The 115,343-nt window shown below is 46.3% G+C and carries 105 protein-coding genes, 1 tRNA gene, 1 other RNA gene and 2 pseudogenes (2 of these 109 only partly in view); 79 read left to right on the top strand and 30 right to left on the bottom strand.

The genetic code is table 11. From position 1 onward, the window contains the following. Positions 1 to 30: the beginning of a hypothetical protein gene (locus tag ACDE64_RS07865; protein WP_411345927.1), read on the bottom strand. It extends 201 nt beyond the left edge of the window; the window shows 30 of its 231 coding nt (coding positions 1-30); its start codon is at positions 28 to 30; its stop codon lies beyond the left edge, outside the window. Positions 31 to 182: 152 nt separating this feature from the next. On the opposite strand from ACDE64_RS07865, the gene ACDE64_RS07870 reads away from it, so the two are divergent. Continuing rightward, positions 183 to 380 carry a cold shock domain-containing protein gene (locus ACDE64_RS07870; protein WP_046215644.1) on the top strand — a complete coding sequence of 66 codons (198 nt, stop codon included), beginning with the start codon at positions 183 to 185 and terminating at the stop codon, positions 378 to 380. A gap of 218 nt (positions 381 to 598) precedes the next feature. Here ACDE64_RS07870 and ACDE64_RS07875 read toward each other — a convergent pair whose 3' ends face one another. Continuing rightward, on the bottom strand, positions 599 to 1,912 hold the full coding sequence (locus ACDE64_RS07875; protein ID WP_411349599.1) for a multi antimicrobial extrusion protein MatE: 1,314 nt from the start codon (positions 1,910 to 1,912) through the stop codon (positions 599 to 601). Between the two features lie 147 nt (positions 1,913 to 2,059). Further along, positions 2,060 to 2,905 carry an AraC family transcriptional regulator gene (locus ACDE64_RS07880; protein WP_411349600.1) on the bottom strand — a complete coding sequence of 282 codons (846 nt, stop codon included), beginning with the start codon at positions 2,903 to 2,905 and terminating at the stop codon, positions 2,060 to 2,062. 170 nt (positions 2,906 to 3,075) lie between these two features. Here ACDE64_RS07880 and ACDE64_RS07885 point away from each other — a divergent pair, with 170 nt between their 5' ends. The 5 genes from ACDE64_RS07885 to ACDE64_RS07905 all read left to right on the top strand — a co-directional run bounded on the left by ACDE64_RS07885 (position 3,076) and on the right by ACDE64_RS07905 (position 8,836). Beyond that, complete coding sequence (locus tag ACDE64_RS07885) at positions 3,076 to 4,488, top strand: glycoside hydrolase family 4 (RefSeq protein ID WP_411349601.1); 1,413 nt, start codon at positions 3,076 to 3,078, stop codon at positions 4,486 to 4,488. A 456-nt stretch (positions 4,489 to 4,944) separates the two neighbouring features. Further along, a complete protein-coding gene (locus ACDE64_RS07890) occupies positions 4,945 to 6,027 on the top strand; it encodes a tetraprenyl-beta-curcumene synthase family protein (protein WP_411349602.1) in 1,083 nt (360 codons plus the stop codon). A gap of 23 nt (positions 6,028 to 6,050) precedes the next feature. Continuing rightward, positions 6,051 to 7,034, top strand: a complete 984-nt coding sequence (pfkA, locus tag ACDE64_RS07895) for a 6-phosphofructokinase (protein ID WP_411345932.1) — start codon at positions 6,051 to 6,053, stop codon at positions 7,032 to 7,034. 311 nt (positions 7,035 to 7,345) lie between these two features. Then, a complete protein-coding gene (locus ACDE64_RS07900; protein ID WP_411345933.1) occupies positions 7,346 to 7,945 on the top strand; it encodes a TetR/AcrR family transcriptional regulator in 600 nt (199 codons plus the stop codon). Positions 7,946 to 7,966: 21 nt separating this feature from the next. Beyond that, positions 7,967 to 8,836 carry a DUF72 domain-containing protein gene (locus ACDE64_RS07905; protein ID WP_411349603.1) on the top strand — a complete coding sequence of 290 codons (870 nt, stop codon included), beginning with the start codon at positions 7,967 to 7,969 and terminating at the stop codon, positions 8,834 to 8,836. A 292-nt stretch (positions 8,837 to 9,128) separates the two neighbouring features. On the opposite strand, the gene ACDE64_RS07910 is transcribed toward ACDE64_RS07905, so the two are convergent. Further along, positions 9,129 to 10,508 (bottom strand): MATE family efflux transporter, encoded by a 1,380-nt coding sequence (locus tag ACDE64_RS07910; RefSeq protein WP_411349604.1) that lies wholly within the window; start codon positions 10,506 to 10,508, stop codon positions 9,129 to 9,131. Positions 10,509 to 10,691: 183 nt separating this feature from the next. Here ACDE64_RS07910 and ACDE64_RS07915 point away from each other — a divergent pair, with 183 nt between their 5' ends. Further along, the gene (locus ACDE64_RS07915; RefSeq protein WP_411349605.1) at positions 10,692 to 10,868 is read left to right on the top strand and encodes a hypothetical protein; all 177 of its coding nucleotides are present in this window, start codon (positions 10,692 to 10,694) and stop codon (positions 10,866 to 10,868) included. On the opposite strand, the gene ACDE64_RS07920 is transcribed toward ACDE64_RS07915, so the two are convergent. From ACDE64_RS07920 to ACDE64_RS07930, 3 genes are all read right to left on the bottom strand, one after another. Then, a complete protein-coding gene (locus ACDE64_RS07920; protein WP_411345936.1) occupies positions 10,865 to 12,043 on the bottom strand; it encodes a putative glycoside hydrolase in 1,179 nt (392 codons plus the stop codon). The two genes, ACDE64_RS07915 and ACDE64_RS07920, sit on opposite strands and share 4 nt — an antisense overlap. A 464-nt stretch (positions 12,044 to 12,507) precedes the next feature. Continuing rightward, on the bottom strand, positions 12,508 to 12,711 hold the full coding sequence (locus tag ACDE64_RS07925) for a hypothetical protein (protein WP_411345937.1): 204 nt from the start codon (positions 12,709 to 12,711) through the stop codon (positions 12,508 to 12,510). A gap of 214 nt (positions 12,712 to 12,925) precedes the next feature. Then, positions 12,926 to 13,747 carry a YitT family protein gene (locus ACDE64_RS07930; RefSeq protein WP_411345938.1) on the bottom strand — a complete coding sequence of 274 codons (822 nt, stop codon included), beginning with the start codon at positions 13,745 to 13,747 and terminating at the stop codon, positions 12,926 to 12,928. 424 nt (positions 13,748 to 14,171) lie between these two features. On the opposite strand from ACDE64_RS07930, the gene ACDE64_RS07935 reads away from it, so the two are divergent. Further along, a complete protein-coding gene (locus ACDE64_RS07935; RefSeq protein ID WP_411345939.1) occupies positions 14,172 to 15,788 on the top strand; it encodes a DEAD/DEAH box helicase in 1,617 nt (538 codons plus the stop codon). Between the two features lie 259 nt (positions 15,789 to 16,047). On the opposite strand, the gene ACDE64_RS07940 is transcribed toward ACDE64_RS07935, so the two are convergent. After that, positions 16,048 to 16,947, bottom strand: coding sequence for a LysR family transcriptional regulator (locus ACDE64_RS07940; protein ID WP_411349606.1), 900 nt, complete (start codon positions 16,945 to 16,947; stop codon positions 16,048 to 16,050). A 321-nt stretch (positions 16,948 to 17,268) separates the two neighbouring features. On the opposite strand from ACDE64_RS07940, the gene ACDE64_RS07945 reads away from it, so the two are divergent. The 5 genes from ACDE64_RS07945 to ACDE64_RS07965 all read left to right on the top strand — a co-directional run bounded on the left by ACDE64_RS07945 (position 17,269) and on the right by ACDE64_RS07965 (position 22,184). Next, positions 17,269 to 18,669 (top strand): HlyD family secretion protein, encoded by a 1,401-nt coding sequence (locus ACDE64_RS07945; RefSeq protein ID WP_411349607.1) that lies wholly within the window; start codon positions 17,269 to 17,271, stop codon positions 18,667 to 18,669. 1 nt (position 18,670) lies between these two features. Next, positions 18,671 to 19,891, top strand: coding sequence for an ABC transporter permease (locus ACDE64_RS07950; RefSeq protein WP_411349608.1), 1,221 nt, complete (start codon positions 18,671 to 18,673; stop codon positions 19,889 to 19,891). Between the two features lie 379 nt (positions 19,892 to 20,270). Beyond that, complete coding sequence (locus ACDE64_RS07955) at positions 20,271 to 21,161, top strand: YesL family protein (RefSeq protein ID WP_411349609.1); 891 nt, start codon at positions 20,271 to 20,273, stop codon at positions 21,159 to 21,161. A 196-nt stretch (positions 21,162 to 21,357) separates the two neighbouring features. Beyond that, positions 21,358 to 21,548, top strand: a non-coding RNA gene (gene ssrS / locus ACDE64_RS07960) — 6S RNA. Between the two features lie 240 nt (positions 21,549 to 21,788). Further along, positions 21,789 to 22,184 (top strand): DUF1499 domain-containing protein, encoded by a 396-nt coding sequence (locus tag ACDE64_RS07965; protein WP_411345944.1) that lies wholly within the window; start codon positions 21,789 to 21,791, stop codon positions 22,182 to 22,184. 640 nt (positions 22,185 to 22,824) lie between these two features. Here the strand turns inward: ACDE64_RS07965 and tpx are convergent. After that, positions 22,825 to 23,346, bottom strand: coding sequence for a thiol peroxidase (tpx, locus tag ACDE64_RS07970; RefSeq protein ID WP_411349610.1), 522 nt, complete (start codon positions 23,344 to 23,346; stop codon positions 22,825 to 22,827). Between the two features lie 194 nt (positions 23,347 to 23,540). Between tpx and ACDE64_RS07975 the strand changes: the two are divergent. After that, positions 23,541 to 24,155 (top strand): annotated as a pseudogene (locus tag ACDE64_RS07975) (rhomboid family intramembrane serine protease); the annotation flags it as partial. A gap of 461 nt (positions 24,156 to 24,616) precedes the next feature. Here ACDE64_RS07975 and ACDE64_RS07980 read toward each other — a convergent pair. Together ACDE64_RS07980 and ACDE64_RS07985 are read right to left on the bottom strand one after the other, a co-directional pair. Next, positions 24,617 to 25,294, bottom strand: a complete 678-nt coding sequence (locus ACDE64_RS07980) for a zinc metallopeptidase (RefSeq protein WP_411346733.1) — start codon at positions 25,292 to 25,294, stop codon at positions 24,617 to 24,619. A gap of 31 nt (positions 25,295 to 25,325) precedes the next feature. Further along, complete coding sequence (locus ACDE64_RS07985; RefSeq protein ID WP_367055906.1) at positions 25,326 to 25,760, bottom strand: MerR family transcriptional regulator; 435 nt, start codon at positions 25,758 to 25,760, stop codon at positions 25,326 to 25,328. Positions 25,761 to 26,301: 541 nt separating this feature from the next. Here ACDE64_RS07985 and ACDE64_RS07990 point away from each other — a divergent pair. The 3 genes from ACDE64_RS07990 to ACDE64_RS08000 are packed head-to-tail and all read left to right on the top strand — an operon-like array spanning position 26,302 to position 29,539. Further along, positions 26,302 to 27,690: an ammonium transporter gene (locus ACDE64_RS07990; RefSeq protein WP_411345946.1), complete on the top strand. Its 1,389-nt coding sequence runs from the start codon at positions 26,302 to 26,304 to the stop codon at positions 27,688 to 27,690. A 44-nt stretch (positions 27,691 to 27,734) separates the two neighbouring features. Continuing rightward, positions 27,735 to 28,811 carry a DUF294 nucleotidyltransferase-like domain-containing protein gene (locus ACDE64_RS07995; RefSeq protein WP_411349611.1) on the top strand — a complete coding sequence of 359 codons (1,077 nt, stop codon included), beginning with the start codon at positions 27,735 to 27,737 and terminating at the stop codon, positions 28,809 to 28,811. Beyond that, positions 28,808 to 29,539 (top strand): exonuclease domain-containing protein, encoded by a 732-nt coding sequence (locus tag ACDE64_RS08000; protein WP_411345948.1) that lies wholly within the window; start codon positions 28,808 to 28,810, stop codon positions 29,537 to 29,539. Before ACDE64_RS07995 ends, ACDE64_RS08000 begins: the two co-directional genes overlap by 4 nt. 88 nt (positions 29,540 to 29,627) lie before the next feature. Here the strand turns inward: ACDE64_RS08000 and ACDE64_RS08005 are convergent, their stop codons facing one another. Both ACDE64_RS08005 and cimA read right to left on the bottom strand, forming a co-directional pair. After that, complete coding sequence (locus ACDE64_RS08005; RefSeq protein WP_411349612.1) at positions 29,628 to 30,179, bottom strand: M67 family metallopeptidase; 552 nt, start codon at positions 30,177 to 30,179, stop codon at positions 29,628 to 29,630. A 91-nt stretch (positions 30,180 to 30,270) separates the two neighbouring features. Further along, positions 30,271 to 31,890: a citramalate synthase gene (gene cimA / locus ACDE64_RS08010; RefSeq protein WP_411349613.1), complete on the bottom strand. Its 1,620-nt coding sequence runs from the start codon at positions 31,888 to 31,890 to the stop codon at positions 30,271 to 30,273. A 307-nt stretch (positions 31,891 to 32,197) separates the two neighbouring features. Between cimA and ACDE64_RS08015 the strand changes: the two genes are divergently transcribed. From ACDE64_RS08015 to ACDE64_RS08100, 18 genes are all read left to right on the top strand, one after another. Next, positions 32,198 to 32,773 carry a hypothetical protein gene (locus ACDE64_RS08015; RefSeq protein WP_411349614.1) on the top strand — a complete coding sequence of 192 codons (576 nt, stop codon included), beginning with the start codon at positions 32,198 to 32,200 and terminating at the stop codon, positions 32,771 to 32,773. Positions 32,774 to 33,034: 261 nt separating this feature from the next. After that, positions 33,035 to 34,654, top strand: coding sequence for a HEAT repeat domain-containing protein (locus ACDE64_RS08020; protein WP_411349615.1), 1,620 nt, complete (start codon positions 33,035 to 33,037; stop codon positions 34,652 to 34,654). A 32-nt stretch (positions 34,655 to 34,686) separates the two neighbouring features. Continuing rightward, positions 34,687 to 35,544 carry a hypothetical protein gene (locus tag ACDE64_RS08025; protein WP_411345953.1) on the top strand — a complete coding sequence of 286 codons (858 nt, stop codon included), beginning with the start codon at positions 34,687 to 34,689 and terminating at the stop codon, positions 35,542 to 35,544. 18 nt (positions 35,545 to 35,562) lie between these two features. Continuing rightward, entirely contained in the window at positions 35,563 to 35,940 is a 378-nt protein-coding gene (locus ACDE64_RS08030; RefSeq protein WP_411349616.1) for a hypothetical protein, read from the top strand. An 82-nt stretch (positions 35,941 to 36,022) separates the two neighbouring features. Beyond that, entirely contained in the window at positions 36,023 to 36,547 is a 525-nt protein-coding gene (locus ACDE64_RS08035; RefSeq protein WP_411349617.1) for a DUF6756 family protein, read from the top strand. A gap of 200 nt (positions 36,548 to 36,747) precedes the next feature. Further along, positions 36,748 to 38,037: a DNA polymerase IV gene (locus tag ACDE64_RS08040; protein ID WP_411349618.1), complete on the top strand. Its 1,290-nt coding sequence runs from the start codon at positions 36,748 to 36,750 to the stop codon at positions 38,035 to 38,037. A 231-nt stretch (positions 38,038 to 38,268) separates the two neighbouring features. Then, positions 38,269 to 38,505: a ferredoxin gene (locus ACDE64_RS08045; RefSeq protein ID WP_411345957.1), complete on the top strand. Its 237-nt coding sequence runs from the start codon at positions 38,269 to 38,271 to the stop codon at positions 38,503 to 38,505. A 334-nt stretch (positions 38,506 to 38,839) separates the two neighbouring features. Continuing rightward, positions 38,840 to 40,285, top strand: a complete 1,446-nt coding sequence (locus ACDE64_RS08050; protein ID WP_411349619.1) for a L,D-transpeptidase — start codon at positions 38,840 to 38,842, stop codon at positions 40,283 to 40,285. Positions 40,286 to 40,544: 259 nt separating this feature from the next. Beyond that, the gene (locus ACDE64_RS08055; RefSeq protein ID WP_411349620.1) at positions 40,545 to 41,639 is read left to right on the top strand and encodes a quinone-dependent dihydroorotate dehydrogenase; all 1,095 of its coding nucleotides are present in this window, start codon (positions 40,545 to 40,547) and stop codon (positions 41,637 to 41,639) included. Positions 41,640 to 41,680: 41 nt separating this feature from the next. Then, a complete protein-coding gene (locus ACDE64_RS08060; protein WP_411345960.1) occupies positions 41,681 to 42,505 on the top strand; it encodes a GTP pyrophosphokinase family protein in 825 nt (274 codons plus the stop codon). Beyond that, positions 42,489 to 42,983: a DUF309 domain-containing protein gene (locus ACDE64_RS08065; RefSeq protein ID WP_411349621.1), complete on the top strand. Its 495-nt coding sequence runs from the start codon at positions 42,489 to 42,491 to the stop codon at positions 42,981 to 42,983. The genes ACDE64_RS08060 and ACDE64_RS08065 overlap by 17 nt, the downstream gene beginning before the upstream one ends. A 208-nt stretch (positions 42,984 to 43,191) precedes the next feature. Next, on the top strand, positions 43,192 to 44,937 hold the full coding sequence (locus tag ACDE64_RS08070) for an RsmB/NOP family class I SAM-dependent RNA methyltransferase (RefSeq protein ID WP_411349622.1): 1,746 nt from the start codon (positions 43,192 to 43,194) through the stop codon (positions 44,935 to 44,937). A 4-nt stretch (positions 44,938 to 44,941) separates the two neighbouring features. Beyond that, positions 44,942 to 45,715 carry a pseudouridine synthase gene (locus tag ACDE64_RS08075; protein WP_411349623.1) on the top strand — a complete coding sequence of 258 codons (774 nt, stop codon included), beginning with the start codon at positions 44,942 to 44,944 and terminating at the stop codon, positions 45,713 to 45,715. Between the two features lie 25 nt (positions 45,716 to 45,740). Further along, positions 45,741 to 46,562, top strand: a complete 822-nt coding sequence (locus ACDE64_RS08080) for a Cof-type HAD-IIB family hydrolase (RefSeq protein WP_411349624.1) — start codon at positions 45,741 to 45,743, stop codon at positions 46,560 to 46,562. 174 nt (positions 46,563 to 46,736) lie between these two features. Next, entirely contained in the window at positions 46,737 to 47,915 is a 1,179-nt protein-coding gene (locus ACDE64_RS08085) for a glycosyltransferase family 4 protein (RefSeq protein WP_411349625.1), read from the top strand. Positions 47,916 to 48,054: 139 nt separating this feature from the next. Continuing rightward, positions 48,055 to 48,624 (top strand): xanthine phosphoribosyltransferase, encoded by a 570-nt coding sequence (locus tag ACDE64_RS08090; protein ID WP_411349626.1) that lies wholly within the window; start codon positions 48,055 to 48,057, stop codon positions 48,622 to 48,624. A gap of 323 nt (positions 48,625 to 48,947) precedes the next feature. Then, on the top strand, positions 48,948 to 49,277 hold the full coding sequence (locus ACDE64_RS08095) for a hypothetical protein (protein WP_411349627.1): 330 nt from the start codon (positions 48,948 to 48,950) through the stop codon (positions 49,275 to 49,277). Between the two features lie 325 nt (positions 49,278 to 49,602). Continuing rightward, positions 49,603 to 49,854, top strand: coding sequence for a hypothetical protein (locus ACDE64_RS08100; RefSeq protein ID WP_411349628.1), 252 nt, complete (start codon positions 49,603 to 49,605; stop codon positions 49,852 to 49,854). 425 nt (positions 49,855 to 50,279) lie between these two features. Here the strand turns inward: ACDE64_RS08100 and ACDE64_RS08105 are convergent, their stop codons facing one another. Next, on the bottom strand, positions 50,280 to 50,768 hold the full coding sequence (locus tag ACDE64_RS08105; protein ID WP_411345968.1) for a hypothetical protein: 489 nt from the start codon (positions 50,766 to 50,768) through the stop codon (positions 50,280 to 50,282). Positions 50,769 to 51,120: 352 nt separating this feature from the next. On the opposite strand from ACDE64_RS08105, the gene ACDE64_RS08110 reads away from it, so the two are divergent. The 4 genes from ACDE64_RS08110 to ACDE64_RS08125 all read left to right on the top strand — a co-directional run bounded on the left by ACDE64_RS08110 (position 51,121) and on the right by ACDE64_RS08125 (position 53,392). Next, positions 51,121 to 51,204, top strand: a tRNA-Leu gene (locus ACDE64_RS08110). 278 nt (positions 51,205 to 51,482) lie between these two features. After that, complete coding sequence (locus ACDE64_RS08115; protein WP_411349629.1) at positions 51,483 to 52,601, top strand: glycerol dehydrogenase; 1,119 nt, start codon at positions 51,483 to 51,485, stop codon at positions 52,599 to 52,601. 97 nt (positions 52,602 to 52,698) lie between these two features. Next, positions 52,699 to 52,992: a hypothetical protein gene (locus ACDE64_RS08120; protein WP_411349631.1), complete on the top strand. Its 294-nt coding sequence runs from the start codon at positions 52,699 to 52,701 to the stop codon at positions 52,990 to 52,992. Between the two features lie 97 nt (positions 52,993 to 53,089). Continuing rightward, the gene (locus tag ACDE64_RS08125; RefSeq protein ID WP_411345970.1) at positions 53,090 to 53,392 is read left to right on the top strand and encodes a barstar family protein; all 303 of its coding nucleotides are present in this window, start codon (positions 53,090 to 53,092) and stop codon (positions 53,390 to 53,392) included. A 247-nt stretch (positions 53,393 to 53,639) separates the two neighbouring features. On the opposite strand, the gene ACDE64_RS08130 is transcribed toward ACDE64_RS08125, so the two are convergent. Beyond that, on the bottom strand, positions 53,640 to 54,380 hold the full coding sequence (locus tag ACDE64_RS08130; RefSeq protein WP_411345971.1) for a superoxide dismutase family protein: 741 nt from the start codon (positions 54,378 to 54,380) through the stop codon (positions 53,640 to 53,642). 760 nt (positions 54,381 to 55,140) lie between these two features. On the opposite strand from ACDE64_RS08130, the pseudogene ACDE64_RS08135 reads away from it, so the two are divergent. The 6 genes and pseudogenes from ACDE64_RS08135 to ACDE64_RS08160 all read left to right on the top strand — a co-directional run. After that, positions 55,141 to 55,470 (top strand): annotated as a pseudogene (locus ACDE64_RS08135) (ribonuclease); the annotation flags it as partial. A 146-nt stretch (positions 55,471 to 55,616) separates the two neighbouring features. Then, entirely contained in the window at positions 55,617 to 55,904 is a 288-nt protein-coding gene (locus tag ACDE64_RS08140; RefSeq protein WP_411345972.1) for a barstar family protein, read from the top strand. 205 nt (positions 55,905 to 56,109) lie between these two features. Further along, positions 56,110 to 56,676 (top strand): S-layer homology domain-containing protein, encoded by a 567-nt coding sequence (locus tag ACDE64_RS08145; RefSeq protein ID WP_411349632.1) that lies wholly within the window; start codon positions 56,110 to 56,112, stop codon positions 56,674 to 56,676. A 652-nt stretch (positions 56,677 to 57,328) separates the two neighbouring features. Further along, positions 57,329 to 57,850 carry a GNAT family N-acetyltransferase gene (locus ACDE64_RS08150; protein ID WP_411349633.1) on the top strand — a complete coding sequence of 174 codons (522 nt, stop codon included), beginning with the start codon at positions 57,329 to 57,331 and terminating at the stop codon, positions 57,848 to 57,850. 145 nt (positions 57,851 to 57,995) lie between these two features. Continuing rightward, complete coding sequence (locus tag ACDE64_RS08155; RefSeq protein ID WP_411349634.1) at positions 57,996 to 58,541, top strand: ribonuclease; 546 nt, start codon at positions 57,996 to 57,998, stop codon at positions 58,539 to 58,541. Positions 58,542 to 58,599: 58 nt separating this feature from the next. Continuing rightward, a complete protein-coding gene (locus ACDE64_RS08160) occupies positions 58,600 to 59,100 on the top strand; it encodes a tetratricopeptide repeat protein (protein WP_411349635.1) in 501 nt (166 codons plus the stop codon). A 61-nt stretch (positions 59,101 to 59,161) separates the two neighbouring features. On the opposite strand, the gene ACDE64_RS08165 is transcribed toward ACDE64_RS08160, so the two are convergent. Next, positions 59,162 to 59,548: a hypothetical protein gene (locus tag ACDE64_RS08165; protein WP_411345982.1), complete on the bottom strand. Its 387-nt coding sequence runs from the start codon at positions 59,546 to 59,548 to the stop codon at positions 59,162 to 59,164. Positions 59,549 to 59,700: 152 nt separating this feature from the next. Between ACDE64_RS08165 and ACDE64_RS08170 the strand changes: the two genes are divergently transcribed. Further along, positions 59,701 to 60,432, top strand: coding sequence for a class I SAM-dependent methyltransferase (locus ACDE64_RS08170; RefSeq protein WP_411349636.1), 732 nt, complete (start codon positions 59,701 to 59,703; stop codon positions 60,430 to 60,432). Between the two features lie 189 nt (positions 60,433 to 60,621). Here ACDE64_RS08170 and phnE (ACDE64_RS08175) read toward each other — a convergent pair whose 3' ends face one another. The 4 genes from phnE (ACDE64_RS08175) to ACDE64_RS08190 form a co-directional block, all read right to left on the bottom strand. Next, positions 60,622 to 61,416 (bottom strand): phosphonate ABC transporter, permease protein PhnE, encoded by a 795-nt coding sequence (phnE, locus tag ACDE64_RS08175; RefSeq protein WP_411349638.1) that lies wholly within the window; start codon positions 61,414 to 61,416, stop codon positions 60,622 to 60,624. After that, entirely contained in the window at positions 61,413 to 62,210 is a 798-nt protein-coding gene (gene phnE / locus ACDE64_RS08180) for a phosphonate ABC transporter, permease protein PhnE (RefSeq protein ID WP_411349639.1), read from the bottom strand. The genes phnE (ACDE64_RS08175) and phnE (ACDE64_RS08180) overlap by 4 nt, the downstream gene beginning before the upstream one ends. After that, entirely contained in the window at positions 62,207 to 63,040 is an 834-nt protein-coding gene (gene phnC, locus ACDE64_RS08185; RefSeq protein WP_411349640.1) for a phosphonate ABC transporter ATP-binding protein, read from the bottom strand. Before phnC ends, phnE (ACDE64_RS08180) begins: the two co-directional genes overlap by 4 nt. 259 nt (positions 63,041 to 63,299) lie before the next feature. Beyond that, positions 63,300 to 64,244 carry a phosphate/phosphite/phosphonate ABC transporter substrate-binding protein gene (locus ACDE64_RS08190; RefSeq protein ID WP_411345987.1) on the bottom strand — a complete coding sequence of 315 codons (945 nt, stop codon included), beginning with the start codon at positions 64,242 to 64,244 and terminating at the stop codon, positions 63,300 to 63,302. Positions 64,245 to 64,486: 242 nt separating this feature from the next. Between ACDE64_RS08190 and ACDE64_RS08195 the strand changes: the two genes are divergently transcribed. The 6 genes from ACDE64_RS08195 to ACDE64_RS08220 all read left to right on the top strand — a co-directional run bounded on the left by ACDE64_RS08195 (position 64,487) and on the right by ACDE64_RS08220 (position 69,377). Continuing rightward, on the top strand, positions 64,487 to 66,454 hold the full coding sequence (locus ACDE64_RS08195) for a bifunctional 2',3'-cyclic-nucleotide 2'-phosphodiesterase/3'-nucleotidase (protein ID WP_411349642.1): 1,968 nt from the start codon (positions 64,487 to 64,489) through the stop codon (positions 66,452 to 66,454). A 257-nt stretch (positions 66,455 to 66,711) separates the two neighbouring features. Next, the gene (locus tag ACDE64_RS08200) at positions 66,712 to 67,272 is read left to right on the top strand and encodes a DUF1572 family protein (RefSeq protein ID WP_411349643.1); all 561 of its coding nucleotides are present in this window, start codon (positions 66,712 to 66,714) and stop codon (positions 67,270 to 67,272) included. 2 nt (positions 67,273 to 67,274) lie between these two features. Beyond that, a complete protein-coding gene (locus tag ACDE64_RS08205; protein WP_411345990.1) occupies positions 67,275 to 67,517 on the top strand; it encodes a hypothetical protein in 243 nt (80 codons plus the stop codon). A 36-nt stretch (positions 67,518 to 67,553) separates the two neighbouring features. Further along, complete coding sequence (locus ACDE64_RS08210; RefSeq protein ID WP_411349645.1) at positions 67,554 to 67,958, top strand: DUF2500 domain-containing protein; 405 nt, start codon at positions 67,554 to 67,556, stop codon at positions 67,956 to 67,958. Positions 67,959 to 67,960: 2 nt separating this feature from the next. Next, a complete protein-coding gene (locus ACDE64_RS08215) occupies positions 67,961 to 68,464 on the top strand; it encodes a DinB family protein (RefSeq protein ID WP_411349646.1) in 504 nt (167 codons plus the stop codon). Between the two features lie 319 nt (positions 68,465 to 68,783). Further along, positions 68,784 to 69,377, top strand: a complete 594-nt coding sequence (locus ACDE64_RS08220) for a cupin domain-containing protein (RefSeq protein ID WP_411349647.1) — start codon at positions 68,784 to 68,786, stop codon at positions 69,375 to 69,377. Between the two features lie 335 nt (positions 69,378 to 69,712). Here ACDE64_RS08220 and ACDE64_RS08225 read toward each other — a convergent pair whose 3' ends face one another. Continuing rightward, complete coding sequence (locus ACDE64_RS08225; RefSeq protein ID WP_411349648.1) at positions 69,713 to 69,931, bottom strand: hypothetical protein; 219 nt, start codon at positions 69,929 to 69,931, stop codon at positions 69,713 to 69,715. After that, positions 69,877 to 70,230, bottom strand: a complete 354-nt coding sequence (locus tag ACDE64_RS08230; RefSeq protein ID WP_411349649.1) for a sigma factor-like helix-turn-helix DNA-binding protein — start codon at positions 70,228 to 70,230, stop codon at positions 69,877 to 69,879. Before ACDE64_RS08230 ends, ACDE64_RS08225 begins: the two co-directional genes overlap by 55 nt. Before the next feature lie 396 nt (positions 70,231 to 70,626). Here ACDE64_RS08230 and ACDE64_RS08235 point away from each other — a divergent pair, with 396 nt between their 5' ends. From ACDE64_RS08235 to ACDE64_RS08275, 9 genes are all read left to right on the top strand, one after another. After that, positions 70,627 to 72,069, top strand: coding sequence for a serine hydrolase (locus tag ACDE64_RS08235; RefSeq protein WP_411345996.1), 1,443 nt, complete (start codon positions 70,627 to 70,629; stop codon positions 72,067 to 72,069). A gap of 715 nt (positions 72,070 to 72,784) precedes the next feature. Further along, positions 72,785 to 73,522, top strand: coding sequence for a glycerophosphodiester phosphodiesterase (locus ACDE64_RS08240; protein ID WP_411349650.1), 738 nt, complete (start codon positions 72,785 to 72,787; stop codon positions 73,520 to 73,522). Between the two features lie 310 nt (positions 73,523 to 73,832). Then, complete coding sequence (locus ACDE64_RS08245) at positions 73,833 to 74,342, top strand: DUF2062 domain-containing protein (RefSeq protein WP_411349651.1); 510 nt, start codon at positions 73,833 to 73,835, stop codon at positions 74,340 to 74,342. A gap of 106 nt (positions 74,343 to 74,448) precedes the next feature. Beyond that, positions 74,449 to 75,588, top strand: coding sequence for an FUSC family protein (locus ACDE64_RS08250; RefSeq protein WP_411349653.1), 1,140 nt, complete (start codon positions 74,449 to 74,451; stop codon positions 75,586 to 75,588). A gap of 64 nt (positions 75,589 to 75,652) precedes the next feature. Next, positions 75,653 to 76,093, top strand: coding sequence for a MarR family winged helix-turn-helix transcriptional regulator (locus ACDE64_RS08255; protein WP_411346000.1), 441 nt, complete (start codon positions 75,653 to 75,655; stop codon positions 76,091 to 76,093). An 83-nt stretch (positions 76,094 to 76,176) separates the two neighbouring features. Further along, positions 76,177 to 76,509 carry a four-helix bundle copper-binding protein gene (locus tag ACDE64_RS08260; protein WP_411349655.1) on the top strand — a complete coding sequence of 111 codons (333 nt, stop codon included), beginning with the start codon at positions 76,177 to 76,179 and terminating at the stop codon, positions 76,507 to 76,509. A 367-nt stretch (positions 76,510 to 76,876) separates the two neighbouring features. Then, a complete protein-coding gene (gene map / locus ACDE64_RS08265; RefSeq protein ID WP_411346002.1) occupies positions 76,877 to 77,620 on the top strand; it encodes a type I methionyl aminopeptidase in 744 nt (247 codons plus the stop codon). A gap of 306 nt (positions 77,621 to 77,926) precedes the next feature. Continuing rightward, positions 77,927 to 80,284 carry an RNA polymerase recycling motor HelD gene (gene helD, locus ACDE64_RS08270; RefSeq protein ID WP_411349656.1) on the top strand — a complete coding sequence of 786 codons (2,358 nt, stop codon included), beginning with the start codon at positions 77,927 to 77,929 and terminating at the stop codon, positions 80,282 to 80,284. A gap of 99 nt (positions 80,285 to 80,383) precedes the next feature. Next, entirely contained in the window at positions 80,384 to 80,752 is a 369-nt protein-coding gene (locus ACDE64_RS08275) for a hypothetical protein (RefSeq protein WP_411349657.1), read from the top strand. Between the two features lie 68 nt (positions 80,753 to 80,820). Here ACDE64_RS08275 and ACDE64_RS08280 read toward each other — a convergent pair whose 3' ends face one another. Beyond that, a complete protein-coding gene (locus ACDE64_RS08280) occupies positions 80,821 to 81,759 on the bottom strand; it encodes a helix-turn-helix domain-containing protein (RefSeq protein WP_411349658.1) in 939 nt (312 codons plus the stop codon). 154 nt (positions 81,760 to 81,913) lie between these two features. Between ACDE64_RS08280 and yicI the strand changes: the two genes are divergently transcribed. Then, positions 81,914 to 84,226, top strand: a complete 2,313-nt coding sequence (yicI, locus tag ACDE64_RS08285; protein ID WP_411349659.1) for an alpha-xylosidase — start codon at positions 81,914 to 81,916, stop codon at positions 84,224 to 84,226. A 435-nt stretch (positions 84,227 to 84,661) separates the two neighbouring features. Then, a complete protein-coding gene (locus ACDE64_RS08290) occupies positions 84,662 to 85,093 on the top strand; it encodes a GyrI-like domain-containing protein (protein WP_411349660.1) in 432 nt (143 codons plus the stop codon). Positions 85,094 to 85,306: 213 nt separating this feature from the next. On the opposite strand, the gene ACDE64_RS08295 is transcribed toward ACDE64_RS08290, so the two are convergent. The 3 genes from ACDE64_RS08295 to fsa form a co-directional block, all read right to left on the bottom strand. After that, a complete protein-coding gene (locus tag ACDE64_RS08295; protein ID WP_411350253.1) occupies positions 85,307 to 86,632 on the bottom strand; it encodes an MFS transporter in 1,326 nt (441 codons plus the stop codon). A gap of 131 nt (positions 86,633 to 86,763) precedes the next feature. After that, on the bottom strand, positions 86,764 to 87,198 hold the full coding sequence (locus tag ACDE64_RS08300) for a MarR family winged helix-turn-helix transcriptional regulator (RefSeq protein WP_411349661.1): 435 nt from the start codon (positions 87,196 to 87,198) through the stop codon (positions 86,764 to 86,766). Positions 87,199 to 87,368: 170 nt separating this feature from the next. Further along, complete coding sequence (gene fsa, locus ACDE64_RS08305; protein ID WP_411349662.1) at positions 87,369 to 88,049, bottom strand: fructose-6-phosphate aldolase; 681 nt, start codon at positions 88,047 to 88,049, stop codon at positions 87,369 to 87,371. Between the two features lie 595 nt (positions 88,050 to 88,644). Between fsa and ACDE64_RS08310 the strand changes: the two genes are divergently transcribed. The 4 genes from ACDE64_RS08310 (at position 88,645) to ACDE64_RS08325 (ending at position 93,083) form a co-directional block, all read left to right on the top strand. Then, entirely contained in the window at positions 88,645 to 89,526 is an 882-nt protein-coding gene (locus ACDE64_RS08310) for a methyl-accepting chemotaxis protein (protein ID WP_411346009.1), read from the top strand. A gap of 225 nt (positions 89,527 to 89,751) precedes the next feature. Further along, the gene (locus ACDE64_RS08315; protein WP_411346010.1) at positions 89,752 to 90,426 is read left to right on the top strand and encodes a uracil-DNA glycosylase; all 675 of its coding nucleotides are present in this window, start codon (positions 89,752 to 89,754) and stop codon (positions 90,424 to 90,426) included. Positions 90,427 to 90,572: 146 nt separating this feature from the next. Further along, a complete protein-coding gene (fumC, locus tag ACDE64_RS08320; protein WP_411349663.1) occupies positions 90,573 to 91,961 on the top strand; it encodes a class II fumarate hydratase in 1,389 nt (462 codons plus the stop codon). Between the two features lie 333 nt (positions 91,962 to 92,294). Further along, positions 92,295 to 93,083: a hypothetical protein gene (locus ACDE64_RS08325; protein ID WP_411346012.1), complete on the top strand. Its 789-nt coding sequence runs from the start codon at positions 92,295 to 92,297 to the stop codon at positions 93,081 to 93,083. Positions 93,084 to 93,314: 231 nt separating this feature from the next. Here the strand turns inward: ACDE64_RS08325 and ACDE64_RS08330 are convergent, their stop codons facing one another. From ACDE64_RS08330 to ACDE64_RS08345, 4 genes are all read right to left on the bottom strand, one after another. After that, on the bottom strand, positions 93,315 to 94,526 hold the full coding sequence (locus ACDE64_RS08330) for a S8 family peptidase (RefSeq protein WP_411349664.1): 1,212 nt from the start codon (positions 94,524 to 94,526) through the stop codon (positions 93,315 to 93,317). Between the two features lie 327 nt (positions 94,527 to 94,853). After that, positions 94,854 to 98,591: an amino acid adenylation domain-containing protein gene (locus ACDE64_RS08335; RefSeq protein WP_411349665.1), complete on the bottom strand. Its 3,738-nt coding sequence runs from the start codon at positions 98,589 to 98,591 to the stop codon at positions 94,854 to 94,856. A 221-nt stretch (positions 98,592 to 98,812) separates the two neighbouring features. After that, positions 98,813 to 100,570 carry a methyl-accepting chemotaxis protein gene (locus ACDE64_RS08340; RefSeq protein WP_411346015.1) on the bottom strand — a complete coding sequence of 586 codons (1,758 nt, stop codon included), beginning with the start codon at positions 100,568 to 100,570 and terminating at the stop codon, positions 98,813 to 98,815. Positions 100,571 to 101,041: 471 nt separating this feature from the next. Further along, positions 101,042 to 101,239, bottom strand: a complete 198-nt coding sequence (locus ACDE64_RS08345; RefSeq protein ID WP_411349666.1) for a hypothetical protein — start codon at positions 101,237 to 101,239, stop codon at positions 101,042 to 101,044. Between the two features lie 243 nt (positions 101,240 to 101,482). On the opposite strand from ACDE64_RS08345, the gene rpiA reads away from it, so the two are divergent. From rpiA to ACDE64_RS08405, 12 genes are all read left to right on the top strand, one after another. Continuing rightward, positions 101,483 to 102,160 carry a ribose-5-phosphate isomerase RpiA gene (rpiA, locus tag ACDE64_RS08350; RefSeq protein ID WP_411346017.1) on the top strand — a complete coding sequence of 226 codons (678 nt, stop codon included), beginning with the start codon at positions 101,483 to 101,485 and terminating at the stop codon, positions 102,158 to 102,160. Between the two features lie 344 nt (positions 102,161 to 102,504). Further along, positions 102,505 to 103,131 carry an FMN-dependent NADH-azoreductase gene (locus tag ACDE64_RS08355; RefSeq protein ID WP_411346018.1) on the top strand — a complete coding sequence of 209 codons (627 nt, stop codon included), beginning with the start codon at positions 102,505 to 102,507 and terminating at the stop codon, positions 103,129 to 103,131. A 253-nt stretch (positions 103,132 to 103,384) separates the two neighbouring features. Then, positions 103,385 to 103,861 carry a MarR family winged helix-turn-helix transcriptional regulator gene (locus ACDE64_RS08360; protein ID WP_411346019.1) on the top strand — a complete coding sequence of 159 codons (477 nt, stop codon included), beginning with the start codon at positions 103,385 to 103,387 and terminating at the stop codon, positions 103,859 to 103,861. Positions 103,862 to 104,061: 200 nt separating this feature from the next. Beyond that, positions 104,062 to 104,814, top strand: a complete 753-nt coding sequence (locus ACDE64_RS08365; RefSeq protein WP_411349667.1) for a FadR/GntR family transcriptional regulator — start codon at positions 104,062 to 104,064, stop codon at positions 104,812 to 104,814. Positions 104,815 to 104,888: 74 nt separating this feature from the next. Then, positions 104,889 to 106,073, top strand: coding sequence for a M20 metallopeptidase family protein (locus ACDE64_RS08370; protein WP_411350254.1), 1,185 nt, complete (start codon positions 104,889 to 104,891; stop codon positions 106,071 to 106,073). Positions 106,074 to 106,236: 163 nt separating this feature from the next. Beyond that, positions 106,237 to 107,793, top strand: coding sequence for an ABC transporter substrate-binding protein (locus tag ACDE64_RS08375; protein ID WP_411349668.1), 1,557 nt, complete (start codon positions 106,237 to 106,239; stop codon positions 107,791 to 107,793). Positions 107,794 to 107,844: 51 nt separating this feature from the next. Next, positions 107,845 to 108,777 (top strand): ABC transporter permease, encoded by a 933-nt coding sequence (locus ACDE64_RS08380; protein ID WP_411346737.1) that lies wholly within the window; start codon positions 107,845 to 107,847, stop codon positions 108,775 to 108,777. Positions 108,778 to 108,854: 77 nt separating this feature from the next. Continuing rightward, a complete protein-coding gene (locus ACDE64_RS08385) occupies positions 108,855 to 109,724 on the top strand; it encodes an ABC transporter permease (protein ID WP_411349669.1) in 870 nt (289 codons plus the stop codon). Between the two features lie 35 nt (positions 109,725 to 109,759). After that, positions 109,760 to 112,231, top strand: coding sequence for a S9 family peptidase (locus ACDE64_RS08390; RefSeq protein WP_411349670.1), 2,472 nt, complete (start codon positions 109,760 to 109,762; stop codon positions 112,229 to 112,231). A gap of 344 nt (positions 112,232 to 112,575) precedes the next feature. Then, a complete protein-coding gene (locus tag ACDE64_RS08395; protein ID WP_411346024.1) occupies positions 112,576 to 112,881 on the top strand; it encodes an antibiotic biosynthesis monooxygenase family protein in 306 nt (101 codons plus the stop codon). Positions 112,882 to 112,908: 27 nt separating this feature from the next. After that, positions 112,909 to 113,988, top strand: coding sequence for a B12-binding domain-containing protein (locus ACDE64_RS08400; protein WP_411349671.1), 1,080 nt, complete (start codon positions 112,909 to 112,911; stop codon positions 113,986 to 113,988). 31 nt (positions 113,989 to 114,019) lie between these two features. Next, on the top strand, positions 114,020 to 115,343 hold the 5' portion of the coding sequence (locus ACDE64_RS08405) for an ATP-binding protein (protein WP_411349672.1). It continues 431 nt past the right edge of the window; only the first 1,324 of its 1,755 coding nucleotides appear in the window; its start codon is at positions 114,020 to 114,022; its stop codon lies beyond the right edge, outside the window.

Genomic DNA, 115,343 nt, shown 5'->3' on the forward strand with positions numbered 1-115,343 from the left:
TGTTTTGTAAATCTGATGTTTTTTGATCATATTCTGAATCTCCCTGTTCCGTTTGCTAAAATCATACCTTTTGACCTCAGGAATTGCAAATGAAAACGCTAGAACTTCGTTGCATTTTGAAATCGATTGCGCTATAATACAAACATGCGTCATAGATGGCGCTATTTTAGGAGGTTTTTTACGTGAAAGGTACAGTTAAATGGTTCAACGCAGAAAAAGGTTTCGGTTTTATCGAAGTTGAAGGTAGCGAAGATGTATTCGTACACTTTTCCGCTATTCAAGGCGACGGTTTCAAATCTTTGGACGAAGGCCAAGCAGTAGAGTTCGATATCACTGAAGGCAACCGTGGTCCACAAGCAGCTAACGTAGTAAAATTATAAGATCTGTATCCGTATATTACGGATCGCTTATACATTGAACACCTTGTACGTTACGCACATAGGTCATTTACAGCACAAGCTTCCTTGTTCTCAAGGGGCTTGTGCTTTTTTGATGGGAAAATGTTGTATGCAAGGCATGTGAGGGACTCATGACCTTGCATATGTGGTTCATTCGATTCAGTAGAAAGCTCATCTAGTTGCACATGCAGTTCCTTTAATTATTGACCTGCAAGCCGGATCGTTTGCCCGTATGCCGGATCACGAGAGTTACAATACATAAATTCTGCCGCTAGTCCAATCGACTGTGCCAGTGCGCCAACCATACCGTTCCATGATGGGAAAATAAACAGCAGGGTAATGAGCATGATGAACGTGCAGGACGCATTGGCCATCTGGGAGCGGAACATCGCTTTCGTCTGACCGCGCAGCAGAATCAATCCATTGGCATAATCCAGCCAAGGCATCACCAGCGCATACAATACAAAGGCGCGCAGGGTGTACAGGCTTTCCGTCAGCAGCTCGCCGCTAACATTCATAATATGCCCAAGCACCCAGTAGCTAAGAGGAGTGTAGGCGATGATACCGAGTAACAGGGCGGGAATGAAGCCGGTAATCATACCGAATTGCCGTACTTTTCTCGCATCAATTGGATGGAAATTCAGCACAATCTGATGAATATATGTAAAAAAGCTCAACATCAGTTGCAGCAAACTACTGGCAATAGCAAACGACGAGATCGCCAGTGCAATGCCTTCCGTTTTGCCCAGGGTGATATTGATCGCTGGTCCAATCAGCATAGCGACAAAGGAGGAGAATAGCAGCGGTTTGTAAAAGGTAAATACATGTCCGCGTGTCCGCACAGGATACTGCTCCAACTGCTCCGGCATACGCTTGGCAATATTACGACCTTCACTGTAGCTAACAATCGCCTCAATCATCATGCCAACGAGAAAGATGATCGCCCCGACGGTTCCGCTATTTACCCGATCTGTAGAAATGAAGAAGAGCGATAACGCGTACATGCCCGCCAGCCGGAAGCCCATACCAATCGTCAGCCATTTGGTTCGATTATTCGTAATGATGATTCCCTGATAAATATTGCGGATCACTGAGAAAATACTGACATACATCAATACGCCATACACGCCAACTACGCGTGGCACCAGCTCATCCTCTACACCGAAAAGATGGCTGAAAATCAACTTCCCAATCGGCGTATACACAATCAATACACCAATTGCGAGCACAAACGCGAGGAAAATCCACGTCACACTATTCAGCGCTGTAAAAGACTTGCGATCCCGCACTAGCGCCGAACACGTTTGTCGCAGCAGTGTGGACGGACGCTCCGTAATAGTCACCAGACTCATCGCCAGCGCATAACTAGCAATTACCACTTCAGCATCGGTTGCAAAAGCGAGCGTCCGATTAATAATGACATGCGAAATCGTAACAAGCGAGGCAGATAGCCCCATAGGAATAAAAAAAGCCAATAACCGTCTCCACGAGAGTGGAACCTGATCCGACGACATACACCCAATCTCCTTTAACATGCTGCACAGCTATTCCGGCTTCACACGACCCTTCACCGCATAGCGTGCAATCGTATGCCAAACAGTATACCATAACGATCTGCCCGATCTGTATGATATTGAACATTACATATTGTATCAATGACGTTACACAAATTGCGATGGCGCTACGCCATAATACTGCTTGAACGCTTTGGAAAAGGCAAACGCATCGCAATAACCGAGCAACCCAGCAATCTGCTGTACATTGTAATGACGAGTGTACAAATACTCGCGCGCTCGATTCATTTTGATCTGGAATATATACTGCCCCGGCGTAATCCCTAACGTTTTTTTGAAGACCGCGATAAAATACTTTTCCGACAGCCCGGTTTGTTGTGCTAGTTCACGAATTTTGAGCGGGCGATGCAGATGTTCCTGAATATAACGAAGCACTGGCTCCAGCGCTGTCCATTGCCGTTTCACCAATGCACCATTCATAAAAGGAGTAACATGTTGTGCATACTCCGCCGTACCGTACAACTCGATAATGCGTGCAATCAACGCTGTCAGGCAAGCTTTCAAGTACAACCGACTTCCCGCTGCACCACTCTCCCGCCGATCGAATCCATCGCAAAATAGCTCCCATTCCCGTTTTAACAAAGGCTGTGGAATGATACCCGATAGCGGTAGATCATCCAGAATACGCTGCTGCTCTCCCATCCCAAAGTCAAAATGAATAAAAATAAACTCACAATCCTCATTCTGCGCGCTCGCCATATAAGGCAGATCTGGATAGAAAAAGAGTACATCACCTGCGGATACTGCATACTGCTGATCACCAATCTGTAATTGTAGACTCCCTTTGCGAATCATCCATAGATCATAATCATGATGCGTTTTATGCTCAAACCACGGTGCAGGATGCACCATTTCCCGACATGACTTCATATGAACTGCCACAAATTCGGATAATTCCTCAAAGATGGCGGTAGGTGATACAGATGGTTGCATATGCTTGCCTCCTGACTATTGAACATGCTGCTTACAACTGTATTATGGAAAAGGGCTCTCATTTCCTGCTTGATCGTACGATTTGACATGCTTTCCTGACTGTGACACATTCTCGCCGCGCAATCGGTTTGCCATAATGAGCATATCAACTTCAGGGAGGTTCATTGGTAATGACATATAACGATACGCGGCACGATATTCAGCGACCCAAAGTCGTAGTAATCGGAGCAGGCAGTCTCTTTTTCGGACGACAGGCAATCTGGCAAATGACCTACTCAGAGATTCTGAATCAAGGTACACTTTCCTTTGTCGATGTAGATGCTGATCGTTTGGAGAAAATGGTTACACTCGGCAAGATGGTAGCAGCTCATCGCGGTGTTTCGCTAACAGTGGAAGGCTCTACCGATCGCCGGGATGTACTCAAGGATGCTGATTTTGTCGTATTGAGCTTTGCGATGGATTCTGTCAAATATCGGGGCATTGACTGTGAAGTATCGCTAAAATACGGGATTCGTATGTGCTCCGGCGATACGATTGGTCCGGGTGGGATTTTTCGGGCGATGCGAGAATTGCCAGTCATTATGGATTGTGTGAAGGATATCCGTGAACTGTGTCCGAATGCATGGGTCATCAACTATATCAATCCGTCCACCGTGCATGGTATAGCGCTGCATCGATATGCGCCGGATCTGAAATCGTTTGCCTTATGCGACAGTCATCATATGCCGCACAAGAAGATTCATTATGCGATCCGTGCAGGCATTATCAATCATGCAGAACAGTTCACGCCGGATGTGGATCAGCGATTTGATTTTCGGGTGGCAGGAGTGAACCATTTTACATGGTTGTTGCGTGCGGAATATGATGGCAAGGATATGATGCCGCATATTGCGGAATCGCTGCGACGAAGTGCAGGTACAGAGAATGACGGCGGTGATACGGGAGCCAAGGAACTGCATAACGATACAATCACATATGAGCTGTATCAAGCATTTGGAGTGATTCCAACCTGTACCTCACATACAAAAGAATATGTGCGCTACTGGCAAGGGCATGGACAGGCAGAGGAATCCATTCCACCGTTATCGATCTGGGAAACGGAAGATCGGTACAAGCGTCATGAGGAGATGTGGCAGCAGGTAGAGGATTTTATTACCGGACAACTTCCCATTCAGCAATTTACAGACATGCTTGGTCCCGATCATGCGACTGATATTATTGAGAATATGGTGGGCAATCTGGGCAAACGCTTCTTCATAAATACGTTGAACAACGGTGCAGTGACGAATATGAATAAGGATGCGTTTTTAGAACTGTTATGTGAGGTCGGTCCAAACGGCGTTACGCCTTTGCATGTGGGAGAGATGCCAAGAGGAATCCGAGGAATGCAGGAGATCGTGCTGGATACACATGAACTGACAGCTCAGGCAGTTATTGAACAGGATATCAACATCTTGCGACAGGCAATGCTGACCGATCCGCTGGTACAATCGATAGGGGATGCTGACGGTATCATTGCCGAATTACTGGAACGGGAACAGGAGATGATTCCAGCGCAATGGTATCCAAGGCAATATGTATAGCAGTAGAGTCGTGTTAGAAACGTTGTATAGACGACAATCTGTTTTTTCTATCGAGATCATGTTGCTTTTCCAGTTGATTGATCGGACGGAATGAACAATAGATTCATTTCAGAGACAGGGAGCTGCCAGCCCTGTCTTTTTTCGTGAGACATCAATTTTGATGAGAATAAACACAAATAGGACAAACCTTCTATAAAATTTGTAGTTGTGAAACATTTCAGGTTGCTCCTTTTTTGCGTTGAAAAGACAAGTGGTTTATCATGTTTATGTTAGCTTTTTTCTGAATAATGTGGGTTTGAAGACAGGAACCAACATGAAGCGTAAAAGGTCTATAAAATACTGGAAAATGCAGCTGTGGCGCGCTGTGATTGATCGCACTGCCACGTTGTGAGGGTGCAAAATATGATGTATGATAATGAGGATAGGTTCAACAGACAACCACGTGGAGGCAGCCCATTGAATGATATGATGCAAAGTCGTTACCCGTTTCCCCGCAATGCCATCTCGTTAATGAAGCGAGTGTACAAATATGGATTGCCGGAGGTACGCCGGGAGTTGGATGAGTGGCGCAGACGAGCGGAACAGATGCCGGATGACGAACTCAGGAAACAGGCGCTTGCAAGTATCGCCACCAAGCAGTTTCATTGTGAGGGGGGCGCCATCTATGCGGTGGCTAACCTTTCGCAGCGCCATATTTTGCTGCCGCTCATCGTCGCTCTTCAGACGATCAGCGATTATCTTGATAATCTGTGCGACCGCAGCACCTCGATGGATGCAGCGGATTTTCGTCTGCTGCACCAATCAATGCTGGATGCTGTAACACCAGATGCACAGCCGGTCAATTATTATGCGTTACGTGCGGAGCAGGAAGATGGCGGTTATCTAGAAGCGCTTGTGAAAACTTGTCAGCACAATGTACGGCAACTGCCCGATTATGATGCCGTTTTTCCGTATGTACGTGATCTGGTGTCACTATATTGTGACCTTCAGGTTCACAAACATATTGCGCCGGAATTGCGAGAACGTGCGCTTCTGAATTGGTGGGAAGAGAATAAGTATCGTACGCCACATTTGCAATGGAATGAATTTGCTGCGGCAACAGGCTCGACACTTGGCATGTTTATGTTATTTCTGGCTGCGAGCGGATTCCAAATGGATGATGCAGGTGCCAAAAAGGTATATGATGCGTATTTTCCTCATGTAGGCTGTCTGCACATTATGCTGGATTATGTGATTGATCAGGAGGAAGACCGTCGCGGCGGTGATCTGAACTTCTGCAATTACTATGATTCGCCGGAAACGATGTATAAGCGGATTGAGCATATTGTAGATTGGGCGCGTAGGGATGTGGAGCATATCGGTGGCACTTCCTTTCATCGCATGATTATTGAAGGGCTGGTTGCCCTGTATTTATCCGATCCCAAAGTAAGTGAGCAGCAGGAAGTACGAACCGTCTCCAGACGGCTGATGCGCAAAGGACCGTTAACGAGAGTCTTTTTCATGGTCAATAGCCGCTGGATTCGCAAGTATATGTATTGAATATAAACAAGGGGGACATCACAATGTCAGCAACAGAATCAGCAGTTAAGAAAATTGCCGTTTTGACCAGTGGAGGCGACTCTCAGGGCATGAACGCAGCGGTACGTTCCGTTGTGCGTAGCGGTCTGTATTACGGTCTGGAAGTGTGCGGAATTCAGCGCGGTTACCAGGGTCTGCTTAATGAGGATATTTTCCCGATGGATCTTCGCAGCGTCGGTGACATTATTCAGCGCGGAGGAACCGTATTGCAGTCGGCACGATGTAAAGAGTTCATGACACTGGAAGGTCAGCAAAAAGGTGCAGATATCCTGCGCAAGCATGGAATCGACGGTCTGGTCGTTATCGGCGGTGACGGTTCGTACCAAGGTGCCAACAAGCTGAGTAAGCTGGGCATCAACACGATGGGCCTGCCGGGCACGATCGATAACGACATTTCCTATACTGATTATACGATCGGATTCGATACCTCTGTAGGTGTCGTTGTGGATGCGATCAACAAATTGCGTGACACGATGTCTTCCCATGAACGCGTATCCATTGTTGAAGTTATGGGTCGTCATTGCGGCGATATTGCCCTGCATGCGGGTCTGGCATCTGGTGCAGAGTCGATTCTCGTTCCAGAAGTTCCTTTTGATCTGAAGGAAATCGCTGACCGTATGCATAACAACTTCGCTTGCGGTAAACGTCATAGTATCATTATCGTAGCCGAAGGTGCAGGACGCGGTGAAGATGTAGCCGAGCAGCTGCATCTGCAATATCCTAGTCTGGAGCCACGCGTAACCGTACTCGGCCACATTCAGCGCGGTGGTACACCAACTCCGCGTGACCGCAATCTGGCAAGCCGTCTGGGTGACTTTGCCGTTCGGATGCTCATTCAAGGCGAGTCTGACAAAGCCTGCGGTCTGATCAAGGGTGAACTGACACTGACAGATATCGATAAAGTTGTAAATACGAAAAAAGACTTTGACCATGCTACGTATGAGCTGGCATTGCGTCTGTCACAATAATTTCATCATTCCCCTGTTGTATCTTCTGACAAATCAGCGCATTTGAAAAGGTGCAAATACCCAAAAAGCACGTACATACCGGAGAATATAAAACCGGCAGTACGTGCTTTTGATTTCGATTGACCATGATTTTTATTACATAAAACAACGTTTTAAGTATCGTTTTGCTAGAAAGTTGGAATAAATCGGTAATTTTTTTGGTCAAAAGTTAGAACATAACTGCAAAGTATTGTACTATAGTGTAGAAGGGTGCAATACAATTAATTCATTTACCTAGGGTGATGAGAAACCGTAAAGGGGGCTACCACACATTGGCGAGAGAAAAAGGTGCAAAAGGAAAGGAGAGCCGATTACGTTTATTACATGCTGCTGCTAAGCAATTTGCAGTCCATGGCTTTCACGCAACTAAAGTCAGTTCAATCGTATCGGAGGCCAAACTATCACAACCGGCATTTTATTTGTATTTTGAAAGTAAAGATGCTGTCTTTGAAGAACTGGTGGAGATGTTCCGTTCTAATCTTCAGGAAGTGATCAACAACAGCCAATTGCCGGAGCAACCTTCGGCACGGCATAGCGCACTGGATCAGCTTTGTCATACGATTCAGTCGATGTTTGAATATTTCTACAGTCATCCCGATTTGACCCGGATCGGATTTTACCTGTCACCGGATGCTGATGACATCAAGATGGAATTGGTGCAGGGCATTGAGAAGATGCTGCGCGCGGAGCAGCGGAATGCTAACTTTGCGAGCGAGATTCCGATGAGTCTAGTCGCGGAATGTCTAGTAGGTACAATTGAGCGAATCGTATTTACACAGCTATTGCCAGGTACGATCAGCGCAGAACAGCTGGCGATTAACATTGTGCAGTTGTATGTCTCCGGTCTGGCACGCAAGCAGAGCAAAGTATAACAACCGGGAGGAAACGCAACAATGATTAGCGTCGGTTTGACGGGATGGGGGGATCATGATTCCCTTTATCTCACCAAAGAGGCAGTGAAACACAAACTGCCTGTATACAGCAATCTGTTTCCTGTAGTGGAAGTGGACAGTTCCTTTTATGCGATTCAATCCAAACATAATATGGAGAAATGGACGCAGGAAACGCCGGATTCTTTTCGCTTTCTGGTCAAAGCGTATCAGGGGATGACTGGACATACACGCGGCAAGATTCCGTATGATTCCGAAGAGGAGATGTACCGTGCCTTTCGGCTATCCATTAGCACGATGGAGGAAGCAGGTAAGCTGCTGGCGGCGCTGTTCCAATTTCCGCCTTGGTTTGATTGTACCCGCGAAAATGTGAATGCTTTGCGCAACGTTCGGCGCTGGATGGGGGATGTGCCGTGTGCACTGGAATTCCGCCATCAGAGCTGGTTTACGCCGCAGATGCGGGAGAAAACCTTGCATTTTATGAAGGAAGCAAACTGGATTCACAGCGTATGTGACGAGCCGCAGGCAGGCATCGGTTCCGTGCCGATTGTCGAGCAAGCGACGCATTCGGATCTGACGGTTGTGCGTATGCACGGTCGTAACGAATCCGGTTGGAACGCTTCTGGTCAACCGAACTGGCGCGAAATCCGTTACTTGTATCGGTACAATGAGCAGGAACTGATGGAGTGGGCAGAACGGTTGAAGCGACTGGAGCAGCAGTCTGGTGAAGTGTGTGTCATCTTCAACAACAATTCCGCCGGTGATGCCGCAGACAATGCGCGTCAACTGATGGAACTGCTTGGACAGTCGGTACCAGAGATTCCGAAGGAACAAGAACCTGAAGTGCAGCAGGTTGATCTGTTCGATCTGTAGAACTTTTGTATAAAGTCAGGTTTGATACTTTGCACGATGTTGGGCGCTCCAGCTTACACTGTAGGGAAGCGAACCAAGTGTAACAAGCAACCGTACAATGCAGCAAGTAACAAAAAGTCAGCCCCGTTTTGTAAAAGGGCTGACTTTTTGTTTGATGAGGAAGCGGAAATCGTACATATAGAACGTACATATACATCACATTTCTGCATCTTACTTTGAATTATTTTAAAACATCGATACTGTTGTACTGTTACTTAACTCGCTGTGAATGTAATGCATAGAAAAAATAGATTCATTCCACTGCATTCCCATTCTCGGCAATATGCATAAGCTTGAATTTTCGTTGCACCCACAGCAATCGCCATAACAGCGTAACCGCACCGCATGCCAGCCCTGTACTTAACCCCACCCAGTACCCGTAAGCACCAAGCGAAGTATACGACGCTAACACATAACCAACCGGCAACCCAATGACCCAGTACGACAGAAACGTCAAGAAAAAGGCAGGATTCACATCCTTGTATCCACGCAGCGATCCTTGTACCGGCGCAGCAATGGCATCCGATAACTGATAAAAGCTCGCATAGATCATAAAATGCGCAATCAATTCAATCAATACTGGGTCAGACGAATACAGCGTCGATACATCATAGCGGAATAATAACAGAATGATCGCCGTACATACCGACAGCCCAATCGCTGTACCAATCCCAAGCATACTGTATTGCCGCGCATCCTTTTGCCGCCCCGCACCAACCTCATAACCTACAACAATCGTCAGCGCTGTGCAGATGCTGAGTGGAATCATATACAGTGTAGACGCAAAGTTCTGTGCCGCCTGATGCGCCGCAATCGTCATCGTATCATATCGACTCATCAATAGCGTCACCCCAGCGAAGATCGCCGTTTCAAAAAAGATTGCAAAGCCCATCGGTACGCCCAGCTTCAGTAGTTCCGCCCATTTGGCAGCGGAAGGAGCATACCAGCGACTGAATATACGATCCTCGCGAAAAGGTTCTGCTGTTCGCACGACAATGATCGCAATGATCAGGATACACCAGTACGTAATTGCCGAAGCGACACCTGCCCCCACACCACCCAACCGTGGAAAGCCCCAGTTACCAAAGATCAGCAAATAATTCAATCCTACATTGATCGGTAAGGAGCATAGCGTGATCATCATCGAAAAGCGTGTCTGTCCCAGCGCATCGATATATCCACGTAGCACCGTATAAGCGAACAATGGCACAATACCGACTGACAGAGCCGCCAGAAAATGCAGCGCCACTTCATGCACTTTGGCTTCCAAATTCATCGCCTGCAATATATCGGGAACAAGCAGAACACCGGCTCCCAATATTAGCAGTGCAAGCACCAGCGATAGCAATAGAGCTTGCGTCACATTGTAATTGACCTGCCGCCGTTCACCACCGCCAATCAGATGCGAGATCGTCGGCGTAATCGCTACGAGAATGCCGCTCAATCCAGCTTGCAGCGGAATCCATAGACTGGAGCCAATCGCTACGCCAGCAAGATCCTCTGCACTGGCATGACCAGACATATTGGTATCAAAAAAGCTGATCATCGACAATGCGATTTGCGTAATCAATACGGGGAATAGAATTTTTAGAAATTGTATGTATTTTTGCGAGAGTGTAGATGTTGGAATCATATGGAATCAGCCCTTATCTATGTACAGAATATGCGTATAAGCTTACATCTTATGCAAGATTGCGCATTAAGAATATATTGTACAGGATGATGCATGCATTGAATAGTCATATTGGTGCTGAGCATAACAATAACCCCCGGATCAAATAACGTCCGGGGGCAAAGAGTTATCAAAGTAGTTTCAATGCTCACTCACAAACCACGTTGCTACGAGCAGTCGAGCAGTCGAGCAGTCGAGCAGTCGAGCAGTCGAGCAGTCGAGCAGTCGAGCAGTCGAGCAGTCGAGCAGTCGAGCAGTCGAGCAGTCGAGCAGTCGAGCAGTCGAGCAGTCGAGCAGTCGAGCAGTCGAGCAGTCGCTTAGAAGCTGGCGTTCTCGGTATAGCGGTTGGTCGCATTCCAGAGCAGATACTCATCTACGCCTTCGTCCTTCATGGCACGAATCTGATCATCGACCTGCTTTTTACCGTACTGTACATAGTGACCGCTACCTAACCAGCTAGCGGTAAAGTCTTGAATCCACGGACGGATGATTGGCTTTTCTTCACCCAGCGGATCAAGCTTCTTGTGTGTATCGACGAGTGAACCTTTGATCGTCGCATATGGATTCGTATCCGGGTTCGTTACACCGAACCAGCCAGTCGTATAGTGACTTGGATAGATCATAGGACTGATTACATCGACATTTTCAGAGATTTTGGCAAAGTCCTGTCCAATTCCTTCAGCAGCCGGTACAGAAGCAGCATATCCAAAAATATCTACTGATACACGAACGCCGAGTGGAGCCAGTTCTTTACGAGCATATTGAACGAATTCAGCGATCACATCGACACGGGATTCTTCCTTGTCTTTCGTGAACTTCAGCTCTTTCTCGTGGTTTTCAAAGCCTTCCGGGAAACGCACATAGTCAAATTGGATTTCCTTAAATCCTTTTGCTGCGGCTTCTTTAGCAAGTGCAATATTGTAATCCCATACTTCTTTTTTGTACGGGTTCACAAAGCTGTCGCCTTTGCCGTTTGTCCACACCTGACCATTGCTTTTCACAAATGACAGTTCTGGATGCTTTTTGGCGAGCACGGTATCCTTAAACACAACGATCCGGGCAATCGGATACACATCATGCTTTTTTAGACGAGTCATCAGCTTATCGATATCGCCAATGAAGTTCTGCGGGCTGCCGAGCTTTTGCAGCTCTTTGTTTTCAGTTTTGTACGTTATGTACCCGGCATCATCTTTCAGGTCAATAACCATCGAGTTCAGCTCAGTTTTATCCAGCAGGCTGAGCAGCTTCTCCATGCGGGAGCCACCAGCACTGTAGGCGGTAACATAAATACCCTTAACTACAGGCGCGTCCGGTTGTGGATCGATTTTGGCTGGCGGATTGTCAGCATCCACCTCCGTTTGATCCATCTGACTTTGAATCGCTACCCGGTTCAGCATTGATTGGAGCGATGCGGTTTGTGTGTTCTGTGCCTGAGCCTGCTGATCACCGCCAAGAGCGGTGGACGCCAGCAGCATAAGCGTCCACAAAATATCCATGTCATTAACCCTCATCTCTTATGTATGATTTTTACAAAAGTGGCATTTGCCCTGATTATAACCTAACGTTCATGCAGCAGAGGATACAGTATTGTTACCTGCTATCGCTTTATACACATCCGCACTGGAAAAGTTGCGGATTTTGCAGCAACAAGTATTTACAAGCTATATCCAAGCAGTGAAAGGGCAATACAATACACCCAGTCCAGTTAGACAGGGGGAGTGTGTCCGCGCCTTACTTATATGAAGCTGCAATAAGCGGAAGAGAGATAATGAGCATGCCCATCCTATGTATTTAAACTGTCTCATAATCAGCTAAACATGGCAAATACAGGTTTATGAAAATAGAGCAAAATGCAAAATGCCACTTCTGTATTCCTCTACCAAGAGAAGAACAGAAGCGGCATTTTGGATTGCACTATTTTCATGAAGCTTAACATGCAGAAGCAGAATAGCCGTGTGCATTATTGCAGTAACTGATGATCTTGATTTTCGCAGATACTGTACTGAATAATTTCCAGTGCATCATTTGGTTCCAAAATACGCAACCCGTCACGCAGTACAATAAGTGAATTGAGTTCCTGCTGCTTTAGGGAAGGCATCATATCCGGGAAACATTTCAAGACAATTTGTGACAATTTAACCTTTTCCATTTCCACAATAATCATCCTTTCCTATCCTGGAATCATTTCGCTTAACAGAAGAAATCATTCTTACGGGAGCTTAGGAAAAGCATGTTGTGCTTCAGGGACTGGAGAACGTGCACAAACTTCAATTATTACGTGATGCGGCGGCGTGTAATAATTTTACTATATATAACGACAAAATGCGACTTTCAGTGAATAGCTGCACAGCAAACGCTGTAAATCTTTTTTCGAAAGATTAGCTTTTGCGGAATGAACCCATAATACCGATCGTTTCCACCATATTGACGAAGGCGTTGGGATCGGTTTCCTTAATGATCCGGCGCAGCTCGGTCAATTCGTAGCGAGTCGTTACGGTCATCAGCATATCTTTGGATTCATTGGAAAAGGCACCTTCCGCCTTGATCAACGTGACCCCGCGCTGTAGCGGCATCAGATGTTCTAGCAATTCGTCTGTACGATTAGAGACGATAAACAAGGTGACTTTGACATGATTGACGTGAATTAGATCGACTACCTTGCCACCGATATAAATACAAACCATCGAGGAAAGAGCGATATTCCAGTCATTAGATAGATAGCCCATTGCCAGAATAACGAGACCGTTCAAACCGACAATAACATTGCCGACCGGAAAGTCGCGATACCGGGTAATGATAGAACCGAGAATATCGAAGCCGCCAGTGGAGCCGCCTGCGCGAAACGAAATACCGACGCCGATACCGATCAGCACGCCGCCAAATACGGAGGAGATGAAGAGGTCTTTTGCAATGATGGTTGTCGGTATAACAGTCATTAACCATGTTGTAGCTGCAACCGACACGATACTGAGTAAAATATATCGTTTGCCGAGCATGAACCAGCCGGCAATCAGCAGCGGAATGTTATACACAAAGTACAGCATACTGATGTTAAGGGGAGTAAAATAGCCCGTTAACATAGCAAGTCCCGATACCCCTCCACTCAGTAGCTGATGGGGAATCAGGAACAGATTGAACGCAGCTGCCGTAAAAATGGAGCCGATCAGCACTCCAAGCAGCGGCATTAATTTTTTTAACATGTGGTCACCTCAAGTGTAGTTAGTAAGTTATGGAAAGTATATGAAACCCATAATGGAAAGTTTCTTTCGCAATCGTAATTATATTATGTTTCAGCTAGTCATGCCTGTGTATTTTGTGATATAATGATTTAGATATTCTTGAGTAGGGATGTTTTGCTGAATAACATTCAGATTTTTATAAATGCAAGACGGGTTTATTTCATCATAGAGAGTATTGAATAACCCTTTTTATTCAACTTTAGTCGTACCAGGCATTGAAGCAGATGCTCTAAAAGTGATCGGACTTATTCAATAATCAACACCAGCTAACGGATATGGTGGTCTGTGAGACCTCCTGATATGCAGCTATATGCTACTCAATTGCTACTTAAGAATACAAACAAGTTAGTGGATTGTCCACCATCATAGAAGGAGTTTGAATATTTTGACAAAATTTGTAGACTTTGGTTTAGATGAAAAAGTACTAAAAGCGATTATGGAACTGGGGTTTGAGGAAGCAACTCCAATTCAATCCCAATCCATTCCAGTCGCAATGGGCGGAAGTGACCTCATCGGGCAGGCACAAACAGGTACGGGTAAAACAGCAGCATTCAGTATCCCTATTATTAACAAGGTAGAACGTTCGGATGAAAAAATTAGAGCACTGGTTATGGCTCCTACTCGCGAGCTGGCCATTCAGGTTGCTGAGGAAATCGAAAAACTGGCACGTTTCAAAGGTATTCGCTCGTTGCCAATCTACGGTGGTCAAGAGATCGGTCGTCAGATTCGTGCACTGAAAAAGAAACCACAGATCATTATCGGTACACCAGGTCGTTTGCTTGACCATATCAACCGTAAAACGATCAAACTGGAAGATGTACAATATGTTGTACTGGATGAAGCGGACGAAATGCTGGACATGGGTTTCATGGAAGATATTCAGTCCATCCTGAAACAAGTGCCGGATGAGCGTCAAACGATGCTGTTCTCCGCGACTATGCCGCCAAACATTCAACGTCTGGCGAACCAGTTCCTCAAAGAACCTCAACACGTATCGGTTATTCCGAAACAAATCAGCGCTCCGCTGATCGATCAATCCTATATCGAAGTGAACGAGCGTCAGAAGTTTGATGCATTGTCCCGTTTGATCGATATGGAATCGCCAGAGCTGGCTATCGTATTCGGTCGTACTAAACGTCGTGTTGACGAACTGGCAGAAGCGCTGCAAAAACGTGGCTATTCCGCTGATGGGCTGCACGGTGACCTGTCCCAGAACCAACGCGATAACGTTATGCGTAAATTCCGTGACGGTAGCATCGATGTACTCGTTGCAACAGACGTAGCAGCTCGTGGTTTGGACGTTTCCGGCGTAACTCACGTTGTAAACTTTGACCTTCCACAAGATCCTGAGAGCTATGTTCACCGTATCGGTCGTACCGGTCGTGCGGGTAAAGAAGGCGCAGCGTACTCGTTCGTTACTCCGCGTGAGATCGATCACCTGCACTTCATCGAGCGTGTAACACGCCACAAAATCACTCGTAAGCCTCTTCCATCCCTGGCTGAAGCGATCGAAGGCAAACAACGCATCACAGCTGAGCGCCTGCTGGAACTCGTTCAAGATGATACATCTCCACTGAACGAATACAAAGGGATTGCAATCCAATTGCTGGAAAGCTATGATTCCGTAAACCTGCTGGCAGCTGCGATCAAATTGCTGACAGGCGAGAAGAAGGATGCTCAGATCGATCTGACTCCAGAAGAGCCGATCCGTGCAAAACGTCGCAGACCAGACGTTCGTTCCGGTGGACGCAAACCATCTGGCAACTACAACCGTAGTGGCAATGGCAGCGGTGGCGGCGGATACCGTGGTAACCGCGATAACAACCGTGGTGGTTACAGCAGTGGTGGTAATGGCGGCGGTGGATACCGTGGCAACCGCGATGGTAATCGTGAAGGTGGACGTAGCGGCGAGTACTCCCGTGACCGTAGACCACGTAGCAACAATGGTGGCGGCGAAAACCGTCGTCCATCTAGCAGCAACCGTTCCGATTCTCCAGAGTAATAAATACGAACAAGATCATTGATGAATGATCGTGATCTTCAATAAAATAGCATGATGGCAGGACAACAGAGGCTACCGGATTTCCGGTAGCCTTTTTTTGTCTATTTTGCGTAAGATATTGATGTGATGTGATGTGATGTGATGTGATGTGATGTGATGTGATGTGATGTGATTGCAGCGAATCTCATATTAGTATACATCCAGATTGAGACATAAACTTCATACTTATTATCGATTCCTTGATAGTATGGATATCTGCCTAAGTAGGACGTGTATTGAGGATTTGTTTAAACCTGCGAATGAACAAGTCGGATGAACGTGAAATCGGATAATCAGCGGAGCGCACCGACCAGAGATACGAGTCGCCGCGATTAGGCAATTGCAGCGGAATCGCCACCATCTCTTTCCTAAAGGAAGTACCGTATGCTTGCAGAGAATGAAGCGTGCCGATTGTCACTGCCAGATTGGCACGAACAGCACGCAGCAGCGCATCGACATTGTTGCTTTTGAATAAAATATCACTCGCTGGTGCCAGCTCACTGACAAGATTAAGAATATTGGGATCGTTGTACAGTACGAGTGGAGTGTCGATTAGTTCGCTCAGAATGACCATGGAGTGGTTCGCAAGTGCGGAATCCTGATGACAGACTAGAATGAGCCGATCTTCCGCTAGCGGTTCAAAGCGCAAATGATCATACTGCGGCACCGTTTGTTCAGGCAGCAGCACCAGACCAATATCGCTTGCTCCATGATGTACACTTTCTAGTACAGCCTGTGTATTATTCTCAGTAATTTCAAAACGGCTACCCGGAAATTCACGCTTCATATCCGACATACTCTCAATTAATAGCGAGATCGGACCGGGAATCGAAGCAATCCGCAATCGCGAATTATTTAACTCCTGATAACTACTCGCTTCACGCTTTAACTCTTCGATTTGGTTCAGAATCGTTATAATTTTGGCGATGATTTTCTCGCCTTCTGGTGTAGTCGTTGTACCTGCACGCGAACGGATGAATAGACGCGTACCTAGTTCTTTTTCAAATAGAGTAATTGCTCGGCTGACTCCGGTCACTGTAATATGACAGTTCTCGGCAGCACGAGTCAGTGATCCCGTTTTGGCAACTTCAGCAATATACTGCATTTGCTCAATGTTCATATGTTGTACTGCTCCTTTGCATATTCGTATCCACAAATTTGATATGTGCGACCTGTATGATTTGTCATCATCTATACATTTACGTTGAACAATTATAGATACATTCACATTCAAGGAGTATAGATATAGTTATGCCAGCGCATATAGAGTATTTGTAAAACAAGTATATGTATGTTGATCAAAAGTTCACTATACATGATTTTTAATAAATATATTGTACTAATAGTCTATGATATATTCAAATAAGAATCTTTTATCATCTCCGGGTAACAGAACTATCAGTATGCAGGGGATAGAACATAGAGAAAGCGGAGTGAAGGTATGACCAGAAAAAAAGGGATAGGGTATGTCATTGTACTAGTAGTGATCGTTGTTGTCATCGTAGTACTTGGATTCTCATTCAGTCGTCAAGGGAAAGCAAACAACGCCAGTTCTACGCCGACTGCCTACGTGGAGTCCGATACAGTAAGCTCCAGCTTCAAACTTGCTGGAAGAGTTAGTGAACTACTCTTACAAGAAGGAGATCATGTCAAAAAAGGTCAATTGCTTGCTATACTGGATAGCTCGGAATTGCAGGATAAAGTAGCGCAGGCGCAAGCAGCACTAAAAGCTGCACAGGCAAATGTATCGCAGGCAAAAGCCGGTGTATCGCAGGCGCAAGCAGGAATTACACAAGCAGAGGCAGGAGTCACACAGGCGCAAGCTGCTGAAACGGCAGCACGTACGAAGGTAGCGCAAGGAAATATGGCAGTCCAAGTCACATCCGAATCTTCCTCCAGTCAGCTGGAACAAGCACAGGCAGCAGCGAGTGCAGCCAAAGCCAATTTACAAGCGATCCAAAGCGGAGCGCGTCCTGAAGAAATCGCTCAGCTCAAAGCAAGTACCAGTGCTGCCAAGGAAGCACTGGACACCGCACAAAAAAGTCTAAACCGCACCCAGCAGTTATTGGAAGCGGGACTCGCAACGGATGCAGCTATGGATCAGGCAAAACTTCAACAACAGCAAGCACAGGCACAATATGATGCCGCTCTGGAAAAGCAAAAGCTTGCTGAACAAGGTAGTCGTCAAGAAGAAATTGATGCAGCGCAGGCACAATATAATCAAGCGCTCGCAGCGATCAAAGAAGCACAAGCTGGTCAAGGACAGGTCGGTCTGAAGCAAGAAGACGTCAAAGCCGCTCAGGCGGCGGTCAGTCAAGCACAAGGTGCCAGTGATCAGGCAAAAGGAACCGTCGCGCAGGCGCAAGCATCGTACACTTTGGCGCAAGCGAAGGTGGAAGCTGCACAATCACAGGTGGCACAAGCACAAGCTGCTTTGCAGGAAGCACAAACGTATGCCGGATATACCAAATTGCGTGCAGCCGCAGACGGCGTGATCAAAAGCAAATCCGTCAACGCTGGCGAACTGGTGAGCGCCGGTTCTACTATTTATTCACTGGAAACGACGTCACAGCGGTGGGCGAAATTTTATATGACCGAAACGGCAATGAGCGGGCTGCACGTTGGAGATCTCGTACAGCTCCAATTGCTCGGAGATGGCACAACCGTACAAGGAAAAGTAAAAGTAATCGATGCAGCCGCTGACTTTGCCATCCAAAAACCAAGCCAAAGCTCAGGTGATACCGATATTCGTTCTTTTGGCGTCAAAGTGCTGTTGACTGGATTGTCAGACAATGTGCCAACCGGAAGTACGGTGCTGTTCAGTGGCAAAGGGGCGCAGTAATATGAAGATCGGAGAAGCGATTGCAGACGAATGCAGACATATGTTTACGATTCCGAAGCTAGCTGCGATCCTGCTGCTGATGCCGATATTGTATGCGGTACTATTTGGATTTCTGTATTCGCATGAACGGATTACCGAGATGCCAGTTGTTGTATACGATGGCGACAATTCCAGTTTGAGTCGTCAGATTATTCAGGCATTTGATGCGACAGATACGTTTCAGGTGACTGGACAGCGCTGGAATCAGGAGGATGTGGTGCAGGCGGTGCAATCCGGTGAAGCGCGTGTCGGGCTGATCATTCCGCCTAATTTCACTTCTGGCTTGCAGCATGGTGAGAATGTACCGATTCTTACCTTTATCGACGGCAGCAATCTGATCTACTCCAATAGCGCGTCGCGTATTGCCAATCAGGTTATTATGAGCGTGAGCAGTGGAGCGACATTGCAGACGCTAGACAAGCAAGGTATGAGCAGTGAACAGGCAGGCTCATTGTTGAACACAATTCCGTATCGCTCACGGGTGCTATACAATCCGGTATTCAACTATGAGTATTATATGCCAATTGGTGTGATTTCCGCTGCATTGCAGCAATGTCTGCTGCTTGGTATCGCATTATCATGTACATGGCAAAAAGAAGCCGGTTCGTGGGGACAATTTGGCGTATGGCGATTCTCGCCGTGGAAGCTGGCAATTGCCAAGCTGACGCCGTATTTTCTGATCGGACTGGTTAATATTGTGGTGTCTTTCTCGATAGCGCATTTTGGATTCGGGATTCCATTTGCCGGACAGTTATTGCCAATGTTGTTCCTTGCGCTGGCATTTAACTTTGCGGTCTGCGGTCTAGGATTTCTGTTCAGCATCGTTTCTAAGCGTCAGGTCGATGCGATTCAGGCATTAATGCTAATTGCTATGCCTTCATTTATGCTGTCCGGGTATACGTGGCCGCTGGAAGCAATGCCAAGCGTGCTGCGTATCATCGGTGAGTGTTTGCCGTTAACACAATTTTTGCAAGGTGTTCGCAATATTGTAGGAAAAGGGTTGCCGCTGGAATCCATATGGGGGAATGTGATGGCACTTGGATTGATCGGTCTGGTCACGTTGCTCATTTCGTTCCTGATCTATCCGTTGACCATTCGGCGGCATAGTGAAGATAATCCACCTACAACAACATCCCAATCGAACCAACCTGTAACGATTGCCGACCCTGTTCAGAAAGGTTAATCTCTGCAATTTATGTCTGTTAATAAGCTTGCTTCACCAGTCATCTCTCTCCAAGTCGCATTTTGGCATAACGGGAAGAGATGACTGGTTTTTTTACGCATGTTATTTTTGGTATTGAGCGGCATTATTGTTATCATTGGATCGATTGTGAGGTATCCATTTCTAGCTCTACATCATTCAGGAAAAAAGCAATATCCCGTCATTTTGATCCAATCTATTGTAGGTGAAGGTGCGATGTCGATAGCAACGCATGGTGCGAGAAACGTATGCAGCGTGCAATATAGGCTGGTATTGTCTAGTTAACATAGGTTATAGTTAAGGTAGATATCATCAGAGATGCGGCATCGGGGATGCTGGCGCAAATGAGGGGGAAGATGATTTGGAATTTAGAGGGGTAATGGGCGGACTGTATCGTTTATCCGAATGGATTATGCGCCTGGCAGGTAGCAATCTGCTATGGGTAATTTGTTCGTCGCCATTTTTGTTTTTCCTAGTATTCAGGTTTATTTTCATGCAATCTGGAGCAAGTCAAAACGATATTTTGCAGACCAACTGGGCAATGGGGATTCTGGCACCATTTGTATTGTTTCCAGCGACGTCCGCATTGTTCACAGTAGTTCGGAAATGGGTAATGGGCGAAGGTGATGTATCCGTTATCAAAACGTATTTCCGCGGCTACAAGGAAAATTACAAGCAGAGCATGATCGGCGGTATTTTCTATACATTGCTGTTTGTCATCATGTATGTCGATTACACCGTATATATGAACCAATTCCCGAATCTGCAACTGCTTGGTATTGTGATGCTGATCTTCCTGCTCGTGCTGTTTGTGTCGCTGTTTAATTTCTTCTCGATGGTGGCGCATTACCACATGAAGCTCAAGGATATTATCAAAAATGCCATTCTGCTGTCGATTGTGCGTCCTTTTCGTCTGTTCTCGACACTGCTGGGAACGGTAGCACTGTTGTTTATTGGTACGCGTTATCCGGTACTATTCCTGTTCTTCCTATCATCTGCAATCGCATGGTTTGCCTTCTTTAATTTCTATGGTATGTTCCTGAAAATGCAGGAGCAATCCGAGAAGCAAGCAGCCGAACAACAAGAAAAGGAATTGCAGGCAGATGAGCAACTGGCAATCGGAGATCAAACACCTGAACAGGGTGCTCAGCGTATTGATTCTGCCGCACCCGCTCAATCATCAATGGATCAAGATGTGCAAAAGAATCTGACTGACAAGAATCTGACAGACACCAAAGAACGCCCACAATAAACAATGTCCGCGTCACTAGATCAGTGCAGACGGTGAGTATAGGCTGGAGCATCCAACATCTCGCTCCAGCCGAAAAAAGCCCTCTTTTTTGAAGAGAAATCATGTAGTGTCAGAGTCATTGTAAGCCTTTACAAAAAAATGGAATAGAATGCCGAAATCGCCTTTACAAAACCAAACATGAAGTTTATAATAAATTTACATCCTGCAATGTACGCCTCGATTTCTCGTTGTTTTGAACCAATGATGATGTCTCGGGAGATCTACATTTGACTGACGCTGACCGGCCCTATCCATTGGATGTGGGGACTTCAAAAATCAGTCCTGCGATCACCCACCTGCTAAGCAGGTTCGAAGACAATGTTATCGGACGGCATCTGCGGGACCGTTTTACACCTTTTACTCTAAGCAAAAGGTAGGTGCCGACTTTATGTCGACAGGATTGACACAGAAAACGTTCTGAATGGATTCTTGGGAATCCTTTTTTCAGAGCGTTTTTTGTTTGCGCTTACATGCTAACTGTCTGCATATGACAGTGTCGATATAAGGCATAATATTGGTTTTCTTATTTACGTAGTAATGATACACTGATAGTAATGATAGCTTTGTAGATGCAAAGGAGGAAATGTCTTGTCGTTTAAAAGAACGTTAGTGGGAATTATCCGTAGCCAGGAAGGCACTGGTGACCGTGCCAAAGATCCGCAAATGAAAACGAGATATTATAATCTTTCCCGCGAACGTGCATGGGAAGAAGTATCATCGACATTAAAGAAAATTCCCGGCTTCAAAGTGCTGCATGAGGTTCATAGTGTAGGCGAGATTACGCTGGAACGTAAAACAGGCTTTGGACGCATTATGGATATTACGGTATCAATTGTATCGGTTAGCCCAGTACGCAGCGCCATCGATATCCACTCCGCTTCACGTGGCTCGCTTGGTGATCTCGGTGCCAACTATCGCAATATTTTGACGCTGTTTGGCGCATTGGATAAGAAGCTGGCGCAATACAAAATCGATAATCCGTAACCAGGCGCTGTTCTAGCTGCTGGCTTGTATCGTGTTACTGTTGAGTGATGAACAGATGCTATAGTAGTTAGGAATGACGAGGGTATAATGGATTACGGGGTGCCGTGGTACATAAGGTTTGAACGACGTGGCGGAAATTTGATAGTCAGAATAGATGTCATGTAAGATTTACGTTCAGGCGTTGATTTGGATAAACAGGATCAAAATCATATTCCGCTTTTGGTATATGTATTGTGCTATTTTACATTTTGTAAGCGCAACAATACGATGAATACGACAAGGTGAAGAAGCTCTAAAAGCTCTAAAAGCTCTAAAAGCTCTAAAAGCTCTAAAAGCTCTAAAAGCTCTAAAAGCTAAAAGCTCTAAAAGCTCTAAAGCTTTTTAGACGCTATTCATCGATTCTATTATGAAGCCTTTAGTGGAACTTATACGGTATATAAAGAAAGACAAAAGACCTTTTCTTGCCAGCTCTAGTTAGCGGCAGAAAGAGGTCTTTTGTCTATACATGTAAGATTTTTGTTTTAAATACAAGATCATAGTGCGGATAAAGCAGCCTCTATGACTACCGTAAATAATATAATCATTGGTAGAGGTGGATAGGATAGCATACGTTCATACAGGGTGCTCCGCAATCCAGTATTTAGCCCAGCAAGCCTTTGACAGCAGTAATCGCTTGGTCATAATCAGGATGCTCGCTCATTTCTGGCAAATACTCAACATAACGGATCACATCGTCACGGTCGATTACGAAGATTGCACGCATATCGATCACAAATTCCTTGATCAGCACGCCATACGCTTTACCAAACGAATTGTCGCGATAATCGGACAATGTGACGACACGATCTACACCAGCCGCACCACACCAACGTGCTTGTGCAAATGGCAGATCAGCGCTAATTGTCAGAACGACTACATCGTCGCCCAGCTCAGAAGCGGCTTCGTTAAAACGGCGTGTCTGTGCATCACAAACACCGGTATCGAGAGATGGTACAACACTGATCAGTTTGACCTTACCAGCGTAATCAGACAGACTGGACTGTTCCAGCAGATTTTTGCTAATTGTAAATGCAGGAGCTTTGTCACCAACTTGCAATTCAGGTCCAATAAGAGTGATAGCATTCCCTTTAAAAGTGGCAACGCCTGTACGTTCTTGCGTCATTATAATTCCTCCTTGAAAATAATTTGGTCTTGCGGGTATACATGCATAGTCATCAGTCACGTTATGTAGAGTAATCGTATTACAGAAATGACCGTACATTTTCGCATTTTAAGCTCGAATTTATTATAATAAAGCATGGGGAAGAAAGCAAAAATGAACGTCTGGATGAGCATGTCAGAAGAGAAGGAGAACCTATGTTATTTGTCCGTTATGAGAATTGGAAAAGCTTTTTACGGTTTTACCCGCTAACTTCGTTAATCATTATTGCCAATGTAATTGTGTTTATTTTGATGACGATCAATGGCGGCTCGCAAAATCAGAATACGCTCGTACAATATGGTGCTCTGACTAATCTGGAGGGCTATGATCAGTGGTGGCGTACGATCACTGCTATGTTTGTGCATATTGGGTTTGATCATTTATTGTTTAACTCTTTTGCCTTGATTGTATTTGCTCCACCATTGGAGCGATTGCTGGGCACCTGGCGTCATGGATTGTTGTATTTTGGAAGTGGGATCATTGGCAATGTGATTAGTCTGGAGCTGTATCGTCAATCGACAGAAGGGCATCTTGCAGCAGGGGCTTCGGGAGCGATCTACGGGGTTTATGGAGCATTTCTGTATATTGCTCTATTTCAGCGTCAAATGCTGGATCGAGCGTCCCGTCAGACTATTTATACAATTCTAGGTCTTGGTCTGATATTTACCTTCCTAACACCAGGAATTGGTATCTGGGCGCATCTGGGTGGTCTGATCTCAGGATTCTTCATCTACGGTTTGCTGCTTCGGTTGACTGGGTTGCGAGGTCGTTGGGATCGTATTTTCCGTCAATATCAGCAACAACGTGAGATGGAGCTGCGCCGACAAGAAGAAGAACGCATCAAAATGGAACAACAACAGGGTACGCAAGAGCATCAGTATCACCAGATTCACCATTCCCATCCAGATGATTCGCATGAGCGTAAACCGGATGACAAGGGAGAACGCTAGACTATTGCTGGATGTAGCAGCTTCTTTATGCATCTATATTATGAATCGCATTCTTATTGTACGTGTCTTGGTAGATAGGGATATTTATAAAGACACTGCTAGCGTGATGCGTTCATTGATAATCAGCGTAAAAAGATATGCACGATTGAGCGTCAATGTAGCGCTCTTCATCACAAGAAAAGCCGTCGACCCGGTAAAGGGTGACGGCTTTCTTTATTGATAATACTCATATCCTTATACATCCATTTGTAAAGGAATGCGATATACTGTGAGTGAGTCGCTTAGTCGCGGTTACCGAACAGCAAGAACAGGTAACGTGCAAGTTCCAGTACGGACAACAATGCAGCAGCAACATAAGTCAGTGCAGCAGCATTCAATACTTTACCAACACTGCGTTCTTCTTCTTGGGTGACATACCCTTCCACAACCATAATGTCGCGTGCACGGTTACTTGCATTGAACTCGACCGGCAGCGTTACCAGTTGGAAGGCAACCGCAGCGGAGAAGAACAATACACCCAGACCAATCAGGTTAAACGAACTGAAGAGGAAACCTGCGAGCAACAGAAACGGAGCGATACCAGATGTGAAGTTGACTACCGGGAACATCCGGTGACGAATCGCCAGCATCGGATAATGCTGTTTGTGCTGAATAGCGTGACCGATCTCGTGACACGCTACCGATACAGCAGAAATGCTAGTGCCGTAATATACTGGCTCTGACAAGCGTACAACACGGTTTACCGGGTCGTAGTGGTCAGACAGCGTTCCTGGTACTGGTTCAATCGGAACATCTTGCAGACCGTTAGAATCGAGCATGTGACGTGCAGCCTGATAACCGCTAATGCCACGCATATTCGGTACTTCAGCAAACTTATTGAATGTACCTTTGACTTTGAACTGCGCCCAGATGGTCAGACCGAATGCAGCGATAATTAATATCAAAAAGATACCGTTAATCATATTTCATTCCTCCATATAATGTAGCGGACTACATGAAGCCTGAACCCTGTCCAAGCAGAAACTTCAATGCTTCAATGCAAGCTGCACTCTGAGGAACCAGATTAATAAATGCCCGTTTCGCCTGTGTTGGCTTCATCTGCTGCAATAGAGGTTCCAGTTCACGTACTTCGCGCTGCAACTGTTCCATATGCAGTTCGATTTCACTCAGGCGCTTGGTCACCTGTTCTTCATCAGTCACACGATCCCAGGCATTTAGCTTTTCCCTGATTTCCTCAAGCGTGTACTTGTCCTGCTTTAACTTTGTAATACGTTCCAATCGGGACAACGTTTCAAAACTATACAGACGATAATTTTTCAACGAGCGGCTTTCCGGTTGAATTAATCCCATCTTTGTATAATAGTCGACGGTTCGCTCACTAATCCCGGCGATTCTGGAAAGTTCTCCAATACGGTATAATTTCATATCCCCAACGTATTCACCCCCGTTTTTGTTCATATAAACGAGGATTCAACACTGCTGAATCCCAATGCCTATATTACAGGAATTTAAACCATACAGTCAAACGTAATGCTTATTCAGATATACCCTGTAAATATAGGCTGTAATCGCAACAGTCATTCATGAATATCGAATATGAAACCATTGATATAACAACATATTGAAGTACTTGTATATAACATACGATATGCGGCTTAAATGTACCTGAAATTTCAATGAACATGTACTAAAAAGAAATTTCATAAAAATTCCATATGTTTATATGAAGATTCATGATGCGCAAAATAAAAACAGCCAAGAAGCCAGCACACTATCCATAAAATTATCCATAATCTGGTTGTGAGCAATCCTATAGTTATAAGAAGAAAAGATGCAGATGATTGGGTTACAAAACTATTTTCATGATTTTGAAAATTAACTCTTGTCATCCGTGTTTTAATCTGATTATAATGACATTAAGGATTTCACGATATGTGAAGTAACATTACATAGGGGAGTGGGTAAAATGAGAAAAAAATGGGCCGTTACGGGGTTGGCGGCATCCGCACTTCTAGCTTTTCCGTTTAGCGCTTTTGCGGCGGATGAAGTTACTGCTGATGTAGTAAAAACGAATCTGGATACGTTCTTCGTATTTCTGGCATTCGCACTAGTATTGTTCATGCAAGCAGGCTTTGCTTTTCTGGAAGCTGGTTCGGTACGAATGAAAAATGCCGGTCACGTTGCCGGTAAAACAATCTTGACACTAGGTATTGCACTGGTTGCCTTTTGGGCATTCGGTTTCGGACTCGGCTTTGGCGACGGGAATGGATTTTTCGGCTATCAAGGATTTTTCCTGAGTGGCGAAGAAATGAAGCCTTTGTTCGGCGCATTGTCTGGTCTTGATATTCCGATCTCGATGATGTTTTTGTTCCATCTAGCGTTTGCAGCGGTATCGCTGTCGATCGCATTCGGTGGATTCGCTGAGCGCGCGAAGCTTAGCGTATATATTGTGTTCGGCGTGCTGTTCATGATTATCATTTATCCAATCATTGCTCACTGGGTATGGGGCGGCGGCTGGTTGGCAGCAATCGGTATGCAGGATTATGCAGGTTCTACCGTTGTCCATTTGACTGGTGCAACAGCAGGTCTGGCGGCAACATTGCTGCTCAAACCGCGTCTGGGCAAATACAACAAAGACGGCAAGCCTAACATCATTCCAGGTCATAACCAAGTATTCTCCGTTATCGGTGTATTCATTCTCTGGTTCGGCTGGATGGGCTTCAACCCGGGTAGTGCACTGACACCGGACGGCGGATTCTTCACGTATGTTGCATTGACGACGAATCTGGCAGCAGCAGCAGGCGGTATCGCAGCACTGTTGATCTCCTGGATCGTACTCGGTAAAGGCGACATTCCAAGCATGCTGAACGGCGTACTGGCAGCACTTGTTGCGATCACTGGCTCTTGTGCATTTGTTGATGTATGGGCAGCAGTAGTCATTGGTCTGGTTGCTGGTGTTGTTACATTCTTCACTGCACAATGGTTTGAAAAAGCAGGTGTGGACGATCCGATCTATGCTTTCTCCGTACACGGTATTGCCGGTATGTGGGGCGCGATCTCTACAGGCTTGTTCGCTACACCGGAATTGGCTGAACAAGTAGGCGTTGGTCAAGCGGGTCTGTTCTACGGCGGTGGCTTCCATCAGCTGGGCGTTCAGTTGCTCGGTATGATTGGAACATTCATCTTCGTACTTGTTCTGTCCTTTATCATCCTCGGCATTATGAAAGCTCTGGGCGGTATTCGTGTAACAGAAGAAGAGGAAATGATGGGTCTGGATATTAGTGAGCACGGTTCTTACGGTTATCCAGAGCAAATGAAAGCAATTGGCGAAGTGGATCGCACCAAAGTAAACTAAAAGACTTTGTGTAAGCAGACGACATGTGCCGGGGGATGAAGCCGATGAAGGAGTCTTCACTCCATCTTCCCTTGCTTGAGCTGACGGAAGCCCATTCTCCGGAAGCACTTAAACGTAAACGCATCGCTATTCAGCAGCAGCTGTATGCCTCTTTGCCGGATACCGACATTCGGGAATGGGTGAAAACGGTCAATGATATGCACGATGCGATTATGCAACAGGCAGTAACAATTTGTGAACAACAATTGCTTGAGGCGGGCTATGGTCCGCCTCCTGTTGCATATTCATTTATTGTTTTCGGCAGCGCAGGGAGATTGGAACAGACATTATGGAGCGATCAGGACAATGGACTGATTATTAGCGATGAACAGCATGAGCAAAAAGAGCATTATTTTCAGACATTTGGCAGTAAGCTGGCGGATATTCTGGAACAGTTAGGCTATGAGAAATGTCAGGGCAAAGTGATGTGTTCGGAGCCATTATGGCGCAAGACATTGCAGCAATGGCAGGAGCAGCTGGACGAATGGCGCAGCGAATTGAGCTGGGAACCGGTGCGTAACTGGATTATCGCTTCGGATATGCGTCATATTGCAGGTGATGATCAGCTGTCGCAGCGCTGGACGCACCATTTTTATGACGGGCTAAGGGAAACACCGGAACTATCTGCGGCGATTTTGCGCAATACGGTTCGGCATAAAGCGACGCTGAATGTGCTAGGGCAGATTGTGCCAGAGCGATTTGGTGAGCATGCGGGTGATTTTGACGTGAAGTATGGTATTTATATTCCGCTCGTGAATGCTTCGCGCTTTCTCGCTTTGCAAAATGGAATTTACGAATCATCGACGTTGAAGCGATTGGAGCGTCTCATTCAGCTGGAAGCGGCTTCGCTAGCGCTTCTGGAAATGATGCAGGATGCGTTTCGCACATCGCTGCGGATGCGCAATTCGACGCCAGTGCGTGAAGTGGATGATGGGTTGTATGAGAGTAGCGGATTTATGCTGCAAAAGGATTGGCGGCAGAAGCCGTTTTTCCATGAATTGAGGGAGAGTCTGGGTATTGTGAAAAAAGCACATCGCGTACTGCAACGTCAGTTACGCTTTCTGGAAAGGAGACGCTTATGAAAGAGCCAACAAAGACGGGAAATAGCTTTTGGAGAAGTTTGCGAAATGGCGGCGTACCGTCTGCCATCGCTTCGATCGTTGGTGCACCGTCTGCTCAGCAGATGGCTTTTATTCGTTCGCTTTCGCGTGAACAGCGTCGTCCAGAGGTGCTGCATTACCCGCTTAGTCGGCTGGAAACCGTCGTTTTTGATCTGGAAACGACGGGATTTCATCCACAGCATGGGGACGAGATTTTGTCCTTTGGTGCGATCAAAATGGTTGGCAACGAACAAGTGGGCGAGTTTTATACACTCGTTAATTCCAAAGTGCAGGTGCCAGACAATATTACTTCGTTAACCGGTATTACCCAGGAAATGGTTGAAGATGCGCCTTCCTTGATTGATGGGTTGCATGATTTTATGGCATTTGCTGAGCGGTCGGTACTCGTTGCACATGGAACGGGACATGACAAGGCGTTTCTCAATGCAGCACTGTGGAAAACGTCAAAAATCCAGTTGACCCACCGTATACTGGATACGATGATGATTGCGCGCTGGCTCAAGCCTTCACTTGGTAGTTACGGATTAGATGAGGTACTGGAGGAGGCTAACATTCCGGTGACCGTCAGACACCACGCGCTTGAGGATGCACGAATGACAGCGGGGTTATGGCGGGAATATCTTCGTCTCATGCGTCACAAGCAGGTGGATACTCTGGAAGATCTGTATGCGTGTTTGATCAATGTGTGAGGGATAGATGAGGATAGGATGGATGTCCTGTCATTAGGTGAATAATCCGTGCAATCACTAGCAGATACAGCTATTTATTGTCTATCATTTACTCTGTCATGATGTTTAGCTGTGCTGTTTGCAGATTGTAGATCGGCAGAGGATGAGATGACGGATTGACCGATTGGTTGATCTGATACACATTAATGGGCGTTGTATTGATATCGGGATGATCTTGATTATCGCTTCTGTTGGATGATGCTACAAGCGAGCCGATGGCATAGATGGAGATCATAGCGGCAAATGCAGGAAGCTGTTGCAGGTCAGTAGAGGATGGAATGGCAGCTGTCATAGGATGAGAGTGAAACAATCCGATCAACTCGCGCTCCTGATAACAGCAATCAATCCATTCCTGCGGATCGAGTGCAAAATGATGCAGCGGGTCATGTGCGACGTTACGCAGCCTCCGATAGGAGTGAATCTGTGTACTGCCCGCTGTTTTGGTACCGAGCAAGATCCCGCAGACTTCCATGTCAGGGAAGGATGTCATATGCTGTATCATTGCGTTATACGCGTCTGATGATATGGATAGGATGGACTTTTGTTGACAATGGGGAGTGTCTGCCAAGCGTATTACCCTCTCTCTACTTAGGCTTTCCATTATGAATGGAGAGCCTCTTTTTTATGGATATCCAATAAATAGCCCCAAAATCTGTGAACGAATAATCGCAGATTTTGGGGCATGCTGTGTATTAATGATTGACGATTCCTTGCGATGTGGCAGCTGTTGTATTCGATGTTTCTGGCAACTGCTGACCAAGCAGGGCGTAGCGGATACTATCAACTAACGCTTCCCAGCTCGCTTCGATCACGTTGGCAGAGACACCGACGGTGCTCCATGTACTTTGTAGATTTTGCGATTCGATCAAGACCCGGACTTTGGATGCGGTCGCGTCGGCTTCGTCCAGCACACGGACTTTGTAGTCAGATAGATGCATTTCGCGCAGACTTGGGTAGCAATGAATCAGTGCTTTGCGTAGCGCATTATCCAGTGCATTGACCGGACCGTTGCCTTCGGCGGCAGTATAGATACTTTCACCGCCGATACGGATTTTGACAAAAGCTTCGGAGACGACGGCAGAGCCGGCATTTTTCTCAACTAGCATTTTGAACGATTCGAATACAAACAATTCAGATGTCTCGCCATTGGCTTCACGCAGCAGTAGCTCCAGCGAAGCATCTGCGCCTTCGAATTGGTAACCTTGATGCTCCAGATCTTTGATTTTGCCGATGATCTGTTTGGTTTCTTCCTTTTCCGGGTTCAGATCGAGATTCATTTCTTTTGCCTTGGACAGGATATTGCTCTGCCCTGCCAGCTCGGAAACGAGAATACGCTGCTTGTTACCTACCTGTTCCGGCTCGATATGTTCATACGTACGCGAGTCGCGCAAAATAGCAGAGACGTGGATTCCGCCTTTATGAGCAAAGGCAGCGTTGCCGACATACGGCTGATTGACCGGCATATGCACATTGGCAATCTCGCTCACATAGCGAGCAGTATTGGTCAACTGAGCAAGCTGCGCGGTCGGGATACAGTCATAATCCATTTTCAATTGTAAATTCGGCAAAATAGAGCACAAATTGGCGTTACCACAGCGTTCGCCATAACCGTTCATGGTGCCCTGTACTTGACGCGCTCCTGCCTGCACAGCGCTGAGTGTATTGGCAACTGCCAGCTCGCAATCGTTGTGCGTATGAATACCGATGCCAGCCCCACCCAGCTCCAGTCTCAGACTGGATACGATTTCATAAATTTCATGTGGCAATGTGCCTCCGTTTGTATCACACAGGGTTAGCCACTGTGCACCAGACTGATGTGCAGCACGGAGAACGGACAGTGCATATTCTGGATTGTTTTTGTAGCCGTCAAAAAAGTGCTCGGCATCAAAAATCACTTCCATTTGCTGCTGCCTTAGAAACGAGATGGAATCGGCGATCATCGCCAGATTTTCCTCCAGCGTAGTTTGCAGGGCAGTATGCACATGGAAATCCCATGACTTACCTACCAGCGTAGCTGCTTGTGCACCGGATTCGATCATACGTTGCAGATTAGCATCTTCGTGAGCAACACTACCTTTGCGGCGTGTACTGCCAAAAGCGGTAATCTTCGCGTTCAGCCCCAACTGCTGAACCCGTTTAAAAAACTCGATATCCTTGCCATTGCTGCCTGGAATGCCGCCTTCGATGTAATGCACACCGAGTTCGTCGAGCTTTTTGGCGATTTTCAGCTTGTCGTCAGCCGACAGACTGATCCCCTCGCCCTGCGTACCGTCCCGTAACGTCGTGTCGAAAATCGAGATGGATTTGGACATGTTGCGGAATCCCCCTTTACATTGGACCAAGATTCATGAACATTCATATACAGTTGTCATAGGTGCAGGAATTTTAAGTATAATTGGTTATTATATCATTGGAGTCTATGTGAGGTATACGATAATTTTGCCGTAATGAGCCGCAAACATTCCGGTGTTTTTTGTGCATCATGCCAATGATCATGACATGAATGACTGTTCATATCCAAAACTATCGTGTATGAAGTACCAGTCTGATCACTACGCATCATAACGATCATTCTGTTAAAATAAAACAGGACAATGTAAACAACGGAGGAATCAGATCATGAAAATTGGAATTGAACATGTTGAACGTAATGGTAATCTGTATACCATTGACTATACGCTGGAAAAGCCACTACCATTCGATCTGCATGATATCGTGATGGTGCAAGCAGGCGATTATGTAGTAGGCAGTGTACGGCAGCTGGAAGATAAGCGGATTACGCTGTATATTGGTGATGATCAGCTGGAATGGGGACAGGAAGCGGTGATCCAGCTCGCCTTCTCGCCGACTGTATCGATTGAAGGTAGTCGCGAGATTATTGAGCAGCTGGGATATTTTCCTGACTTTGAAAAAGGAATCATTGTCGGCTACGATGTGGGCAAGGAGCAGGTGGAGCTGACGATTGAATTGCCTGACCCGGAAGTGCGGCATAATGTGAAGCTGACTTTTCTGGAGGCATTTGATATTGAGTTTTCACCACCGGATGCGCGTCTTAATGTGATCGCAGAAATTGATTTTCGGTACGAGGTGACAGATCTAGTTGTTGATATCGAAGCCGCACAAGGACTTTCCGGCAGCTTTTTCTGCGGAAAAATCAAGGCAGAGCTGTTGGAATCTACATCTACAGACAAATGAACAACTAGTACAGATAAATAATGAACTATGGTATGCAAGGCAGATCCTGATGCAAGGGTCTGCCTTTTTGTATGGTTCGATTGCGGTTGTACTTCCAAAAATGTAAAGGTATACTTTGATGTAAAAAGTAAGGACACGGATGATCTAATATTGATTTATCACAATCTAATTGAGCTATAATGTAGATATAAATAAGTTAGCGTATCGGAATCAAAGGATAAGCGGTATCGGTACAGGCAGATGACGGAGGGGGAATTGGCAATGGCACGAGCGGGACGAGAATTATCCAAACAGGTGGTTGTTTGCCTGAACAAGCTGTACAAGCTGCAAAACAGCAAATGGTTGGAATTGATCCAGCGTTCGGGCGAATATGCAGCAATTCCATATCTGGTGCCGTTTCTGAGTAGTGATGATCATATGCTGGAGATGGCAGCGGAAAATACGATCAGTGATCTGCTGCGCCGTTGTCCGCCTCATGAGCTGATATGGTTGAGCGAGCAAATGCGTGAGCATCTGCCTTATGCCTACCGGGAAAATAATCGGCGCTGGACGCAACTGACGACTGCGATCATGGGAAGTTGGAGTCATAGCGTGCACCCGGTGAAGTGGATCATGGCGAGCTTCCACCCAGATGGATACGTGCGTGAAGCAGCAGTCAAACGCATCGTATTGATTCGCGACGGCTCGGAAATCCCCTTTTTGCTCATTCGGATGAATGACTGGGTATCCAGTATTCGTTTTCGGGCGCACAAAGCGCTTCAACAACGGATTCACGAGCACAACGCCGATATTTTTATCCAAAATATTGCACTGGTGCAGCGTCTGACTGATTGTGGTCGGGAGCATCGCGAGCGATATGATGCACTGATTGAAGCGGTGTATGAATTGCTGCGTCGACCGACATGTGCCGGTGCACTTCAGGCAGGTATGCAGGCAGAAGAAGTATATATTCGCCGATTCTGTTTCCAGCTTGGATTGCAATGCGATCATCTGAATACGGAACAACTGCTGCAATGGGCACTTCAGGATGTCGACAGCTCGATTCGGATTTGGGCGGCACGGCAGGTATCGCAACGGCTACAAGGGGGAAATCTGCTGTCCGTGTTGGAATATATGCGACATGATTCTTTTCCACCTGTACGCCGAGAGGCACTGGAACAGCTAACATATGGATTCCGGGAGCAGGCGGCTCCGTATTTGCACCGTTCTTTGCTGGATCGTAATGCAGTTGTACGTGAAGTGGCACGGCGGTGTATGAGTATAGTGGAACCGCTGAATCTGGTGGAATTTTATCTGGATACGATCTGGAATGCAGAGAACGATTCATCCAAACTGGCTACAGCTCTATATGGACTGGGCGAAACGGGACAGGCGGAGGATGCCGAGGTGATCGCTGAGGAAGTAGATCACCCGGAAGTGGCGGTGCGCAAAGCTGTTATTCGTGGACTTGCACGGCTGGATATTCGTTCGTATGGTCATGTACTTCGTGCTGCCTTGTTGGACCCGCAACCGGGTATTTCTCGTGAAGCGGTACCTGCTATTCGTCGGCATATTTATATATTGAATCGGGATGAATGGTTGTATATCTTATCTGAAACGTATCCTCGCCATGTGCATCGGAATTTGCTGCGGCTGTTGCCTGCTTATGATCGCTGGGAGCAACTGGACATGCTGCTGGATATTTTGAATCAAGAGACGGCATCTTGGATTCGTCAGGCAGCAGGACATCAGCTGAATCGCTGGATTCATCAGTCTAATCGTAGCTTTCATATGCGTCCTTCGGAAGAGAAGGCGGATGATTTGCTGGACAAGCTGAAAGCGTGCGAGCGCCGGATGGATAGCAACAAAGCACATATGCTGCGCTGGATGATCACGTCCTGAACATGCATGATTTAGAAAGGAATGGTTCAAGGATGGACAATGACATCAATCGATATCGTCAGCAGTTGGAAGCAGGCGAAGTTTCGACTACTCTCGAACTGACACACGGCGAAATGATTGCTTTGCGCAAGGCGCTAGCTTATTTGAAATTTGAATGTCTGGATCATGAAGCGAATCTGTATGCAGGTAGTACGTCGTTGAATAGCCTGCTGGGGAAAACGCTAGAGAAAGGACCACTGGCAGAGCATACCCGCCAGTTCTACAATCGTATAAACCCGCAGGCTGAGCAGTTTATCGCGGATCGTCTGGAGCTGGAATATGCATCCGAAGGTCGCTCGTGGCAACAGCTGGACACCCAATCCCGGCGCACGATTATGGAAGCGCGGTTGTATCCTTTTCCATATTCCGGTGACGTGCAGAACTATACGACATATGATGCACTCTTACCACAAGAAGGAACAGAACATGGTGAGCAATGGGCGCAACAGCTGGCGGATACGATGTACGAACCGCCACATTCGGAATGGATATCTACCCATTGGCAGCAGCTTGCACCATCGATGCGACAATTGTTGCTCGTGCTGGATTATGATATTGAGTTGCAAATGAACGGACTGCTCGGTTTGCTACATAATATCGGCAAACGTGAATATGAGCTGTTGCCGATGCTGAATGAGCTAGGTTTGCAGCAAGATGCACAATGGATCACTCCACTACAAATGCAGCAGCGACGCGAACAGGCAGAAGGTAATGAAGAGTATAGTGCATCGCTGCTAGAGCGTATTCGTGAAGTGGAGCGGCAGCTGTTAGTATATCGCGATCCGGCAGCCTTTTATGAACGGATTTTTGGATATGCGGATCAAGTGTTGAAAAGTATACAATCGTCATAATGGAAAGGAGGATTGAAGATGGGCTGGGAATACGGCGTGACTGTAAAAGAACAAGATGATAACGATCAAAACGCCGAACATACAGCGCGGCAGTTGATCCGCGTCTGGTATGAGCGACTATTTCATATATATGGGCAGCAGTACCGTTTTGAACAAGATGAAACTGGTTTTGCGGTGTACAATGATAACGAGCCAGAATGGCCCCATCTGTTGGAAGTACAGCTACAACCATCCTCTGTTGATGGACATTCATTATCGGATACATCGTCAATGCTAGGAAGTGTGGAATTGTATTTGCTATTTCATATTGGTGGAAAGCAAGCGGCACCGTTGCTGGAAGAGATCGATTCCGTTCTGGCACAGTACGCACCGGGTGTGGAGCGGTTTGAGTACTAGCCATAATAGAGTTGAACTCGCGTTCATATAGTAGGTCGTGTACATAAATGGAGTTTGGAAACTATGAATCTTGGAGGCGAATATGACCCATTCAAGAAGACTTCGTATAGCCGATCCCATCCATACAACGAGAAAAGCTGTTGAGAGTGCTCGCAAGAAGCATCATATAACTGATGAACAATTTCATGAACTTAGTAAGTCGCAATGGCGGTCAGTATACAATCAATTGACGAAAAGATTCGTACCACGTGGCGCATTCCCAGATGGAAGAACTCTTTATCAGTGCTGGCAGTACTGGGAAGACAAATATGAAGTGTTATATTCTGGTGAAGCTTATTTAGAAGATTTGAATGTTCTTATTCCATCCAAGCAAACAGTGTGGTTATTGGCAGAAGAACATTCATATGGACGGAAAGACTATTGGCTATATGAGGGCGATGTAGATGCCATTTATCAAATCATTGGCGCAGCAGCATTATACAATTATATGATCGTTTCGAAAAAGTACGATTGGATATTGGCTGAAGATCAAGATGGATTTTTATTTGGAAAAGGCAAGCTTATTGTTGATCGTATGATCTCATTGCGCAATCTCAAAAACCTGTAATTCTTCGCAAAATGATAGAATCCGAATGGTCATTGTCAGATGACTGTTCTTTTTTTATAATTAATATAGAACACATATTCGCCATATGATTGTGGGACGGATGATTTTCATGTCAATATACTGAGTAACAAGTAACAAAGCTTCAAAATAAATCGGTATACTATTGCGGGATGAGCTGGAAGATGACAGGAGGGGAAGACATGAAGGACGAGACCAGCGGATATTATCCGGCGCGCGGACGGGTGATTTTGCATGTGGATATGAATGCTTTTTACTGTTCGGTGCACGCAGCGGAAGAACCGGATAAATACAATGGCAAGCCGACAGCAGTAGCGGGCAGTGTGGAGCTGCGGCGTGGTATTGTCGTGACCGCTTCGTATGAAGCACGACGAGTCGGTGTTAAGACAGGCATGCTCGTTGGGCAAGCGCTGCAAAAGTGTCCCAAACTTACGCTGATATCGCCGGACTTTACACTGTATCGCAAGTATTCAGCGGCTTTTATGAATATTGCTTACAGTTATACCCCTTTGTTGCAGGCAACTTCCATCGACGAATGTTATCTCGATATTACCGGCTCCAGTCAGTTTGGTACACCGATGGAGATTGCGGCTGAATTGCAAAACCGGATTCGCGACGAATTGCGCCTACCTTGTTCAGTCGGAGTGGCGCCCAACAAGCTGCTTGCTAAGATGGCGTCAGATATGAAAAAGCCGAACGGTATCTCTGTGCTGCGCATTCGTGATGTGCCACGTCTGCTGTGGGATCAGCCGTGTGCGCAATTGTTTGGCATCGGCAACAAAACAGCAGCCAAACTGAGGGAGATGGGCATTCGTACGCTTGGACAATTGGCAGCAGCAGATGAAGCGCGCTTAAAAGCGCGTTTTGGCGTGATGGGCAGCTGGCTCAAGCAGGCAGCGAACGGTATTGACCATTCACTGGTCGAGCCGGACAATGAACCGAACAAATCGGTCGGTCATACAACGACACTGCCTGCCGATATTCAAGATATGGAGGATATCCGGCGCGTTATGCTGAATCTGAGCGATCAGGTGTGCAGGCGGATGAGGCGGCAAAAGCTGATGGCACATACGGTGCAGATTACGATCCGCACACCAGATATGAAGACGATTACTCGGTCGCGTGCGCTATTTGTACCGACGGAAACGGCAGAGGATGTATTTCATGAAGCGTGCGAGCTGTATCAACGGCATTGGCTAGGACGTGGTCCGGTACGTTTGCTCGGTATTACTTTGCAAAATCTATTACCGCGCGAAGAGGCTGCAATTCAGCTCGATCTGTTCGATTACGAGCGCCAGCCGCAAAAGCAGGAGCTAAATCACATTATCGATCAGCTGCGTGACAAATTCGGCGAGAATGCCGTGCTGACCGCCGGGATGCTGGGCAATGATCCATCCGTTCTGATTCGTAATCATAAGGTCAGAGGCACGTCATTGCAGCGAGATGGACGGCGTTTTGAGCACGAGGAATGAGTATTTGCATTGCCCATATAATATAGGGCGTTTAAGCTGTTAGCGGAAAGGGTAAAATTTTAAATATCGGCGGTATAACGCCATTACAGAGTGGATATCTAGTTACGATGACTTGCTGTGATGAGGATTGTATTTGAAATTATGCGCTCTTTGTATTATATTTTGATTATCTGTACAGACTGGGTGTCACATAAACAGACAACTGGAAAGCAATGATGGGAGGATATACAGATGAGTAAATATACTTGGGTAGACAAAGATACATGCATCGCTTGTGGCGCATGCGGAGCAACAGCTCCTGATATCTACGATTACGATGATGAAGGCTTGGCAGAAGTGATTTTCGGCGGCGACAACAACCGCGGTGTGACTGCCATTCCAGAAGACATGTACGAAGATATGGTAGACGCTTGCGACGGTTGCCCAACCGATTCGATTCGTGTTGAAGAAGAACCGTTTGCTGAGTAATTCCAGTAATATTGCTTCAACGGTCCATTGAGGCAATTTTGTTCCAAAAGAAGAGGAAAAGGCGTTTTTCCCGCAACAGGGAAAGGCGCCTTTTTTAATGACATGATAGAAGGCGTATCCATAATCATATTTTAATTTCATATTTCTGGAAAATTGCGTTATATTGCAAGCTGAATTTGATGCCTCAGCCCTACCGTTTGTCTATCGACAAAATCATGATCGTAACCGATAAAGAAGATAATGGACATTTTGTCGGCAATCGCATACATATACATACCATTGCCGCAGGAACAGCAGGCAGGGAAGGAGAGTCGGACCACAGTCCGGGAACTACATGAAAAACCTACTTTATCTAAAACGCTATGTCAAAATGCATCCCGATAACCGGATGGGTTGGTACCTGCTTGGCAAGGAGTACGAATCAGACGGTCAGATGGGCAAAGCTAATTATTGTTACAATCGTGCGGGAGATATTTACGAAGCGTTTGAACAGAGTCAGATTCCAGCGGATGTGCTAAAGCAATATGAAGCCGAAGTGATGGAGGTCGCGCGAACACGCGAACGCAAAATCCGGCGCAGGCGTAATATAATGTTTGTTGTGCTGCTATTGTTTCTGTTGACGATGCGTTCCATTGGATTGCCTGCTGCTGATGACAGCCAGATGGCACAGGCACCAGGTCAGACATCATCAACCGACGATGCAACACATCTTTCTGGAAATGGTAATCATTCGGCTGCACAGGCGGAATCGGATGCTACTCCGCCAGGATATCATGCACCGCTGAGCTTTACAGCCGTTGCAATTGCGGCAGGTAGCAGCTCGGCAGGAAATGGTCTTTCGCAATATATTGCACAGCAGATTCAGGATACGCAGCCAGAGCTTGCAGCTGTACTCGGGATGGAGCAATCTGGCAATTGGCTGCTCTGGAAGCATACGTTGCCCGTCGCCTATACGCTGGCAGAAGGTAGCAAACCCGGTCAGATTGATGTGCAGTCCTATAATGCGAAAGCATGTCGTTGTAAGCCGGGTCAGCCCGCTGGTGCATCGACGCAAGCGGGAAGCTGGATGCAGGAGCAGGAGCAGCTCGCCATTATGCAAACGGCGCTTGCTAATTATGAGACGACGCGTGCAGAGCTGCCAACCGCGCTAGGCGAACTGGATCGGTCCTTCCCTAGTAACTGGTTGTCCGGTACAACGCCGGTGATGAATACATCGTTCTCCGCCTTGCAGCCGTATCCACTGGACGATTCGGCGATGGTGCCGGAACAAGGATTTAGCGGTGATACGCAGAAGCTGTTTGCATCCACGCTAGGCAATCGTCCGTATTTTACCAAGCCGCTGGAAATTATCGTCGATAAGAAAAAGCACCGGCTTGGACTTGTCAGCGGATCGATTCTGCTGCGCAACTATCCGATTGGTCTGGGCGGTGATCGTACACCAACCGGTACATTCCGTCTATCAATCAAAGTAATGAATCCGAACGGCAAGTCGAATGGCGAATTTGGCAGTCGTGGTATGCAGTTATCGGATACGAATTATGCCATTCACGGGACGAATGAACCGGATAGCATCGGTGCAGATGAGTCGCTGGGCTGTGTGCGTATGAAGAAGGAAGATGTCGAAGAACTGTTCGATATGGCTCCACTTGGCACAAAGGTAACCATTACGAGCGATGTACTGCCGGATGACGTGTCCGTACCGCAGAAGCGATATACTAGCACCAAACAGCCCTCTCAAGATCAGACCGATCCGAGCCGCACATATCACTGGCTCAACTAGCCACTAGCGCCTTGTACGGACATTCTTTTTTGTAAAAGAGAGTGCCCAGCAGGTCTGACAAACAACGTTAGCGTTCTACCCTATGAAAAAGCATCATACCAAAAGCGGTCTTCTCAAAAGCAGAAGATCGCTTTTCTTTTGTCCAAGAACAGGATAAACTAAGGAGGAGAAACATTTTGCATGACAACTAAATACGAGAGCACGCAAAATGGTATGCATCAGGGCTTGAGGCCTATGCCAGGAACGGAGTGAATACACATTGTTATACCGTAATCTTTTCAAACCTGTGCTATTCCGGATGGACCCGGAAAAGGCGCATCATCTGGTCATTGGCGGTTTGGGCACCGGTGTACGCATACCGGGCACACTGTCGGCGATGCAGTCGATGTATGGCATTGACAGTACGCCGGATATGACGACCGAATTGTTCGGGATTACGTTTCCCGGTCCGGTCGGACTGGCAGCAGGTTTGGATAAAAATGCGCAGGCTGTCATGGGCTTGTCGTCAGCGGGCTTTGGCTTTATGGAAGTAGGAACGGTAACGCCAAAACCGCAGCCCGGTAACGAGCAGCCGCGGCTGTTTCGCCTGCCATCTGATCGCGCGTTGATCAATCGAATGGGATTCAATAATGACGGCGCTGAAGTGATGGCTGGACGATTGAAACGATTGCCATCTCATTCGATTCCGATTGCCGTTAACATCGGTAAAAACAAAGTAACCCCGAATGAGCAAGCGGCAAGTGATTACAAAGCCTGCATTCGCACGCTGTATCCATATGCCGATTTCTTCGTGGTTAATATCAGTTCGCCGAACACACCGGATCTGCGTAATTTGCAGCATGGTAATGAATTGAAAGAACTGCTCGCTGAAGTGATGGAAGAGATGTCCGATCAGCAGCGCAAGCATGGCTCGTTCAAATCGGTGCTCGTGAAGATCGCTCCAGACGTGAGCGACTCTGAACTGGAATACATGGTCGAGACGATTACGCAGAGCGGTGCAGCCGGTCTGATCGCTACCAATACAACGTTGTCGCGTGACGGACTCACCCATTCCAGTGCAGGTGAAACGGGTGGATTAAGCGGTCAACCGCTAACGGAACGCTCAACGGATATTATTTCCCGTGTCTATCGTCAAACCGATGGTAAGCTTCCTATTATCGGCTGCGGCGGTATTTTCTCAGCGCAGGATGCTTATGATAAAATAAAGGCAGGTTCCAGTCTGGTAGAAATTTATACATCGTTTATTTATGAAGGTCCACAGGTGACACGGAGACTTCATAACGGAATCCGCGAGTTGATGAAGCAAGACGGATTTGCACATATTTCAGAAGCGGTGGGCGTCGCGCATCGTTAACAGTTTTCAATAGACAGGTCATACACTGAGGAGGCATGAACATGGATGACAGAGACTGGGAATTATTCTTGCTTCCCTATGAACAAGCGGTTGAAGAATTGAAGGTCAAATTCAAAACGATGCGTGCAGAACTGAAAAAGCGGGAAGAGTACGCACCGATTGAATTTGTGACCGGACGCGTCAAAAAAATATCCAGTATTATTGATAAATCCAAACGACTGGATGTTCCGATGAATCAGCTTGACACAGGAATTGAAGATATCGCAGGCATCCGTATCATGTGCCAGTTTGTAGAGGATATCCGCTGGGTTGCGCAGTACATCCGCGCCCGTAAGGATTTGACTGTTTTATATGAGAAAGACTATATTACCAATTTCAAAGATAGCGGGTATCGCAGTTTCCACATGATCGCTGAATATCCGGTACAGACGGCATTCGGTCAAAAGATCGTGTTGGCGGAGATTCAGATTCGGACACTCGCAATGAACTTCTGGGCAACGATTGAACATTCGCTTCATTACAAGTATCGTCAGAGTTTACCAGAACCGATCCGGGATCGTTTAAAAACAGCAGCGGAAGCGGCGATGATTCTGGACAATGAGATGTCCAGCATCCGCGAAGACATTCTCGATGCTCAGAAAAGCTTTGAGGATGAAGCGAATCTGGTACAGCGTGTACTCAAGGAGATTCATCGACTCTATTTCTTGCACAAAGTGAGCGAAGCGCTGGAAAGTCAGCAGAAGTTCAACGAGCTATGGGAGAAGCAGGATTATCAGGGTCTGAAGGAACTGGGCGAAGCAGTACGCAAAATGCGCAAATCTGGCTCGCGTTTGCTGGATGGGGATCTCGATGAGTCAGGAGTTTGATGCTCTGTACGTGCAGTATCTGATCTACTTCAACCGGGATCAAGATTATTTTGAATGTCATGAGGTATTGGAAGAGCTGTGGTTGGAAAAGAACGGAGAGCCGGTGTACAAAGGGCTGTTGCAGGTCGCAGTCGGGCTATTCCATTTTCGCAATGGTACAGTGAATCATCTGTATAACAAACGCCTCGGTGCAATCAAAATGCTGAATAGCAGCCTGCACAAGCTGCAAACATACCCGCAGCATACGCTTGGTATCGATCTGGAACGTCTTGTTCTCGATGTGTCGCAATATGTGGAACGGTTGCAGCGGTATGAGCAAGAGCCGTTTGATTTCTACCCTTTGCAGATTATCATTACCGATCCACTGTTGCAAAAGGCAGTAGAGGCAGCAGACAAGCAGATACATGCGCATGTGCCACTGCGTACCGGATATGAACGTGGACCCAAAGCCAAAGAGTTGCCAGATGCTGACATTTGAATGATGCGTATATTGGAATCATTTGCATAGTTTGTATAGAAAGAAGCTTGCCGATCTGGCAAGCTTTTTCATTTGAGCAAACCGTTGATGCCGGTAGTATGCTAAAATATACCTCGGCGAAACGATTGCATCATCGCCCATGTTAACGATGCAGCAGGACGTTTCCAGCAGAATATACTATTTTACGAACTAAAGGAGCATACGCAATATGGCTGTACAATTACCGCCGCCGTTTGTGCAGCGAATGCAGCAGCTGCTAGGAACGGAATTTGAAGATTTTATCCGCAGCTACGAGCAATCGCCGCGCGCTGGGCTGCGTGTGAATACATTGAAGATTAGCAATGAGCAATTTCGGGAGATATCGCCCTTTGACCTGCGCCCAATTCCTTGGTGTGAGACTGGTTATTATATCAATGCCGATGCACGTCCAGGCAAGCATCCATACTATTATACCGGGCTGTATTATATTCAAGAGCCGAGCGCTATGAGCCCGGTCGAAGCATTGCAGGTACAGCCGGGTGATCGTGTACTGGATCTATGTGCTGCACCGGGTGGTAAGTCGACCCAGATTGCAGCGGCATTACAAGGGCAAGGTTTGCTAGTAACAAACGATCTGAGTGCCGAACGTACACGCGCTCTAGCGAAAAATATGGAGCTGTACGGCGTACGCAATGCCGTCATTCTCAATGAATCTCCAGATCGGATTGCCGAAAAATTTAACGGATTTTTCGATAAAATTCTCGTCGATGCTCCTTGCTCTGGCGAAGGAATGTTTCGCAAGGATGACGATGCTGCTCGTCAGTGGTTGAACCATTCGGTGGAAAAGTGTGCAATTATGCAAAAGGACATTTTACAAACCGTTGCCCGTATGCTCGCGCCTGGCGGACGCATCGTGTACTCCACTTGTACCTTTGCACCAGAGGAGAATGAGCGGAGTATCGCTGTGTTCCTTGACAATCATCCTCATTTCCAAGTAACGCGTCCTGTCGGAAGTGAGCATTTCCGCAGTGGTCGTAGTGATTGGGCGGAGATGGTAGAGCAGGAGCTTGCTGCTGGGCAATCAGTCTTGAATGAAATGGCGGCACATGCACCTGTATCGCAAGCTTCGCTAAAGCAGACTGCTGATACGGTTCGTCTGTGGCCGCATCATCTGGAAGGCGAAGGTCATTATATCGCTGTGCTGGATGATATGTCAGATTCCAGTTCCATCCAGTCATCACCAGCAGATGGCATGGAACGTTATGAGGATCGTTTACAGCGCCATCATGAAATAGATGAACGAGCATCTGTTCATGATCATGATGAACGTTCTGGCAAGCAGAAACGCGATGAACGTAAAGATTCAAGCGGTCGCAGACGAGAATATGAACAGCAAAGTCATGCCAAGCATGGCAGAGGAAAACGAGCAATGCAGGATAGCCATCATTTGTCTACGACAGGAAACGGTAAAAAAGGCAAAGTCGGTCGTGGCAATTCTACCTCTTTACCTGCTGACATCACAGATGGCGTAGAGCTATGGCACCAATTCCGCGACAGCGAATGCAGTTCATCTTTCCGTCAGCCCCAAGGAAGTCATATAATCACCTACGGCAGCAATCTGTATCTATCGCCACTTGATGAGAGCTGTTTGCAAGGACTCAAAGTTATCCGTCCCGGCTGGTATCTTGGCTCGCATAAAAAGGGTCGTTTCACGCCCGGACATGCGCTCGCAGTTGCACTATCACCGTCTGAAGCCAGTCGCATCGTCCATCTGGATTCCCGTTTGCCAGAAGCTATCTCTTACCTCAAAGGCGAAACGCTGTCTATTCCCGAACAACGCGTTCAGTGTAGCGAAGGTGTCAGTGCTCGCGGGTATGTACTTGTCTGCATCGATGGCTACTCCGCAGGCTGGGGCAAATGGCAACAGGACGGCAATTTAAAAAACGAATACCCGGCAGGATGGAGATGGATGTAGCGATATGAATACCCCGGTTAAAAAACAACGTTTGGATAAAATACTTGGCAATCTCGGTTACGGCACTCGTAGCGAGCTCAAGCGTGCTGCCAAGCAGGGACGCATTAGCGTCAACGATAAAATGATCAAAGATAGCGGCTTGCAAGTGAACCCGTATGACGATCAGATTCAATTTGATGGCGAAATTGTACACTATCGGGAATACATCTATGTGATGATGAATAAGCCGCAGGGCGTCATCTCAGCAACGGAGGATCGCCGTGATCGCACGGTAGTCGATCTGCTGGATGATCAGTACCGCGTCTTTGAACCATTCCCAGTTGGACGATTGGACAAAGATACAGAAGGGCTATTGCTGCTCACCAATGACGGACAATTGGCACATGAACTGCTGTCACCGCGCAAGCATGTACCGAAAACGTATATCGCCGATGTGCTTGGTGAAGTGGACGAACAGGATATAGTCAAGTTCAAGCAAGGCGTAACGCTGGACGATGGATATGTCACAATGCCAGCTGAACTGAACATTAGCGGACAGACGACTTCCGCAGAAGGCATCGTATCGCAGATTGCATTAACGATTGCTGAGGGCAAATTTCATCAGGTGAAGCGCATGTTCGAATCGGTTGGCAAACAGGTCATATACCTGAAGCGCGTATCGATGGGCTTGCTGGAACTTGATCCTGCGTTATCGCTTGGACAATATCGCGAATTGACAGCTGAGGAGCTTGCTTTGCTTGGACGAAGTGAGCAAGCAATCGCTACAGAGACAGAATAAATATAGGATGATTGGGGTTGGAGAGATGCAATACCGTTTAATCGCATTGGATATGGATGGCACACTATTGAACGATGATCATGAGATTACGCCCAAGACAGCCGCCGCATTGCAGCAGATTGCCGCGCAGGGAACGGAGATCGTCTTTTGCACTGGTCGTACGCCGCTCAATTCCATTCCTTATATGGAGCAGCTAGGTTTGCATCATGAAGGTCATGTCATTGTGCATAATGGTGCGGCAACGGTGCACACTGGCACACATGAGATTGTGCATCAGTTTGCTATGGAGCCGCAGGCGTTGGAACCGTATATGCATTACTGCCGTCAACACCATATTCATTTTGACATCAATACCGCTTTTGATATTTATGTAGATTCGCCGGAACAGATGCAGGCTGCCGCACAGCAGATGTACGCCAAGTTCCAGAGTTTCGGGTTGACGACACAACTGCTACCGCATTGGAGTGAGCTGGAACAACCGGTACTGAAAATGAGCGTGTTTGGCACGCCGGAGCAGCTGGATCAGACGCACAGCGATTGGAGTTTGTGGACACAAGCATTTAATATGCAGCGCAGCGGCGAGTTCTTCATCGATCTGATGCATGTTCAGGCTTCCAAGGGAACGGCTTTGCGGGCTTTGGCAGAGCAACTGGGAATCGCACCGGAGCAGATTATGGCAATCGGCAACTATTACAACGATCTGTCCATGCTGCAATACGCCGGACTTGGAATTGCAGTAGACAATTCCCCAATCGATGTCAAAGCAGCTGCTGATGAAGTCACCGCTTCCAACAACGATGACGGCGTATATCAGATGCTGAACAAATATTGCGGCGTATCCGTCTAACCGTTATTCACCATACAATAAATCATGCAACACAACAAAGCCGCTCCATCTTCGAGCGGTTTTGTTGTGTTGGTCTGCGCCAATCCATGATACAATCTTGTATTATAGCCATCAGAAGCCTACGGGCATGGGATGCGTGCATATCCTGAACTGATAAGGAAAGGAGGAATATTCTTGAGATTGCTGCAAGCCCTGTTTTTCCCTCCTGAACAACCGGGGGGCGTATCATCGATGATTCCACACCTGCAAGAGCGCTTTGGCTCTGCACGCTGGGAGATGGAATTATTTTCTCTGCCCAAGCGAATTCGCAATAAGGGCAAGGATGACGTTGTATTTGAAACGTTTGACTGGAATATCTACGGCGAGAGCCCTATCGTGCAAAAGTACATTCAGACGTATCGTGACTATCGCTGGTGGACGCAATTGCGGCTCAAGCAGCCCTATGATCTGATCCATTCTCATCATCCGCTTGTTGGGCTCGTTATGCGCGAAGTGTTTCAAGACACACCACTTGTGCAGACAATTCACTCTAGCTATGAGTGGGAATTGATTCTAAATGGCAAAATTGAGGAAGGCAGCATGGAACAGGAATTTCTCACCTGCCTGTATCGTGAGTTGGAACAGAAAAGCGATCGGTTAATGACCGTATCGCGCTCGTTTCGCGAATATCTGGTGCCTTATGTGGATCGCCCGGAAGATATTGTCGTACTGCCCAACGGCTTTGACGACAAGCGCTTCAAGCCTGTTCCGCATGAAAATGAAGTACCACAACTGATGAGCGTTTGCCGCCTTGTTCCGGCAAAAGGATTGGATGTGCTGCTCAAAGCATGTGCCCTGCTCAAGCAGCGTGGACATGCCTACGTGCTGCATATTATCGGCGATGGACCCAGCCGCACCGACCTGGAACGATTGGCGCAACACTTGGGCGTGTATGAAGATACGATCTTCTACGGCTATACGCTGCATCCTGAGGAATTCATGCCATTTTTTGATATTTTTGTGCTGCCATCGCGAGCGGAAGCATTCGGTTCGGTATTCGCAGAGGCTGCGTTGTGCTGGTTAGCACTCGTTGGTACGGATGTAGGTGGGATTTCCGAGCAGATTGAAGACGGCGTAAACGGATTGCTTGTACCGCCAGATGATGAAGTACAGCTTGCCGATGCATTGGAAAAGGTCATCAATGACCCGTCCTATCGTTACGAACTGGCACGCACTGGTTGGGAAAAAGCTAAAACCCAGTATTCAATCGGTCATGTCGTGAATGAGCTGAAGAAGCTGTATCTCGAATTTTTACCGCAAGACCATATTCATCCGTTGCCCAATGTGGCAGCCCGTCAGTCGGAAGTAGAGTAAGCCGTATGCCATGTCATCGTACATGGACAAATGAAAACGAACAACACATAATAAATAGCATAAGCACGATCAGGCTGGAGCGACAGGGCGGTCAGTATCCGTCCGCAGCCTGTGCACTATCTGCGATGGGGGACGGACAATGGAAGAATTAAAACAACGAATTTTAGCAGAATCTACCGTACTATCAAGTGATGTGATCAAATTGGATGCGCTGCTCAATCAGCAGGTTGATCCGCAGCTGATGGTCAAGATGGGCAAGGAGTTTGCCGAACTGTATCGCGATGAACAGATTACGCGAGTCGTGACTGTCGAATCGTCCGGCATTCCGGTTGCTTTTGCGACAGCGCTCGAACTAGGTGTGCCGCTCGTCTTTGCTCGTCGTAAAAAGACATTGCTGGCAGATGCAGATGCTCTGGTCGAACGGGTTCCTTCGTTTACAAAAGGGATTGTGACTGACATTATGCTATCGCGTCAATTTGTCACTGAGAATGATCGTATTCTGTTCATCGACGATATTATTGCCAATGGTGATGCCGCTCGTGGTCTGGTCAAAATTATTCAACGTTCCGGTGCAACACTGGTCGGCGTCGGTATCGTCATTGAGAAGTCATTTCAAAACGGTGCCAATACGATCCGAGAGCAAGGAATTCGTCTGGATTCATTAGTGAAAATTACTTCACTAGCAGATGGACAAATTACATTCGGCTAGTCATCCAAAAGAAGATTGGCAACGTATATTGTAGTATACAAGCCCTGTATGTATGCAAAACAAGCTGGGTTTGGCAGGTTGGAATTGTAGAAGAAACGTGGAATATAGTATGAAAATTATTCATGACATTTATTCTTGTTTATCTTATGATATAGACATTCTTTACCGATAGTGTAAATATAACCCCAAGATCTTACACCGGATTGACAAAAAGCATGTGTATGGAAAACCTGCTGCTGCTTTTACTGAAATACGATATTCTCTTTCCAAATGGGGTCAGAGTGTCTTATAATAAAGATATGTTAGGGAGGGGAGGCAGACTAATGAGCAAAGAGCCGATCACTGAAGAGTTTTTCCTGAACAAACTGGCCGCCGCAAAAGTACACTTCGAGCGTGCTTTGGATTGTAAGCACACTGAATTCGACGACCTGTACCCCTATATGATTGAACATCCTCAGTTCTTTTGGTACAAACGTTATGTAGCATGGTCTGAATTGCTGACCATTGTGAATTTGTGTAAAGAGCTGGACTTCGCCTGGGAACCGCAATTTTCCAACCATCAGGTAGAGTACGTGAATGAACGTGTGATGTCCGCTAAGGTGCTTGATTACTGGTTCGAGAAAAACGATTCCAAAGAACACGCACAGCGTTAATCATTGCAGGGTAATCATTTGACAAGCTTGTGTAAGACCTAAATGAACATTCATTTGGGTCTTTTTTTTGCGTTTGTAGAGGTATGATATCCATCTGGAAGAGCATAGGTAGACAAGAAAATCATCGCATAGATGCATGAGAATGGACATCGGACGATTATGCATGTACATTATATGTTCCGTTTATGTAAAATAGAGAGGAACGGCAATCAAACCATAGTCATTTCATGACGACGAAGAATCATGCTGCTGTGATCAGGATGAGAATCATCATGGAATGGTGATAGATAAGCAAGAGGTCATAATGCACAAAGGAGGATGTCCCTTGATTAGCGAGGAGCAGTTAAATGAATACCGTCTATCCGGCGAGAAGGTACGGGTCGTACGCGACGATATTCGGGATAATGATGTACGTGGGATTGTCATTGCTTGGGATGATGAGCATGTGCTCATCCGTCGCCCCAATCGTAATGTTGTCAAGCTAAGTCGTCATTACATTATTCAGCCATCCAAAGAACCACGTCGCAGTCCGCTGGATGAGCACATGAATGATGAATCTGCCGATATAGAGCGGTAAGAGTAAGAGTAAGAGTAAGAAGTGAGGTAAAGAATAGAAGTAAAGAACAAGGAGTAAAGAATAACGAGTAAGGAAAACTGAGAGAATGTAAGGGAATTATCTGAACATACCAAAGCCCCTTTATCGCATGTGTGTACATGCAGGTAAAGGGGCTTGGCTGTGTGTGGTTTCTGTCGTGATGCTATATTGAATAACTATCCGCACCAAAACTGTCTGCATCATACAGCTACATTTATTTTAGGGTAGGTGGGGTAACGCGGAGCATATACATACGTGGATTGTTATCTTCTTGCTTGTTATATCGATCCTGCTAGTTATGATTAGAGTAATACAACTTATAGAATATTGCTACAGATACAGCTAGATATAATCAATAGGCATGGCTACAAACTATGCAGACAGACAGAACAGAATAGTTAGAACAATCAGGTCCCTGTACGATAGGGAGTGTAGCCAGTATAACGAGCCGGTTCACGAACACGTGACGGATTATAAGGCGTTGACGGTTTCTCGGCAACAAATTCTCCTGCATTTCCAGATACCGCTGCTTCAATTGGTCCAAGACCTAGGTAAGCACGCATACGTTCAGCTGCTTCACGCCGGAAATCGGTAGCGGAAATCTGGAAGGTGCCATGATGGCCCTTACAAAGGATCTGCGCTTCCACACTACTCTGAGATTGATTCACTTCGTATAAACGAAGATGTTGTTTGCGCAGATCACGGCGTACTTCGGACAGCAGCAAGTTGGTACGGTCGGCACCGCCCTTGATTACTTCCATATACATACCGGAATTGCTTAACGCATCACTTTCCTCCAATGCGCGTGCATCACGATCAAATTTCTTTTGAATATAAATCAGCAGCAGATAGCTTTTTACCAAGGAACGTTCTTCTTCCGATAAAAAGACAGCCATTCATGTCACCACCTTATAGGAACTAATGTTTCGAGAACTTATGTTCCCATTATAGCGAACATACGATAGAATGGCAACCGTTTCTATGAAAAAATACGCAAATTATCGTAAAAAAACACTATATATAGTGTAAATGTATAGAAAATAGAATAGTAAAAAAAGGGAACAGGATAGTAAGGGTGGATATTTCGCAATCATCTGTCTATCATCGCTTAAGAACACTAAGAACACTAAGAACACTATAAATGCGAAAGCGATCAGATCTATGTGAAATATTGACGCTTGCTAACTAATATGGTATGCTATTTCTTGTGCCTAGAAACTGTTATGGTTTCTAGTAACGTGATCATATGCGGTCGTGGCGGAATTGGCAGACGCGCACGGTTCAGGTCCGTGTGGGCTTACCCCCGTGGAGGTTCGAGTCCTCTCGACCGCATAACGAACAAGCAAGGAGCTTTGGAACGACAATCGTCGTTTCGAAGCTCTTTTTGTTTGCAATATATTATCTTTGGGAATCACCGTTCATAGAATTGTACAACTTTTACATGTTATACATATGGTAGATAGGGTGAATACAATAGAGAGGGCTACGATCTTGCAGCCGCCCATCGAACGTCCATGCAATGAGTGATAAGGGCAAGGGAAAGGTACATAAGCGAATGCGTAGTCTTCGAGAACGATACGATTTTCTATAATTGAAAGGAGAGTATTTCAATGACAGAACGCGTATTTATTAGTCCCGGCAAATATGTACAGGGACGCGGAGTGATCGGTAAAACTGGTGAGTACGTCAAGGCACTTAGTAATGGCAAGGCGCTGGTGATCGCTGACGAGATCGTTTGGGACATCGCCGGTAATCAAGTACTGGAGAGCCTGGATCAATCCGGCATCGGGTATGTAAAAGTGGTCTTCAACGGAGAAGCTTCCACGAATGAGATTACTCGTCTGAGCGATCAGGGTAAACAAAATGAAGCAACAATCGTGATCGGCGTCGGCGGTGGTAAAACGCTGGATACTGCCAAAGCAGTCAGCGACCAACTAGGTGGTCATACCGTTATCGTACCGACTACTGCATCCACAGATGCACCGACGAGTGCATTGTCTGTCATTTATTCCGATGATGGTATATTTGAAAGTTATAAATTTTACAATAAAAATCCAGACCTGATTCTGGTAGATACATCTGTGATCGCTGGCGCGCCACCACGCTTTTTGGCATCCGGTATTGCCGATGCACTGGCAACATGGGTAGAAGTGCGAGCCGTCATCGAAGCGCGTGCGAATACGATGGCAGGCGGTTTACCTACACTAGCAGCGGAAGCAATCGCGCGCAAATGCGAGGAGACGCTATTCGATTTCGGACTACTCGCCTATGAATCGGTGCAACGCAAAGTAGTAACATCAGCGCTAGAATCGGTAGTTGAAGCGAATACGCTCCTGAGCGGTTTGGGCTTTGAAAGTGGCGGTCTGGCTGGAGCGCATGCGATTCATAACGGCTTCACCGTGCTAGAAGGTGATATTCACCATATGACGCATGGTGAGAAGGTTGCCTTTGGCACATTGACTCAGCTGGCTCTGGAGCAGCGTCCGATTCATGAAATTGAAAAGTATATCGATTTCTATATTAGTCTCGGATTGCCGGTGACGCTGGAGGAGTTGCATATCGGCAATGTATCAGATGACGATCTGTACCGTGTCGCACAAGCAGCTACCAAGCCGGATGAAACGTCGCACAATCTGCCATTTACCGTCACTGCGGACGATGTGAAGGATGCAATCATTGCAGCCGATCAGTATTCACAAGCATATAAACGCAAAATCGGTCGCGATTAAGCACTAACGTTGACTATGTATCTACTGCGATTCTAAGCGAAGGATGACATCGGATGGTCGTACTGCCATACTGTTTGTCATAACAGCATGATTGCGTATGTTCGCATACAATCAGTTAGCACAAGCACAAGCACAAGCACAAGCACAAGCACAAGCACAAGCACAAGCACAAGCACAAGCACAAGCACAAGCCTTGGAGTATTTCGTTTACAAGCTCTGCCCCGGTTCCTCTTACTGGTGGCAGAGTTTCTTGTTGATGGACTTCCCAGACGATGATTTTTCTGCTAATGTTAAAGATCGTGGGAACGATACACATTGCTTCCTATGTAACTTAAAATTTTACAAAAATCTGCAAGAAAACCCGTCTCTTTTTGGCCCTAATGTGATATAAAGAATAAGGGGGATGTAGAAAGAGATACAGGTTCACGTTGAGATGCCGGAGACTGTAAATAAGGTATGCAAATGTTGAACAAGGTAAGGTGTGGACGATGAATATGTACATGAAAACCGTCATATTGAACGGGGAAGACTTTGCAACGATTGAGCAGCTACACAGCACATTGCGTCAGGTGTTGGAGCTACCAGATACGTATGGTGCTAATCTGGATGCATTGTGGGACAGCTTGACCGGTCAGATTCAGTTGCCATTGCAGATTGAGTGGCTTCATTATGATCTGAGCGAGGAACGGCTGGGCGATGATGCGCAGCAGGTGCTGGGATTGATGGAAGAAGTGCAAGGAGAAGGCAACGGATTTCGCGTCTGGGTACAAAAGGGCGCTGTCGCTTTCTAACAGATGGTTGGTAGAGCAGACGATATACAATAATCCGCAGCAAGCGGACAGAATCTTTTACTTAATCAAAAAGCCGCACGGTAATCGTAGCATTCTATCAGGAGTGATCCCTGACAGGACGTTCGATGACCGGAGCGGCTTTTCTTCCATATGTTATTTACTATACATGTTGTATTACGTGCGATTGTCTGGATCATGAACCTATATGCGCATCGCTGTAATAGCAAGCAGCATTAAGCGTTACACATTATTGCGGTACATTCCCACCAGCGATCCGTCCACCGGAATTGCCAGTTGGATCGGTCTTCTCATCGTCCTCATCGGCATGAATAATCAAGGATGCACCGAGAATCGAAGAGGCACTATTCTTATCAAGACTAGCACCTTCCAGCTTCATTTCGACTTTGGCGGTGCCATCAGCGGCAACCTCAAGATTACGGAAATCGCCCAGATGCGCACCTTCTGGATTCAGATGTCCATGCTGGGAATCTGTCGGATTGAGATGAGAACCTGCTGTTTCAAAGTCATTGCCAGTGATGGGAGATTGGTGAACGTGGAATCCATGCTTACCCGGTGGCAGATTGGAGACATCAATCTTCGCAAGTACACCATCGTCTTCCTGTGTCAGTGTAACTGTACCAATTGCGCTACCGGAACTGTTCTTCAGTTCTACGACTGGTTGTCCAATCGAAATAGTACCCTGCTGTCCTTCCCAGTATACATTTTGACTGATCAGATCGCCGACATGGCGGATAGGTACATACGTAGTTCCATTATAAATAAACGATTGTGGTACGTTGGTGCCATTATTGTTGTACTGTGCTGAGGATGTCTTCGCTTCGCCATTATGGTAGAAATGGATCGCTTCTGTATTCGGTGTCACATTCATATTCGATACATTTGTCGCAGCAAATGAAACTCCGGAGAAGAACACGGCTCCGCCTAGAAATGACAGGACAAGATGCTTTTTACCTAATGATTTACCCATTATCGATTCCTCCTTGAATATGGAAAAGTAAAAGCATGACGGACATCCTACGACAACACGTAATAACGTGGTTCTAAAATTCAACAGCATATCAGCGGTGCCAAGGCACAACCAACGTAAACATCACTCATTCAAACAGGGCATCTAACATAAGCATGCATTCATCGTTCAAACAGTAAGTATATGTTCTGCTAATGATGTGAACATGATGCAAATGTTACTGTCAGACCATGCAGAACAAAAAAGTATGTCAATTTCTTTTACCCTTAAAATCATGAACATATACGTATATACATAAATAATTTTAAAAATATTGGTTTTATAGGTATTATTATGTAAATATTGATATCTGTCATATAGCGGATCATATACGAGGTAACAGATCGTATATGAAACAATAAATGCTACTAAAAAATAAAAACAATCATTACGCATATACTAGCTATTATATTTACATTCAGCTAACAATAAATTATCGCGATAGGTCATATTTATAAAATTTTACAAAATAAGATAAAAAAATTAAAGATTTTTACAATTTTATGTGATATAACTGGTAAGTGGATGTTTTGCTACCTATAATCGGTTCAGAACGTTTAAGGTAGCGACGTTCAACAAATACTTGTTACATAGGAGGATGAAGAGGATGAAACGGTTTTGGTCTACAGCTTTACTGGCAATGATGTTGACGGTGGTGTTCTTCACCGGCTCCCAGATCACTCCGGCAGCACAAACGCAGAAAGCGTCCGCAGCCACATGTACGATCATCAACACATTTACCGGAGTAGCTAACTATCTGTCTGCTAACGGTAAACTGCCTTGCAACTACATCACCAAATCGCAAGCGACTGCCCTCGGTTGGGTATCGTCCAAAGGTAATCTGGCAGATGTAGCACCAGGCAAAAGTATCGGCGGCGACGTATTCACAAACCGCGAAGGCAGCCTGCCAACAGCAAGTGGACGCACATGGCGTGAAGCGGACATCAACTATACATCCGGTTTCCGCAATTCTGACCGTATTCTGTACTCTAGTGATGGCTTGATCTACAAAACGACAGACCATTACGAAACCTTCACTCGTTTGAAATAATACTCGCCGATTGCCACGATGAGCAATCACGAAACCACACCCTTCAGCGCGATTCTGTACGTGTCTTCTTACCGGCGGACAGGCATAGAATCGCCTTGTTGTGGTATGGTAATAGATGCAGACCAAGTATCAAAGGAGGACGTTCGATGAAGATCGTTACGATCAATGGGGAAGATTTTGCTACGCGTGAGGAATTACATGCACAATTCAAAGAAAAGCTGGAGCTGCCCGAATTTTACGGTGCGAATCTGGATGCATTATGGGATTGTCTGACGGGGATGATTGAATTGCCGCTGGAACTATATTGGGTGAATTATGCGGTTAGTGAACAACGGCTTGGAGAACAGGCACATCGTGTACGTTCTTTACTGGAAGAAGCAGAGGCAGAAGGCATTGGCTTTAAGGTTGTGGTTGAAAATGAAGTGGGCGCTTGATTACAGTAAGAGCCGTATTCGAACATATGATCATGGAAGTGAGTAGAGCGATCTTTTCCGAAATTGCGGGGAAAGGATCGTTTTATTTTGGAAAGTGAATATTTTATGGGGAACTATTTTGAGTGATGATGCAACAATAGTGGCTATACATATGTGTACTAGATAAGAGATATGTTTGTACTTGTATATAAAGGAGATTATGATCATGAATAAAAAATGGACATCCCTTATAATCGCTTCTGTGTTGACGTTCTCTTTTGGAACCGGAGCAGCGATGGCAGCAAGCGAATCGCTCGTTACACAAAATATTCATTCCACTGCATCTGTTCACCCTGTGAATCTGACGACAGTAGTACAAAATGATTCCCAGCCAATCAACGGCGCACAGGGGATTCAATTATTGGTGAACAAATTCCAACTCAGTCTGGCAGCATTCCAATTCATCAAAGCACCTCAGGTCAGCGATTATTACAGCAAAGCCAAAAATAACGTATGGTACTCCGATGCGCTTATCATCGCGGCGGTCAATGGACTGGATGTACCACGCACATTTGATCCCGCAGCCAAACTGACGCGTCAGCAGTTTATTGACTATACGGTGAAAGCGATGGAGAAACAGATCAATGTGACCAAGCTGTACATTCAGCCAAGTGAGCTGTCTGACTTTTCCAAAGCAGATTTGAAGAAACCGATCACGCGTGCTGAAGCTTTGCAAGTGATCGACAATGCGGCGAAGTATTATACACAGCATCCAGAGCTAGCAAGTCACTAAGGGTTTTTTTGGCGACTATAAAATGAATGAGTATGGATCATGAAAAAGACCATTCTATTGAGATGGTCTTTTTCATGTAAAGAATCATAAAGCATATAAGAACATTAAAACTAAAGTAGCATACACCTCTTTGGAACATTCTGAAGATTATAATGGAAGACAAAGCTTTAAATCTATTTTCAATATAAAGTATGAGAAATAATGAGTAATTTCTTTATACTTTACTATATCTGTAGTAATATCCAAGCAAGACGAAAGAAAAAATAATTGGAAGAATGATCTAAACTGATTCCCAAATCATTGACCTGTAAAAAGTAATCGGAATGATATATATCGTCTTCTCGATGATTGGGTTCATCTAATCCATATTGTTGCATAATTCGTTCCTTAGTTTGCTGATCAGTAGAATGATTTTGTGATTCAACCATTGCTTGTTTCTGAAACTGAAGCTCGGCATGCGATGGTGTTGGCGATACCAGTAACAATATGCTTGTACATGCGAATAGTACCCATTTCCTTACTTGAGCCATACTCTATATCCTTTCTATTTATCTTTATTGTCTACATATATAAACGTAGAAGAATTGAGAAAGTTTTGCTTATACTATTAAAATTGAAGATGTATGATTGAAGTTTAAAGGAGGCTTGGACGATGTCGGTGACTCCGATTGAAGTACATATTGTTCCGGCAACAGCGGAACATCAGGAATTTTTGTGGGAAATGTTATATTTATCACTTTATGCTGAGCCGGGACAGGAGCCATTTACACGCGAGATCGTACATCAACCCGGCTTGTCCAAATATGTGGAGCATTGGGGAAGAACGGGAGATGCCGGATTTATTGCGTTGGTTCAAGAGGAGCATAGTACCGATATGCAGCCGATTGGAGCAGTGACTTCGCGTTTTTTTACAAATGATAATAAAAGCTACGGGTATGTCGCTGATGATATTCCTGAACTGTCGCTTGCGATTGTACCGGGTTATCGTGGGGCGCATATCGGAACTTCGTTAGTTTTTGCATTATTGGATGAGTTGCGGCGGCGCAAATATCCAGGTGTATCGCTCAGTGTGAGTCCCGGCAATCCGGCGCTGCGCCTGTACGAACGATTTGGCTTTCGCGAAGTAGGTGTGGAAGGCACTTCGCTAACGATGTTGTTACGCTGGGACGGATAAATGTATAAGCTACGTTTACTATATAGTATATGAGTGACAGGTATACATGGATACTTTGCAACACAACTGCCGGACAGGATGTAACAATGAGGCTTGCTGCGGTATACTTTACTATAGACAGACTATACAGCAGACAGGAGAACTTATGTCCAGAAAAACGTTATCCAGTATTCTTTTCATTATTGTGGCAGTTGTGGCAGTGTTGTTTGGTGCGAATGAGTGGATGGGGCAGTCCAGTACACCGAGTAGTGAAGCGACATCAGGTTCAGCAACGTCGTCCAATACTGCATCGTCCACTACACCGTCCACGCCCTCGACATCATCCTCATCGACAGACAAGCAAGCAGCAACTAACTGCACGATCATCAATACGTTTGACGGAGTGGCGAATTATTTGCGTCAGCATGATGGTCAGTTGCCCTGCAATTATGTGACCAAAAAGCAAGCGGAACAATTAGGCTGGCAATCGTCCAAAGGTAATCTGGCAACCGTAGCACCGGGTAAAAGTATTGGTGGCGATACGTTCAGTAATCGCGAAGGATTGTTACCCAAAGCATCCGGTCGCAAATGGCACGAGGCAGATATTAACTATACATCAGGCTTCCGTGGTGCAGATCGCATTCTCTATTCGACCGATGGGCTGATTTACAAAACGACCGATCATTATGAGTCTTTTCAACAGGTAAAATAGATGTGATCTGAGGGAACAGCAGATACTACAATATAAAAATGAGATACGGAGAAGCATCATGATGAATCTAACGTTGGAACAATCAATCCAGTACGCTGCCGAGCTACGTAGCAGTGGGCAGGCAGAGCAAGCAAAGACAGCATTGGAGCAGCTGTTACAGCAATATCCACAGCACCCGGATGTGCTATACCAGTTGGCATGGACTTGCGACAATCTAGGGTTAGAGCGTCAGGCGGTGCCGTATTATGAGCAGGCGCTACAACATGGTCTGACCGGTGAGGATCGTCCAGATGCGATGCTTGGATTAGGCAGTACATATCGCACCTTGGGACGATATGAAGATTCACAGCAAGTATTAGCACAAGCCATTGCACAGTACCCAGAACGGCGGGAATTGCAGGTCTTTTATGCGATGACATTGTACAATCTGGACAAATCGGCTGATGCGATCGGTATTCTGCTGGAACAATTGGCAGCGACTACTTCGGATGCAGGCATTGCCCAATATGGCAAAGCGCTGCGCTTTTACGCGGATAAGCTAGATCAAGTGTGGGACTAACACGTATACACACGCTGCAAAATGTACGAATATAATAAAAGCCAGTCATCCGGAACGATTGTTACGATGACTGGCTTTTATTTGCGTTGAGACGAATATAGTCCAACTGCGGCGACTGCAAAGGAGCCTTTTCAAAACGAAGATCATAATAATGATCCAACTGAATGATCTGAATAATGTCACCTGTTGTATGCACTGCTTGTGTCTTGTCGCCAAGTTGAATAATAATTCCTTTATCGTTCACGCCGATCACCTGATATGTACCTTCTACGGTTTGAATGCCACTGCGGTATACAAAGGTTGCAGCAATGATAACGATAACAGTCAGGGCGATGATCTGTAGTATGCGCTTTTTCACAAAAGTCACCTCGGTCTGGATTGCCTGCTTTTGTTCCAACATACCAGAGTGAGCAGGGGATTGCATCCGTCCGCAGGCTGAATCAGTCATTTACCTAAGGTTGATCGAGGATGTAGAATACGTGTATACACTGTAAATTCCAGATATTTGAAACTTATAATCCAGCAGATGCGTCTGAACATTGGACTAGCAGACTACATAGGATGATCCATTTGCCAAATAACGGAAGGGAGCAACCAATCATGAAACAGAATTTGTATGACAACCCGGAATTTTTTGAGTATTACAGTAAGATGCGCGATTCAGGCATTACGTATAATGAATTTGTGGAGCAACCGGCATTGCGTTCATTGCTACCATCGTTGGAAGGGAAAATAGTTCTGGATCTGGGCTGTGGCTCTGGGCAATTGGCTGTTTATTTGCTGGAGCAGGGTGCTGCATATATTACGGGTACGGATATATCTGCCAGTATGCTAGGGCGCGCACCACAACATGATCAGATTACGTATATGCAGGCACCGATGGAAGAATTGGATTTCCCGGGAAATTCTTTTGATGTAATCGTTAGTTCCTTGGCACTGCATTATATAGAACAGTACGAACCACTCATGCACAAGATTGCCTACTGGCTGAAGGATGGTGGTAAGCTCGTATTCTCGACGGAGCATCCCATCGTAACCGCCAAGCTGGATAAAGACGGCTGGATTGAGAATGAGCAGGGAGAGCGGCTGTATTATGCGGTGGATCATTACAGTCAGCAGGGCATTCGATATTCACACTGGGTAGTGGATGGGGTCATTACGTATCATCGGACGATGGCTACGCTGATCAATGGAGTGATTCAGAGTGGATTGCGCTTGGATGCAGTGCTGGAACCAGAGCCGATTCCAGAAGGCTTGGAGAACATGCCTCAGCTGATCCACGAGCTACGCAAACCGTCATTTGTAGTCATTGCAGCAAGTAAGGAATCGTAACTAAGATGCAGAGCTAATTGTTGCGTATCGCAAAATCAACTTTTACAATGAGCGTGATGCGTAGAGATTGAGATTTGCTATCACTATATAATAGAAGAAGCTTTGTAACGCGTTCCCATCACAGGACACGATACAAAGCTTTTTGATGTTCCCAATAGTACCATTCTAGCGCTCAGTAGTAATCCAGCATCAAACGATACGCTTGCGAATCCAGCCAGAGATCCAATCCGTCAAAATAACCAGAACAATAATCCCTAGCAAAATCACTCCAACGCGATTCCAATTACGCATCTGCAAGGCGAACAGCAAGGGTGTACCGATCCCGCCTGCGCCGACCAAACCAAGTGTGGTGGCAGAGCGCATATTGATCTCGAATCGATACAACGCATACGAGAAGAATTGTGGAATAACCTGCGGCAGCACAGCAAACCACAGTATTTGCAGCTTGCTGGCACCAGTAGCGGTCAATGCTTCAGACGGACCTGTATCGATACTTTCAATCGATTCTGCATATAGCTTGGCAAGCATACCGACCGAATGCACACCCAGTGCCAGCACACCGGCAAAGGAGCCAGGTCCAACCGCTTTGATAAATAAAATCGCAACGATCATTTCCGGGAATACGCGGATTACGCTCAATACAACCTTTCCACCACCAGAGATGGCGCGCAGCTTACTCATATTCGCCGCCGCCCAGAACGCAAACGGGATACAGAGAAAAGCAGAGATAAACGTACCAAGAATGGAAATAATCAGCGTATCCAGCAATCCGCGTAGCAGATCCTCTCCCGCTGGATCATACACATAATCCCAATCGGGATGCATAAAGCCATCTACAATCGATAGCGACACCGTCTTGGCAGTAGATTGAAATCCTTCAAAGTTCAAACCGTTAAACGCCCAGATATACACTGCCACCAGAATAGCGACCCATACCCACGGGCGCAGACGATGCCAGAGCGGACGAGCAGACCATACATTCATAGCAATTTCCTCCGTACAATCGTACTGGCATAATCAATCACAAGCACAATAACTAACGTCAGTAAAATAATCATCGCTGCGCGATCATAGCGGAACAGACCAAGCGAGCGATCCAATAGCAAGCCGATTCCGCCTGCGCCAACGAGACCGAGTACAGATGCCGCACGTACATTCACTTCAAATGCATACAGCAAATACGACATATAATAAGGCATCGCCTGCGGAATCACACCGAATACGATCAGCTGCACTCGATTGGCTCCCACTGCTGTCATCGCTTCGAGCGGACCCGGATCAATCGACTCAATCGCTTCAAACGTCAGCTTGGCAATCAGACCGAACGAAAAGAACAAAATCGCCAGCATCCCTGCAAATGGTCCAATTCCGAATACAGCGACAAAGATTGCTGCAAACAGCAGATCCGGCACAGTCCGTACTAGATTCAGAATCAAGCGCACTGGTATCGCAACGGATCTGTTGGGCGTGACATTATATGCACACAGCAGGGCAAATGGAATCGCCAGCAGTCCGCCCAGCATCGTGCCAACGAGTGCGATTTGCAGCGTTTCGACCATAGGCTCCCAGATTTTCGGAAAATAACTCCAATCCGGTGGCACCATTTCGGCTAGTAAAATGCCCATTTGTGGTAACCCACGAATCAACTGATACGGCGTAACTTCCGTCTGAATGGAGCAAACGATCAGCAGAGCGATGAACAGCCCCCACGTAGCATATCGCTTATACTTGGGCGGTGCGACAGGCGTGATAGACGTACCCGTTGTTCCCATACTCATTGCACTCCACCTGCCGCCACACCCGGTTTACTTGGAATAACGGATATCACATCATCGCCAGGTGGATGATCGCCCAGCACCTCATCGCGATGAATCGCCCGTCCATAAATATGGGCAAACACATCGTCTGTCGCTTCTGCTGGCGTGCCATCAAATACAACTTCCCCTGCACGCAGCCCGATAATCCGAGTCGCATATTCACGCGCCAGATCAATAAAATGCAGATTAATAATCGTCGTAATCTTCAATTCACGATTAATACGCTGCAAGTCGTCCATCACCTGCCGTGTGGTTAGCGGATCAAGCGAAGCGACTGGCTCGTCGGCGAGAATGATTTGCGGTTGTTGTGCCAGCGCACGGGCAATGGATACCCGCTGCTGCTGACCGCCGGATAGCTGATCGGCGCGGCTGTAGGCTTTATCGCGAATATTTACACGTTCCAGTGCATCCATTGCCAGCGCGGTATCCTCAGCTGGAAACAGACCAAGCACGGTGCGCAGTGTAGAATGATGACCTACCCGTCCAGATAATACATTGCGCAGTACGGTCGAGCGTTTGACAAGATTAAAGCTTTGAAAAATCATGCCGATCCCGCGACGGATTCGGCGTAGACCGGAACCGGACGCTGTAGTGATCGATTGTCCATTGATCACAATATTACCTTCACTAATATCGTGCAGACGGTTGATCGAACGTAGTAATGTCGACTTGCCAGCGCCGGACAGACCGACGATCACGACCAGCTCTCCTTCGTTAATCGTAAGGTTAATCTGATTCAGACCGCGCGTTCCGTTCGGGTATACTTTGGATACATTTTGAAATTCAATCATGCAAACCCAACTTTCGTTATCCAGATTTTCTATAAAAGGGATGATACAACTTGCAGCAGTCTACAATAAGATGTTGTTTATCATTGATGTTGTAGAAATAGAACCAGAACTAGAATAGAAACATGAACAGTTCAACAGCAGACAGCACCGCCCGCAAAACAAGGACGGTGCTGTCTTGGTAGTCATGTTTGGTGCAGCCATAGTATCTACTGTGTTGGATATGCTTGATGGTGGTAGGTGCTATCAACGCTATACAGAATTATTGTGCCTGACCGACTTCTTTGGCATATTCACGAACCGGATCAAAGTTTTTGTCATCGCCTTTTTCGTAACCGACGTGGGTATAGATTTCTTCGATAACTTTTTGTCCTTCTGGATCATTGCCGATATCGATAAACGCCTGACTGATTTTATCTCTCCATGCTTGATCCATGTCGGAACGGACGCTGATCGTATCGTTTGGAATCGGTGCGGAGAAGTGCAGGACGCGCGTCTGGTCAAATACGTCCGGTACGTCTTTTTTCACAGTGTTGCGTGCATCTTGGAACACCGCAACTGCATCCACCTGACCGTTCAATAATGCCATAACAGCAGCGTCATGACCTTTGATCGTTACACCTTGTACATCGGTATCTGGATCAACGCCAGCTTGTTTCAGCTCCGCAGCCGGGAATACATAACCAGCGGAAGAAGTCACATCCTGCCAGCCGACTTTTTTGCCTTTCAGATCTGCTAGCGATTGAATCGGTGAATCCTTTTTCACCAGAATCATCGATTTGTAGTAATTCACTTTATCGGTAGTCGGTTGACCAGTTTCATCGTTCACGCCATAGCGCTGCGCCTGCAATAGCAGATCGGCAGCTTTACGATTGTCATGTGCGAGTACGTAAGCGTTGGGCGGCAGGAAGCCGACATCGACTTGTTTGGAAGCCATCGCTTCTACAATCGTATTGTAATCTGGCGATACGGATACACTAACTGGAATGCCGAGCTTGTCGCCGAGCAGTTTTTCCAGTGGTTTGGCTTTGGCTTCCAGTGTTTCGGCATTTTGAGATGGAACGAATTGTACTTTCAATTCTGTCGGCACATAGGCGGTACTGCCGGCAGCGGTGGAGTTTGCGGATGTGGAGCTATTGCCTCCGCATGCGGTCAATCCAGCCGCTAGAGCCAGAGTCATGCCGAGTGCTACTACTTTTTTGAACAACTTGATTTCCCCCTAGGATGTAATAAAATAATGAAACTATGTAATGCGTGAACCATGTTGTCACAGTCACAATTCGTATTCTACCAGCGTTCGAAAAGCGAAGGGTCAAACGTACCGTTGATTTGTGTTAGAAAACTGTAAAATAGCCCCAGTATAGAAATAACATTGTTTACACTGTTCTGATGTTCATATGGTACGGTTAGCCCGTTTGATGGAATGATAGATAGAAAGGAAGTATACATGTGAATTCAGCTTCTTTTATACCAAAATCGTTGACACAGCAGTCTTCTTCGTCCGGTACATATGCCTTACGAATTATGGCGACTACCGATCTCCATGTGAGTCTAACTGGATATGATTATGATCGTGATCTGGAAACGGACAGTATGGGATTGTCGCGTACAGCAACGTTGATCCATGCAGCGCGGTCGGAATGTATCAATCATATCTTGCTGGATAATGGTGATATTTTACAGGGGAATCCGCTCGGTGATTATGCAGCAGCTGAACGGTACTGGCAGGATGAGCAGACTGGTGAAGGCGTTCATCCATTCATTAAGCTCATGAATATGCTTCAGTATGATGCGGCAACTGTCGGCAATCATGAATTCAATTATGGATTGGATTATCTAGAGCAGTGTCTTGCCGGGGCAGAGTTCCCTTATACAAATGCCAATGTGTATCGTGTGCAGGAAGGGAAGCCGCAGACGTTGTTATCGCCGTATCTTCTACTCCATCGCACGTTAACTAGTACACAGGGACAAACCTCAGAGCTACGAATTGGCATCGTTGGTGTGGTGCCGCCGCAGATTATGAATTGGGATCGTAGTCATCTCGAAGGTTGTGTATATGCAGCGGATATGGTAGAAGCAGCGAGCGATGCAGTAACTCAGGTAAAGCAAGCCGGAGCGGACATCGTCATCCTGCTGGCACATTGCGGATATGCCGAGGAAGATTCACCAGCTATTGGCGAAAATGCGGTATTGCCGCTCAGCCGGATACCGGGTGTAGACGCGATCATTTTCGGACATGCACATAAGGTGTTTCCAAGTGAGGAATTCGCCGGACGTCCCGGTGTTGATTGGCAGCAAGGGCACATCCATGGCATTCCTGCTGTTGAGCCGGGCGTATGGGGGAGTCATCTCGGAATCGTCGATCTGGAGCTGATTGCCGAACAGAGTGATCAAGGGCTGTGCTGGCATGTACAGCATAGTAAAGGGCATGTGCGCGCACTTGTGAATCCATCCAGCGAGGCATCTGGTGCACGCGCTCCGATCCAGCCAGACGCTTCGCTGGAACAGGCGGCGCGGGAAGCCCATGAACGTACATTGCAGTATATTCACACGCCTGTCGGTGAACTGCTGCAACCGCTGCACAGTTATAGCGCCTTAGTAGAAGATTCAGCGGTAGTGCAGCTTATTAACGATGCCCAGACCGAAGCTGCTGCTGCGCTGCTGAATGATACGCCATACGCCCATTTACCGTTACTGTCGGCGGCTTCTCCGTTTAAGACAGGTGGACGTTATGGTCCGACGCATTATACCGATATTCCGGTCGGATCGCTGCATCTGCGGCATATGTCGGACATTTATAGTTATGCCAATACATTGTGCATCGTACGCGTGAGTGGAGCGGAGATCAAGGAATGGTTGGAATGGTGTGCGGGACTATACCATACGATTGTACCGGGGAAAGAAGGACAGGAATTGATTGATCCGGCATTTTCGCCGTTTCAGTTTGATGTGATCGATGGGCTGGAGTATGTGATTGATGTAAGTCAGCCACCGCGTTATGATGTCGAAGGTAATATGTTGAATCCTCATAGTTATCGAATTGTACAGCTGACATATCGCGGGCAACCGTTGGAGAAAGAAAGGATATTCGCTGTTGCGACCAATCATTATCGCGCGTATTCGACTGCCCTTGTCAATCCTGATGGTCAACGTGTTATCGTAGATGCTGGAATCGAGAACCGAGAGGTATTAACCGAATATATTCGGCAGCGCAGCAGCATTGCTCCGATTGCAGATCATAACTGGCAATTGGTATCGTCAAATGTGAGTACAACGGTCGTATTTTCGTCTTCTCCACAAGCACGTTATCAACTGGAAAAGGAATCATCCATTGCGTGGATCGATGAGCAAGATAACGGATTTGCCCGCTATGCTTTTATTTTAAAACCGTTTTCTCACTCTTCATGTGCAAAATAGTGATCAGCTGAATGGAACATCTTCCGATCAGCAGCGAGATTTGACAATATCAACCTGTTAAAAAGCACTTCAGCCCTTTCATGGCATGAAGTGCTTTTCGACATGAAATAGGGCACAGCGATGCTTGTATCGTCATGCTGAAACACGTATGATTAACAGTAAGTTTTTCGGTTGTAATATCAGGAAAAACTGTAAGCACAGTGAGGAATATTGATTACGGATCTTTACATATCTATCCTATGATGAGGTGAATGCTCATGAGCCAGCAACCTGCAATACTGGACAGTATTATCAAACAGTTTATGTATTACCGTACATTGGGCGAAAAGGCGATGCGTCAGCTGGAGCCGGAGCAATGGTTTGTATCGCCTAATGAAGATAGTAATAGCATCGCTGTCATTGTGAAGCATTTGCATGGCAATATGCTGTCGCGCTGGACGGACTTTTTGACCAGCGACGGGGAGAAGGAATGGCGTAACCGGGATGATGAATTTGAAGAAGATACCGCAGATCCAGAGCAGGTATGGCAGCGCTGGCAGCAAGGCTGGGATTGTCTCATTCAGACGCTGGAGCATATGCAGCCGGAACAGTTGGAGCAGATTATTTATATTCGCAATGAAGGGCATACCGCGCTGGAAGCTATCAATCGTCAGCTCTGTCATTATCCGTATCATGTCGGTCAGATCGTATATATTGCCAAAATGCTCAAACATGGTAGCTGGGATAGTCTGTCGATCCCGAAGCGCCAGTCGAACGATTATAATGAAAAAAAATTTGCCGCACCGCCGGTACGACGTCATTTTACGGAGGAAGTCTAAGAATGAGCAAATGGAATCAGCTATGGAACAAGAAACAGGATGCCGAGGTGATCGAAGCACCGACGTGGGATATTCAATTAACCGATGATGAGAGTCAGCCGCTGCGCTTGCAGTTTGACAATCAACGCGAGTTGCAAAAGTTTATTTTGACATTAACGGTGGAACAGCTGCTGGGCGCGCAGATCTATGATCCTGATCAGCGTAGTATGCCAGGCAAGCTGTATGTATATCATGTGTTTGAATAAGCAGGAGGTGTTGGTACAAGAGGAGGCGATACAGATATGAACGATTCCATCGGAGACTGGATGGGCGATGGAATGATAGGCGGTTTGCTGGATTTATTAGAGGATGCGCCGCTTTATTTTGTCATTCCATTCGTTGTTGTTCTGCTGATGCTAGTAAGTCTGTTCGTGATTGGCTTTGTGCAGACGCTTACGCAGTGGCTGCGCAATCGCTCGCAGGATGTGTTGACCGAACCCGTCATCGTGAGTGGCAAGCGCCAGCATGTAAGAGGAAGCAGCAATAGCAGTGCATCTACATACTATTATATTACTTTTGAAAAGCAGGATCGTTCGCGTGTCGAGCTGGAAGTGCCGGGGGAAGACTACGGCGTCATTGCCGAAGGGGATAACGGTCAGCTGACGCATCAGGGCAGCTGGTTCAAAACATTTGAAAGGATCGTGTAGCAATGAACATGTTATTTGAGTACAACTGGCAAGTGCGTCAGGATTGGTTTGACTGGTGCCGCGAATTGCCAGAGGAAGAATTGCTACGCGAACGCGTTGGCGGAATGGGCAGTTTTTTGAAAACGTTATTTCATATTGTGGAAGTGGAATATAACTGGATGACCGATCTGAAGCAGCAGGTGCATCCGTCTTATTTTGACGAATCCTTTGAACAATATCGTTCGCTGGTTCAAGTGGAAGAATTGTCCCGACGTCTGCATCCACAAGTGGCAGAAGTGGTATCTCATTGGCACCCGGAGCTGGAAGACCGGGAATTGCAAGATTCTGGACCAGATGGTCAAGTAGAAACGCATACGTATGGCGAAGTGATACGCCATGTTATTGCGCATGAGATTCATCATATTGGTCAATTGTCGATCTGGGCACGTATGATGGATCGCAAGCCGGTTACTGCGAATCTGATCCGCCGCGGTCTAGGTCATAGATCGCCTGAGACGAATCAATGATGATGTAGAACGATATGCCGCTGCGGCTATCTTTCCATGAAGTCATAACGGGGGAAGTGGTAACATGCTAAAGTAACTTGTATGATCTTGCTTAGTATACAGCATGTTAGCACAGCAGAACTTCCCAAGTTGCTTGCCATACATGCTATATTGATCATAATGTTATAAAAAAGTTTGCCTGACTGGTTGTACGTTTCTAGCCCCCATTACCATACTAGTGCAGGAGCGAAACGACAGCAGCATACGATCCGGGAACGATCGGCTGCTGAAGGTTCCCTTTCCTTCCTGACATGATGATAATCGAAGGGTGGACATCACAATGGCAGGATCACCAAACTTAAAATTCAACACACAAGGAAACGTACTGTTTCGCCGCAATGCTGACAATGTAGGTTATGAGACGAATGTTGGTCAATTACCATCGCTGGAAGGTGTTGCTTCTACCGATCTGTACATGACCAAAGGCAATATTCGTGAACCGCACTGGCATCCCAATGCAGGTGAATACGATTATGTGATCGAAGGCGAACTGGAATTTGTCATCTTTGATCCGATCTACAAACAGCTGCAAAAGTACCATCTCAAACCGCGCGATGTTCTGTACATCCCGCAAGGCTACTGGCACTGGATCGTACCATTGACTGAGAAAACGCATATTCTGGTCGTGTTTAACAACAACGAACCAACTACAGTCGCAGGCTCGGACATTCTGCGCTTTACGCCGGGCGAAGTGATGGAGATGGCATACAGCATGCCAGCTGGCGATTATGAGCAGCTGATCTCCAACATCGACGGTACGATCATCATCGGTCCATCCAATGACGAAACGAACGATACGCTCAAAGTCGGAACCGACACTGACAATGATCCACGTCCACAGGATGACAAAGATAAAGGGCATACACGTAAATAAAACAGCACGAGTTTGCATAGAGAATATAGTAAACCAGATCGTTCCGACCATGCTACATCGGAAAGGTCTGGTTTTTTTACATATCCATCTACATGGGAACGATATTCTGGTTGAAGTGAGATCAGAAATAGAAATGGAAATGGAACGCAGAAGAGTAAATGGATTTTGCACTCCATCCCTATTCAGCCGTTCTATTCAGATACGCAATGACAAATAACAACAGGTCATTCCCATCTATCCCGTTCAATGCTACGCGGGAAATGGTCTGACCTGTTGTCTGATACACATCTTCCTATACATTGTATATGATAGGCTATGGGGCAATACATGGTGAACTAAAATCCGCTTAACACCAGCTCAATTAGCGCCAATTTTAATGCTTGCAATGCATCTTCCGACGGCATGCGAATATACCGGGCAAACTGGATCATATCCGGCTCAAAAAGACGCAGCAGCTTTTCCATCGCTGCCGCGTTTGGTTGTACAGCAGCCTGCTGGATCAATTGGCAGATTGCATCTTCCGACATATCGTTTGTAATGCTTTCTTTTTCCATTTGCTCACCGCCTGTTGGGAAATATGATAGTGTGCAGCTACCTGTTTTTCCGTTAGATCACGGACGAACAGGGCGGTCATGACTTGTTGTTCCATGCCTTCCGGTAACGACTGAATCAATTGCTGTATCCATAAACGACTGTCCGTCTCGTCTGTAAATGGCAGCGAATACGATACGTCATACAATAGCGGCAATTCCCGGTTGATCCGTGTACGGCTACGGTATTGCATCCTCCAGGCAATGCGTCGGAGTTCGGATTTGTATTTCTCATACGTAGGGCTGGATATGGATAACGACATGAGGCATCTCCTTTCGGATGATAAGATCAGTGAAGCTGTGAACGTTCAAAGATAATGGTAATCAAAAAAGGGAAAATACAACTTTATAAATAAAAATTTACATATAATTAAAGCGAAATCGAAGATTGACCGAAAATAAACACAGAACATAATCGTTATCTGAATTTGCGCGAAAAACACAACTTTTGCCGCAGAGATGCGTACAATGATATGGCTGATCTACCGGCATCCGAAGAGGAAGCATGACCGCCGTCCCATCTTTACAATGTTAGAAAGGGTATCTTCCGGCATAGTCTTGCTTCTGCAAAGGCATGACCTCTATAATAGAAACTGCTGTATTCATCGGCGTACGGGCATGGAAACATTGCTACATTGAACTGGGAGGACATCATAGCTATGAAATTTAGAACAAAAGGCCCCGGTCTGGCGTTTGCTACCAAATTGGTCGTTACAGCGGCACTGACCGTATCGGTAGGAGCTGCACCGCATGTGGCACCACAGGTACAGGCGGCATCCAGCGAGAAACCGGCGGTCATTACCATCGGCGGCAAAAGTATCGATTGGTCGACAGCACCCTTTGTCATGAACGGAACGACAATGGTTCCGCTGCGCGAAGCGGCAAAAGAACTGGGAGCACAGGCAACATGGGATGCATCGACGCATTCGGTCGTCATGTACAACAACGGGGACACCATCGTGCATACACCGAATACTTCCAAAATCACATTGGACGGATATTCACTCGATATGCCTGAAGTATCACGCAATGTGTACGGCACGATGATGGTGCCTGCACGCTTTTTGGCAGATGCGTTCAAAGCGAAGCTAACGCTCAATTCCACACCGGAACTGGCAACCATTGAACTTACACCGGATCAAGACACGGTCATGTCCAATTCGGTTAAAAGTGTAGATACGTATTTGCAAAACCAGAACTATTCCGGTCTGGCGCTTGTCGAATACAAAGGTAAAGTTGTCCTGAAAAAAGGATACGGTCTGTCTGGCGTCAACAAAACGACTAGCCCGGACGGCATTTCTCGTATCGCTTCGCTCAGCAAATCCTTTACCGCGTCGTCGGTTATGAAGCTGATTGAAGAAGGCAAAATCAGTCTTGACGACAAGCTGACCAAGTACATCCCAGACTTCCCGCGCGGTGACGAGATTACTGTGCATATGCTGCTTTCCCACACCGCAGGCTTCAACTCCAACTTTACCCGCGGCGAAGGCACGACATTGGAAGATACCGTCAACGAGATCAAAACAAAGCCACTGCGCTTTGAACCCGGAACAACGTTTAACTATAGCAATCAGGGGTATGTATTGCTGGCATATATCGTACAGCTCGTCTCTGGCGAATCGTACGGTCAATACATTCAGCAAACGTTCCTTGATCCGCTGAACATGAAGGATACTGGCGAAGCAACGTCTGCAACCAAAACGATCTCCGGCTTTATCCAAGACAAAAAAACTAGCGATTGGTCAACCGCAGGCTATTACTGGTCCCAATCCGGCACAGGCACATTCTATTCCAGTCTGGATGACATGATGAAGTGGTACAAATCATTTGCCAACCACACCATCCTGAGCCAGTCCACGATCGATAGAATGTTCACGCCATACTCACAACTCAAACCATACGGCTACGCCTTCCTGATCAAAGACGTAGACGGCAAACACACCATTTACCACAACGGCAGCGGCACCGGCTACGCCACAGGATTCACCTACAACCTCGACGACGACGTCATGGTCATCCTGCTCGGCAACCACTACGGAATGGACATGGCAACCATGCTCACCCAAACCCAAACCCTAGCCAACCACGCCCTAGTAAAATAAGCCACACCCAGCCAAAAAAACGCATCACCAAATCACCACCCGATCAATAACCACAGCAAGCCAGGTTCTCCAACCCTGTACCAACAGGAAGAGAACCCGGCTTTTTTAATACAAACAAAACAAATAACACCCCATAATCACCCAACCCAAACCAACCTTAAAGCTATAATCACTCAGTCCAAACCAAACCCAAACCAAAGCGCAAACGAAAAATAAGACTATTCCCCAAAGTATATAATCACTTATTTCACCTACCCAACTTAACCTCTCTAACTACATCCAAGACTACTCAAATCCATAAGGTTCTAATAAACGAATTTTCAACTAATTTAATCTTTTACCTTACTTCCCCCCTCCCCAGTGGAAGTTGGAACTCACTCGCATGATGAAAGCAGCACGGAACGGAGGGAAGGAAATAAGGGGTAAGGACGCCTTTGGAGTGCGGGAATCTTCCTTCTCTCCCTAATCCAAAGATTCCCGCGGCTCCACCGAAGGACGTCCCCTTATTCCTTCCCGAAGTGCTTGCTGCCCCCCCACCCAAGCCCACCCAAGTTCCACCCCCCACCCCCACCCATTTGACATTGCCCAAACATTCCACCATCATAATAAACCATAGCACTACCGATCCAACTACATATCCGCTGCCCCACCCGGCAATCTTCAGCTCAACTGCCGCTCTAAACGCAGCTCAACCCAAAAGGAGGACATTTCCATCATGACCCCAATCATAAACTATGCCCATCGCGGCGCATCTGGCTATTGCCCAGAGAACACAATGATATCGTTCAAAAAAGGACTGGAACTAGGCGCCACCGGTATCGAAACCGATGTTCAGCGCACGAAAGACGGTAAACTGGTACTCATCCACGACGAGAGTGTAGAACGCACAACTGGACAGCAGGGCGAGATCAAAGACCTAACCTATGACGAGATCAGTCGTCTGGATGCCGGTTCGTGGTTTGGTAGTGCCTTTGCCGGAGAGAGGATTCCGCTGTTGGACGAATTGCTGGATTGGGCAGCTCCAACAGAACTCATTCTCAATCTGGAACTGAAAAATAACATGGAAGCTTATACAGGTATGGAGGAGCAGGTGATTGCTGCAATACAGCAACGCGGCTTGTCGGCACGCACGATCATTTCAAGCTTCAACCATTATTCGCTGGCAACATGCAAGCAGCTAGCACCGGATATTCGCACCGGCATTTTATATGGAGACAATCTATATCATCCATGGGCATATGCGCAAAGTGTTGGAGCGGAGGCATTACATCCGTATCATCTATTTCTAACTGAGGAGATTGTGCAACAGGCAGCAGCTCATGGCGTGATCAGTAATCCATTTACGATCAATGAGCCAGAGCGGATGCACAAGCTGATTCAGATGAGTGTAGCTGGCATCATTACCGATTATCCAGATCGTTTGGCGGAATTATTGTCCTCTACAGTGTCCTGATTTCTAAATATATTTTGGATATTTGCATAAATTGTAGCGACAACTATAAACTGAACAAGCGTCGTGTACGTTATATAATGTATACGGCGCTTGTTGTGTTGTTCAAAGCTGTGTTTTTGGTTGTTTTGTGGTATGTTTAAAATCTGTTCCTGCGAGGAAGGAGCATGATTTGGAACGTTTCTGGAATCGCCACTATCGCGCTTCGGATATGCCGACTTGCCAGGTGTAAATTGAAACTTTGCAAGCGTAACAGAAAAAGTTACAATAGGGAGATATCCATGAACAGAGCGCCGCAAATGGGAGACTTTTGATGAAAAAACTACGTTTCGGGCGCTATTTGAAACTGAACACAATCCGCTTACTGCGGCTCAAAAAAGGCTCGCATCAGGTGGCGATCGGATTTGCTGTCGGCTTGATTCCTAGCTGGTATCCGCTGCTCGGCATAGGTCCACTGATCTCACTTGGTTTGAATCGACTAGTAAAAGGCGCTTTGCCAGCTGCGATTTTTGCGGCTTCGCTGGATTCATTCGTCTGGCCGCTGACCTTTTTCCTGAATTATCATACAGGGCATCTGCTCGTTAGTCTGATTAGCAAAGCCAGCTGGCCAACTCGAATGCTGCACATTCAGATACCGAATTGGCCTGAGGATTATATGCAGCCATTGCATGAATCGCATCACTGGCGGGATGCGGGATTGTATTTTGCTACAGGTGCCGCTGTGAACAGCATTGTGTTTGCCATCATTATTTATACTATTATCAAATGGGTAATGCTTCGTTACCGTTTGCCATTACTTCATCTACTGCGCCGTAAAAAATGATTCTTCTTGACGCCAATATGCACCAATACGGGTATTAGTATATACTGCTTCTTCAAACCTATGAACATAACACTACACTACGACTCGGAACAAAGGAGGAACACCCGTGAACTTTGGCGCACGCATGCTCAAAACCGGCATCGCGGTTACGCTTGCTTTATATGTAAGCTCCTGGCTCAATTTAACACCGCCGGTCATTGCGGCAATCGCTGCCATCTTCGCCATGCAGCCTTCGATTTATCGCTCATTCCGCTACTTTTTGGATCAGATTCAGACGAATACACTGGGTGCGATTTTGGCACTGCTCGGCGGGATGGTCTTCTCCAATGACCCGATTGCCGTCGGTCTGATGTGTATCGTCGTCATTATGATCTGTCTGCGTCTGAATATGGGCGATACGATTGGATTGACACTCGTTACCGTTATTTCGGTGATGGAGGTGTCTGGACAAGGACAATGGCAATTTGCCTTGAATCGATTTACGCTCAGTATTATTGGTATTGTATCGGCGTTCTTGATCAATGTACTCGTTGCGCCGCCGAAGCCACTGGAGCAATTCAAGGCGCAGATTCAGAATACATTTAGCACGATGTCGTTGCTGCTGCGCACTGCGGTGTCGGATGAGATCAAAGAAGCTGTCTTTCGCGATGAGAAGCGTGGATTGGATGGCACGATTCAATCCTTGTCTGATAAATACAACCTGATGGAAGAAGAGCTGGGCAAATTGAATCGTCCTTCGCTTACAACGCAGCGTCATCTGGTTGTGAACAAGCAGATGGTTACAACGCTTCGCAAAGGGATGGATGTGTTGACGGCGATTGAACAGCATTATTTTCAGGCAGAACGCACTGCCGAGATCGATGAATATTTCGATTCCCATCTGGAAAAGCTGATCAAATTCCATGAACACATCCTGCTCAAGGCAGATGATAAAATCAAAAACAACGGCAATGAAGCGGCTGAGGTGGAGGCCGCCAACGATAAATTCTTGGATACGATGCTTGAGCGGTATCAGGAAAACTTTGGCGGCGTTCTTCGATTATCGATCGTCGCTGCCGTTATGTATGATTATGGATACCAGCTGGAACGGTTGAATCGCTTAGTAGATCATGTGAACAGCCCCGGCAAGGACAAAGACCATGGACGTCATGACAGCGACACAGAACTGAAAGAAGAATTGGACAAAGACAAACGTACCTCATCATCGCGCAATCCGCGCAACTTTCCATCCTGGCCCTGGAAGTGACTCGCAGGGCCGGGGTCAATACAAGCAAAGCATTACGCATTCGGTTTAAAGGAGATCGAGAGGAATGACAAGTATTCCTTATGAATTGGAACAATCTATCGGCTATAAATTAACCATTGCTTCACGTCTGGCTAGCAATCGTTTGAATCAGCAATTCCGCGATGCCGGATATCCGGTTACGTATGAACAATGGATTCTGGTATCGTATTTATGGAAAAGGGATGGACAGACTCAGAATCGTCTGGCACGACTGTCACGCAAAGATCAGCCTAGCGTCTCGCGCTTAGTGGATAACATGATTCGGCGTGGGATGGTTACCAGAGTTCCACATCCAGACGATCGTCGTACCAATCTGATCTATCTGACCGATTATTGCCGCAGTATCTTGGATGATCTGGCTGCCAAAGCATATCAGACGATCGAAGAGATTTTCAAAGGATTTACAAGTGAAGAACGCGAGCTAACTGTCAAGCTAATCGATCGTATGATCAAAAATATGGATTAATGTATATTCCAGTTTCTGTTAACTTTTTGTCATTCTGGTTAAAAAGAAGATGAGTGATAAAAAATGAACAGGAGGGATATGCAATGATTTCAACGGAAGAAAGACAACGCTGCATCGAAGCTTGTATCCAATGTGTGGAAGCTTGTAACAACTGTTATACGTCATGCTTGGGTGAAAAGGACATTGATATGATGCGGGAGTGCATCCGTCTGGATCGTGAATGTGCCGATATGTGCCAATTTGCGATCAAGGCGATGAGCACGAACAGCCCGTATTTGCAACAAATTTGTGAGCTATGTGCGCAAATCTGTGAAGATTGTGCCAACGAATGCGGCAAGCATCATCATGATCATTGTCAGCGCTGTGCGGAAGCCTGCCGTCATTGTGCAGAGGCTTGCCGCAGTATGGCTGCCTGATTATAATGCCTTACAATGAAACAAGCTTCAGCAAAAACCGGATGGCGGATGTTACCGCAGCCGGTTTTTTGCCGTGTGTATCGGTTTGTTCATACCGGTATATCCGAATAGGGGCAAGGTGTCTAATTACGATCAGGTTATATGGCATTCAAACGATACGGTATACAGAGTGGATAGCGCTGTACTATAACCGTTTACCATTGCACACATGACACAAGCGTGCCATACTGGATAGAATGGGTGAAGCAATAATCAGAATCATTCATACAGCTGCACGCTTCGCTGTCATGATGAATATCGTTGTTGTGCAAATGTTTTAATAATAAGGTATAGTAGAATATGATGTTGATGGTAAAGGAGATTAATCATGATTGCAAAAACTGAGCAAGATATCGAAGGCTTAAAGAAAATTGGTAAAGTGGTCGCTATCATCCGCGACGAACTCAAAAATATGGCACAACCCGGTGTACGTACGATCGATCTGGATCGCCGTGCAGGGGAATTGTTTGAACAGTACGGTGCATTATCCGCACCGAAAGTAACCTATGATTTCCCCGGATTCACCTGTATTAGCATTAATGAAGAAGTGGCTCACGGTATTCCTGGTGAGCGCGTTATTCAAGAAGGCGATATGGTTAATGTAGACGTATCTGGTTCGCTGGATGGTTATTTTGCTGATACTGGCGTATCGTTCGTAGTCGGCAAAGGGAATCCGCAACTGGAAGCGCTATGCGATGCGTCCATTCAAGCATTCGATGCTGCCATGAAAAAGATCAAAGCTGGTTCCAAGCGTAGCAATGCTGGAAAAGCGAGTCATAATACCGCTCGTAAGTTGGGCTTCACGGTAATCACTAATCTAACTGGGCACGGCATCGGTAAAGGACTACATGAAGAACCGGAATATATCCTTAGCTATTATGATCCAACCGATAACGATCTGTGGAAGGAAGGCTCTGTCATTGCCTTTGAACCTTTCGTATCAACTAAAGCTGAAGAAGTGGATGAAAGCAATGACGGCTGGACGCTGAAAACGGCGGATGGCAGCTATGTTGCGCAATACGAGCATACGCTGATTATTACCAAAGGCGAGCCGATCATTTTGACCCGCTAACAACAAAAAAGCCGCATGACCGAAGAATGTTCTCCGTCGTGCGGCTTTGTTATTTGCAATTTATACTGGAACGTCGTAAAATAAAAAATGCTCTGCAAAAATGCAGAACAGTGTGAAGTAACGCTATTATTTTTAAGATTAGCATGTTCTTTATGGATTTGTCAAGATTTTTTTTGAGCAGGTTAGTTGTACGTTAGTGATCATCCATAACTAGAATGAGTCCTCGGCAGAACTGGGGATAATATAACAACAGACAGACGGCATCGTGCCGATCTGTACAATTGATGGAGCAAAGGGGATGGCAGTATGGCAATAGAAGATCAGGACTGGAAGATGGAGCAGCAGCGTGTCGATGATGTGACTGCCAAGATCAACAGCAAGATGGCTGTACTGGAACAGCAGGTTGGCGAAAGCCGCGGCGATGTGGTTGGTATGCGGAAGGACTTCTGGGACGAAGTATCGATCAACCTTAGTGAGCAGGATGATGTCGGTGAGACGTCGACTAGCTTGCGTCAGCAATCGCAAGTATTGTCCGAGCTAGAGCTGAGTCACCGTCGTTCCAGTTTGACACTGGATAAGCTGCGTCGTCTGTCCGGTTCCCCGTATTTTGGACGAATTGATTTTCAGGAGCATGGCAGTGATCAGACCGAGCAGATCTATCTTGGGATCGGTTCATTTTTGGATGATAACGAAGAGGATTTTCTAATCTATGATTGGCGGGCTCCGGTATCCAGTCTGTATTACGACGGTGCACCGGGAAAGGCGTCATATCGCACACCAGTCGGCACCATCGAAGGCAAGATGGAACTGAAGCGCCAGTTTGTTATTCGTGATGCAGATATCAAAGTATTGTTCGATACTGGCGTGACGATTGGCGACGAGCTGTTGCAGCAAGTATTGAGCCATAGCGCGGACAATCAGATGAAGAATATCGTTGCTACGATTCAAAAGGAACAGAATAGCGTCATTCGTAACGATAAAAGTCGGATGCTGATCGTGCAAGGAGCGGCGGGAAGCGGGAAAACGTCTGCTGCGCTGCAACGGGTCGCGTACCTGCTGTATCGGTACCGCGAAGTGTTGCGGGCAGATCAGATGGTGCTCTTTTCCCCGAATTCGATGTTCAACAGCTATGTGGCAACCGTGCTACCGGAGCTGGGCGAAGAAAATATGCTGCAAACGACATTCCAATCGTATCTGGAAGTGCGCATCGGGCGTGAATTCGATCTGGAAGATGTCTTTTCACAAATGGAATATTTGCTCGCCTGGTCGGACGATGATGGACATCCGGCGCGTGTGCAGGGCATTCGCTACAAATCATCGCTGGATTATTTCCATGCGATTCGTCGCTATGCCGAGCAATTGCTACAAAAGGATATGAAGTTCCGCCCGGTTCGTTTTCAAGGACGTGAGATTGTGTCGTCGCAGCGGATGCTGGATAAGTTCTATAGCTACGATCCAGCGGTGAAGCTGGGAAATCGGATCGAAGATATGCGTGATTGGTTGCTCAAGGAAGTGAACGATTTTGGGCGCAATGAGCGCAAAGAGCCGTGGGTGGAAGAACAGATTCAGATGCTAACGACCGACGATTATCATCGTGCATATACGATGATGCGGCGCAAGCAGAAGAACAAGTCGGTTTCATTTGACGATTTCCAATTGCAATCAGAGATGGCGGCGCGGATGGTTGTGAACAACTGGCTGAAGCCGTTACGTAAATGGACGAAACGGCTGCGTTTTATCGATCTGACTGGCTTGTATCGCGCGCTGTTTGAAGATGAGCAGCTGATGGCTGGTTTGAATCATGGCAATGTGCCAGAGGGCTGGTATGAGTTTGCACCACAAACGGTGAATCGTATGCGTCAGGGCGAGCTGGGATATGAAGATGCAACACCATATTTATATCTAAAAGAGCATCTGCAAGGCTTCCGCTCCAATACGGCGATCAAGCATGTAATCGTCGATGAGGTGCAGGATTACTCGCCGTTCCAGCTTCAATTCATGAAACGATTATTCCCACGTGCGCGCATGACGGCGCTCGGTGATCTGAATCAGGCAATCTACAGCCATAATTCCGTCTTTGACGAGGAAGAACCGCTGTTGGAGCTGTATGGTAAGGATCAGACAGAGCTGATCCGATTGACGCGCAGTTATCGCTCCACATACGAGATTGTAGATTTTACGCGGTCGATGATTCCGGGCGGTGAGCATATCGTGCCATTCAACCGTCGCGGCGACAAGCCGATTGTGAATCTGTACGATGATCGAGACGATATGCATCAGGAGATTGTGCGCAATATTCATCAGTTGCAGCAGCAGGGCTATCAATATACGGCGATTATTTGTAAAACAGAGAGTGAATGCGCCGAAGCTTATGAAGCGCTGCGAGGTCAGATTACGATGCGTAAAATGACCAAAAACACGCCAGTATTTGAAAAAGGAACGATTATCATTCCAGCGTATTTAGCAAAAGGTGTAGAGTTCGACGCGGTTATTCTGTACAATGCGTCTGCGGATCAGTATCATCGGGAAGCGGAGCGGAAGTTATTCTATACCGCGTGTACGCGTGCAATGCATCTGCTGTATGCGTATTCGGTCGGTGAGGTGACGCCATTCATTCAGCAGGTGAATGAAGAGCTGTACGAGCGTCATGATTATCGCGGTTGATTGCAAACTGCGATGAGATGATGCAGCTAACCCAATCACAGGGCTTTTTACGCTAGAATGTAAAAAGCCCTGTTTTCTATAGAAAGGAGACGAATACAGATGAATCGCAGACAACGTAATAAGATCATTCCCAGCGAATGGGTGATCGTCTGTCAGTTGGATAAGCAATCAGCTACATATAATAGGTATGAATTGTGGGCATTCGATTGGAAGCGTGGTGCACGTATGAGCTGGGAAGGATGGACGACGCGCGAAGAGCTGCTTGCCTTCCATGTACCAATCCGTCGCAAAATGGGCGGAAAGGCTACAATCACCATCCCAGTTGCCAAACTGGCAAAGCGTGCACAATGGCTGAATGTGAATGAGCAGCAATATGAGAAACTTCAGCCTGTTTTATATCAATCGGTTACGTATCGCCAATGGCAGCAGTGGAAGCAAACGTTAGAGAAGCCATCCTCATATTGCTAAGAGTAACAATGACGAATGACAAATCATGTAGCGGTAAGCAGATCGACTGTCACATGCTGCTGGCAAAATCAGATCGTTCGCACATCCGTCAGCAGCTCCGTCGTGCGAGTGGAATACATGCCGTGTAGCTCCTTGCGATAACGCGATGGTGTACAGCCATGATGCTGCTTGAATACCGAGATAAAATAACTCAGACTATCAAATCCAACCTCCAGCGAAATATCTACAATTTTGCGGTCGCTGTTTTCCAGCCATCGACATGCTTGCTGGGTGCGATAACGATTAATGTACTCAATCGGACTTTTCTGAGTCAGACTTTTGAAAAAGCGACAGAAATGTCCTTCACTCATACTGACGATATCTGCCAATTCACGCAAACGTAGCGGCTGCTGGTAATGTGAATGAATATGACTGAGCACCATTTTGAGCCGTTCCATTCGGTCACTTACGGCAGGTTGCTGCTCCAATGGATGATCCATATGTTCATACATAAGCCCGATGATCAGATACAGATACGCTTTGGTCGTCAGTTCATAGGCAACCGGACGTTGTAAATTTACCTGAACTACTTGTCCTAACAGCTCCAGAATGTGCTGTTGCCATGACAATGACGGATCAAGATGCAGCGGCGCATGTACCTGCCGTGCCAGCAGGGGGTCCAGATAATTGCCCTGTACATGATCATAGGAAGCGCTATCCAGCAGCGACATGCCAAATACGACTGCGCAATAGCTACACATCTCGCCATCGACACGATAGGCGGTATGAATCTCACCGCTATTGACGAAGATCGCTTCTCCAGCCTTGACCTCGCAGTTCACCCCACCAACTTGAAACAACGCACGCCCCTCAGTTACTAGAATAAACTCCGGCTCCTGATGCCAGTGACATTCCAGAATCACCTCATCGCGCAGATCGTTCATTTCATAAATGCTTACCGGATACATCGTACTGCCGTGAATCCGGTTCTCGCGTAGCGTATCGCGCATTCGTTCCAGACTCTGCATGTTCATTCCTCCCGTATATCAAAATCACGATACTTTTCATCAAAATAAAAGAAGAAAAGCGCTTTCTTAATCAATATCATTATACACAGAGATGAAGGTATAAGCCAAATGGCAATTACGATACTGGATGATTCCAGCTGAAAGGAAGAATATTATGAAATTTACTGATGGCTATTGGATGACACGCGAAGGGTATAGCATGCAGCATCCAACGGATATTCGCGATATTGTACGCAAAGGCGACGAAGTAACTCTCTATGCAGCAACAAAACGCGTTCAGCACAAAGGCGATACACTGAATGGGGCACTATTAAAAGCTACAATCAGCTCCCCACTGCCAGATGTGATCAAAGTGACACTGAACCACCACAAGGGCGGTTTGACTAAATATCCACAATTTGAACTGGCACAAGCAGATACCGATATTGTGATCGAAGAGAGCGAACAGGAACTGACCTTTACAAGTGGCAAGCTCAAAGCATCTGTTCAGAAAAATACTGGCTGGAATATTAGCTTTGACTATGGCAACCGTCATCTGACTGGTAGCGTACCTAGAGGACCTGCTTACATTAATGGACCTGAGAAGAGCGTCTATTTCCGCGAGCAATTGCAGCTTGGCATTGGCGAATACATTTACGGATTAGGCGAACGTTTTACCCCGTTTGTGAAAAATGGTCAAACGGTAGATATCTGGAACGAAGATGGCGGAACGAGTAGTGAACAAGCATACAAGAGTATCCCCTTCTATCTGTCCAGTCAGGGCTACGGCGTATTCGTTAATCACCCAGAAAAAGTATCATACGAGATCGCTTCGGAAAATGTATCCAAAGTCCAATTCAGCGTAGAAGGCGAGACGCTGGAGTATTTTATTATCGGTGGTACCAATCCGAAGGAAGTACTGAACAATTACACCGCACTGACAGGCAAGCCTGCATTGCCACCCGCATGGACATTCGGTCTGTGGCTGACGACATCATTTACGACGGATTATGATGAAGAAACGGTCAATCACTTTGTCGATGGTATGGCAGAGCGTGATTTGCCATTGTCGGTATTCCATTTTGACTGCTTCTGGATGAGAGAATACCAGTGGTCGGATTTCAAATGGGATGAGCGCATGTTCCCTGATCCAGAAGGCATGCTGAAGCGCCTCAAAGACAAAGGCTTGAAAATCTGCGCATGGATTAACCCGTATATCGCGGAGAAATCTTACCTGTTCGATGAAGGAATGGAGCATGGTTATCTGGTCAAACGTCCAGACGGTAGCGTGTGGCAATGGGATATGTGGCAGGCAGGCATGGCTTTGGTCGATTTTACCAATCCATCCGCAGTGAAATGGTATCAGGATAAGCTGAAAGTACTCATCGATCAAGGCGTCGATTCATTCAAAACCGACTTCGGTGAACGCATCCCGACGGATGTCGTGTACTTCGACGGCTCCGATCCGGTCAAAATGCACAACTATTATACTTTCCTGTACAACAAAGCTGTATTCGAGTTGCTGGAAGACAATCTTGGTAAAAACGAAGCCGCATTGTTCGCACGCTCCGCTACGGTAGGCGGACAACAATTCCCGGTTCACTGGGGTGGCGACTGCTCGTCGACGTTTGAATCGATGGCAGAATCGCTGCGTGGTGGATTGTCGCTAGGTGTGTCCGGTTTTGGTTTCTGGAGCCATGACATCTCCGGCTTCGAAATGACTGCCGCCCCAGCCGTATACAAACGCTGGGTTCAATTCGGGATGCTCTCTTCGCATAGCCGTCTGCACGGCAATGAATCGTATCGTGTACCTTGGTTGTTTGACGAAGAATCAGTAGACGTGGTGCGCAAATTCACCAAGCTAAAATGCACTTTGATGCCATATCTGTTCGAAGCGGCAGTTACCGCATCTGAGCAAGGCACACCGATGATGCGTCCGCTAGTGTTGGACTTTTCCAATGATCCAACTACTCATACGCTGGATCGCCAGTATATGTTCGGCGATTCGCTACTCGTCGCTCCCATCTTCAACGAGCAGGGCGAAGTGACGTACTATGTACCAGACGGACAATGGTTCAACCTACTGACGAACGAAACCGTACAGGGCGGTCGCTGGTATCGTCAAACCTTTGATTATATGACTCTGCCATTGCTTGCCAAACCGAACAGCATTATCGCCTTCGGCAACCAAGACAGCAAACCGGATTACGACTATACCGATGGTGTCCAGCTTCACCTGTTCAACTTGGAAGAAGGCGCCACAGCATCCACCCGAATCGTAAACCAAACCGGACAACCGTCCGCAACTATAACCGCAACACGCACCAATAACATTATCGAGATCCAAACCGAAGGCACCTTGACCAACTGGACAGCCACCCTACGAGGCATTACCAACGCCACATCCGTAGAAGGAGCCACCCAAGAGTCTAACGAACAAGGAATCCTGCTTACCCCAACCGCCAACACCATCCGCATCACCCTGTAACACCCAAACGAACGATACACTTCCGAAGCAAACCTTACGCGACATGCGCAAGGTTTGCTTTTTTCATCCATTTAGGGTTTTAATCTCTACACATGACATAGGAGCACGGAACGGAGGGAAGGAAATAAGGGATAAGGACGACTTAGAGTGTTTGCGGACTCCAAACACGAGGTTCAATGAAGAGTGATTTTTGCGAAGCGAAATATCTTACTGCTTTGGAGGGGCAGGAATCTTCATTTCTTCCTAATCCTAAAGATTGCCGCGGCTCCACCGGAGTCCGTTTCCTTATTCCTTCCCAAAGTGAATGTCACCCATATAAGCAGTATAGGCTCACACGCTACCTATGTTAAAAGTTGCATTCCCTTTCCCAAAGCCGTACTATAATATCAGCATAAAAACGCTACCATTTCCATTTCACTCACAAGGAGGAACACCATGAAGCTGAACCGTATTCAATCCATTCGCACCAACAATTTTAAAGACACCGAAATGCTTGAGAAAATCCAGCACGTCTGGAAAGAAGCCTATCAACAACAACAACAGCAGGATGCCGCTAGCACCTTGTATGGCGTCTATTATGACTACGAAAGTAACTACAAAGGCGACTATTCCCTCAGCACTGCGGTAGCCAATGACCACAGATCAGCAGAAAGTCTGGATATCCCCGAAGATGCACCGTACCGCATTTTTCAAGTGAACGGAACCGACAAGCAAAAGGTATTGCAGCAATGGAAGCAAATTTGGCAGCTTGAAGAGAGCGGCGAACTGATCCGCGCCTACACTGTTGATTACGAGAAATACGAACCGGACGGCACCGTAAGCATACATATTGCCGTAGCGCCGGATAGCAGCGAAAACGCTGTGTAATAACGACAGCAACGTATGTTACGGAGCTAGAACGTTATCTCATGCCAAAATAAAACCAAGCCCGTTTTCCCTTCAATCTATGCAGGGAAAACGGGCTTGGTTGGTTATTATGGAATCTCTTGCTTCTTATCATCGAATTACATCGTATCAACTACTATCTCATCCACTACTATCTCATCCACTACTATCTCACCGACTCACATCGTATTCATATTAGTCTACTTTAATATGAACAGACTGACTTTGTGCAGGTGTCTTTTTCGCTTTTACCATATAGATCGCGCCGATCACGATATACAGCGCAACAAATACGACCGAATACTGATACATCGATGTATAGCTAGTTGCACTGGCAATCGTTCCGAGAATCATTGCACCTAGCGCAACACCGAGGTCAAGGGAGTTGAGGAACATGCCGTTTGCCATCCCGCGCTGATGCGGATTAACGACCTGAATCATCCATGTTTGCATCGTTGGCTGCAATGCTCCCCAGCCAAGCCCATAACAGAGCGCTGCACCGAACAGACCGAGTGTAGAGTGGGCGAGAGACAGCAGTAATAGTCCAGCGATCAACAATACCGCACCGGGAATCAGCAATGCTTTGGGACCAAACCGATCATACAGTTTGCCGGAAAATGGACGGATCAGAATAACCGCCAGCGCATTAAACAGGAAAAAGTAACCCGGATTAGCGATATGCGCTTCACTGCCAAACAACGCAATAAAGCTGACCAGACCACCATATGTGATCGACATCAGGAAATTGAGCAAACTTGGTAATAGCAGTTTTTTCTCAAAAGTAGACGGCTTGCGTGCTGCATCTGATGAAGTAGTTGTCGCAACATCAGTTTGCAACGATTGTACAGCATTCTGCTGCGTAGGTACACTCATTGCGTTTGCACTATGCGCTTGTTCTTGCTGTACTGCCTGCTTCCGTTTCTTACTGCTGATCAGACGATAGGCGAGAGGGAAGAGGATCAGAATGAAGATCGAGCCGATCACAACCAGCGGCGTGAAGCCGTACTGCTTCTCTACCCACATCCCGATCATTGGACCAATCGACATGGAGATCGTAGTGGAGAGACCAAAGTAACCCATTCCTTCACCCATCCGGTTACGCGGAATAATATCCGAAGCCATCGTCGGGAAGGTTGTACTATACATCCCGAACCCAAACCCGAAAATAACCCGCATCACTAATAGCGCAACAATCGTAGCACTGAAATAATACCCAACTGTACCAAATAGCGCAATTGCCAAACCACCAAACAAAATCACATTGCGCTTACCTAACTCTAACGCACGCGCTGAGAACAGCCGAGCGACAATCGCCGATAGTGCCATCAGGCTAGTACAGAGACTCACATAAAAGTCACCCGCATGAAAGTGTGACCGCATATACAGCGGTAGTGAAGACAGAATCATATGCAAATTCAAGAAGACGAGCAGATTGCACGCCGTTAATACTAGAAATTCCCCCGTCCATAACTTTGAAGCAGGCTTGTCATCAGACTGTCCAACAGCTTGCGGGGAAATCATATCGTTTTTCGTTTGTTCCATAACAGGCATTCTCCATTTCTCTATCTTTGTTTCCGATTGATTGTGTTATGTCGGTTTTGTTACGTCATACAACATATCAATATGTCCGTACATCTGTGTCGATATATCGTTTATTCATCCAGCTTGGAGCGTAATTCGCGTAGCAATCTGCTTAACTGCTGCATTTGCTCTGGCGTCATTAGCGCAGCCAATTCCTCATTATGTTGCGTCTCGATTTGGTGTACTTTTTCCATTACCGTCCGTCCAGCCTCGTTCGGGTAAACGAGAAAGGCACGCCGATCCTGTGGATCCATTTCTTTGTAAATGAATTGCTTGCGGTGCAGCACATCGAGAATGCGTGCTGTAGTTGGCTGATCTTTGAACGCATGGGCGGCAAGCTCCTTCTGATTAATCCCTTCATGCATACATAGATGATACAGAATACTCCATTGCTCTGGCGTAATATCGTATTCCTTCAATCGCGCGGCAAATGCGTTGCTCACTTTGCGATACGTACTACCGAGTAAAAAGCCGATTGAATTCAATTCGGTATGTGTATGATTCATATGTGGTTCTCCTCTATACCTATATATTCATCCATATGTGTACCGTTCATAAAAATAGATGTTAATGCAATTATAATTAAAACAACTAAAATATTCAATAAAAAAACGGGAATCGTGAGATTCCCGTCGTGTGTGTGGTTTCATAAGATGCTGATGATTCACAAAGCGGCTTACTTGGAGCCAGCTTCTTCTTTTACTTGTTCTTTGGCTTGTGGAACAGTTTCCCAGTCTTTCAGGAAGCGCTCGATACCGCTATCTGTCAGTGGGTGTTTCCACAGTGTAGGAACCAGTGTACCAGGGATCGTAGAGATATGTGCACCAGCCAGTGCTGCTTCTCTTACGTGCTCCAGGTTACGGATACTTGCTGCGATGATCTCGGATTTCAGACCATAAGTGTCCAAGATTTGACGCAGATCGCGGATCAGTTGCATACCGTCGATACCGATATCATCCAGACGACCAACGAATGGGCTAATGAAAGTAGCACCAGCTTTAGCAGCCATCAGACCTTGTGCAGGTGTGAAGATCAGCGTTACGTTGGTTTTGATACCTTCTTTGGACAGTTGGTTACAAGCATACAGACCTTCTTCGGTCATAGGCAGCTTGATTACAACGTTTGGTGCCCATTTTGCGATTTCGTGTGCTTCTTTCAGCATGCCTTCTGCATCGAGGCTGACAACTTCGGCACTAACAGGACCGTCAATAATTTGGCAGATTTCATCGATAACATCTTTGAAAATACGACCTTCTTTGGCGATCAGGGAAGGGTTGGTTGTTACACCATCCACAATGCCCAGGCGGGCAATACGTTTAATCTCTTCAATGTTACCTGTATCCAAGAAAAATTTCATTTCTCTGTTCCTCCTCGATAATATATATCATTTGGTATGGTTTTAAACATATGGCAATTTGCCAACTACACAATCCACTGCACGGGTTGGATATGCCTATGTGTATATTACCCAATACCACCCACATCTGCACCTTCATCCGTATGTTTATTTGTGCGTACAAATTGCTTTAAAAATAATGCTTATACTTAGTTTTTACCACAATTCAAAGGTACATACAATGGGGGCGGCAAGGTTTGACCTGTACTTTACAATGAACCATACATAAACCCACATCAAGATGTTGATTTTGAGATAGAGTGTAGAACTAGATATGGTATAAAAAACGGATTATGAATGTCAAAATGAGTCTTTCAAAAAAACAAAAAATATTTTTGAGATGTTATAAATGGATCGTAAATTTACATTGCACAAGCTGATCTGTTAACCATAATGATGACGTGCATTCTATCTTGTATGAGTTTTGTTTGCGATACAATTGCAGAAAATATAAATTTCCATATTTTAAGAGCTAAGCTATTCACAAAGCATCAAAATTTGTCGAAATAATGAGTAGGTTTATATTGAAGTTTGACATCTACAGGAGTGATCACACATGACAAAAGGTTTTAGAAGTTCAGAAATCAATCCCGCTATACAGGATGTAAATGTTGTAGATATGGTTATCGAGTGTATGAAGTATTTTGAGCACGTCGTTGGCGAAGATCTGATGTTAGGCGTCACTGATTTAAAAGAATTCAAATATTACAAACCTGCCAAGCAACTGGATCTTGGTTTGCGCCCAGGTACGCCAATCGCTTCCGATGATCCGAACCTGAATAATGCACTCAAAAATGGTGTGGTCAGTGTCACTCGTGTTCCTGCTTCCGCGTATGGCTTTGAACTGGATGCTACGTCCGTGCCGCTCAAAGACAAGCATGGCAATATTGTAGGTGCGATCGCTTCAGCCTATACGTTGCAGCATAACGATTTTATGAGCAATGTAACGATTGATATCGAAAGTATCAGTAACCAGCTTAGTGATATGGTACAATTGCTGGCAGCCCAATCTCAGCAAATGTCTGCTACCACTGCGGAAATTCAAAGCAATACGAGTAAAGCAGTAGAAAACTCCAAAGAGGTCAATCAGGTGACTGGTTTTATCCGCGAAATCTCGGAACAAACGAATCTGCTCGGGTTGAACGCTGCCATTGAGGCTGCGCGTGTGGGCGAAGCAGGTGCGGGTTTTGGTGTTGTTGCTTCTGAAGTGCGCAAACTGTCTGTCGATACCAAAAATGCAACTCAGAATATCGAGAGTTCCCTTGGTAGCGTACAGCAGTCCATTTTACAGATGGAAAAAGAAATCTCGGCGATTGCTACTTCATCCAGTGAGCAGGCACAACTGGTGAATGAATTTAGCACGCTGGTTGAAAAGCTAAACAGCGTCAGCCATGATTTCAAAACGTTCATGGATAGCTTCTTGAAATCCCGTTTATAATCTCAATCATTGCATAGATATAGTTAGCAAAGAGCTGGTTCACAGGTGAAATGGACTAGCTCTTTTCTTTGTGTTGGCGATATGGATATACCAAAGCTTGTTTGATATATGATTTGTAAGATAGTTGTGTGTGTATTTCCAGATAGTAGGCACTGCTTTTTGACAGAAGAGATGTTCTTTTTCATAATAAATAAGAGAAGCACAACAAGGAAAGGGGTGGAGAGCATGAGCAAGATTTTCCATAATGATTGGGCAGACGTGTTGGAGTCGGAACTGGAGAAGCCATACTATCAGGAGCTGCGTCGTTTTCTGGCTCAGGAGTACCGTTCTACGACCGTTTATCCAGATATGTTCGATATCTATAATGCGCTACATTATACGCCGCTGGAAGGCACGAGGGTCGTTATTCTCGGTCAAGATCCGTATCATGGACCTGGACAGGCGCATGGGCTGAGCTTCTCGGTAAAACCGGGTGTAGATATTCCGCCGTCGTTACATAATATTTATCAGGAGTTACGTGACGATGTGGGCTGTCAGGTGCCGTCGCACGGTTCCTTGATCCACTGGGCAGAGCAGGGAGTATTGCTGCTCAATGCCGTACTAACCGTACGACGGGCGCAGGCTGCTTCGCACCAGAACAAAGGATGGGAGACATTTACCGATCAGGTGATTGAAGCGGTTAATCAGCGTGAAACACCGGCGGTATTCATTCTCTGGGGCAGTCATGCGCAGCGCAAAGGAGCGAATATCGATACTCGCAAACATTGCATTATCAAATCGCCGCATCCAAGTCCGCTCTCGGCACATCGTGGCTTCTTTGGCAGCAAGCCGTTTTCGCAAGCAAATGAATTTTTGCAATCGCATGGCTTGGACCCGGTAGATTGGTGTGTGCCGGAGTAAGCATTGATCTCCTGATCAAGATAGGTCAATTTTGCATAAAACAGGTAGATTTTGGTCAATGTAAGCGTTACAATTATAAAGGTTGAATCACGCTAATGAACAGGGTAAATACAAACGATCATTTCATCCTAAAGGAGGATTTTTCAGTGGAATACCGTGTAGAGAAAGATACAATTGGTGAAATTAACGTTCCAGCCGATAAGTTGTGGGGCGCACAAACACAGCGCAGTAAAGAAAATTTCAAAATCGGTGGCGAAAAAATGCCGATTGAAGTCATTTATGCATTTGCTATGCTGAAAAAAAGTGCTGCTCTGGCGAATGAACAATTGGGCAAGCTGTCTGCTGACAAAACGCAAGCGATTGTTACAGCAGCTGATGAGATTTTGGACGGTCAATGGGATGAGCATTTCCCACTCGTTGTATGGCAAACCGGTAGCGGCACCCAGTCGAACATGAACGTGAACGAAGTCATTGCACATCGTGGCAATCAATTGCTGGAGCAGGATGGAAAAAGCGACCGTCTGCATCCGAATGACGATGTGAACATGTCGCAAAGCTCCAATGATACGTTCCCTACAGCGCTGCATGTTGCCGGTGTACTCGCAGTAGAGAATGATCTGCTGCCTGCAATCACTGTATTGCAGGAAACACTGATGGCGAAATCCAAAGAATTTATGGATCTGATCAAAATCGGTCGTACGCATCTGCAAGATGCAACGCCATTAACGCTCGGTCAGGAAATTAGCGGCTGGGAAACGATGCTGCACAAATCAAGCCGTATGATTCTGAGCAGCGTAAGCGAAATGAAAGAACTGGCAATCGGCGGTACAGCTGTAGGTACAGGCATCAATGCACATCCAGACTTCGGTCGTCTGGTTGCGGAAAATATCGCTGGTCTGACTGGCAAAATGTTCAGCTCTGCACCGAACAAATTCCATGCGCTGACTAGTCATGACGAAGTGGTCTATGCACATGGCGCGCTAAAAGCACTTGCTGCCGATCTGATGAAGATCGCCAACGATGTACGCTGGCTCGCAAGTGGTCCGCGTAGTGGTCTGGGCGAACTGACAATTCCAGCTAATGAGCCGGGTAGCTCCATTATGCCGGGCAAAGTAAACCCGACTCAATCCGAAGCGATGACGATGGTTGTCACACAGGTGATGGGGAATGACGCGACTATTGGTTTTGCTGCCAGTCAGGGTAACTTTGAACTGAACGTATTCAAGCCGGTTATCATTTACAATTTCCTGCAATCGGTTCGTCTACTCACTGATTCCATTCTATCGTTCAATGAGCATTGTGCGGTTGGGATCGAAGCCAATGTGGACAAAATCCAGTATAACCTCGACAATTCACTCATGCTGGTTACAGCGCTTAACCCGTACATCGGTTACGAAAATGCTGCTAAAATCGCCAAGCATGCACATAAAGAAGGGCTATCCTTGCGTGAAGCAACACTGCAAAGCGGTCTGCTGACGGAGGAGCAATTCGACGAATATGTGGTTCCAGCCAAAATGATTCATCCAAAAGCTTGATGAACGTCTGATTTGCAATCAAGCATGGAACTGAATAGAATCAACAACGAAGACCAGCGCCGGACGTCATGCACACACATGTTATGACCGAAGACGCATCCAAACACCTGCAAGTACTTGAATCCTTTGCGTAAGAAGAGGAGATAGTCTTGGAGGTGTTTTTGCTGTCTTTGTTACAAATATGGGACGCCATTCCGACAAATTTGCGATAAAAAAGACACAATCTGCTCACAATCTATTGCCAAAGTTCAAATCCTGCTATACAATGAATACACTAATTGATAATGGTTCTCATTATCAATTAAATAATGCCGGTATTGAAGGAGGATTTTGATGAGTATCTTTTCAGAGCAACTGTCGCAATTGAGCGAGCATTTGCAACATGATCCTTCCGTATTTGCCCTGCTGCTTACAGGACAGGAAGGGATCGGCGAACCAGCAGCTGAGGCGGAGCTGGATGTCATGATTGTCGTTTCAGATGAAGAATTTGAGGAGCGTCTGCAAAGCGGATGCCTACATTATAAAGCAGTAGGTATGACCGAGAAGGGACTATATGGTGGAGGCATTAACGGTAAATATATTTCGCCTGGCTATATGGAGAAGGTATCGCGCTTCGGTAGCGAACCGGCAAGGTTTACCTTTATGGGAGCGGTGATCGTTTTCTCTCATCTGCCGGAATTGCGCAGTATGATCAACGAGATTACGGAATTTCCACTGCATCAGAAGCAGGCGAATATTAATCGGTTTTACGCTCAATTTGAAGCGTGGTATCAAGAGTGTCGTAAGGCGCTGCAAAGTAACGAGCATTACTTGCTGCATCAGTCCGTCATGAATATGATTCTGTTCAGTGGACGATTGATTCTCTCTCACAATGAGATGCTGTATCCGGGACACAAGTCGCTGATACATATGCTGGAGCATGCCCGCAAAAAGCCAGATCAATTGCTGCCAGTTATGCAAACATTGATGACCTCACCGTCTGAGCTGAGTCTAGAGCGATTGTATCGCCAAATTCGTGATTATGATCGCTGGGTGAACGAGGATCTCAACTGGACCGATTACGTTATTATGGATAATGAACTACAATGGATGCGTCGCAGCGTGTCGGTAAGTGAGATTTAAACGGAAGACTAGTGCTGATCGCTGGTCAAGAATGAGTGACCGTCCAGAGATAACAGAAGATGGAACCGATACTGCGTGCAACAAATCATTGTACATTTGGGTTGGAAGTCATAAATTAAATGCTCCTATGGATTCTGTATTCAATCGCATATCAGTTCACATAAAAAAGACGCCTTGCACATTCGTAATGAACGTGTACAAGGCGTCTTTTGTGTGCTGCCGTTTATGTGATTAACGAGAAGCTGCACCTGGATCGAATACGTGCTGGAAGCTGACCATACCGTAACCGTACAGGTCATCGCGTCCTGCTGTACCAAGATCGATACTGTTCACTTCAATCAGATGACGAAGCTGGTCGTTAGTTAATTGTGGATACGCTTGTTTCAAAGTTGCTGCCAGACCAGCTACAAATGGTGCTGCTACCGAAGTGCCATCACGCAGCTCATAGCGACCGTTAGTAGAGGTGCTCACGATGTTAGCGCCTGGTGCAGCGACATCGGCTTCGGCACCCGTAGCGGAGAAGCTGGCACGCTCCAGATTGTCATCTACAGCAGTAACTGCCATGACATAGCTGGACTTAGCTGGAAACTCGATTGTATCTTGTGTTGTATCAGCAGTTCCTTTGTTGCCAGCAGCTGCGATCAGCAGAATTCCTTGATCATGCGCCGTTTGCAGCATTTGCTCAACGACTGGAGAGTCTTGCGGGAACGCAATGGACATATTTACGATATCCATTTTGTTCTGGATTGCCCAGTTGATACCACTGGCAAGGTCTTCTGTGGAGCCGTTACCTTGAGTATCAAGGATTTTGACAGCGTAGATGCTTGCATCTGGTGCTTCGCCAATCAATCCTTTGCCATTGTCCTGTGCGCCGATGACGCCAGCTACGAATGTACCGTGACCGTTATCGTCGGTGTAGGAAGAAGTGTATTTTACAAGCGATACACCACCGGCGATTTTCAGATCGGAGTGAGCGGAGATGCCGGTATCCAGAATCGCAACTTTTACACCTTTACCTGTATAATTTTTATCAAGAGCGAGCTTGGCATCGACTGCACCGTATCCCCAAGATGCTTGCTCCTGACCTTTGACAGTAACCGCTTTGACGTTGGCTGCAAATGCTTGTGCTGCACCTTGATAATTTTCGTTATTATCAATGCGAGTGATGCCTGCTGTATGGGACAGCTGTTCTTTTTCACTAGCTGTCAGATCGGCAGCTGCCATATTCAGATTGTCGAAGAAACGTGTATTTTCTGTACCAGCGGCAGCTGTAAGAACTTGCTTGGCTTGACTGGTAGAGTATTGAACCAGATAGCGCTGGGAAGCTTCAGCAGTAGCAGATTGAGTTGTCATTGGAATAACAATAGCTGTTAAAAGGGGCAGTGCAATGACTGCTGATAAAGTGGCGGTTTTCCACGAGTTTAGTTTAGTAAGTATGCTCATCGGTTCAATTACTCCTTAGTTGTGGGTAATAAGTCTTATAACTAATTAACCATTTTAGATAGTTTAAAACACCTTTTATTGATAAATTATAACTTTTTTCGACAAAAAAATCAATATTTATTATAAAATGTATTTTTTTGTCGTATTATGTAGTATATATCGACTACACATCCTATTTTGTGTATAGCATTGTAATTATATTGTAAATGAGTTTTATAATAATCACCATCTTATATTGCAAATGAATAGAAACGCCTCTGATTTTGCGAATCAGAGGCGTTTTGGTGTCATCGTAAACGATATGAATATGAGAGTAAGAATTTACATTTACAGATTGGATGGCATCTGGTTGATTACAGGCGTCGTATCGCGCTCTGTTTTCGTTTGAGGCTCGACCGGAATAGGAGCAGGGAAATAGCCAATTCCGGCAGCATATGTGAGCATCGCGTTAATAAATGCCAGATCGGTTGGCGTGCATTGAATGTCGGCTTTTTCCAGAATAGCGTGTGTCAGTGGATTTGCCAGACGATATGGTGAGTTACGTGCACCGTCACCTTCCAGCTGAGCCATTGCCAGTTGAAGTGCTTCAGTCGATTTGTCGATTGATGCATCCAGTAACCAGTTGCTATATGCTTCCGGGCGCATCAGTTCTACCGGATAACCGGCAGCATTGATAATGTCAATCAGCTGCGAATAAGGAACCTGTTGCGGATTGCAAATATGGAAGATCTGTCCGGCAGTGTCCGGTTGAAGTGCCAGATGGACAATGGAACGTCCTGCATAATCAATCGGTGTAAAGTCCATCCATTGCTCTACGGAAGGAGCTTTACCAAGCAGCAGCATAGCTTTGATCATCCGATACATCGCATTGCTGTCGATATTACGTTGGAAGCTACCTGTAAAGGAATGGCTAGACAGATTGCCTGCCCGGTAAATGTTCACCGGAATGCCTTGCTCTGCTGCTTGCAGCACCAGTTTCTCAGCTTCCAGTTTACTATTCGTATACACATTCTCAGCATACAGATCATCTGGCAAAATACCAGTTTGTTTCACTTGCTGCCATTTACCTTCCAGTGATAGATCTTCTGGAATACCCATGGTAGAAATATGATGGAAACGAATGCCTTTGCGAATGCTTGCTAGTTTCAGCAATTCGCTAGTAGATTGAATATTCGTTTTGCGGAAATGATCACTATCGCCAAAATGACGAACATCTGCGGCGCTGTGCATAATGGAGTCGATCCGCTCATTCAGCAGATTATAATCATGTTCACTCAAGCCGATACGTGGCTGGTCTAGATTGCCTTCAATTACCGTGACGCGTTCGTCAAAGCCAGTTAAGATGCTACGTCCAAAATACAGCTCCATTGTTGCTTTGAGTCGATCCATACTGCTAGCATTACCAGATTTACGTACTAGAGCATACACATGTGCCTCACTGCGATGTAACAATTCATACAGCAGATAAGAGCCGAGGTAGCCTGTTGCACCTGTCAGCAACACATGAGTAGCAGGAAGCAACGTATCTGGGGCAAAGGTTGCGACCTGTTCCGGGTATTCCACCAGATCGATCAATTCACCCGATGGAGTAAATGGCAGCAATTCTGCTTGTCCACCACCTGGAAGTTCAGCTCTAGTTGCCAGCGCAGCAATCGTTTTGTAATCAAAGAAGTCGGCAATTTTCAGAGCAGGATAGTATGGTTTGAGCAAAGTTAATACGTGAATAACATGTAGCGAATCGCCACCGATCGCAAAGAAATCATCTTGAATACCAATATGCTGACGATTGAGAACTTCTGACCATGCATCGGCAATGCGTTGTTCGGTTTCCGTTTGTGGGGCTACATAACCTGCTGGTTGTTCAGCCAACTCGGTGTTTGGATAGTCGATCAGCCGTTTCCGTTCCGCTTTACCAGTTGGTGAGATTGGGATCGCATCCAGCTGACATACAAATTTCGGTACAAAATAGGATGGCAGGCGATCAGCTAAAAATTGTTTGATTGCTGCTGGAGATAATTTGCTACCGTCCTGCGTTGTAAAGTAGGCGACAAGCATATTTTGATTGGACGCATCTTTTTTGGCGACAACTACAGCGTCTTGAATGTCTTCGTATTTGTTCAGATTATCTTCGATCTCACCGATTTCAATACGATGACCTCTGATCTTGATCTGGGAATCGCGACGTCCCACATATTCAATCGTACCATCAGACAGCAATTTCGCCAGATCACCAGAGCGGTATAGCTTGGCACCTTCCACATGAGGATGGGGAATAAAGGCAGCATCTGTTTTATCCTGTTGATTTAAATAGCCTTTAGCAATACCCACTGTAGAAATGTACATTTCACCAGGTACGCCAACTGGGCATAACATCAGCTGGTCATTCAGAATAAAGATTTCGTAGTTATGAATCGGACGACCGATCGGAACGTTAACGACATGTTCAGCCAGTGGTTCTGTAATTTTGTGCATAGTAGCGCACACCGTGCATTCTGTTGGACCATACGCATTGACAACATGAACCGGTTTACCGACATTTTGTTGGAAAGCACGTACACGTTCGCCATAGAGTGCTTCACCAGCTACAGCCAGCAGACGCAAGCTGTACAGACGTGCGTAGCCTTCCGGTGATAAGTAAGCGGACAGCTGATTGAAGAATACGGTTGGTAGTGCAGTAATGATTGTTGTGCGCGTACGTTCAATCGCTACGGCAAATTCTTCAATCGATACACGCTCATCCGCATCCAGCATATACATATGTGCACCGTGGAACAGTGGAGCAATCGTATCCCAGACGGAGCCGTCAAAGCTGTAGCTGGCGAACTGTGCCATAATATCCTGTGGCACAATATCGAATTGTTCCTTCAAAATTTGTCCAAGGTTAACGACACCGCCATGAGCGATTAATGTACCTTTTGGCTTACCAGTAGAACCGGAAGTATAAATGACGTATGCCAGATCGTCAGGACCTGCATTGGATTGTGGATTGATTAACAGGTTCGCAGGAGCATCGGAACGAATCGATTCAATAGAGATGACACCGCGAAGAGTGGAGATACCGGCAGTCAGTTCATGTACTTTGTGATAATGCTCGGATTGGGTGATAACGAAAGCAGACCGTGTATCCTGAACGATATAGTGATTACGATCATCTGGATGCGCAGGATCAACAGGTACATATACACCGCCAGCTTTCATAATACCGAGCAGCGTGATAACACTATGCAAGCTGCGATCCAGAAACATTGTTACAAATTCGCCGCGTTTCAAGCCTTTGTTCAGCAGCAGATGAGCGATCTGGTTGGATTGTTCATTCAATTGACGGTAAGTCAGTGTAGTGCTGCGGTAGCTAATAGCATCGCGATCCGGGTATTGACTCGCTGCTTGCTCAAATGCGCCATGGAACGTTAATTCAGTGTTGTAAGGTGCAGCTGTATGGTTAAGTGCATTGTATAGCACTTCATCTTCGGCGTTTAGAATATCAATCGCGCCTGCGGGCAATTCAGGATGCGTAAGTAACCCTTCTAGCAGGCGAATGTAATAAGCAGAGAAACGTGCAATCGTTAAAGGTTTAAACAGAGAATCGTTGTATTCTACAACCATAGTTAAAGAAGATTGATGAGGCACGATTGCCCAGTTAATAATCTGTCCGGGTTGTGCAGGAATCGTTTGTCCAAAGCTGAATACGGTATCACTCTGTACACGCTGACCGGTTTGAGCTTGAGACAGCTGTGTATATACATGTTGAACAGTACTTTCAAACGAAGATTGTTCTTCAAACGAAGCATAGACGGGAATCATCCCTTTTGCTGAAGCGAAGAGAGCGGCAGTTTCATATTCGCCTGATAGACGATACATCCAGCCAAGATAGGCAGCAAGCAAAACACTTTGCTGTTGCAAGCCCGGTTGCAGTGTATTCACATAACCGGCAATTACGGGACCAAGATCAAAGCGATGAATAGCAAATGTACCCTTCTGATGTTTGCGAGCATGATCTAGCGGAATCTGCAAGGCAGGCAGCTGTAGAGGAACATGGGACGGACGGCTATTTTCAGATAGGGGCATAATGATCTCTCCTTAAAATTGAAGTTGTAAAACTGTTTAATGTCTGAGCACAGTTGAAAAGAGAGTTGCGTTGTTTACAAGACTTTTCAGTATAAGTTATGAGAGTACCGCATTTTCCCGGAAATCGGGGGAGAGCAAATGATTCTATATAGGCAGAAATCATTTGTTCTCCCGATTACCAGAAAATATCAGATGAATTTGAATATTAGATGAATTCTATATCAATCAACTTTGCGTACGTGGAAATGGGAGATCAATTCTTGGAGCTGTTCAGCCATTGTGGAAAGCTGGTTGGCAGCATCCGAAGTTGAAATAACGGTTGCTTTTTGACCTTCCAGGTTTTCAGATACTTTGGCACTATTAGCAGCGGCAGTTGCTGCCGTTGTTTTCAGGCTATCCGCAGTTGCGGTCATCTCTTCTGTACCAGCAGAGATTTGTTGAGTCGCACTAGAGATATCTTGAATCTGCTCGGTTACTTTTTTGGTTGCATTGTGAATATCGGCAAACAGCAAGCCGGTTTGATCCGCGATGGACATTCCATGCTCCACTTCCAGCGTACCTTTTTTCATCGATGTTACGGCATTTTGAATCTCGGATTGAATTTCAGCGATCAATGTGCTGATTTGATTTGCTGAATCGGCAGATTGTTCTGCCAGTTTGCGAACTTCACCAGCTACAACTGCAAAACCTTTGCCATGCTCGCCAACACGTGCAGCTTCGATAGAAGCGTTCAATGCTAACAGGTTGGTTTGACCGGAGATTCCTGTAATGATGCCCAGAATGTTACCGATCTCCTGTGAACGGCTTTCCAGCAGTTCGACTGCTTTGGCAGTTTCATGTACGGAATCGGAGATCAATGCCATCTGGTCTGTTACTTTGGATACAATTTGATTACCTTGCGCGGATTTCTGTTCCATCGCATAGGCTTCATCCGAAACGGTAGAGGAGTTTTTGGCAATCGTATTGATGACTGTCGATACTTCACTCATCGATTTGGCTGTTTCCTCAGTAGCGGCTTCCTGATATTTCATGCCATCCGCGATGTCTTGTACACTGTTAGCAAGTGTCATGGAGCGGCTGCTATGGTCGGAAGCACTATCCATCAGCATTTTGGCAGATTCGGTCACTTGTTTGGAAGCGGATTGAACGTTGACGATAACGCTGTTCATTTTCGCAACCATTTCGTTGAATTTCTGGTTGATAATACCGAGATCGTCTTTACCTGTTTTGATATGAGTATCCAGATTTCCTTTGCTAACCTCTTCAATCCCGCGAATCAATTCACGAATCGGAGAGAGTGTGCGGCGAACAATGAAGAACTGGACGATAAAGATCAGGACAAGGAAGATAACCATGATAGTGATTCCGCGAAGAAGCAATTCATGCAAACCGTCCGGAATTGCGCTCGCATCGGCGTCAACACCGAAGTAGGCAAAGATTTTACCATTGGAGTCTTTGATCGGATAAAGGATTGTAGTCCACAGTCCAAAATCGTCACTATAGAAGCTGGTAAATGTAGTCTGTCCGGTTTTCAGCATTTCCTGAACACCTTCAACGATCGTTTGCGGCTGTTCGTACATGTCGCCGATATTGACCTTGCCTTCTTTGAGAGCTTCCATCAGTTTGGTTGGAACCGCAACCAGCTGTGTGCCGTTGCCATTCTCAAGCTCGGTACCAAATACATAAGCTTGTGCGATATTCGGATTGTATTTGTTTACATTATCAAGATATGCACGTAATTCGCTTTGTACTGGACCTTCATAGCTTTTTTCAGCCATTGCTTGTTGAACTTGCTGGGTAGTAATGCCCTGAGCAAAAGTATCCGTAACCGCTTGGATCTGTCCGTGAAGCTGGTCAATCAAAATCGTTTTCTGGGTAAAGTAGCTGCTGACAAGCAAAATAACACCGATCAGAATAATACTCATTGCCGAGATGATCAGGTTTTTTGCAAAGAAGGACAGTTTGCCTAGTTTTTTCAATGAACTTCACTCCTGTAATCTAATTGATAAATACAATTCGTTCGACGCTATGGCAATTCGACTGCCATTATAGACAATCGGTTTACCATCCCCGACATTTTGCACACCTCAGTAAATTAGGTATTTAGAATCATTTATTCGGTATGAGGCAAAAGTAACAATTAAACATCGGAACCAATTTTTGCCTTAACCTAGTAAAAAATTCAATTTCACTCGGCTGCACATAACTTAATATGTCGGAAATTGTAAGGTATTATGTTATAGCGTTATAAAAAAATTATCAGGAGATGAAGCTGAGTCTTTTAAACTAGTTCTATAAGACTATTAGCTTATACCCTGTATAAAGAATGTTGAAACAACATCTTAAATAATTTTTTCTGTGGGATCATGTCGAATATTGCAATTACACTTGTGCGTTGATTACCTTTGTATTTCTCAAATGGTTGGGATAAAATGGGGTATAGACGTTATTCAGGCATGATAATTGCCCTGAGGCTGGTCCAGTACCCATTCCAGCATGAGACACATGTCTTCCAGACGGACAAGTTGTTCGTTCAGAGCTGTGTATGCAGCTGCTTCTGGTGTGAGGGTGGAGAGTCTTGTTCGGAGATTCGTTTGTTGGGCATTCAATTTGTGTAGCTTCGCCTTGATCTGATTTTCAGTTCGCATAGCGTTGACTCCTTTAATGTGGGAATGGATAGGATGTGTAACTGCGTATATTCGCCAGTTTCAGTATAGTTCAATTGAATCATGAAATCTATGGATGATGATAAATTGAACATGTATTTGGGCAAAGTAAAGTTTGAGTAATAGGTGGTTAACGTTTGTGGTACTTCTCCATTTATGAAAGCGTAACGCATCATAAGAGTGGAGAAACCGGCAAAAATCTGGATGATGGAGTGAACGAAAGCTATGAATATCAAACAGCTGGCTGCTGAAAAAGCGGTAGACTGGGTAGAAGATGGAATGACAGTAGGATTGGGAACGGGATCTACAGCGGTTTATGCTATTCGTAAATTGGGAGAACGCGTACAACAAGGACTGACGATCCGAGCAGTTGCTACATCGATGGAATCGGAAAAATTAGCACGCGAGTGTTCCATTCCCATTGTGCCTTTTGCCGAAGCTGGCATGATTGATCTGACCATTGATGGCGCAGATGAAGTGGACCCTGATCTGAACCTGATCAAAGGTGGCGGTGGTGCCTTACTGCGAGAGAAGATTGTCGCTGCACGCAGTCGCCAAGTAATGATCGTTGTCGGCGAAAATAAAGTTGTGCAACGGTTAGGTACATTTCCACTGCCGGTAGAAGTTGTTCCTTTTGCACACGAATGGACAATTGAGAAGCTGGAAAGTCTGGGCGGCACGCCAGTTCTACGTAAAACCGAAGATGGTGAAGTGTTTGTTACCGACAACGGTAACTACACGGTGGATTGTCATTTCAAAGAAATTCTGAATCCGGCGCGTATGCACCGTCAGTTGAATGATATTCCAGGCGTCGTAGACAACGGATTATTTATCGGTCTGGCGAGTGCGGTCATCGTTGCTTACAATAGTGGAACGATTGAAGTATTACGCGCTGGCAGATAAACGTGATCTATAAATATGCGTATCCTTCCAAATGGAATTAGCAAGGGCTTGGAAAGATACGCTCTATTGCAAGGATAAGCTCTAATCGTTACTAGAATAAAATCTGACTGCTTGAACAGACACATGTTCTTATACGAGTATTATCGCTGACTGGATTGCGTATATTTCAATGTAAGTCGAAAAATGTTGCATGTGAACATTTTTCGGCTTTTTGTTATGTAATCGTGGAGACTGCCACTGGATTGTTCACAATTTCGCAGTTGACAAATATGCTTTGTTATACTATCTTTAAATCAAGATTTACTAATTCATAATTTCCGTACAGGTTAAAAGGAGAGAATACCATGTCCAAAGTTTTATTCGTCAAAGCTAATAACCGTCCTGCTGATCAAGCGATCACTGTGCAACTGTATGATGCCTTCCTGGAAAGCTACAAAGCTTCCCATCCAGAAGATGAAGTACAAGTCTTGGATCTGTTTGAAGAAAAACCAGCTTACTATGATGCATTCGTAATCGGTGCGAACTTCAAAGCATCCCAAGGCATCGAAGTATCTGCTGAAGAGCAAGCTGCTGTTGATCTGATCAACCGCTACCTGACTCAATTCCTGGAAGCTGAAAAAGTAGTAATCGCATTCCCGCTGTGGAACTTTACCGTTCCTGCTGTCCTGCACACTTACTTTGACTACCTGTCCCAAGCGGGCAAAACATTCAAATATACTCCAGAAGGTCCTGTAGGTCTGGCTGGCGGTAAAAAAGTAATGCTGCTGCACGCAAGTGGTGGCGTATACTCCGAAGGTCCTGGCGCAGACGTTGAGCTGGCTGTTCGTTATGTACGTTCCATGCTCGGATTCTGGGGCATCACTGATGTTGAGAAGTTCCTGATCGAAGGTCACAACGCATTCCCTGATCGTGCAGCTCAAATCGTTGCTGAAGGTCTGGAAAAAGCAAAACAAACAGCAACACAATTCTAAGATTGTTCGCTGCTTGAGCTTGTTATCCTGTGGTTCCCATGCTTGCATATGATCTTTGCTTCTCACTTGAATACGATCAGTCAGACAGAGAAACCGGCAGGAATGGAACATATATATGTCGAAGTAAGACATGTAAGGTATTCTTGATTTTCTGATGTATTCAGTATCAGATTCATCGATTACAATGGCGCCTGGTGTGCTGCGAAAATGGCAGTGCGTCAGGCGTTAAACATCATGAGGGAGGGACCTAATTATGAAACAGGCAAACCGTACAACCGCTCCTGCTAACGATGTGGAGAAGGAATCGCTGCATCTGTGGACTGTTTTATCGCGTGCCTATCAGTCAGTGGTATCACTGATTAATGCCGATATACAGAGCTATGGTCTGAATCCGACTGAACTCGGCGTGCTCGACTTCCTGTATCACAGCGAAGAACCGCAACCCCTGCAAAAGATCGGACAAAAGGTACTCATTTCCAGTGGGAACATCACGTATGTGGTGGACAAGCTGGAGAAGAAGAATCTGCTTGCTCGCCGTTCGTGCGACAATGACCGTCGTGTTATTTTTGCCGAATTGACGGAACAGGGGAATTCATTTTTTGAAGGCATCTTTGATCAGCATAAGCAGGCAATCGTGGAAGCGATGGCAGGCTTGTCGCAGGAAGAGAAGCTGGTTGTCATCCCGCTGCTCAAGCAATTGGGCTTTGCAGCTGCGGACAAAACAGTCTGACCGATAGCATTTATCGGTTGGACTTTTTTTATGTGATTTTGTTGTGATTTTGTTGTATAGATAATTCCTATCAATTTTGTATGAATAATCATTGACCTGCTGAAAAAGAGCGGGTATAGTAATGAAAAGTCATATTTTGTCGCCATTTTAAATGGTCTAAAGTTCGTACCATATACCATTTACAATATAGGGAGGATGGCATGCCTACGTATTTTCCACAACAATTTGAAAAAGTCTCCCCCAAGAAGGTCAGTGACTTTATTTTTGAACAGCTGGAAGAAGCGATTATTCTGAAGGAGTTGCTGCCAGAGGAACAATTGCCGAATGAGCGAGAGCTGGCTGTGATGTTCAATGCTAGTCGGCTAGCGGTACGTGAAGCGCTGGCACGGCTAGAGGAGGAAGGGCTGATCGAGAAGCGCGTTGGTGCACGCGGGGGTACTTTTATTTTGCCCCTGACGCTTCATTCGCATCGACGTCACCGGGATCAAATTGCTGCCGATTGGGAGCAGTGGAGCAAGGTATTTGAATATCGGCTCATTATTGAACCGGAAGCGGCATGTCTGGCAGCGCAGCGAATTAGCGAGGCAGAGCTACGACAGTTGCAGCAATATCTCGATATGAGCATCGAGGCAGATTGTCCGCGCGAACTATTCCGCTCGCTGGATGTGAAGTTTCATCTGTCGATCGCGCGTGCGTCAGGCAATGTGTATTTTGAAAAGGCCGTCCGTTCGATTCGGACGAAGATCAATCCGGCGCTTGATCTGATGCCATACAGCAATGAGGTGCGCGTGCGCAACTCGGATAGTCACTTTGAATTGCTACGGGTACTGCATGAACGGGATGGAGTACAATCGCGCGAATTGATGAAACGTCATATTGAGCAGGCGGCATCAGCCATTCATCGGCGTGTATTCGAAGAACGTCCAGCAGATGAGGAGGTGCCAGAATCGTGATCAACAGTACTGGTAATCAGCGGTTGCTAGAGGCACTGCAACACTTACCGGCGCAGCAGACATTACCGCAATTGATGCCGCTGGCAAGACAGTTACAACCTAAGCTCAGTGCATGGCGACGAGATCTGCATCGTCATCCAGAGATCGGGTATGAGGAACATCGCACATCGGCGATTGTGGCAGAGTATTTACAGCAACTCGGCTTGAACGTTCAGACGGGTATTGGACAAACGGGTGTGGTAGCACTGTTAGAAGGCAAACAGCCGGGTCCAACGATTGGCTTGCGAGCGGATATGGATGCACTGCCAATACAGGATGCCAAGCAGGTGGAGTATGCGTCTACTGTTCCGGGCAAAGCTCATCTGTGCGGTCACGATGCGCATACAACGATGCTGATGGGAGCTGCGAAGCTGCTAACCGACATCGGTCAACCGGAGTATGGCAATATCAAATTCATTTTCCAACCTGCGGAAGAAGGACTGGCAGGTGCGGAAGCGATGATCCGCGACGGGGTATTGGACAATCCGGCAGTGGATTGGATCACCGGTCTACATGTATTTCCGGGTTTACCTGTCGGGGAAATATCTATTTGCAAAGGTGCTGCTTTTGCGTCAGCTGACTTCTTCACGATTACCGTTCACGGGCAATCCGGTCATGCAGCACGTCCGCATGAAGGAGTCGATGCGATTGCAGCGGCGGCGCAGATGATCACTGCTCTGCAAAATATATGCAGTCGTATGGTGAATCCGCTTGATACGGCAGTGATTAGTATCGGTCGCATTGAAGGTGGGCAGATGGCTACGGCACTGGCAGATCAGGTGCAGATGAGTGGGACCGTGCGTACATTGTCAGCAAGTGTGCGTCAGCAGATACCGGAGCTGATGAAGCGTGTACTGGACGGTGTGGCATCTTCATTCGATGCGGTAGTTGAGCTGGATTACCGGATGAGTTACCCGGTTGTACATAATGATTCGCAATTGGTGGATTTTCTGACCCGTACATGTGAACAATTACCGGATGGACCGCAGTGGACAGTCATGCAGCCGTCGACAGGCGGAGAAGATTTTGCTTTTTATGTGCAGCAGGTGCCGGGTGCCTTCTTCCGCTTAGGTACGGGAAATGGCAGTCCAGAATACGCGTATCCACTGCATCATCCGCGGTTTGATCTGGATGAGCAGGCATTACCTTATGGAGTAGCGATGTTGTCGGCTCTAGCGTTACAAGGTCTAGCGGTTTCGCAGAACGTTAGGGACAATTAATACCGTGAACCGTGAACCGTGAACCGTGAACCGTGAACCGTGAACCGTGAACCGTGAACCGTGAACCGTGAACCGTGAACCGTGAACCGTGAACCGTGAATCTGTGCAATACCCGCAATATGGATTGGAATGAATCCCATAGACAAGTATAGGAGTGGATGAAATGAGAACGTCCAAATGGTTTGGCAGCAGCGTAATAGTATTGATCATTGCAATTGTGCTGGCAGGTTGCAGCGGCAACAAAGGCGATAGTGACAGCGCAGCGCAGGGAGATAGCGCTACGAACAGCAAAGTGCTGACTATTGGTACATCGACCGACATTGAGAGCTTTGACCCGCATAACAATAACAATACTGCCAGTGAAGCCGTATTGGTAAATATGTATGATTATTTGCTCAAAAATGACAAAGATCAGAAGAAAGTGCCAGTTCTCGCTACATCATGGGAACAGACTGACGATACGACGTGGCGCTTCAAGCTGCGTGAGGGCGTGAAATTCCACAACGGCGATCCATTTACAGCAGCCGATGTTAAATACACCATTGAGCGTGTTGCCAAAGACAGCTCGCTCAAGCAAAACTCCTATTTTAAAAATATTACAGAAGTGAAAGTCGTGGACGATCATACGGTCGATATCGTAACCGATGGTCCAGACCCGCTGCTGTTGAACCGTTTGACCAAAATGGGCGCTGGCATTCTGCCATCCAAATACATTGAGGAAAACGGCATGGAGCAGTTTCTGAAACAACCTGTCGGTACAGGTCCTTACAAATTCAAACAATGGATCAAGGATGATCGTGTAGAGCTGGTACGCAATGATGATTATTTTGGTGATAAGCCGAAGTGGGATGAAGTTGTATTCCGCGCCATTCCGGAATCGTCCACTCGTGTATCTGAATTGTTGGCAGGTGGTGTAGATATCGCTTCTAGTATTCCGGCAACTGATGTAGAGCGTATTCAGCAAGAAGATGGCAAGGATATTGTAAAAGTACCGATTCAACGTGTACTACAAATCATTTTGCGTATGAGTGATGGCAGTGTAACCGCCGACTCCAAAGTACGTGAAGCGATTGATCTGGCGATCGACAAGCAAGGTATTGTGGACAGTATCGCTGGCGGTGCAGGTGTAGTCACACGGACATCGGTAACACCGGGGAACTTTGGTGCTGACCCGTCGCTGTACAAACAAACGCTATATGATCAAGCAAAAGCGAAACAATTGTTGCAAGAAGCTGGCTATAGCAGCGGCGGACCAGAGATTACGATGAGCGTCTCGTCGCAATACAAAGAGTATGCCGAAGTCGTTGCGGCGATGCTGGATCAGATCGGCTTCAAAACAACACTGGATGTGTTAGAGCCAAGTGCATTTAGCGAAAAATACAGTTCCAAATCGTTCAAAGAAGCATATATGATCGGGATCGGTAACTCGCTGTTCGACGCATCGAATAACTATAACCGCTATCTGAAATCCGAAGCGGCAGGTGAAACGGATTATAACAATCCGAAGGTAGAACAATTGCTGCAAGCGGCAGCTGTTAATATGGATTCGGCTTCGCGTGCAAAGCAATATGAGGAAGTGCAACAGATTTTGGCGGAAGATCGCCCGGCAGTATACTTGTTCCAAATGGAAGGTGTATACGGTACGGACAATCGTGTGAAATTTGAACCGCGCAGTGATGAAATGTTTTATGCGGATGAAATTACGCCTGTGAATGGATAATTAACGAGCAGGGCAGGGATGAGCTGGGAATATCCCTGCCCTTTGCCGTTCATGGAGGGATTGCATGTGAAAACTTATATTATGCGCACGTTGCTTCAGATTATACCGGTGCTGCTGCTTGTATCGCTGATCGTCTTCATTCTGGTGCGTGTGACCGGTGATCCGGTGGCACTGATGCTGCCGGAAACAGCAACAGCGGAAGATCGGGCAGCGCTGACACAAGCGCTTGGGCTGGATCAACCGCTGTATCAGCAGTACATCAAGTTTCTCGGTAGTGCGCTGCTGGGCGATTTTGGTACATCATTCCGATACGGACAATCGGCGTTACCGCTTGTGCTGGAGCGTTTGCCTGCCAGTATAGAATTGGCGGCGGCAGCGATGGTGTTCGCGATTGTGATGTCTGTGCCGCTTGGAATCTGGTCGGCAGTGAAGCGTAATACCTTTACCGATCTGATTATCTCTGGGGTATCGGTTATCGGTAAAGCTATGCCGAACTTCTGGATGGGTATTATGTTGATTCTGCTATTTTCGGTTATTCTCGGCATGCTGCCGGTATCAGGACGAGGGGGATTGGATCATCTGATTTTGCCCGCCTTTACACTAGGTGTCGGGATCGGTGCACAGATGACTCGGCTGGTGCGCTCCAGCATGTTGGAGATTCTGAATCAGGATTATATGGTGACTGCCAAGAGCAAAGGGGTAAACCGATTCGTCCGTATTACCCGACATGCGCTACGCAATGGTATGATTCCGATTGTGACGATTGCAGGTATGCAGTTCACTGGGCTAATCGGCGGTACGCTAATTACAGAAACGGTGTTCGCGTGGCCCGGTTTGGGACAGCTGCTCGTCACCGCAGTGAATACGCATGATATGGCAATTGTACAGGCAGCGGTATTCGTGATTGCCGTCATTGTAATTATCGGCAATCTGCTGACTGATATCGCTTATCGTCTGCTGGACCCGCGCATTAAATATAACTGATTGATTTGCAATCATACAATGAATGGAACATTGGCATATAAACACAGCAAGTTTGCAGGGAAAGAAGGGATACAGGTATGAAACAATCCGGACGAAACTGGTTGCGTCAGCTGAGTGGCAGCAAGACAGGCATCATCGGACTGATCGTATTGATTCTAGTTGCGTTATGTGCGCTGCTGGCTCCATGGCTAGCAACGCATGATCCGGGTGCAGTTGATCCATTGAAGCGGCTAAAGCCACCGGTATGGCTGGATGGCGGCACATCGGAATACTGGCTGGGTACAGACAATTTGGGTCGCGATATTTGGAGTCGAATCGTATACGGTGCACGCGTATCGTTGATTGTGGGTATTGGGGCGGTGCTTGTCTCTGGCATTATCGGTGCTGTGCTTGGACTGCTGTCCGGTTATTACGGTAGCTGGGTGAACGCGATCATTATGCGTGTTGCCGATTCGTTTCTAGCGATTCCAGCCGTATTGTTGGCATTGGTTGTACTGGCGGTGACCAAGCCGGGCTTGATGACGCTTATTATCGTGATCGGGTTGACGAACTGGGTTACTTATGCGCGCGTTATCCGTGGTGAAGTGCTGACGTTAAAAGAACGTGATTTTGTCAAAGCGGCACAGTCGGTCGGTGCAGGGCAATTTCGGTTGATTTTCCGACATGTGCTGCCCAATGTAATGTCAACGCTCATTGTTGTATCCAGTATGAATGTATCGACGACCATTCTTATGGAAGCTTCCCTGAGCTTTCTCGGGCTTGGCATCAAGCCGCCGGATGTATCATGGGGCGGTATGCTGAGTGATGGACGGCAGTATATTGCGACGAGCTGGTGGGTCGCGACATTCCCAGGACTGGCGATTACGTTAACCGTACTAGGTGTTATTTTCCTAGGCGACTGGCTGCGGGATAAGCTGGACCCGCGTATTACTAACGATCAAGCGTAAATCAACTGGAAGCATATGCTAGAAGGAGGAACAGCATGACACGATTATCGATACAACCGCAAGATCTATACCAGAGCCAGTGGGTCAGCGATCCGTCTGTTGCTCCGGATGGACAAATTGTATATGTGCATAAAAGGATAGATGCTGAGAGCAATCAGTATAGAAGTACGCTACGATTGCTCTCAGCAGACAGTAAGGATGATACGCCATTGACGGACGGACCTGCCGATAGTGCGCCGTCTTGGTCACCAGATGGTAGACAGATTGCCTTTATCCGCCGTACAGAAGGATTGCCGCAACTGTGGATCTGGTCAGTTAAGACGCAGGAGGCGACTCTTGCTCTGTCTATGAAAAAGGGAATCGGTACATTTAGCTGGTCACCGTCCGGCAAGCATATCGTATTGATTAGCCGGGAACCTTTTGAAAATGGGACGGGTGTTCATGATGATACTCGTGGGCGTGTATTGAAGCGTACCACTCCAAGAGCAGAAGGCAGTGGTTGGTGGGATGGACAGATCGGCAGAGTGTGGTTATGGCAGCTTGGAGAGCCAGAGGCGATTCGTTTGACAGAAGATACAGTAGAGGCTTCTGCACCGGTCTGGTCACCGTCCGGCACCTCTGTCGCCTACCTCGGTCAAAAAATTCCTTCTATTAATAATAGACATTATACAGACCCAGATGAAGACCGTTCCCCTTTCAATGATCTGTATACAGTAGATTGCTCCTCAGGTGAGGTGAAATGTCATACGACTCATCAATACAGCATCAGTCAGATCAATTGGCTTGCCGATGAAAGTGGTTGGATTCTGATCGCCAATGATCGTACATTTGGTAGTGGTACGCAGAATACAATATATCGTCTGGATGCTATCTCCCAGCAATGTACAGAGCTAACTCCCAATATGGATATTCAATTTGGAAATTTCATTCTAAATGATATGAAAATGTGTGCGGCGCGTCCAGGTCCGACATACGGTAAGGATGATACTCATATCCATGTGGTCGGCTCCTATGAGGGCAATGCTGGTTTGTATAAGATACAGACTGATGAAGTGGGGCATATTACTTTACTGACAGATGGCGAGCGGGATATTCATCAGATCGTGTATAACCCATCTCGAGACTCATGGATTACGCTGGAAGCAACACCAGAACGTCCGTATGAGCTGGTAGAATGGTTTATGAATCATCATGATGACAGTTCGCGTCCACATCAGCAGGTGTTAACGACTCATGGCAGCAGCTGGCTGAATGGCAAAAAGGTCATTATTCCACAATCATTCCGATATACGAATCCAGAGGGACAATCTGTACAGAGCTGGATTATGAAGCCTGAAGGCAAGCATCATACAGGCAAATTGCCGCTGATTTTGCAAATTCATGGTGGACCGCATGCGATGTATTCACCGGTGTACAGTCATGAGATGCAGACGCTTGTATCACAGGGCTATATGCTGCTTCTCGTCAATCCACGCGGTAGCTTTGGATATGGTCAAGCATTTGCTCAAGCGTGCCGTGGTGATTTTGGCGGTGGTGATTATGACGATCTTATGCAGGCTGTCGATGAAGTATTGGCAGCACGCGATGATATAGATGAGGATAAGCTTGGTGTATGCGGTGGTAGTTATGGCGGCTTGATGGTCAATTGGATCATTACGCATAATGAGCGTTTCCATACGGCAGTGAGTCAGCGCTGCATTTCGAACTGGTTGTCCTTTTATGGAACGAGTGATATTGGAGTTTCGTATACCGAAGGGATTGTTGGTGGAAATCCTTGGGAACATGCGCCAAAATTATGGGATCGTTCGCCAGTGGCGCATGCTCATAACGCTGCTGCACCACTATTGATCATACATGGTGAGCAGGATCTGCGTTGTCCGGTAGAACAGGGAGAGCAGATGTATACTGCCCTGCATCGCAACAATAAGCCAGTCCGTATGATCCGATATGCAGCTTCCAATCACGGGGTATTAAAATCAGGCAAACCTTCCTTCCGAGTCGATCTGTTGCAGCAGGTGAATGATTGGTTTCATCATTGGCTACAACCATCTGTGAAATTATCTATTCCTGTTGGATTATGGATAGAAAATGTATTGAGCAGCGGTTGGGGTGCGGAGCGGTTAATCGATTGCATTCAGCGACAGGAGTGGCAAGCGTTATTGCCGCATGTGGCTGATGCACAGATGGATATGCAAGAGCGACTGGATACAGCGCTTGAACTGAACGAGCCGTGGGAAGACGCACTCCGCTACGGATTTTCGTTTACATTCATCCATGTGGGCGGGGTTCGTCGATTGCTGGCATTCGGGCTAGGATGGCGAGAGCAGGAACAATATCACTGGGAACATAACCATCTGTACGGATTGAACTTGAATGCGGAACAAAAGAGCTGGTTGGAGCAACGAATCGGCTCACAATGGGAATTGGTGTTCGAGTCGTTTACACCTTATGGTAGCGCCGTTTATGAACTGCGATTGAAACATGAGCAAACGTTTTTGTGGATTTAACCTTGAATATTGGACTGAGAAGGTTTATAGTAGTGCGACACGGAAACAGAAAAAGCGCCCGACAATAGCTTGGTCTATGTGTTCGGGCGCTTTTTGTCTCGTTTGGGAGTTGCATATGTTGAACATTACAAATGCAATCCAATTTGAGTTTTTCGACAGCATTTGGTGTATAAAACTTGCTTAATAGGCTAATGTATGGGAAAATTTCACTAACACAATCCAATGTTGACTGCATACAGTTGACAATGATCGAACTCATATTTATACTTTCGGCAGCTCTGTTGCTGGAGAGATAGGTCTACTTTTCGATAAACGGAACAGTTGGATTGGAGGGAATTTACTTCGTGTATATCGTGCAATCCATTGTTCAGGTGCCGGAAACCAAAACGGAAGATGTGGTACAGATTTACCGTGGCCGGAGCAGATTGGTGGATCAGCAGCCGGGATTTGTATCTTTTCAACTTCTTCAGAGTGAAATTGCACCGGGTGAACTCATTGTACAAATAACCTGGCAGAGTAAAGAGCATTATCTTGCCTGGGTGAAAAGTGCTGACTTCCAGCGCATTCATACGTTGGAACGTCAATATCCGGACCAGGAGTTAGCAGATAGTAAGCCTACTGTGAAGCGTTATCTGGTACGTGCGGAGTAGACCCCGTTAGGACGGGAGGTGTCCGCGATGGCGTTACAGGAAAAAGGAACAGCAGGCGAGCAATTAATTATACAAGCGGATCGATTGGCTGAGCAGGTAACGATGATGCAATATCTCAAACAGCCAGATCTGTATCAACGATTTGGAGCCAAGGGTAGAGACAGAACGAAACAGGATTCTTTGTACAGCCTCAGTTATTTGGCGGAAAGTGTACTGATGAGAAGCCCTGCGCTGTTCATGCACTATATCTCTTGGCTCAAGCTGCTTTTGAGTGGGTATCGGGTGACGCAGGAAGATCTGATCGTTAATCTGATGGCGATTCGTGGCGTGCTGCATGATCATTTTGAACACCGCGATAAGCAGCATGTGCTTCAGTATTTGGATATGGGGATTGATCATGTAGCTGCGGAACAGACCCAGATCTCTTATATATCGGAACTGGCACCGTATGGTGACAAGGCGGCAAGCTATCTGGAATGTCTGCTCGCTGCTGACCGTAAGCAGGCGTATGAAGGAATCGTTGCATTACTTGAACAACATGTACCGATCAAGGATGTGTACATGCATATTTTCCAAGCTGCGCAGTATGAAGTGGGACGCCTGTGGCAACTTGGACGAATCAATGTAGCGCAGGAGCATTATTGCACGGCTGCAACCCAGAGTATCATGTCCCGACTGTACCCGTACTGGTTGGCTGCTCATCCAAAGGGCGGCACGCGAAGACTCGTCTCTGCTTGTGTTGGTAACGAGCAGCATGAGATGGGAATTCGAATGTTAACCGATTTTTTTGAAATGGAAGGCTGGGATACGTACTATCTGGGTGCGAATGTGCCCGATCACAGTTTGCTTCAATCCATTGTAAGCTATCGTGCTGATCTGATCGCTATTTCGGCAACGATGACATTCCATGTGCATCTGGTACAGGAATTGATCGCCACTATTCGCAGCAATGAGCATACTGCCGGCATCAAGATTATTGTCGGTGGATTGCCATTTAATATAGATCATCAGCTCTGGCAACAGGTTGGAGCTGACGGTTACGCGTCGGATGCGGATCAAGCGATTCAACTGGCTGATACTCTGGTACCTGCTGCGCGGCAGCAATAGCCAGCGTTCAGCAGAATATGGGGAAGGGAAGATGAATGCAATGATGAATGCAGAGCATGAGATCATGGTTTTGCGCAAAACAATTGAAGATCTTTCCCACCAGATTATCCAGAGTAAGCACCAGGAAGAACAAGCGCTGTCCGAATTTTCAGCCATGAACAATGAACTGGTTAATTTACAGCGTTTGCTTGCCAAAAGTAATGCTGAATTGGAATCGGCTACGGAAGAAGCGGTGCAGGCGAATCAGGCACGCGCTCGTTTCATCGCTATTATGACTCACGAAATTCGCACGCCTATGAATGGCGTTATTGGGATGGCTGAGATTCTGTTATCGTCTGATCTCACAGAAGAGCAGAAGCGTTCGGTTATGCTGATTCAGGAATCAGCTGATCTGCTGCTAAATATGATTAACAATATGCTGGATCTATCCAAGATGGAAGCTGGCAAAATGCAGCTACAAGAAGGCATCATCAATATGCGCTTGCTGCTGGATCATATTATTCGCCTGATTGAACCGAAAGCGAATGAAAATGAAAATGCCATTTCGGCGTTTATTGATTACCGTGTGGAGAGCGATTTGATTGGAGATGGCGGTCGTATTCGCCAGATTCTGCTGAATCTGATCAACAATGCCAATAAATTTACACGCAACGGTAAAATTGAAATCAGCATTCAACTCAAAGAAAATCGTGCAAATCTACAAGTTCTGCACATCGAGGTTTCAGATACCGGGATCGGTATTGCGCCGGACCAGCAGAACAATCTGTTCCAGCCTTATGCACAGGCGGAACATCCACAACATCATAATGTGGAAGGAACAGGACTTGGTCTGTCTATCTGCAAATCGCTGGTGGAACTGATGGAAGGGACTATTGATTTGAAAAGCGATACAGGAAAAGGATCGACCTTCTGGTTCGATATCCCATTGAAAAAAGGCTCAAAAGCAGTTGCCAGCTCAGCACCAGCTAATGCTATTGCTGGTCAGGATGCACAACAGTATTCTTCAGCTTCACCACAGACTGCTGTATCCACATCTGAGAGCAGAGCGACTGATCAGCATATTTTGATCGTTGAAGATAATCCGATCAATAGTCAGGTGATTCAACTCCAATTGAAGAAGATGGGCATGCGTAATATCCAGATGGCGGTGAACGGTCAGGAAGCATTGGACATTTTTCAACAGCAAGAGTATGCACTGGTGCTAATGGACAACCGGATGCCGATCATGGATGGTTTTCAGGCAACACGCAAAATCAGGGAGCTGGAACGGATGAACGTTCGTCATCCAGTACCCATTATTGCGCTGACTGCCAATACGAGTCCAGAAGATCGTCAACGCTGTCTGGAAGTCGGAA

Source organism: Paenibacillus sp. WLX2291 (assembly GCF_046603665.1).
Lineage (GTDB): Bacteria > Bacillota > Bacilli > Paenibacillales > Paenibacillaceae > Saccharibacillus.

Bases quoted from the DNA above. Each gene is read 5' to 3' on its own strand.
- ACDE64_RS07990 (WP_411345946.1), top strand. From the start codon at position 26,302: ATGAGAAAAAAATGGGCCGTTACGGGGTTGGCGGCATCCGCACTTCTA.
- ACDE64_RS08155 (WP_411349634.1), top strand. From the start codon at position 57,996: ATGTCCAGAAAAACGTTATCCAGTATTCTTTTCATTATTGTGGCAGTT.
- ACDE64_RS07985 (WP_367055906.1), bottom strand. From the start codon at position 25,760: ATGAAATTATACCGTATTGGAGAACTTTCCAGAATCGCCGGGATTAGT.
- ACDE64_RS08170 (WP_411349636.1), top strand. From the start codon at position 59,701: ATGAAACAGAATTTGTATGACAACCCGGAATTTTTTGAGTATTACAGT.
- ACDE64_RS08300 (WP_411349661.1), bottom strand. From the start codon at position 87,198: ATGAATCATACACATACCGAATTGAATTCAATCGGCTTTTTACTCGGT.
- ACDE64_RS08370 (WP_411350254.1), top strand. From the start codon at position 104,889: ATGCCGCTGGCAAGACAGTTACAACCTAAGCTCAGTGCATGGCGACGA.
- ACDE64_RS08380 (WP_411346737.1), top strand. From the start codon at position 107,845: ATGGAGGGATTGCATGTGAAAACTTATATTATGCGCACGTTGCTTCAG.
- ACDE64_RS07875 (WP_411349599.1), bottom strand. From the start codon at position 1,912: ATGTCGTCGGATCAGGTTCCACTCTCGTGGAGACGGTTATTGGCTTTT.
- ACDE64_RS08390 (WP_411349670.1), top strand. From the start codon at position 109,760: ATGACACGATTATCGATACAACCGCAAGATCTATACCAGAGCCAGTGG.
- ACDE64_RS08355 (WP_411346018.1), top strand. From the start codon at position 102,505: ATGTCCAAAGTTTTATTCGTCAAAGCTAATAACCGTCCTGCTGATCAA.
- ACDE64_RS08025 (WP_411345953.1), top strand. From the start codon at position 34,687: ATGGACAATGACATCAATCGATATCGTCAGCAGTTGGAAGCAGGCGAA.
- map (WP_411346002.1), top strand. From the start codon at position 76,877: ATGATTGCAAAAACTGAGCAAGATATCGAAGGCTTAAAGAAAATTGGT.
- phnE (WP_411349639.1), bottom strand. From the start codon at position 62,210: ATGAGTATGGGAACAACGGGTACGTCTATCACGCCTGTCGCACCGCCC.
- ACDE64_RS07920 (WP_411345936.1), bottom strand. From the start codon at position 12,043: ATGGATATTTTGTGGACGCTTATGCTGCTGGCGTCCACCGCTCTTGGC.
- ACDE64_RS08210 (WP_411349645.1), top strand. From the start codon at position 67,554: ATGAACGATTCCATCGGAGACTGGATGGGCGATGGAATGATAGGCGGT.
- ACDE64_RS08020 (WP_411349615.1), top strand. From the start codon at position 33,035: ATGGCACGAGCGGGACGAGAATTATCCAAACAGGTGGTTGTTTGCCTG.
- ACDE64_RS08080 (WP_411349624.1), top strand. From the start codon at position 45,741: ATGCAATACCGTTTAATCGCATTGGATATGGATGGCACACTATTGAAC.
- ACDE64_RS08260 (WP_411349655.1), top strand. From the start codon at position 76,177: ATGATTTCAACGGAAGAAAGACAACGCTGCATCGAAGCTTGTATCCAA.
- ACDE64_RS08290 (WP_411349660.1), top strand. From the start codon at position 84,662: ATGAAGCTGAACCGTATTCAATCCATTCGCACCAACAATTTTAAAGAC.
- ACDE64_RS08030 (WP_411349616.1), top strand. From the start codon at position 35,563: ATGGGCTGGGAATACGGCGTGACTGTAAAAGAACAAGATGATAACGAT.
- ACDE64_RS08235 (WP_411345996.1), top strand. From the start codon at position 70,627: ATGAAATTTAGAACAAAAGGCCCCGGTCTGGCGTTTGCTACCAAATTG.
- ACDE64_RS08005 (WP_411349612.1), bottom strand. From the start codon at position 30,179: ATGGAAAGCCTAAGTAGAGAGAGGGTAATACGCTTGGCAGACACTCCC.
- helD (WP_411349656.1), top strand. From the start codon at position 77,927: ATGGCAATAGAAGATCAGGACTGGAAGATGGAGCAGCAGCGTGTCGAT.
- ACDE64_RS08245 (WP_411349651.1), top strand. From the start codon at position 73,833: ATGAAAAAACTACGTTTCGGGCGCTATTTGAAACTGAACACAATCCGC.
- ACDE64_RS08165 (WP_411345982.1), bottom strand. From the start codon at position 59,548: ATGACTGATTCAGCCTGCGGACGGATGCAATCCCCTGCTCACTCTGGT.
- pfkA (WP_411345932.1), top strand. From the start codon at position 6,051: ATGTCAGCAACAGAATCAGCAGTTAAGAAAATTGCCGTTTTGACCAGT.
- ACDE64_RS08330 (WP_411349664.1), bottom strand. From the start codon at position 94,526: ATGAGCATACTTACTAAACTAAACTCGTGGAAAACCGCCACTTTATCA.
- ACDE64_RS07930 (WP_411345938.1), bottom strand. From the start codon at position 13,747: ATGTTAAAAAAATTAATGCCGCTGCTTGGAGTGCTGATCGGCTCCATT.
- ACDE64_RS08050 (WP_411349619.1), top strand. From the start codon at position 38,840: ATGAAAAACCTACTTTATCTAAAACGCTATGTCAAAATGCATCCCGAT.
- ACDE64_RS08225 (WP_411349648.1), bottom strand. From the start codon at position 69,931: ATGGAAAAAGAAAGCATTACAAACGATATGTCGGAAGATGCAATCTGC.
- phnC (WP_411349640.1), bottom strand. From the start codon at position 63,040: ATGATTGAATTTCAAAATGTATCCAAAGTATACCCGAACGGAACGCGC.
- ACDE64_RS08335 (WP_411349665.1), bottom strand. From the start codon at position 98,591: ATGCCCCTATCTGAAAATAGCCGTCCGTCCCATGTTCCTCTACAGCTG.
- ACDE64_RS07880 (WP_411349600.1), bottom strand. From the start codon at position 2,905: ATGCAACCATCTGTATCACCTACCGCCATCTTTGAGGAATTATCCGAA.
- ACDE64_RS08035 (WP_411349617.1), top strand. From the start codon at position 36,023: ATGACCCATTCAAGAAGACTTCGTATAGCCGATCCCATCCATACAACG.
- yicI (WP_411349659.1), top strand. From the start codon at position 81,914: ATGAAATTTACTGATGGCTATTGGATGACACGCGAAGGGTATAGCATG.
- ACDE64_RS08215 (WP_411349646.1), top strand. From the start codon at position 67,961: ATGAACATGTTATTTGAGTACAACTGGCAAGTGCGTCAGGATTGGTTT.
- ACDE64_RS08345 (WP_411349666.1), bottom strand. From the start codon at position 101,239: ATGCGAACTGAAAATCAGATCAAGGCGAAGCTACACAAATTGAATGCC.
- ACDE64_RS08160 (WP_411349635.1), top strand. From the start codon at position 58,600: ATGATGAATCTAACGTTGGAACAATCAATCCAGTACGCTGCCGAGCTA.
- ACDE64_RS08125 (WP_411345970.1), top strand. From the start codon at position 53,090: ATGAATATGTACATGAAAACCGTCATATTGAACGGGGAAGACTTTGCA.
- ACDE64_RS08200 (WP_411349643.1), top strand. From the start codon at position 66,712: ATGAGCCAGCAACCTGCAATACTGGACAGTATTATCAAACAGTTTATG.
- ACDE64_RS08220 (WP_411349647.1), top strand. From the start codon at position 68,784: ATGGCAGGATCACCAAACTTAAAATTCAACACACAAGGAAACGTACTG.
- ACDE64_RS07905 (WP_411349603.1), top strand. From the start codon at position 7,967: ATGATTAGCGTCGGTTTGACGGGATGGGGGGATCATGATTCCCTTTAT.
- ACDE64_RS07910 (WP_411349604.1), bottom strand. From the start codon at position 10,508: ATGATTCCAACATCTACACTCTCGCAAAAATACATACAATTTCTAAAA.
- ACDE64_RS08015 (WP_411349614.1), top strand. From the start codon at position 32,198: ATGAAAATTGGAATTGAACATGTTGAACGTAATGGTAATCTGTATACC.
- ACDE64_RS08045 (WP_411345957.1), top strand. From the start codon at position 38,269: ATGAGTAAATATACTTGGGTAGACAAAGATACATGCATCGCTTGTGGC.
- tpx (WP_411349610.1), bottom strand. From the start codon at position 23,346: ATGACGCAAGAACGTACAGGCGTTGCCACTTTTAAAGGGAATGCTATC.
- ACDE64_RS08145 (WP_411349632.1), top strand. From the start codon at position 56,110: ATGAATAAAAAATGGACATCCCTTATAATCGCTTCTGTGTTGACGTTC.
- ACDE64_RS08310 (WP_411346009.1), top strand. From the start codon at position 88,645: ATGACAAAAGGTTTTAGAAGTTCAGAAATCAATCCCGCTATACAGGAT.
- fsa (WP_411349662.1), bottom strand. From the start codon at position 88,049: ATGAAATTTTTCTTGGATACAGGTAACATTGAAGAGATTAAACGTATT.
- ACDE64_RS08065 (WP_411349621.1), top strand. From the start codon at position 42,489: ATGAGTCAGGAGTTTGATGCTCTGTACGTGCAGTATCTGATCTACTTC.
- ACDE64_RS08075 (WP_411349623.1), top strand. From the start codon at position 44,942: ATGAATACCCCGGTTAAAAAACAACGTTTGGATAAAATACTTGGCAAT.
- ACDE64_RS08295 (WP_411350253.1), bottom strand. From the start codon at position 86,632: ATGATTTCCCCGCAAGCTGTTGGACAGTCTGATGACAAGCCTGCTTCA.
- ACDE64_RS08315 (WP_411346010.1), top strand. From the start codon at position 89,752: ATGAGCAAGATTTTCCATAATGATTGGGCAGACGTGTTGGAGTCGGAA.
- ACDE64_RS08240 (WP_411349650.1), top strand. From the start codon at position 72,785: ATGACCCCAATCATAAACTATGCCCATCGCGGCGCATCTGGCTATTGC.
- cimA (WP_411349613.1), bottom strand. From the start codon at position 31,890: ATGTCCAAATCCATCTCGATTTTCGACACGACGTTACGGGACGGTACG.
- ACDE64_RS08040 (WP_411349618.1), top strand. From the start codon at position 36,748: ATGAAGGACGAGACCAGCGGATATTATCCGGCGCGCGGACGGGTGATT.
- ACDE64_RS08060 (WP_411345960.1), top strand. From the start codon at position 41,681: ATGGATGACAGAGACTGGGAATTATTCTTGCTTCCCTATGAACAAGCG.
- ACDE64_RS08000 (WP_411345948.1), top strand. From the start codon at position 28,808: ATGAAAGAGCCAACAAAGACGGGAAATAGCTTTTGGAGAAGTTTGCGA.
- ACDE64_RS07945 (WP_411349607.1), top strand. From the start codon at position 17,269: ATGACCAGAAAAAAAGGGATAGGGTATGTCATTGTACTAGTAGTGATC.
- ACDE64_RS07885 (WP_411349601.1), top strand. From the start codon at position 3,076: ATGACATATAACGATACGCGGCACGATATTCAGCGACCCAAAGTCGTA.
- ACDE64_RS08120 (WP_411349631.1), top strand. From the start codon at position 52,699: ATGTTCGCATACAATCAGTTAGCACAAGCACAAGCACAAGCACAAGCA.
- ACDE64_RS08150 (WP_411349633.1), top strand. From the start codon at position 57,329: ATGTCGGTGACTCCGATTGAAGTACATATTGTTCCGGCAACAGCGGAA.
- ACDE64_RS07995 (WP_411349611.1), top strand. From the start codon at position 27,735: ATGAAGGAGTCTTCACTCCATCTTCCCTTGCTTGAGCTGACGGAAGCC.
- ACDE64_RS08375 (WP_411349668.1), top strand. From the start codon at position 106,237: ATGAGAACGTCCAAATGGTTTGGCAGCAGCGTAATAGTATTGATCATT.
- ACDE64_RS08385 (WP_411349669.1), top strand. From the start codon at position 108,855: ATGAAACAATCCGGACGAAACTGGTTGCGTCAGCTGAGTGGCAGCAAG.
- phnE (WP_411349638.1), bottom strand. From the start codon at position 61,416: ATGAATGTATGGTCTGCTCGTCCGCTCTGGCATCGTCTGCGCCCGTGG.
- ACDE64_RS08090 (WP_411349626.1), top strand. From the start codon at position 48,055: ATGGAAGAATTAAAACAACGAATTTTAGCAGAATCTACCGTACTATCA.
- ACDE64_RS08280 (WP_411349658.1), bottom strand. From the start codon at position 81,759: ATGCAGAGTCTGGAACGAATGCGCGATACGCTACGCGAGAACCGGATT.
- ACDE64_RS08325 (WP_411346012.1), top strand. From the start codon at position 92,295: ATGAGTATCTTTTCAGAGCAACTGTCGCAATTGAGCGAGCATTTGCAA.
- ACDE64_RS08115 (WP_411349629.1), top strand. From the start codon at position 51,483: ATGACAGAACGCGTATTTATTAGTCCCGGCAAATATGTACAGGGACGC.
- ACDE64_RS08095 (WP_411349627.1), top strand. From the start codon at position 48,948: ATGAGCAAAGAGCCGATCACTGAAGAGTTTTTCCTGAACAAACTGGCC.
- ACDE64_RS07925 (WP_411345937.1), bottom strand. From the start codon at position 12,711: ATGATTATTGTGGAAATGGAAAAGGTTAAATTGTCACAAATTGTCTTG.
- ACDE64_RS08360 (WP_411346019.1), top strand. From the start codon at position 103,385: ATGAAACAGGCAAACCGTACAACCGCTCCTGCTAACGATGTGGAGAAG.
- ACDE64_RS08275 (WP_411349657.1), top strand. From the start codon at position 80,384: ATGAATCGCAGACAACGTAATAAGATCATTCCCAGCGAATGGGTGATC.
- ACDE64_RS08140 (WP_411345972.1), top strand. From the start codon at position 55,617: ATGAAGATCGTTACGATCAATGGGGAAGATTTTGCTACGCGTGAGGAA.
- ACDE64_RS08365 (WP_411349667.1), top strand. From the start codon at position 104,062: ATGCCTACGTATTTTCCACAACAATTTGAAAAAGTCTCCCCCAAGAAG.
- ACDE64_RS08230 (WP_411349649.1), bottom strand. From the start codon at position 70,230: ATGTCGTTATCCATATCCAGCCCTACGTATGAGAAATACAAATCCGAA.
- ACDE64_RS07950 (WP_411349608.1), top strand. From the start codon at position 18,671: ATGAAGATCGGAGAAGCGATTGCAGACGAATGCAGACATATGTTTACG.
- rpiA (WP_411346017.1), top strand. From the start codon at position 101,483: ATGAATATCAAACAGCTGGCTGCTGAAAAAGCGGTAGACTGGGTAGAA.
- ACDE64_RS08255 (WP_411346000.1), top strand. From the start codon at position 75,653: ATGACAAGTATTCCTTATGAATTGGAACAATCTATCGGCTATAAATTA.
- ACDE64_RS07915 (WP_411349605.1), top strand. From the start codon at position 10,692: ATGCTCACTCACAAACCACGTTGCTACGAGCAGTCGAGCAGTCGAGCA.
- ACDE64_RS08070 (WP_411349622.1), top strand. From the start codon at position 43,192: ATGGCTGTACAATTACCGCCGCCGTTTGTGCAGCGAATGCAGCAGCTG.
- ACDE64_RS08130 (WP_411345971.1), bottom strand. From the start codon at position 54,380: ATGGGTAAATCATTAGGTAAAAAGCATCTTGTCCTGTCATTTCTAGGC.
- ACDE64_RS07940 (WP_411349606.1), bottom strand. From the start codon at position 16,947: ATGAACATTGAGCAAATGCAGTATATTGCTGAAGTTGCCAAAACGGGA.
- ACDE64_RS08400 (WP_411349671.1), top strand. From the start codon at position 112,909: ATGGCGTTACAGGAAAAAGGAACAGCAGGCGAGCAATTAATTATACAA.
- ACDE64_RS08205 (WP_411345990.1), top strand. From the start codon at position 67,275: ATGAGCAAATGGAATCAGCTATGGAACAAGAAACAGGATGCCGAGGTG.
- ACDE64_RS08105 (WP_411345968.1), bottom strand. From the start codon at position 50,768: ATGGCTGTCTTTTTATCGGAAGAAGAACGTTCCTTGGTAAAAAGCTAT.